Source organism: Pseudoalteromonas sp. 20-92 (assembly GCF_030847595.1).
Lineage (GTDB): Bacteria > Pseudomonadota > Gammaproteobacteria > Enterobacterales > Alteromonadaceae > Pseudoalteromonas > Pseudoalteromonas fuliginea.
Genome location: NZ_JANJGQ010000001.1, coordinates 288,358 through 403,700, shown reverse-complemented (window position 1 = coordinate 403,700; position 115,343 = coordinate 288,358). Strand labels below are relative to the sequence as shown.

At 38.4% G+C, this 115,343-nt stretch carries 93 protein-coding genes, 1 other RNA gene and 1 pseudogene (2 of these 95 only partly in view); 35 read left to right on the top strand and 60 right to left on the bottom strand.

Going from position 1 to position 115,343, the window contains the following annotated elements; all coding sequences use genetic code 11:
• Together NRL14_RS01655 and NRL14_RS01650 are read left to right on the top strand one after the other, a co-directional pair.
• A protein-coding gene (locus tag NRL14_RS01655) for a hypothetical protein (RefSeq protein WP_007378199.1) crosses the window boundary here: on the top strand, positions 1-252 show its 3' portion. 15 nt of this gene lie to the left of the window's left edge; 252 of the gene's 267 nt are visible here — the last part of the coding sequence; its start codon lies beyond the left edge, outside the window; its stop codon occupies positions 250-252.
• Positions 253-265: 13 nt separating this feature from the next.
• Positions 266-1,039, top strand: a complete 774-nt coding sequence (locus NRL14_RS01650) for a Zn-ribbon-containing protein (protein WP_306723831.1) — start codon at positions 266-268, stop codon at positions 1,037-1,039.
• A 65-nt stretch (positions 1,040-1,104) separates the two neighbouring features.
• On the opposite strand, the gene syd is transcribed toward NRL14_RS01650, so the two are convergent.
• On the bottom strand, positions 1,105-1,644 hold the full coding sequence (gene syd, locus NRL14_RS01645; protein WP_306723830.1) for a SecY-interacting protein: 540 nt from the start codon (positions 1,642-1,644) through the stop codon (positions 1,105-1,107).
• 59 nt (positions 1,645-1,703) lie between these two features.
• Here syd and queF point away from each other — a divergent pair, with 59 nt between their 5' ends.
• Positions 1,704-2,549 carry an NADPH-dependent 7-cyano-7-deazaguanine reductase QueF gene (gene queF, locus NRL14_RS01640; protein ID WP_024590784.1) on the top strand — a complete coding sequence of 282 codons (846 nt, stop codon included), beginning with the start codon at positions 1,704-1,706 and terminating at the stop codon, positions 2,547-2,549.
• Positions 2,550-3,020: 471 nt separating this feature from the next.
• On the opposite strand, the gene NRL14_RS01635 is transcribed toward queF, so the two are convergent.
• Genes NRL14_RS01635 through NRL14_RS01625 form a run of 3 tightly spaced genes read right to left on the bottom strand, consistent with a single transcriptional unit; the run spans position 3,021 to position 9,375 of the window.
• Positions 3,021-3,926, bottom strand: coding sequence for a peptidylprolyl isomerase (locus NRL14_RS01635; RefSeq protein WP_306723829.1), 906 nt, complete (start codon positions 3,924-3,926; stop codon positions 3,021-3,023).
• A 32-nt stretch (positions 3,927-3,958) separates the two neighbouring features.
• Complete coding sequence (locus NRL14_RS01630; RefSeq protein ID WP_306723828.1) at positions 3,959-7,648, bottom strand: translocation/assembly module TamB domain-containing protein; 3,690 nt, start codon at positions 7,646-7,648, stop codon at positions 3,959-3,961.
• Positions 7,648-9,375, bottom strand: a complete 1,728-nt coding sequence (locus NRL14_RS01625) for an autotransporter assembly complex family protein (protein ID WP_306723827.1) — start codon at positions 9,373-9,375, stop codon at positions 7,648-7,650. Before NRL14_RS01625 ends, NRL14_RS01630 begins: the two co-directional genes overlap by 1 nt.
• A 214-nt stretch (positions 9,376-9,589) precedes the next feature.
• On the opposite strand from NRL14_RS01625, the gene NRL14_RS01620 reads away from it, so the two are divergent.
• Entirely contained in the window at positions 9,590-9,925 is a 336-nt protein-coding gene (locus NRL14_RS01620; protein WP_306723826.1) for a ribonuclease E inhibitor RraB, read from the top strand.
• 44 nt (positions 9,926-9,969) lie between these two features.
• Here NRL14_RS01620 and NRL14_RS01615 read toward each other — a convergent pair whose 3' ends face one another.
• From NRL14_RS01615 to NRL14_RS01595, 5 genes are all read right to left on the bottom strand, one after another.
• Complete coding sequence (locus tag NRL14_RS01615) at positions 9,970-11,721, bottom strand: DEAD/DEAH box helicase (RefSeq protein ID WP_306723825.1); 1,752 nt, start codon at positions 11,719-11,721, stop codon at positions 9,970-9,972.
• 124 nt (positions 11,722-11,845) lie between these two features.
• Entirely contained in the window at positions 11,846-12,148 is a 303-nt protein-coding gene (locus tag NRL14_RS01610) for an H-NS histone family protein (RefSeq protein ID WP_306723824.1), read from the bottom strand.
• 187 nt (positions 12,149-12,335) lie between these two features.
• Positions 12,336-12,575 (bottom strand): hypothetical protein, encoded by a 240-nt coding sequence (locus tag NRL14_RS01605; protein ID WP_306723823.1) that lies wholly within the window; start codon positions 12,573-12,575, stop codon positions 12,336-12,338.
• A 63-nt stretch (positions 12,576-12,638) separates the two neighbouring features.
• Positions 12,639-15,524: a TonB-dependent siderophore receptor gene (locus NRL14_RS01600; protein WP_306723822.1), complete on the bottom strand. Its 2,886-nt coding sequence runs from the start codon at positions 15,522-15,524 to the stop codon at positions 12,639-12,641.
• 405 nt (positions 15,525-15,929) lie between these two features.
• On the bottom strand, positions 15,930-18,284 hold the full coding sequence (locus NRL14_RS01595) for a DNA polymerase II (protein ID WP_306723821.1): 2,355 nt from the start codon (positions 18,282-18,284) through the stop codon (positions 15,930-15,932).
• 60 nt (positions 18,285-18,344) lie between these two features.
• On the opposite strand from NRL14_RS01595, the gene dinG reads away from it, so the two are divergent.
• From dinG to NRL14_RS01560, 7 genes are all read left to right on the top strand, one after another.
• Positions 18,345-20,420: an ATP-dependent DNA helicase DinG gene (gene dinG, locus NRL14_RS01590; protein WP_149615388.1), complete on the top strand. Its 2,076-nt coding sequence runs from the start codon at positions 18,345-18,347 to the stop codon at positions 20,418-20,420.
• Complete coding sequence (locus NRL14_RS01585) at positions 20,420-21,196, top strand: TSUP family transporter (RefSeq protein WP_007378183.1); 777 nt, start codon at positions 20,420-20,422, stop codon at positions 21,194-21,196. The genes dinG and NRL14_RS01585 overlap by 1 nt, the downstream gene beginning before the upstream one ends.
• A 1-nt stretch (position 21,197) precedes the next feature.
• A complete protein-coding gene (locus NRL14_RS01580) occupies positions 21,198-21,806 on the top strand; it encodes a primosomal replication protein (RefSeq protein ID WP_008138518.1) in 609 nt (202 codons plus the stop codon).
• Positions 21,806-22,699: a histone deacetylase gene (locus NRL14_RS01575; RefSeq protein WP_306723820.1), complete on the top strand. Its 894-nt coding sequence runs from the start codon at positions 21,806-21,808 to the stop codon at positions 22,697-22,699. The genes NRL14_RS01580 and NRL14_RS01575 overlap by 1 nt, the downstream gene beginning before the upstream one ends.
• 51 nt (positions 22,700-22,750) lie before the next feature.
• Positions 22,751-23,032: a late competence development ComFB family protein gene (locus tag NRL14_RS01570; protein WP_008138519.1), complete on the top strand. Its 282-nt coding sequence runs from the start codon at positions 22,751-22,753 to the stop codon at positions 23,030-23,032.
• Positions 23,016-23,168: a DUF2496 domain-containing protein gene (locus tag NRL14_RS01565; protein WP_007378179.1), complete on the top strand. Its 153-nt coding sequence runs from the start codon at positions 23,016-23,018 to the stop codon at positions 23,166-23,168. Before NRL14_RS01570 ends, NRL14_RS01565 begins: the two co-directional genes overlap by 17 nt.
• 174 nt (positions 23,169-23,342) lie before the next feature.
• Positions 23,343-24,218 carry a DMT family transporter gene (locus tag NRL14_RS01560; protein WP_306723819.1) on the top strand — a complete coding sequence of 292 codons (876 nt, stop codon included), beginning with the start codon at positions 23,343-23,345 and terminating at the stop codon, positions 24,216-24,218.
• A 53-nt stretch (positions 24,219-24,271) separates the two neighbouring features.
• Here NRL14_RS01560 and NRL14_RS01555 read toward each other — a convergent pair whose 3' ends face one another.
• On the bottom strand, positions 24,272-26,470 hold the full coding sequence (locus NRL14_RS01555) for an exonuclease domain-containing protein (RefSeq protein ID WP_306723818.1): 2,199 nt from the start codon (positions 26,468-26,470) through the stop codon (positions 24,272-24,274).
• 89 nt (positions 26,471-26,559) lie between these two features.
• Here NRL14_RS01555 and NRL14_RS01550 point away from each other — a divergent pair, with 89 nt between their 5' ends.
• Positions 26,560-27,054, top strand: coding sequence for a dual specificity protein phosphatase family protein (locus NRL14_RS01550; protein WP_182749241.1), 495 nt, complete (start codon positions 26,560-26,562; stop codon positions 27,052-27,054).
• A 102-nt stretch (positions 27,055-27,156) separates the two neighbouring features.
• Here the strand turns inward: NRL14_RS01550 and NRL14_RS01545 are convergent, their stop codons facing one another.
• Positions 27,157-27,900, bottom strand: a complete 744-nt coding sequence (locus tag NRL14_RS01545) for a competence protein CoiA (protein ID WP_306723817.1) — start codon at positions 27,898-27,900, stop codon at positions 27,157-27,159.
• A gap of 62 nt (positions 27,901-27,962) precedes the next feature.
• On the bottom strand, positions 27,963-28,418 hold the full coding sequence (locus tag NRL14_RS01540; RefSeq protein ID WP_182696031.1) for a hypothetical protein: 456 nt from the start codon (positions 28,416-28,418) through the stop codon (positions 27,963-27,965).
• 434 nt (positions 28,419-28,852) lie between these two features.
• On the opposite strand from NRL14_RS01540, the gene NRL14_RS01535 reads away from it, so the two are divergent.
• Positions 28,853-30,277, top strand: a complete 1,425-nt coding sequence (locus NRL14_RS01535; RefSeq protein ID WP_149605926.1) for a sugar porter family MFS transporter — start codon at positions 28,853-28,855, stop codon at positions 30,275-30,277.
• A 54-nt stretch (positions 30,278-30,331) separates the two neighbouring features.
• Here NRL14_RS01535 and NRL14_RS01530 read toward each other — a convergent pair whose 3' ends face one another.
• Positions 30,332-30,892 (bottom strand): outer membrane beta-barrel protein, encoded by a 561-nt coding sequence (locus tag NRL14_RS01530; protein ID WP_306723816.1) that lies wholly within the window; start codon positions 30,890-30,892, stop codon positions 30,332-30,334.
• 199 nt (positions 30,893-31,091) lie between these two features.
• Between NRL14_RS01530 and NRL14_RS01525 the strand changes: the two genes are divergently transcribed.
• On the top strand, positions 31,092-32,327 hold the full coding sequence (locus tag NRL14_RS01525; protein WP_306723815.1) for a helix-turn-helix transcriptional regulator: 1,236 nt from the start codon (positions 31,092-31,094) through the stop codon (positions 32,325-32,327).
• Between the two features lie 101 nt (positions 32,328-32,428).
• On the opposite strand, the gene NRL14_RS01520 is transcribed toward NRL14_RS01525, so the two are convergent.
• Positions 32,429-33,388: a response regulator gene (locus NRL14_RS01520; RefSeq protein WP_306723814.1), complete on the bottom strand. Its 960-nt coding sequence runs from the start codon at positions 33,386-33,388 to the stop codon at positions 32,429-32,431.
• Positions 33,389-33,727: 339 nt separating this feature from the next.
• Here NRL14_RS01520 and NRL14_RS01515 point away from each other — a divergent pair, with 339 nt between their 5' ends.
• Together NRL14_RS01515 and NRL14_RS01510 are read left to right on the top strand one after the other, a co-directional pair.
• Entirely contained in the window at positions 33,728-33,991 is a 264-nt protein-coding gene (locus NRL14_RS01515; protein ID WP_007585470.1) for a GrxA family glutaredoxin, read from the top strand.
• Positions 33,992-34,151: 160 nt separating this feature from the next.
• Positions 34,152-35,984, top strand: coding sequence for a DEAD/DEAH box helicase (locus tag NRL14_RS01510; protein ID WP_306723813.1), 1,833 nt, complete (start codon positions 34,152-34,154; stop codon positions 35,982-35,984).
• A 902-nt stretch (positions 35,985-36,886) separates the two neighbouring features.
• Here NRL14_RS01510 and NRL14_RS01505 read toward each other — a convergent pair.
• From NRL14_RS01505 to NRL14_RS01475, 7 genes and pseudogenes are all read right to left on the bottom strand, one after another.
• The gene (locus NRL14_RS01505; protein ID WP_306723812.1) at positions 36,887-38,440 is read right to left on the bottom strand and encodes an AbgT family transporter; all 1,554 of its coding nucleotides are present in this window, start codon (positions 38,438-38,440) and stop codon (positions 36,887-36,889) included.
• A gap of 143 nt (positions 38,441-38,583) precedes the next feature.
• A complete protein-coding gene (locus NRL14_RS01500; RefSeq protein WP_008138544.1) occupies positions 38,584-38,859 on the bottom strand; it encodes a YfcL family protein in 276 nt (91 codons plus the stop codon).
• Positions 38,856-40,019 (bottom strand): ATP-NAD kinase family protein, encoded by a 1,164-nt coding sequence (locus NRL14_RS01495; RefSeq protein ID WP_306723811.1) that lies wholly within the window; start codon positions 40,017-40,019, stop codon positions 38,856-38,858. Before NRL14_RS01495 ends, NRL14_RS01500 begins: the two co-directional genes overlap by 4 nt.
• Positions 40,009-40,563: an elongation factor P hydroxylase gene (locus tag NRL14_RS01490; protein ID WP_138586258.1), complete on the bottom strand. Its 555-nt coding sequence runs from the start codon at positions 40,561-40,563 to the stop codon at positions 40,009-40,011. The genes NRL14_RS01495 and NRL14_RS01490 overlap by 11 nt, the downstream gene beginning before the upstream one ends.
• Positions 40,564-40,863: 300 nt before the next feature.
• Positions 40,864-40,926, bottom strand: a pseudogene (locus tag NRL14_RS01485) (hypothetical protein); the annotation flags it as partial.
• A 276-nt stretch (positions 40,927-41,202) separates the two neighbouring features.
• Positions 41,203-41,850: a glutathione S-transferase family protein gene (locus NRL14_RS01480; RefSeq protein WP_306723810.1), complete on the bottom strand. Its 648-nt coding sequence runs from the start codon at positions 41,848-41,850 to the stop codon at positions 41,203-41,205.
• Positions 41,851-41,956: 106 nt separating this feature from the next.
• A complete protein-coding gene (locus NRL14_RS01475; protein WP_306723809.1) occupies positions 41,957-42,337 on the bottom strand; it encodes a DUF4112 domain-containing protein in 381 nt (126 codons plus the stop codon).
• Between the two features lie 329 nt (positions 42,338-42,666).
• Between NRL14_RS01475 and NRL14_RS01470 the strand changes: the two genes are divergently transcribed.
• Both NRL14_RS01470 and NRL14_RS01465 read left to right on the top strand, forming a co-directional pair.
• On the top strand, positions 42,667-43,311 hold the full coding sequence (locus NRL14_RS01470; RefSeq protein WP_306723808.1) for a DUF6795 domain-containing protein: 645 nt from the start codon (positions 42,667-42,669) through the stop codon (positions 43,309-43,311).
• Entirely contained in the window at positions 43,308-44,453 is a 1,146-nt protein-coding gene (locus NRL14_RS01465) for a lipase family protein (RefSeq protein ID WP_306723807.1), read from the top strand. Before NRL14_RS01470 ends, NRL14_RS01465 begins: the two co-directional genes overlap by 4 nt.
• Before the next feature lie 53 nt (positions 44,454-44,506).
• On the opposite strand, the gene aroC is transcribed toward NRL14_RS01465, so the two are convergent.
• Complete coding sequence (gene aroC / locus NRL14_RS01460) at positions 44,507-45,604, bottom strand: chorismate synthase (RefSeq protein ID WP_197185467.1); 1,098 nt, start codon at positions 45,602-45,604, stop codon at positions 44,507-44,509.
• A 64-nt stretch (positions 45,605-45,668) separates the two neighbouring features.
• Positions 45,669-46,604 carry a 50S ribosomal protein L3 N(5)-glutamine methyltransferase gene (gene prmB / locus NRL14_RS01455; RefSeq protein WP_002962167.1) on the bottom strand — a complete coding sequence of 312 codons (936 nt, stop codon included), beginning with the start codon at positions 46,602-46,604 and terminating at the stop codon, positions 45,669-45,671.
• A gap of 153 nt (positions 46,605-46,757) precedes the next feature.
• Here prmB and smrB point away from each other — a divergent pair, with 153 nt between their 5' ends.
• Positions 46,758-47,315 (top strand): endonuclease SmrB, encoded by a 558-nt coding sequence (gene smrB / locus NRL14_RS01450; RefSeq protein ID WP_007377742.1) that lies wholly within the window; start codon positions 46,758-46,760, stop codon positions 47,313-47,315.
• Between the two features lie 27 nt (positions 47,316-47,342).
• Complete coding sequence (locus tag NRL14_RS01445) at positions 47,343-48,272, top strand: AEC family transporter (RefSeq protein WP_008138554.1); 930 nt, start codon at positions 47,343-47,345, stop codon at positions 48,270-48,272.
• 1 nt (position 48,273) lies between these two features.
• Here NRL14_RS01445 and NRL14_RS01440 read toward each other — a convergent pair whose 3' ends face one another.
• From NRL14_RS01440 to sixA, 3 genes are read right to left on the bottom strand one after another with little or no spacing between them, the layout of a single operon-like run.
• Positions 48,274-49,011 carry an SDR family oxidoreductase gene (locus NRL14_RS01440; protein ID WP_149605915.1) on the bottom strand — a complete coding sequence of 246 codons (738 nt, stop codon included), beginning with the start codon at positions 49,009-49,011 and terminating at the stop codon, positions 48,274-48,276.
• Between the two features lie 5 nt (positions 49,012-49,016).
• Positions 49,017-49,373, bottom strand: a complete 357-nt coding sequence (locus tag NRL14_RS01435) for a RidA family protein (protein ID WP_033040656.1) — start codon at positions 49,371-49,373, stop codon at positions 49,017-49,019.
• A 26-nt stretch (positions 49,374-49,399) separates the two neighbouring features.
• Positions 49,400-49,870, bottom strand: a complete 471-nt coding sequence (gene sixA, locus NRL14_RS01430; RefSeq protein ID WP_007377738.1) for a phosphohistidine phosphatase SixA — start codon at positions 49,868-49,870, stop codon at positions 49,400-49,402.
• Between the two features lie 192 nt (positions 49,871-50,062).
• On the opposite strand from sixA, the gene NRL14_RS01425 reads away from it, so the two are divergent.
• Positions 50,063-52,786: an insulinase family protein gene (locus NRL14_RS01425; RefSeq protein WP_149605914.1), complete on the top strand. Its 2,724-nt coding sequence runs from the start codon at positions 50,063-50,065 to the stop codon at positions 52,784-52,786.
• A 54-nt stretch (positions 52,787-52,840) separates the two neighbouring features.
• Positions 52,841-55,102, top strand: coding sequence for an EAL domain-containing protein (locus NRL14_RS01420; RefSeq protein WP_007377736.1), 2,262 nt, complete (start codon positions 52,841-52,843; stop codon positions 55,100-55,102).
• Positions 55,103-55,189: 87 nt separating this feature from the next.
• Here the strand turns inward: NRL14_RS01420 and NRL14_RS01415 are convergent, their stop codons facing one another.
• The 12 genes from NRL14_RS01415 to NRL14_RS01360 form a co-directional block, all read right to left on the bottom strand.
• A complete protein-coding gene (locus NRL14_RS01415) occupies positions 55,190-55,384 on the bottom strand; it encodes a hypothetical protein (protein ID WP_033016303.1) in 195 nt (64 codons plus the stop codon).
• Between the two features lie 321 nt (positions 55,385-55,705).
• A complete protein-coding gene (yeiP, locus tag NRL14_RS01410) occupies positions 55,706-56,278 on the bottom strand; it encodes an elongation factor P-like protein YeiP (RefSeq protein WP_007377734.1) in 573 nt (190 codons plus the stop codon).
• A 147-nt stretch (positions 56,279-56,425) separates the two neighbouring features.
• A complete protein-coding gene (locus tag NRL14_RS01405) occupies positions 56,426-67,633 on the bottom strand; it encodes a tandem-95 repeat protein (protein WP_306723806.1) in 11,208 nt (3,735 codons plus the stop codon).
• A 5-nt stretch (positions 67,634-67,638) separates the two neighbouring features.
• Positions 67,639-68,787 carry a TIGR03032 family protein gene (locus tag NRL14_RS01400; RefSeq protein ID WP_306723805.1) on the bottom strand — a complete coding sequence of 383 codons (1,149 nt, stop codon included), beginning with the start codon at positions 68,785-68,787 and terminating at the stop codon, positions 67,639-67,641.
• A gap of 44 nt (positions 68,788-68,831) precedes the next feature.
• Positions 68,832-70,025: a S8/S53 family peptidase gene (locus NRL14_RS01395; protein ID WP_149605912.1), complete on the bottom strand. Its 1,194-nt coding sequence runs from the start codon at positions 70,023-70,025 to the stop codon at positions 68,832-68,834.
• Positions 70,026-70,147: 122 nt separating this feature from the next.
• Entirely contained in the window at positions 70,148-70,684 is a 537-nt protein-coding gene (locus tag NRL14_RS01390; protein WP_149605911.1) for a phage tail protein, read from the bottom strand.
• A gap of 13 nt (positions 70,685-70,697) precedes the next feature.
• A complete protein-coding gene (locus NRL14_RS01385; protein WP_008136337.1) occupies positions 70,698-71,228 on the bottom strand; it encodes a phage tail protein in 531 nt (176 codons plus the stop codon).
• 12 nt (positions 71,229-71,240) lie between these two features.
• Positions 71,241-71,789 carry a phage tail protein gene (locus tag NRL14_RS01380; protein WP_149605910.1) on the bottom strand — a complete coding sequence of 183 codons (549 nt, stop codon included), beginning with the start codon at positions 71,787-71,789 and terminating at the stop codon, positions 71,241-71,243.
• A 64-nt stretch (positions 71,790-71,853) separates the two neighbouring features.
• Positions 71,854-72,135: a hypothetical protein gene (locus NRL14_RS01375; RefSeq protein WP_008136340.1), complete on the bottom strand. Its 282-nt coding sequence runs from the start codon at positions 72,133-72,135 to the stop codon at positions 71,854-71,856.
• Between the two features lie 29 nt (positions 72,136-72,164).
• Complete coding sequence (locus NRL14_RS01370; RefSeq protein ID WP_149605909.1) at positions 72,165-72,677, bottom strand: GNAT family N-acetyltransferase; 513 nt, start codon at positions 72,675-72,677, stop codon at positions 72,165-72,167.
• Positions 72,674-73,354, bottom strand: a complete 681-nt coding sequence (locus tag NRL14_RS01365) for an aspartyl/asparaginyl beta-hydroxylase domain-containing protein (RefSeq protein ID WP_007377725.1) — start codon at positions 73,352-73,354, stop codon at positions 72,674-72,676. The genes NRL14_RS01370 and NRL14_RS01365 overlap by 4 nt, the downstream gene beginning before the upstream one ends.
• A 497-nt stretch (positions 73,355-73,851) precedes the next feature.
• A complete protein-coding gene (locus tag NRL14_RS01360; protein WP_007377724.1) occupies positions 73,852-74,919 on the bottom strand; it encodes a phytanoyl-CoA dioxygenase family protein in 1,068 nt (355 codons plus the stop codon).
• A 137-nt stretch (positions 74,920-75,056) separates the two neighbouring features.
• On the opposite strand from NRL14_RS01360, the gene NRL14_RS01355 reads away from it, so the two are divergent.
• From NRL14_RS01355 to NRL14_RS01340, 4 genes are all read left to right on the top strand, one after another.
• On the top strand, positions 75,057-76,328 hold the full coding sequence (locus NRL14_RS01355) for a class I SAM-dependent methyltransferase (RefSeq protein WP_306723804.1): 1,272 nt from the start codon (positions 75,057-75,059) through the stop codon (positions 76,326-76,328).
• The gene (locus tag NRL14_RS01350) at positions 76,325-76,861 is read left to right on the top strand and encodes a hypothetical protein (RefSeq protein WP_007377722.1); all 537 of its coding nucleotides are present in this window, start codon (positions 76,325-76,327) and stop codon (positions 76,859-76,861) included. Before NRL14_RS01355 ends, NRL14_RS01350 begins: the two co-directional genes overlap by 4 nt.
• Before the next feature lie 27 nt (positions 76,862-76,888).
• On the top strand, positions 76,889-77,686 hold the full coding sequence (locus NRL14_RS01345; protein WP_306723803.1) for a hypothetical protein: 798 nt from the start codon (positions 76,889-76,891) through the stop codon (positions 77,684-77,686).
• A gap of 326 nt (positions 77,687-78,012) precedes the next feature.
• Positions 78,013-78,399 carry an MmcQ/YjbR family DNA-binding protein gene (locus tag NRL14_RS01340; RefSeq protein ID WP_007377720.1) on the top strand — a complete coding sequence of 129 codons (387 nt, stop codon included), beginning with the start codon at positions 78,013-78,015 and terminating at the stop codon, positions 78,397-78,399.
• A gap of 189 nt (positions 78,400-78,588) precedes the next feature.
• Here the strand turns inward: NRL14_RS01340 and NRL14_RS01335 are convergent, their stop codons facing one another.
• On the bottom strand, positions 78,589-79,098 hold the full coding sequence (locus NRL14_RS01335; protein WP_306723802.1) for a GNAT family N-acetyltransferase: 510 nt from the start codon (positions 79,096-79,098) through the stop codon (positions 78,589-78,591).
• 130 nt (positions 79,099-79,228) lie between these two features.
• Positions 79,229-80,440 carry a beta-ketoacyl-ACP synthase I gene (fabB, locus tag NRL14_RS01330; RefSeq protein ID WP_007377718.1) on the bottom strand — a complete coding sequence of 404 codons (1,212 nt, stop codon included), beginning with the start codon at positions 80,438-80,440 and terminating at the stop codon, positions 79,229-79,231.
• Between the two features lie 179 nt (positions 80,441-80,619).
• Between fabB and mnmC the strand changes: the two genes are divergently transcribed.
• Entirely contained in the window at positions 80,620-82,629 is a 2,010-nt protein-coding gene (gene mnmC / locus NRL14_RS01325) for a bifunctional tRNA (5-methylaminomethyl-2-thiouridine)(34)-methyltransferase MnmD/FAD-dependent 5-carboxymethylaminomethyl-2-thiouridine(34) oxidoreductase MnmC (RefSeq protein WP_306723801.1), read from the top strand.
• Positions 82,630-83,163: 534 nt separating this feature from the next.
• Entirely contained in the window at positions 83,164-83,799 is a 636-nt protein-coding gene (locus tag NRL14_RS01320) for an SDR family oxidoreductase (RefSeq protein ID WP_306723800.1), read from the top strand.
• Between the two features lie 205 nt (positions 83,800-84,004).
• On the opposite strand, the gene NRL14_RS01315 is transcribed toward NRL14_RS01320, so the two are convergent.
• Positions 84,005-84,766 carry a sulfite exporter TauE/SafE family protein gene (locus NRL14_RS01315; RefSeq protein WP_306723799.1) on the bottom strand — a complete coding sequence of 254 codons (762 nt, stop codon included), beginning with the start codon at positions 84,764-84,766 and terminating at the stop codon, positions 84,005-84,007.
• Between the two features lie 218 nt (positions 84,767-84,984).
• On the opposite strand from NRL14_RS01315, the gene NRL14_RS01310 reads away from it, so the two are divergent.
• Together NRL14_RS01310 and NRL14_RS01305 are read left to right on the top strand one after the other, a co-directional pair.
• On the top strand, positions 84,985-85,950 hold the full coding sequence (locus NRL14_RS01310; protein WP_306723858.1) for a YHYH protein: 966 nt from the start codon (positions 84,985-84,987) through the stop codon (positions 85,948-85,950).
• A gap of 13 nt (positions 85,951-85,963) precedes the next feature.
• Positions 85,964-86,278: a hypothetical protein gene (locus NRL14_RS01305; RefSeq protein ID WP_306723798.1), complete on the top strand. Its 315-nt coding sequence runs from the start codon at positions 85,964-85,966 to the stop codon at positions 86,276-86,278.
• An 11-nt stretch (positions 86,279-86,289) separates the two neighbouring features.
• Here NRL14_RS01305 and NRL14_RS01300 read toward each other — a convergent pair whose 3' ends face one another.
• The 6 genes from NRL14_RS01300 to ssrA form a co-directional block, all read right to left on the bottom strand.
• Positions 86,290-87,828, bottom strand: coding sequence for a DUF2235 domain-containing protein (locus tag NRL14_RS01300; RefSeq protein ID WP_306723797.1), 1,539 nt, complete (start codon positions 87,826-87,828; stop codon positions 86,290-86,292).
• 573 nt (positions 87,829-88,401) lie between these two features.
• Positions 88,402-89,226, bottom strand: a complete 825-nt coding sequence (locus tag NRL14_RS01295; RefSeq protein ID WP_306723796.1) for a hypothetical protein — start codon at positions 89,224-89,226, stop codon at positions 88,402-88,404.
• A gap of 21 nt (positions 89,227-89,247) precedes the next feature.
• Positions 89,248-91,800, bottom strand: a complete 2,553-nt coding sequence (gene rdrB, locus NRL14_RS01290) for an antiviral RADAR system adenosine deaminase RdrB (RefSeq protein ID WP_306723795.1) — start codon at positions 91,798-91,800, stop codon at positions 89,248-89,250.
• Positions 91,793-94,528: a hypothetical protein gene (locus NRL14_RS01285; protein WP_306723794.1), complete on the bottom strand. Its 2,736-nt coding sequence runs from the start codon at positions 94,526-94,528 to the stop codon at positions 91,793-91,795. Before NRL14_RS01285 ends, rdrB begins: the two co-directional genes overlap by 8 nt.
• Positions 94,529-94,533: 5 nt before the next feature.
• Positions 94,534-95,115, bottom strand: a complete 582-nt coding sequence (locus NRL14_RS01280; RefSeq protein WP_306723793.1) for a hypothetical protein — start codon at positions 95,113-95,115, stop codon at positions 94,534-94,536.
• 510 nt (positions 95,116-95,625) lie between these two features.
• Positions 95,626-95,982: a transfer-messenger RNA gene (gene ssrA / locus NRL14_RS01275) on the bottom strand.
• Positions 95,983-96,537: 555 nt separating this feature from the next.
• Here ssrA and NRL14_RS01270 point away from each other — a divergent pair.
• Positions 96,538-98,163: a DUF342 domain-containing protein gene (locus tag NRL14_RS01270; protein WP_007379024.1), complete on the top strand. Its 1,626-nt coding sequence runs from the start codon at positions 96,538-96,540 to the stop codon at positions 98,161-98,163.
• Here NRL14_RS01270 and rnt read toward each other — a convergent pair.
• A complete protein-coding gene (gene rnt, locus NRL14_RS01265; RefSeq protein WP_008137071.1) occupies positions 98,147-98,839 on the bottom strand; it encodes a ribonuclease T in 693 nt (230 codons plus the stop codon). The two genes, NRL14_RS01270 and rnt, sit on opposite strands and share 17 nt — an antisense overlap.
• Positions 98,840-99,046: 207 nt before the next feature.
• On the opposite strand from rnt, the gene NRL14_RS01260 reads away from it, so the two are divergent.
• The gene (locus NRL14_RS01260) at positions 99,047-99,925 is read left to right on the top strand and encodes an OmpA family protein (protein WP_007379022.1); all 879 of its coding nucleotides are present in this window, start codon (positions 99,047-99,049) and stop codon (positions 99,923-99,925) included.
• 17 nt (positions 99,926-99,942) lie between these two features.
• Here the strand turns inward: NRL14_RS01260 and NRL14_RS01255 are convergent, their stop codons facing one another.
• Positions 99,943-100,839 (bottom strand): DMT family transporter, encoded by an 897-nt coding sequence (locus tag NRL14_RS01255; RefSeq protein ID WP_033031020.1) that lies wholly within the window; start codon positions 100,837-100,839, stop codon positions 99,943-99,945.
• Positions 100,840-101,054: 215 nt separating this feature from the next.
• Here NRL14_RS01255 and NRL14_RS01250 point away from each other — a divergent pair, with 215 nt between their 5' ends.
• A complete protein-coding gene (locus NRL14_RS01250) occupies positions 101,055-102,260 on the top strand; it encodes an aromatic amino acid transport family protein (RefSeq protein ID WP_149605889.1) in 1,206 nt (401 codons plus the stop codon).
• Between the two features lie 80 nt (positions 102,261-102,340).
• Here the strand turns inward: NRL14_RS01250 and NRL14_RS01245 are convergent, their stop codons facing one another.
• The 4 genes from NRL14_RS01245 to NRL14_RS01230 form a co-directional block, all read right to left on the bottom strand.
• Positions 102,341-103,531 carry an amino acid aminotransferase gene (locus tag NRL14_RS01245; protein WP_306723792.1) on the bottom strand — a complete coding sequence of 397 codons (1,191 nt, stop codon included), beginning with the start codon at positions 103,529-103,531 and terminating at the stop codon, positions 102,341-102,343.
• Positions 103,532-103,611: 80 nt separating this feature from the next.
• Positions 103,612-104,271 (bottom strand): GAF domain-containing protein, encoded by a 660-nt coding sequence (locus tag NRL14_RS01240; RefSeq protein ID WP_008135709.1) that lies wholly within the window; start codon positions 104,269-104,271, stop codon positions 103,612-103,614.
• Positions 104,272-104,327: 56 nt separating this feature from the next.
• Entirely contained in the window at positions 104,328-105,977 is a 1,650-nt protein-coding gene (locus NRL14_RS01235; protein WP_306723791.1) for a SpoIIE family protein phosphatase, read from the bottom strand.
• The gene (locus tag NRL14_RS01230; protein WP_007378350.1) at positions 105,977-106,282 is read right to left on the bottom strand and encodes an STAS domain-containing protein; all 306 of its coding nucleotides are present in this window, start codon (positions 106,280-106,282) and stop codon (positions 105,977-105,979) included. The genes NRL14_RS01235 and NRL14_RS01230 overlap by 1 nt, the downstream gene beginning before the upstream one ends.
• Positions 106,283-106,417: 135 nt before the next feature.
• Between NRL14_RS01230 and NRL14_RS01225 the strand changes: the two genes are divergently transcribed.
• Positions 106,418-106,747 carry a translation initiation factor gene (locus NRL14_RS01225; protein ID WP_008135714.1) on the top strand — a complete coding sequence of 110 codons (330 nt, stop codon included), beginning with the start codon at positions 106,418-106,420 and terminating at the stop codon, positions 106,745-106,747.
• 12 nt (positions 106,748-106,759) lie between these two features.
• Here NRL14_RS01225 and NRL14_RS01220 read toward each other — a convergent pair whose 3' ends face one another.
• On the bottom strand, positions 106,760-109,780 hold the full coding sequence (locus tag NRL14_RS01220) for an EAL domain-containing protein (RefSeq protein WP_306723790.1): 3,021 nt from the start codon (positions 109,778-109,780) through the stop codon (positions 106,760-106,762).
• Positions 109,781-110,141: 361 nt separating this feature from the next.
• Here NRL14_RS01220 and NRL14_RS01215 point away from each other — a divergent pair, with 361 nt between their 5' ends.
• On the top strand, positions 110,142-111,302 hold the full coding sequence (locus tag NRL14_RS01215; protein WP_306723789.1) for a chorismate mutase: 1,161 nt from the start codon (positions 110,142-110,144) through the stop codon (positions 111,300-111,302).
• Between the two features lie 138 nt (positions 111,303-111,440).
• Here the strand turns inward: NRL14_RS01215 and tyrA are convergent, their stop codons facing one another.
• From tyrA to ffh, 6 genes are all read right to left on the bottom strand, one after another.
• Positions 111,441-112,574 carry a bifunctional chorismate mutase/prephenate dehydrogenase gene (gene tyrA / locus NRL14_RS01210; protein WP_306723788.1) on the bottom strand — a complete coding sequence of 378 codons (1,134 nt, stop codon included), beginning with the start codon at positions 112,572-112,574 and terminating at the stop codon, positions 111,441-111,443.
• 255 nt (positions 112,575-112,829) lie between these two features.
• Complete coding sequence (gene rplS / locus NRL14_RS01205; protein WP_007581406.1) at positions 112,830-113,189, bottom strand: 50S ribosomal protein L19; 360 nt, start codon at positions 113,187-113,189, stop codon at positions 112,830-112,832.
• 33 nt (positions 113,190-113,222) lie between these two features.
• Complete coding sequence (gene trmD / locus NRL14_RS01200) at positions 113,223-113,990, bottom strand: tRNA (guanosine(37)-N1)-methyltransferase TrmD (RefSeq protein WP_008135721.1); 768 nt, start codon at positions 113,988-113,990, stop codon at positions 113,223-113,225.
• Complete coding sequence (gene rimM / locus NRL14_RS01195; RefSeq protein WP_008135722.1) at positions 113,990-114,526, bottom strand: ribosome maturation factor RimM; 537 nt, start codon at positions 114,524-114,526, stop codon at positions 113,990-113,992. The genes trmD and rimM overlap by 1 nt, the downstream gene beginning before the upstream one ends.
• A gap of 17 nt (positions 114,527-114,543) precedes the next feature.
• Entirely contained in the window at positions 114,544-114,792 is a 249-nt protein-coding gene (gene rpsP, locus NRL14_RS01190; RefSeq protein WP_002962192.1) for a 30S ribosomal protein S16, read from the bottom strand.
• 259 nt (positions 114,793-115,051) lie between these two features.
• Positions 115,052-115,343, bottom strand: the end of a protein-coding gene (gene ffh / locus NRL14_RS01185; protein WP_008135724.1) for a signal recognition particle protein. 1,088 nt of this gene lie beyond the right edge of the window; the window shows 292 of its 1,380 coding nt (coding positions 1,089-1,380); its start codon lies off the right edge, out of view; the stop codon is at positions 115,052-115,054.

Below are 115,343 nucleotides of genomic sequence, written 5' to 3'. Positions count from 1 at the left end.
TTTGATGCAATCAAAGCCCTTCTCGATGAAGGCAAAACCCCTACTGTAGCACTAACTAAAAGCCGTTTGGCGCAACCGGTTCCAATGCCGATGATTATTGCAGCAGTAAGCCAATATAAAAACAATCCTGATTCAATTAATAACTTCATGAGAAACCCACAGCAGTCAGATAATACTGAGCTTAAAACAAGTCAATTAGATAGAATTGAGCAAAAACTCGATAAACTTCTTGCGCTGCTAGAACAAAAATAATTTGAGACTATAAATGTTCGTTGTTGATTTAACTTTTGATTGCTACCAAGACACCACCCTAGAACAAGCCGAACACGCAATAAATCGCTTAGTAAATGCACTGCGTTTTAATGGTCAAATAATGGGGGAAGAATTTCCAACCGTTTTAAAAGATGGATTTTTTATTACCCGCGTAATGTGCCCTACTGAAGATGCAATGCACCCGCTAAATAACAGCCCGTTTGTTAAGCACAGTATCGAAAAGTTACATAGTGCTGGGCTACTTGCGCCAAAAGTAAAAGTAATTGGACAAGATATTCACTCCAACGGCGCTGATTGCTGCAAAGAACCATCAAGTTATATTTTATATACAACCTATGTGCATACGTGCAGCCCGCTTTATTGTGGTGATGACTTTTTGCCTGTGCCGCTATTTCGTATTCCGGCAATTGCTAATGGTGACTATAAAACGCTTATAAAATGGCAAGAAGATTGGCAAGCCTGCGATCAAATTCAAATTAATGGCGCAACCCGTTGTGAGTTTCCGGCACTTGAAGAAATATCGAGTGTCCAAAGCGACCTATATAGACGCGGAAAAGACATAACAAAGCGAATTAGTTTTTTAACTAAAAAGCCAACCTATTATTATTTATACCGTGTAGGCGGCGTAGATAAAGCGTCTGAACTTGAACGAAAATGCCCTAGCTGTCATGGCGACTGGAAATTACCTGAATCGTGGTTTGGGTTATTCGACTTTAGGTGTGAGCCATGTGGCTTAGTGTCTAATATATCGTGGGATTTTCAATAACCACTTCAATGAGTGTTTAATAAATCAGCTTAGTGATGACGCTAAGCTGATTTATTAAACACGTTTTAAACCTCTAATGCCTTTAAAAAAGCATTAATGTTAGGTGCAAGTACATGGTGTGTTTTTTTGCCTACGTGCTCTAAACATACTTCACCAGTGTGCACCAATACACTTACTAGTAAATCATCTTGATCTGTTAAACCAATAAATACTGTTTCTGGCTGCTTGAGCTTGCGTTTCATTAAAACGTGGCCCGTTATATTTTGCTGTAGCAAATTAAAATCGTCTTCGTTCCATGCTTGTAGTAATTCAACCTGATGCCCATCAATACTTGCTAAAATACTTCCACCGTACATATGTCCGTATAGCTCGCTAAGCGCTTTTGGAAACTCAAGTTCTAGTGCACTGGCTAAATCATTAAGCGAACCTGTAGGTTGCTGACGCGCCCCCTGCCATTGAATTTTTCCTTGCTCGTCAACCTCGCCAACTTCACATGGGCTTGGCCATTGTTCGTCGTGCGCAATAAGTGGGTACTTTGTAGTGTTTTTAAGGGTATTTTCGCTAAATGTTTGATGAAGTTGTTCTATAAGCAATGCAACAGACATACTGTGAAACTCATTTAAATTAGATATAATGTCCCTATTGTAACTATTTAAGAGCAAACATGACAGATTACAGCAATTCTCCAGACCTTAAAGGTAGCGTATTAGGCCAATCTACTGAGTATGTAGATGTGTACACGCCAAGCTTGCTTTTCCCTATTGCGCGCAAACTAAATCGTGATGCTTTAAATATTGACGAAGCAGAGCTTCCATTTAAAGGCCAAGATATTTGGACAGGTTACGAGCTTTCATGGCTAAACAATAAAGGTAAACCGCAAGTTGCCGTAGCCTTATTTACCTTTGAATGCCAAAGCAGCCATATTATTGAGTCAAAGTCGTTTAAACTTTATTTAAATAGCTTTAACCAAACCCGATTTGAAAGCATTGATGTAGTTAAACAGCACTTAATTGATGATTTATCAAACGCGGTTAACAGCCCTGTCAAAGTGACTTTATATAATCCTGATGATTACAATTGCTTACCGTGTACGGCGCTGCCAGGTGAATGTATTGATGACTTAGATATTGAAATTAATAATTACGATATTGATGCTAATTCACTTAAAGCAAAAAGTGATAACGTAGTAACAGAAACGCTCTATAGCCATTTACTTAAGTCGAACTGTTTAATTACCTCCCAGCCTGACTGGGCAAGTGTGATTATACGATACACAGGCGAGCAAATATGTCGCGAATCGTTACTGCGTTACTTAATTTCGTTCAGAACACATAACGAATTTCATGAGCAGTGTGTTGAGCGTATTTATAGCGATTTAACAACACAACTTAATATTAAAGAGTTAGAGGTTTACGCGCGTTATACTCGTCGCGGCGGGCTTGATATAAACCCGTATCGCTCTACGCATTATAACGATACGCCATTTGCAGTTAAAATTAATCGTCAGTAGGTTATTTTAAACTGGAACATCAGGGTCTGTTGACCTTTCAAGGTTAAATTTGCAGCAGTCTGTTTGGTATTTAGGCAAGGCAGAGCCTATGCAGTGTGGTTGTTCCCCATAAATAGGCGATAACGTAGCATTAATGCCAAACAGGCGCTGCCCAAAGGGTTCTGCCTAGGGGCTATTCACTCTTTTTTGCTCGGTTTTTACTTAGCCCACTAGGTTACAAACCTCGCGCCGAGATTAAACAGCCCCTAGATTGAACAAATTTTAACCCGCAAAGATCGACAGACCCTCGTATTAAAAAAGGAGCCTAGGCTCCTTTTTTACATTCTTTAATTAATACCAATTCCATTAAGTATGTGATCTAAATTTTACGCCGAAAAAATAATTCAGTTCTAGGCGTAAATTGATGTAAATGGTTGTTCCCTTTGCGAAATTTACAACAAAGAAATGGGTTGTTTTAGCAAGTAAAATAGATCAGCTATTTATTGGAATTGGTATAACTTCACGCTTAGTGGGTATAGGCATACCAAACACATCAACGTAGTTATGTGCTTTAACAAACCATGGTTCAATACGGTTTTTACGAGCACTGATCAAGTTTTTAAACACCGGTGAGTTTGTTTTCATCACTTTAAATATACTTTTATCGCTTTGTATATCGCCAAGCACTTGTATATTTTTAATTGAGTTAAATGCTTTTCCTTCAGTTGGTGTGCGCGCTAAACGGTTAAAATGCTCTATACCTTCGAGCACTCGACCAAACACCGTAATGTTTTTATCGAGGTAGCGCGGGCCTTGCCCTATCGTTACAAAAAACTCCGTGCTCGCACTATTTATGTCGTTATCGCGCGCCATGGCAAACACGCCACTACAATGCACTTGCCATGTTTGCGTATGTGCTGAGTTTTGAGCTACTGCAAAGCCGTTTAAAAAGCCGGTAACTGGTGCATATCCGTCGCCATTTAGCTCAGTAATTAAAAGTGGTTTGTTTGTTGTTAAATAAAACTCAGCTGGGACTGTTTTGTCTGCCGTTTTAATTAACTTTTTACCCGAGCTGTCCCCGCCTTGCGCTACAAAACCCTCAACAAACCGATAAACGCTGGTATTTTTATAAAACCCTTCTCGTACTAACTTTTTAATATTTTGAGCGTGCTTTGGGGCAAGCCGTTCATTAAGCTCAATGTACGCATCACCCGTTGGCAGTGTTATCTTTAAAATATTTTGGGCGTTCACTACTCGCCAGTCATTGTCTGTTGCACTAGCAATTACCTCACTCGCGCTCATTAAAGGTAGCTCTTGATTAGCAACACCATTACCTAGTTGTTGAGCACAACCGCTTAATAAAACACTAAGCAGAGCTGGCAATATAATTTTTTTCATCGCTTATATCCTTATAATTATTATAGCTTTGGTTATTCCCAATCAAACTTATATAGCACATCAACATTTTGATATAGGCCGCTTGTTATCTCTATGTATAACTGTGAAAGTAACTGATAACGCACAGCCACTTCACTGAGCGAATCAAATACACCCACGCTATATTTAACTTGCAAACTGGGTGCTACGTATCCTGATATTTCTACCTTGGTACTATCACCACTACCTGATGAGCTTAAACTTACATCTGACAACCCAAAGGTTTCACCTACCTTAGAAACAACCCCTTCGCTGCGGCTAACCCCTTGAGAGAGTAATAACTGTGTAAGCATAGCATCGCTTGACGAACTTTCTCCATCACCTAAAGGTTGGCCATTAAGTAAATATGCGAGTGCTTGAGCTTGATCCATCGCAGGCTCAGAAAATATTTTGAGCGTTGGTTGTTCAACATTACCCGTGAGCGTAACCCCTGCAATGACACCATTTGCAGTCGTATCGGGGTTACGTATTGCTTTAATATTTAAAAATGGTTGTTCAATTGAACCGCTAAAACCTACTTGCCCGGTGCTGATTATTAAATCTTGCCCAAAAGCTAAGTAAGTACCTTCAATTAAGTTAAGCTCACCTGTGGCTATAATTGGCGCACCTTGACTCATTTTTATCGCTAAATCACCCGCAACTTTTGATTCCAAGCCAAACGACTCTACTTTTACATCGTTTTTAACAATCACTTTTAAATCTATGTCGTAATCAAACGGGACTGTCTCGGTGGCCTCAGTTTTTTGATCAACAATAATTTCATCATCGCTAACTTGCACCGCGCCCTCAGGAAGCTCTTCAATCATTATACGACCGTAAGGCACAACTACCTCACCAGCAAGCTTGAGTGCATTATTAGCCAAGCCTATTTTTAAATCCGGCGATACTTTAAAAGTAACCCCTTGCTGCGCGCGTACATAAAACTGCTCGCCAACTACAGCAACATTTACAGCAGGTTGCGCACCTTGCCAATCAACGTCACCGGTGAAATTTATTTTACCGCCTTGATTGTCGTTTAAGTTGCCTTTTATTGTGGCTGTTGCTTTATCAAACAATACATTTATATTTGATTTTTGCAGCGCTATAGGTAATTGCTCGCCCTCTAAACTAATATCGCTCACATTAAGCTCCCCATTTAATAAAGGATCTTTTAACGTACCTGCTAACGCCACTTTACCGCTAATATCACCTTTTAACTGTTCGAGGGTTTCAAGAAAAGGTTGTAAGTCTGAAAGGAGTATTTTATCAATATTAATGGTGCCATTAAGCGCTTGCGTATTTTGTATATCGTCGATATTAATGTGTGTGTTTATTTTACCAAGCACACTTGATTCTAAATTAGCTTCAAGCTTGCCAATTTGAGAATCCGAAAACGCACTAATAGTTAGAGTTTCGATTGGTAATTTAAAACGATCTTCTTCCGAGGTTAGCACTGCTTCTAAGTCGCTAGAATCGATATTTGCGCGTAATGTTTTAAGCGCGCCGCTTTGCCAATTAAGTGCTACATCGCCAGCTATATTACCGCGAGTACGAATGCTATTAGGTAAAAAGTGCTTAAGCTCCTCAAGTGCTAAATTGCTTAGCTTCGCATTTAATTGACCAAGTTCTTTTGATTGCGCTAGCGTGTCTATACATAATTTACTTTGCTCAGATGCCCAACAATGTGCACTTACATCAAAGTCGCCACTTTGTGTATTAACCATAATGGCAATATTTTTAGTATTACTAAAACTAAGCTTTTTATCGCTAAGCGTTACATTACTAAGCTCGCCATTCCAAGTGGTATTATTAACTTTGCCATTAACTTCAAGCTCTACACTGCCTTGCTCGGCATCTACAGATGCCGTAAGTTGGTGATCTGTTTTGTCGCCGCTAATATCAATTTTAACACTATTGATTTGTTGTTCGGCCACAAGCGCCGAACCAACACTTACCGAAACATCGGTTTGCCAATCGGCTGCGGTATCTAACTGCCCTTTTACTGATAATTTATTAATGTTTATTTCATCAAAAATAAAGCGATCGAGTATTAGTGCTAAATCAACAGAGGGCATTAACCTTTCCCCCCTTACTTTTAAATTTGCGTTGCCGTCGGCAGTAAATGGAATATTAGCTTTTTCATCACTTTTTAGCGTTACTTTGCCATCAACTTGCCAAGTATCATCAACTTGCCCGCTTAGTGCTAATTTATTGGTGCCGCTACTTAAATAAAAGCTATCAATATTAGCTTTTAACGTGTTGTCGAGCTTAAAATTTGAGGCAAATTCTAGTGGCACATCGTTAAGTAACCCGTTTAGCTTTGTATTATTCATTTGTAGCTGCCACTTGTCGTCAGCTGCATTAAACGAGCCTTTAAACTGTCCTGAAATATCACTGGTAGCGGCATCAGTTAAATACTGCGCTTTTAAGTTAGCAAGCGTGCCATTAAAGTTAACCTGTATGCCCTTTTGCCAATCAACATTGGCTTTTATAGTTGCACTGCTTTCGTTCGCTTTAATGCTTAGCGCTTGTAAAGTTGCTTTGGTGAGACTGCCTTTTAATTGGGTATTTAAGTCAACAGCTGGGTACGCACCTAATTGGCTATTCCCCTGTAGGCTAAGCTGATAGTCGTCAGCATTACCTTGTGCGTTAAGGCTTACATTTCGCACTTTAAGCTCATTACTTTGTGCATCAATAAGCCACTGTTTAATTTTGCCATTTAACTCAAACGGATAGTTTTTCTGCTTTAAATTTGCCGTTGCCGTTAAACTAAGCGGATATTGTCCCTGCGTTTCTAAATTTAAGTTTAGATTTGATAAGTCGCCATTCAACTGCAAATTGGCATGGTGCTCGTCACTTTGTAAAACAACATACCCTTTCACGGGCAAATTCCCTGCAAGCTCAGCATTAAGGTGCGTATTAAGCTGCCACTGCTCATACTTTGCTGAGAATGACTCTAAGTTAATAACCGCATCTTCCACACTTAATTGCAGCGAGATGTTTTCAATAACATGTTGGGCTTCGTTTTGCTCAATCGTAATTTTAGCTATTTCAAAGTCTTCAACAACTAAATCAAGTGGCGAAGTAAATTCTATATTAGGCAATGCGGGTAGGTGCGTTAAAGGCGCTTGAGTATTTTGCGCCGTTTGTGTTTTCGCATCTTGTTCTTGCTCTTTTAAGGCAACAAGTATGGTGGGAATATTCAGGCTTTTAACCGTCAGCTTTGAACCCTCTGCTTTTGCTGAGAGTTTAAAGTTATTAACGCTTACGTTTGCACTTGGATGCTCTAGAGTAAATTTATTGATCGCAATGTTTTTTACAGCAATATTAAAAGGTAAGCTGATTTTTTCAAGCGGCTCTGCCGCGGCTTCTTCTTGTGACTCTGCAGTTTTTGGTAATGTTAAATTTATAGATTTAGCACTTAAGTTATCTATACAAATTCCATCGCACTGCCACCAAAACAAATCAATTTTCAATTGTTGTGCATTAAAGTCCAATCCGTTGCTAGCAAAGCGTACATTAAAGGCATCATTATAAATAAAACGGCCATCTTTAATTTCAATATGTAGTCCATCTACCGCTTTGTTTGCACTATAAGCAATAAATTGATTACCGGGTGCAGTAAATAACAAACAAAATAGTGCAACAACTAACGTGACAAAAATAGCACTTACGGCGGCTGTTATCTTTTTTAATACTGACATTAAATTTCTGGCCCTATGGTAATACTTAAACGTGTGCTTTTACTTTCTTTTGTTAATCCCCAAGCGTGGTCTATACGCACTGGGCCAACAGGTGTTAAATAACGAAAACCAAAACCAGCGCCTACTTCAAAATCATCAGAAAAATCATTAGTCGCAGTACCACCATCAACAAATAAAGCTGCTCGCCAATTTTTAGCAAACTGGTAGTTATATTCCATCGTGCCCGATAGTAAATACTTACCACCTATTAGCTCGCCATCATCGTTCTCGGGCGAAATTGATTGGTACGCAAAACCACGAACACTTTGATCGCCACCTGCGTAAAAACGCAGTGAATAAGGTACGTTTTCAATATCATCAACAAGCATTGCTCCCACATTCGCTTTTAAAAACACCAAGTGGCGGTCAAAATAAGTGCGTAGCCATGCATGTTGCATTTGCACCCTAATTAAATTAGTACTCGAAAGCACATCGTCTAAACCAAACTCAGCAGATATAAGCCACTGCTCTCCCCAATAGGGAGTCGTGCCGCCTTTTGATTTTTTGCGGGCGTAGCTAATACCCGGCATTAACATTTCGGTACTTTCTTCTGGCTCGTCACCGATGCGGTAGGTTTCTTGGTCGCGGCGTAAAAATGCAGTACGCACCCATTTATTTTCGGTTAACCATTGGCGCTGAACTTGCCCTGTTAATATTTCACTGTAAGTGTCGTTTGTGAGCTCATCTTCTAATTTATAACCGACAGAGAATCGCCATAAATCATCATTAGGATCATCAACCGGTATTGTATAAGCCATAGAAATATCTTGCTGCTTTTGCGCCACATTTAAATTAGTTTCGAGGTAATGGCCGTCTTCTGTGATCCACGGTTTACTCCATTTAAAACGCACCTTGGGCCCTAGGTCAGTACTAAAACCGCCACCAATTTCATAGCTATTAGCTGGCTTGGGTAATACATCTACCTTAATTGGTACTTGGCTGTTTTTACGCGCTGCAATGTCAGCATAAACACGCACGTTTGCGAAATAAGGGGTGCTTGATAAATCCAAATTATAGTCAGCGATATGTGTTGATTTATAAGGTTGACCTTGAGTAAAAGGAGCAAGTGAGCGTATATATTTTTCAGCAGGCGTATTACTGGCAATTTGTATATCGCCAAACTGATACCTAACTCCGGTATCAATTATGAAAGTAATAACAGCACTATTTTTTTTAAGCGACACTTCTAATTTGCGCGCTGGCCACTTAGCATCAAAATAACCAAGCTCTAGCAACATAGATTCTATTTTTTTATGAGCAGAGTCATATTTACCATGATTTAAAACATCACCTTGCTTTAAGTGATTGCTTTTAATCAATGCCTGTAATTGAGTATCGCTTTGACCATCACCATTTAGCGTAATATTAATTGCTTCTATGCGAGTTGCAGGCCCCCGTTCAACTTTAACAATTAGGTCGCTGTCGTCTTTATCATAAATAACCTCGACGGTCGGGCTATAATAACCAAGTGCTTTAATGCTATTTTGTACTTGTTTTTGAGCATAACGGCGAAGTGTACGGGTTGGCTTCTCGCCAATTAACTGCTTGAGGTAAAGAGCTACGTTATTTTCTAAATCGCCACTTAACCCTTCAATTTCGTAATCTTCTATGACTTTTTCTGCCGCATAGCTATTTGTCGCAATTAAAGCGCTCACAACACACATGCAACGTAAAAACTTAATAAACAAGTAAATATCCTTACTTTTAATATCTTACAAGAAACTGGCTAATTACGCGCATATTAGCATAGCCATAATGAGCAACACATTAACTTAATAACAATCTAACGCGTAAATTTAACTTTGAATAAATATCAGCATAATTAAAATTAGTACGCGTTAAGACAATATTTTAGTTACAATAGTGCCTACGAATAAAAAATTAATTTTAAATGAGTTTTTAATGCAATTCCCTGATGATGATAACGGCCAACTTTTAGCCGAAATAGCCGCTGCTGGCATTGATTTAAATAAAATGCACCAAGTCGATTTTTTTATTTTATTTGAACAAGAAGCCGATGCTGAAAAATTTGCTAAAGAAATAGTCTCTGATGCATTAGTTCAAAATGCTGAACTTGAAAAATGTAAAGACACTGGCGTTTGGGAAGTAATCACTCAAGTACAAATGGTGCCAGAGCACACCCTTTTAGGACAAGCTGAGCAATACATTGAAAACATTGCTAATAGCTTTAATGGATACGGTGATGGCTGGGGATTAATGGACGGTGACGAGGCTTAGTTGCCTTTTAATTGTATTAGTTCAATGTACTCTATCAGTTAAGCTTAGCGGCTTAACTGATTTGCCTTTCTAAAACCCCCTTTATAGTCAAATAGCTTATCAGCTACTTTCCAACCATATTTTTTGCTTTTTCGTGCAATAACAAAATCCGGTGGTACTAATTCAAATTGTGCGCTTACTACTTGCGCTGCAGTTTTAAAATTAATAGGTGTTTGCCCAAGCCCCACACGTTGACCAAATTGCTTATTAAATATAAATTGCCCGCCTTTATTTTCGAGGTTATATACCTCATCGCAACTTGCGCCATCTTCATCAAAATACGTTACTTTAATAAGTTCATCTTTAATTTGAGTTACCGATAACCCACTACATCGGAGCACAAGTGCGTCTTTCAAGTTTAATGCATTACGTAACTTATCATCAGGGTCGGCCATTACCGCGCCGCAATCGTGGCATTGTCGTGCAGCAATATCATTTTGGGCACCGCACTGCTCACACTCTTTAAACCTAAAACGATAATCGCACTGCTCTTTATGTCCATCATCATCTTCTAATAGGCCTTGGCAACGCCTGCCAAAGTGCTCTATTACTTTGCCAGTGGAGTCTGTTTTACCCCAAAATATATTCGCAAACCCACAACCTGGGCAAAGCACTTGTACAGGCTCGTTATCACTATCGCCTTTTTTGTCACCTACTTCAGGGTGAAATAAATTAAAACCATTGCCAGCATAATCTATTACTAAGCAATCTGTTTTTGATTCAGATAACCTGAGACCTCGCCCCACAATTTGTTGATATAAACTAACTGATTCTGTAGGTCTTAAAATAGCTATAAAGTCGATATGTGGCGCATCAAAGCCGGTTGTTAGTACCGATATATTAACTAGATACTTTAATTGCTTAGCTTTAAATTGATTAATGATTTTATCGCGCTCAGTGTTTGGCGTATCACCTGTTATAAGTGCACTTTGATGAGCTGGTAGGTAGCTTAATATTTCCTGGGCATGCATTACCGTGGCGGCAAAAACCATAACACCTTCACGCTCTTCACTGTATTGAATTACTTGCTGTAATATAGCTTTCGTTGCGCGCTCACTGTTTTTTAAAAGCGCATTCATATCATCAGTCGTATATTGCCCAAATGCATTGCTATCTAAGGACGAAAAATCATAATGGCTAATTGCTGCATCAACTTCGTTAGGCGGCGTTAAATAATTATGTTTGATCATATACCTGAGCGGCAATTCAAAAATACAACTTTTAAACGGACTTTCTTTAGTCCCTTTAACAAAACCATGATAATGGTGGTGGTATATCCACCCCATTCCTAACCGATAAGGTGTTGCTGTTAAACCCAATACTTTTAACTGAGGGTTATACTCTTTTAAACTGCTTATTACTTTTCCGTACTGGCTTTTTTTATCCCCATTTACCCTGTGGCATTCATCAATAATAAGTAATGAATAACGCTCATTTAATTTATTTAAATTACGGGAAAGTGATTGCACACTGGCAAAAGTTACTTGATGGTTTAATGATTTTTCTTTTAAGCCTGCTGAAAATATACTCGCCTCTAAACCAAAACTTTTATATTTTTGCGAATTTTGCTCTACAAGCTCTTTTACATGAGCAAGCACTAATATTTTTTGCTTAGCAATACGGGCAAGTTCAGCAATAACAAGGCTTTTACCTGCACCGGTTGGTAGTACAACAACGGCAGGATCATTACTCTTTCTAAAGTGTAAAACGGTGCGTTCTACGGCTTCTTGCTGGTAAGGTCTTAGTTTATAGCTCATGGGAAAACAAATAGGTTTGAGTGGGGAGATTTTAGCAAATAATAGCTAGGAGTTTTAAACTTTAATTATATTTTATTGAGGGGTAAACAAAAAAGAGAAGCTTCGGCTTCTCTTATATTTAGCTTTAGGCTAAATAATTTTCAAGTTCAACACCTTCAAACGCTTTAGGGCGACGGCCACGGCCAGTCCATTCAATAGTCTCACCATTCAGTTCCATGCGGTACTTAGGCTTAACTTTGGTGCGTTTGTCAGATGCTCCATCTTGTAAATCTTCTAGCGTAAGTCCTTTTTCTTTTAAAAGTTCCAAAACTTCCTGTTTTGCTTTTTGTTGCTGGGTATATTTTGAAATTGCATCACCAATCAACTGCTGTGCTTTCTCAAGCTCAGCTAATGATGCAGTTTTAATAAAAGATCGGACTTCTTTCATCTATATCTCGCTAAATTTATTTGGTTATGCTTGCTTATTATATTCTTGCTTATTATATTCTTGTTTATTATATGCTTGTTTACTAAATATAACTAGTAGCACAATGTTAATTATCTAACGAAATAATAAGTTAATATAAGCTGTCGCCACAAAGCATCCACAAATAGATTTAATGTAAGTTATAGTTTTACTTCCTATCTTGGTAGATATTCCCTCTTTTATTTATTTCTCTCATAGCATCTTGGTTTTTCTTACGTTGTTCTTCAGCTAATTCTTTTGACATACAAGTCCGTTTTTTTATATTACTCCCAGTAACAGCTATTTTTTCACATACTAGATTTGAATTAGAGTTATCGTCCTTTGTTAGAGCTGTACAGCCACTTAGTAATAATAAATTGATACTTAATATACCTAACAACTTTTTCATTTCGATTTCCTTAAATTATAACGTCAATACTTATGTATTGACGTTATAAGAAATAACAACTACTTAAAATTTAGCATGAAGTGTTAAATACAAATGACGACCTGTTGTATTGTAAGTACGAGGGTCTGTATTATCATTGAATCCTGTAGCTGCGTACGGAGGATCTTCGTCAAAGATATTATTAATACCAAATGTCGTTGTGTAGTTATCAAAGAAGTAACTAAAACGAGCATTATGAATAACTTGAGAGTCAACAGTCCTAATTACATCGTAAGAATCAAGAACACCTGCAACATTAACAGCTTCAGTTCTAAATGATGAATTAACATCAGCTAAATCTTCTGGATCAACATTTGTGAAGTTCTCTTCAACTTCACCAATATAACGCAGTGCATAAGTAGCAGACCAATTTTCTTGAGTTAACGAAACATTAAGGTTTGTTTTCCACTCAGGGAAGTTACCATCACCACTATTTCGACGGTAGTAGCCAGCATTTTGAAGCGTTGAACCATCAGCTTGAGTAATAGTGTAATCATCATAGTAAGTTGCATCTAAACTTGTTGATAATGAACCAATCGAAGTATCTGTAGTATAAGCAATATTGAAGTCATACCCTGATGATTCAACACCACCTACGTTAATATTTCTGTTATCAATATCGCTTGAATTACCAGCTAAAATACCAGATGTATAACGAGTGATTTGATCACAATAAGTACCGCTTTCGGCACACTTGTTTAAAATTAGCTGCTCACCTACAGAACTGATTGCATTTTCTAGTTCAATATCCCAGTAATCAACTGTGAAAGATAAACCATCAACAAACTCTGGGCTATAAACTACGCCAACTGTAAATATATCAGCTTCTTCTGGTTGTAAATCTGGGTTACCACCTAGAGTAGAAGATAACTGATCACCGATAGGCTCAAAACCAGCTGCTGGAACACCATCAGCTATACAGAACGATGTTGGGTTTGTAGCACATGGATCCGAAACCTCAGGGCTATTATCTGATGCACCTGAGAACAGGTCAGAAGTAGAAGGAGCTCTAAATGCAGTAGATGATGTTCCACGGAACATCAGGCCATCCATAGGAGACCACTTAATGCCTACTTTATGGTTTGTAGTATCACCAAAAGTGTCATAATCAGAATAGCGAATTGCTAAATCTAACTCTAATACCTTAGCAAAAGGTGCGTCATATAATAGTGGTACATTAAACTCAGCATAAGCTTCATCTACTGTGTAGCTACCTGATGTTTCTTGACGACTAGAACCAGATGTAATTCCTAATGCAATTAGAGCATCAGGGAAGTCACCACCTTTTTCTTCACGGTGCTCAAGACCAAATGCCATACCTAAACTACCAGCAGGTAATTCGAATGCACTACCGAATACGCTACCACTAATTATTTGCTGTTCATTTGAACCAAAGTCATGTGCTTCAAACGAAATAAAATCTAACATATCTTGGGTAACTTGAGTATCAGTTCCTGGGATACCAAATACATTTAGTGATGTACAACCTACGATAGGATTATCTACAGTCCCACATACAATACTTCCATCAGTATCTTGGAACGAAGGACCTACAGCTTGTGTAACTTTTTCAAAGTTTACGCCGCCAGCTCGTTTAGTTGTAGAATCACTTGAACCAAAGATGTATGAAACTTCATAGCCCCAATCATCGTTAATATCACCTTCAAAACCAACTACAGCACGAACAGTATCAACGCGGAATTGAGTATCTCGACCACCAGTTTCAACCATACGACGACGCCAATCAGATATTTCTACTGTGTCACCATTACGATCTTTAGGACCAAACTGTTGATTGTAGTAATTATCCGCAGAATAATTTGCATCAGTCACACCAAAGAATGCAAGCGGTGCTAATGGTAATGGAGCAAGCTTAGTATCAGAAATTCGGCGGTTTAAGCTAATTTCAGAAAAGAAACGAGCATGTTCAGAAAATTCATAATTACTTTGTACAAATATACCGTAGCGCTCTGCTGGCGTTAAATGGAAGTTAACAGGGGCAAAGTTATATGCATCTTTGCTTCCGTAACAATCATAGCCTGTTGGGTTAGCAAAGTCACTTGGATCTGATTGACCTGGTCCATTAGCTGCACCGTGAGTAAATGTAGAACAATCTTCACCAGCAATTGAGCCATCAATGCCACCATAACGGCCCCAAGGTCCCGCAGATGAACCACCTTTAGAAATTTCGCCTGTGTGATCCATATCTAATGAAAATTTAGACCAATCACGGTCGCCAGAAGACTGAGAGCCCTGCTGAACATAGTAAGCGCTGGCTACAACGCCACCTTTATCGTTTGTTAAACCAACAGTAAAGTCATAGCTTTTAGTTTCACCATCACCGCCATGCGTTGACGCGTCATAGCTTGCTGTAGCTTCAAAGCCTTCAAAGTCATCACGTGTGATAATGTTAACCACGCCGCCAATTGCATCTGAACCATAGATTGCAGAAGCACCGTCTTTGAGGACTTCAACACGTTTAATAATTGCTGTAGGTATTGTACTTAAATCTACAGAAGAGTTAGCACCGCTTCCTGATGCAACCATACGACGGCCATTTAGGAGTATCAGGGTTCTTGAAGAACCTAACCCACGTAAAGAAACACGAACTGCACCTGAACCACCATTATTAACTGCTGCATTTGTACCAGCGCCAGCTACTGAAGGGATTTCTTGAAGAATATCACCAACGTTACTGATACCTGAAGTAACAAGATCATCACGAGAAATTATTTGTACAGGATTCGCACCTTCCATATCCGTTCTTTTAATTCGTGAGCCAGTAACTTCTATTCGTTCTACTTTTCCTGCACCCTCTGCTGCCATGGTACTTGCTGAAAATGCAGCTGTTGATGCTGCACCAAAAGCAATCGCTAAGCGAACAGCTTTTGTTACTTGATTATTTAACATTTGATTCTCCCAAGAATACATTTTATTAATTATAATTTTCAATCTAACGTGATGGCAAAGTGTTACAAAACGCTACAATTGTGTAATGAATGATAATACCAGTGAAACAACAACGTCAACAATCAATTAACCTTAAACCCTTTTAAATTACAAAAAAAACTTAGATACACAATTAAATATCAATCACTTAGAAAAGCACAAAGACATAACTAATTGTTTTAAAAGCAGAAAAAAATAAGTAAAAAGGTTCAATTTAAATTACATAAAATAGGGGATTATTAACAAAACAACATGAGGGAATCATAAATTTTAACAAAAAAAGAGAAAAACACTTCATCCCATATCAAAGCAGGTTAAATTTCACACAATAAAAATAACGATTTAAATACAAAAACTGTAAAGTAATTATAAAAATGAAAGTTGAGCCCCTTGATATTCAATTTCTTTTAAATTCAAGGCATCAAGTACCATTTGAGCGATAGGTGTTAGCTGTTTTTGTATGTAAACCGAATAATTTAAATTATTTGAACCATTGTATAATTGCGCCCCATCATCAGAATAAACATATTCAATAATTTGACCTCGTTTAATTTCAAAATCAGGATTACTAGCTTTATACTTTTTAATCGCTTGCACTTGGGGAGGAACATTTTTTACGTAATCATTTAGATTTTGTCCTAACTTTTTACGGTATATTAACTTTTCATCGAATTCACCTGCGAACAATCTTTTGGTGTAGTCACTTATAATCTCGTGAAGTTGTTTTATTTCAAATTTTTCATTAAATAAAGTTTTGAATAACTCTTTTTGAAACTCTTGTGCAAATTCGGTCCAATCGCTGCGTACGGTTTCCATTCCTTTAAATATAAGTTCAGGCATCCCATTTTTTATAATTTGTCCTACGTAACGTTTTTTTGAACCCGTTTTTTTACCTCTTATTGTTGGCATAAAAAATGGGCTATAGTGGGTTTCAAACTCTATTTCTAAATAACTAGTAAGCCCAAAACGGTCCTTAATATCGAAGCTCCATTTATTATTAATATAGAGCGTTAAATCCTTGCCTATTTGATTGCAACTCAGCGCACTTAGCTGATCATCAGCTTTTACAAAAATAGAGTCTGTATCGCCATAAATTACTTCATAACCTAACGTTTCAATCCATTTACGGGTTGTTTGCATAATTTCATGCCCACGTAATGTTATTGAACTCGATAATCTTGGATCATAAAATCGACACCCCTTAGAGCCAAGTACGCCGTATAAGCTGTTCATTATTATTTTTATAGCTTGCGATAACATTGGCTGATTTGTGTCTTTTGCCCTTTGCCGTGTATGTGTTAAATGCTTAATTAACGACGGTAAGTGGTGTTCATTTCGTGAAAAAACGGCTTCATTAAACCCTTCAATTGCATTTTCAGGTGAGTCTAACCCTTTAATAAGCCCAAGAGGGTCAATACAAAAAGTTCGCATAATTGAGGGATATAGGCTTTTAAAATCTAAAACAAGTATATTCTTATAAAGCCCAGGCACTGACTCCATTACATAACCACCGGGGCTTTCAAAAGATAAACCGTGATCGCCTAAATTTGGCGCAACATACCCGCTGCGATGTAGTAATGGCAAATATAAGTTAGTAAATGCTGCAACCGAGCCGCCCATTCGCTCAAGCTCAAGACCGGTTAACTGAGTCCTCACTATTGCAAATTCAAAGAGTTGTAACTCTGCAAAAATCCTCTTAACGAGTATACAATCTTGTCGGTTATAAGCTGCTAAGTTGAGCTTATCTTCATTAAATTGACGAACAATTTCACTTAAACGATTATCCGCCTGAATTAGTTTGGATTCACCAAGGACTTTATAAGAAATGTTCGCAAGCGAATAGTTATCAAAGTGATAAGTGGCATTTTTTAAGGTATCAATGCCATCTATAACGCTTCGCCCAGGTAAGGTGAGGCGAGTGTAATGCCCTGTTTTTATATTTAAAGGCTGCTGATCCCGGCCAAAATTAAGCGTTATCCCTAGCGCCTCTGCCCGAGAGTTTAACACTGTAAAATCAAATTCAATGACATTCCAACCCACAATAATGTCAGGATCATTATTATTGATATACTGCCGTAGCTTTTGTAGTAGATTAATCTCGTCAAAGCACCAATCAATATTAAATGGCTGATTATGCTGTTGAGGCTCACCAATCATTAATACAGTATCAAGGCCATTTCCTACCAGCCCAACCGAAAACAATACGCCCTCACCATTACACTCAATATCTAATGAAAGCGATTTCAGCGAGGGTGTATATTCAGGGCTCGCTTTTAATTTAGCATTGCTAATTAAAATAAAGCCATTTTTTTGAGATACTTCACCCGTAACCCATACCCCACCTTTAATGAAACGTTCCATTAAAAAACGATCGCTGTGGCGTATATCCGCTTCGTATATACTTATGTGCTTTTCAAGTAATGTGCGTGCTTTGTAAAGGTTACTTACATCATTAAAATAACAGCCTATGCACACAACACCACTAAAATGGCGCATTTCTACCGTTTTAAAATTAACACTTATATTTTCTTTATTTAATATGCTTTGTGCAAAATTGTGTTCATCTTGTGGGATAAAAAAAACAGCTTGCTGGTTTTCAATTAGTACTTTAATTGGGCCATTGTCAGATACGAGCCAGTAGCAAAGCGTGATCCCACGCTTACTCTTAGGCGAGTATTGTTGCCTTGATAAAATAAAGCCCTGATAGATTGCTTGTGTCAACGTACGATCCCACTTAATATATACACTGTAATTATATACATACTTTAGGTAAATCATCCCATGCTTTCTGACTCACTAAAAAAAACAATTAGGCAAGTACACCAGCATGTGGCTAATAACCTAACTGATTACCGTCCGCGCAGCAGCCAAAACTACCTTGTTGCCGAAATAGCAAAAACACTCGCAGGCGACTATCACAAAAAACAACGCATATGTGTTATTGAAGCAGGCACCGGTACAGGTAAGTCTCTTGCCTATTGTTTAGGTGCATTACCACTGGCCTTGGCACAAAAAAAGAAACTGGTTATTTCGACTGCTACCGTTGCACTGCAAGAACAATTAATAGCAAAAGAGCTCCCGTTTTTTAAAAAGCATTCAGGCCTCGACTTTAAATTTGATTTGGTAAAAGGTCGTCATCGTTATATTTGCGCTCACAAATTGCATAATGCTGTAAACGGCGATAGCCAAACACAAATGGACTTTATGCCAACACTTACTTCACCATTGAGCGCAATGGAAACCAAGTGTTTAAATGAGCTATATAACGCCTATGTGAATAAAAAGTGGCAAGGCGATAGAGACAGCTGGGCCGATACTGTACCCGATAGAGTGTGGAACTTAATAGCGTGCGATAAACATTCGTGTCAGCGCCAAATGAAGGCCCATCAAACGTGTCCGTTTCAGCTTGCTCGTAATCAATTGATGCAAATGGACGTACTGGTAATTAATCACTCATTACTACTTGCCGATTTAGACTTAGGCGGCGGTAAAATTTTACCAGAGCCCGACAACACCATTTACGTTATTGATGAAGCGCACCATTTAGCACATATAACACGCGATTTTTCATCTGCTGCTGCCACAATAAAAGGCACAATAGAATGGCTTGATAAGCTCACTAAGTTTAGCGGAAAAATGGCGAAGGTTTTAGTGGGGCAAAGAGCCATTGGGCAAAACTTTAAACTTTGCGACAGTATTAATGACGCAAATAAAGATTTAAAAGTAGTTCGCGATATTCTTGATAATGCCGACTTTGAATACTCAAAAGACGATACTTATCGCTTTGAACACGGTGAGATCCCAGAATCGCTGCACAGTAAAGCTAAAGACATAAGCGAAGCCACGCAAGATGCACTGCGCTGTTTAAACAAAATGCACGACACCCTTACCCAAGATGTAAGCGACGGCGATATAAAACCGTACGTTGCGGACCCAATACTAGGCGAAAGTGGCCAATACATAAACCGGTTAGAACAACTAAACAAACTTTGGTTTAGTTACGCAAAAAAGGGTGAAGGTACACCTCATGCACGGTGGATAAAACGCCTTGAATATAAAAGCCATCACGACCACTTATTAAGCGACTGCCCTATCGAGGTCGGTTACTACTTAAAAGATAAATTGTGGCGAGAATGCGCGGGCGCTGTTTTGTGCTCAGCTACATTAAGTGCACTGGGCTCGTTTGATCACTTTGCTTACGAAACAGGACTTGCTAAAGAAGAAGGCGTTAAATTTATTAAAGTACCTTCTCCTTTTGATTACCCCAAACAAGCCACTTTACGTATTCCGGTATCAAAAGTAGAACCTACCGATAAAGACTTTAGTGACCACTTAGCTAAAACTTTACCAGAGTACCTAAATGATAAAAAAGCGAACCTTGTATTATTCGCTTCTTACTGGCAAATGGACCACGTAACAAAGTTTCTTAGAACAAAAGGTTTTAACTTATTAGTACAAGGTGAAATGTCGCGAGAAGCGTTACTTAAATTACACACCAAAAATGTAGATGAAGGCAAAGGCAGTATTTTATTTGGAACCCAGAGCCTTTCAGAAGGTCTTGATTTACCTGGTAAATATTTAGAGAACTTAATAATCACTAAAATTCCGTTTGCTGTACCTACTTCGCCGATAGAAGAAGCGCAAGCAGAATTTGTACAAAGCAAAGGTGGTAACCCATTTTTAACGATTACCGTGCCCGACGCCGCAAAGAAATTGGTACAAAGCTGTGGTAGACTGCTGCGAAAAGAGAGTGATGAAGGCTGTATTACTATTCTCGATAGGCGCTTAGTTACTAAGCGATACGGTAAAGCCATGCTCGACACCCTACCACCTTTTAAAAGACAAATAGATTATTAATGTTTGAACTCGCACTCGATCCAACAACCTGGGCTGTTTTATGTGCTGTTGCACTTGCCGCAGGTTTTATAGACGCTATCGCCGGTGGCGGTGGCATGTTAACTGTGCCCGCTTTATTAACTGCTGGCTTACCTCCACATTTAACATTAGGCACCAATAAACTAGCAGCAAGCTTTGGCTCGTTAACGGCAAGCTATACATACTATAAAAAGAACTTATTTAGTCCTAAGTTTTGGGCAGCCTCTATTATTGCTACCGCAATAGGTGCATTGATAGGTACTGTTATTGTTGATCATTTAAGTATCGACTTTTTAAACAAACTACTTCCAATTATTATTATTTTAGTTGCTGGCTATAGTTTATTTGGTAATTTAAGTACCACTGAAGGTAATAAACTTCCTAAACTAAACAAAGCGATGAAAATAAAACAATGGCTACAAGGTTTAGCATTAGGCTTTTTTGATGGTTTAGCAGGCCCAGGTACGGGTACTTTTTGGACTGCTTCTAATGGCATGCTTTACAAAATGAACCTGCTACTCAATTGTGGCTTAGCGCGTTCAATGAACTTTGTGTCTAATTTTATATCGCTCATCACCTTTGTTGCACTCGGCCATGTAAACTTTTTACTTGGCATAACAATGGGCTTTTTTATTATGCTAGGCGCATGGTTTGGGGCGCATTCAGCAATACGTTTTGGTAGCAAATTTATTCGCCCAGTCTTTAATACTATGGTTATACTTTTAGCATTAAAACTAATTTACGAGGCTTACTTTTAATATGCACCCTACAGCTTTAGATAAACTACGCCAACAAGTTGCAACGCTAAAACAACAAGCTGAGCAATTTGATAAAGCTAAACTTTTTTCTAAAAATCGTTACATGCAAGCGCAACCTAGCTTGTTTGACCGCGCAGTTTTTAGCACAAAAAGCATGAACCTAGTTGATTACGTAATAGAAATAGAAGACGAAGTGTCAAGGTTACCGCCAAGCGAACATCGTCATGCATACACCTACGCACTTGAACGTATTGCAGCTCAAGTACAAGCCGTATTCAACGTTATTAAATCAACGCCTATTTGGGTTAAAGAAAATAAAAGCCATTATAAACCTCGCCCTAAGCAAACCGTTTACAAGCAAGCTGTGCAAAAAATAATGCAATCATCCCATGAGCTTTACGACGAATTAAAACAAAACCATGAGTTTGAACGCCGTTTAGTGCTCATGATTGAAGAGCGAAAAATGCAAATGGATAAAGCCTCGCCTGCTAAAGCACAAAAGCTTAACCTTGAAATATTAAGCACACACGCTCGATTAGGCCGCTGCAGAAAAGCAATTTCTGCCACCGAAGATAAAATTCAACAAGTCGAAAAACAACAATTACGCTAATGCAGCTTTTTTACCACCCGCTATATTCTGCTTTAACGCTTCCTGAGCGCCATCGTTTTCCAATACAAAAATACCAAAAGCTTAAAGCAGAAATTGAAGGACTAGGCTTAACTCCCAATAATTTTACTTCACCTATAAAAGCAACGCCTGCTCAGCTTTCGCTTTGCCATAATCAAACTTATATAAATAACTTTTTAAACGGCACGCTTAGCAATAAAGCCATAAAAAAAATGGGCTTTCCTTATTCAAATGAATTGGTAGAGCGCACATTACTATCAGTTGGGGCAAGCATCCAAAGTAGTGAACACGCGCTAAAACATGGTTTTTCGGCTAATTTAAGTGGTGGCTATCATCATGCATACAGTGATTACAGTAGCGGTTTTTGTATTTTTAACGATCTAGCTATTGCAGCAGCACATTTAATAAATACAGAGCAAGCCGACACTGTTTTAATTTTTGATTGCGACGTACACCAAGGCGATGGCACAGCACAAATCACTCAAAATCATGACCAAATTATTACCTGCTCAATTCATTGTGAGCAAAATTTTCCTCGTAATAAACAGCAATCCACTTACGATTTTGCATTACCCGCTAAAACAACCGACGCTGAGTACCTCACTACATTAAAACAAGCACTCGATTTTTGCGTGCGTATTCATAACCCCGATATTATTTTATATAATGCTGGCGCAGATATTTACGAAAAAGATGAGTTAGGGTTATTAAATGTATCGCTCAATGGCGTATATAAACGTGACTTTTTTGTTCTCAATTTTTGTAAACAACAGAAAATACCACTCATGTGCAGCCTTGGCGGTGGTTATCAACGTAATTTAACCTCATTAGTTAATGTACATAAACAACTATTTAAAGCCGCTATCGATTTATAGTAAGCCTTGGTATAAACTCAATTAAATGGATTAACAAAGAGTGATAGGAATATGCGATTACATGACGATATACACAACTTTTACGAAAAAATTGTTCTAGAAGAAATAATTAAAAGAAAACTTGATGGACAATACAACGAAGATGTAATGGCTGACTTTTGCTGTACTGTACTAAACCAACTGCCACCAAGATATATTCGCTATGACGTAGACATGGCATTTTACTTACCACAAGCCGAACGTACACATATGGAAGAACGCGTACAAACTGCGATTGATGTGGCTATTAGTCAAATTTCTAAAAAGAAAAAGCACCATGACCAACCCACTTGATCAAGCTCCAACATATATTAAACTTGCAGTAGATTTAATTATGATATTAGAGCAACATGATGTTGCTCCAGAAGAAGTACTAAAAGCACTTGAAATAGTTAAAAGCGACTTTGAAAAGAAGCGAACCGAAAGTTAACTTTATTTAGCATGCTCAATTGGATAAGTAGTTACAGTCTCTTCGTATTTCTCACAATTAACTTTTCTTTATTAGCCTTGGTTTATTATTTTTATATGCCGGTTCCGAATATGGCTTACACTTTTTATAAACCCTGTTATTCTAAAAACCAATCAGCATAATTAAAATACTATCATGACCTTAGCAAGCTTACTGCGATTATTTTTTCTGGCCGCTATTTGGGGCGCTTCTTTTTTATTTATGCGAATGGCCGCCAATAGTTTAGGGCCTGCGGTATTAATTGAGTTTAGAGTAGGCTTTGCCGCACTTACCCTCTTTATTGTGGCGTTGTACTTAAAGCGCCACTTAGCCTTTACTGAACACAAAAAACACTTTTTTATTATAGGCGCGTTTAATTCAGCTCTGCCGTTTTTATTTTTTGCTTACGCAGCTCAAACTATCAGCGCATCCACACTCTCAATTTTAAATTCTACAACACCAATATGGGGTGTTGTAGTTGGAATTTTATGGACAAAAACAAAGCCGACCAAAAGTATGGTGCTTGGTTTACTGCTGGGTTTGATAGGTGTTGCAATACTTGTTGGGCAAAATCATTTTGTATTAAATAGCCAATCAATTTTGGCCATAGTAGCGGCATTAAGCGCATCACTTTGCTATGCCATTGCATCGCATTATACTAAAAACGCGCCTAAACTGGCCCCATTTGATAACGCCCATGGCTCAATGTGGGCTTCAAGCTTTATGGTATTACCGCTTATCTTATTTATGCCAATACGAGAAATACCAAGCACCAACGTTATGCTAGGTGTACTCGTATTAGGAGTAGTGTGTACCGCACTTGCTTATATTTTATTTTTTAAATTAATCGACGATATAGGCCCTACATCGGCGTTAACAGTCACGTTTTTAATTCCACTATTTGGCATTTTTTGGGGACATTTAATTTTAGATGAGCAAATTGGGCCAAATACGTTACTCGGCGCATTATTTGTAATTATAGGTACGATGCTTGTAACTGGATTTTTACCACGAAAAAAAGCACTTAGCTAAAGTAAGCTAAGTGCTTAAAATTGCATACTACTTCTTGCGTCAAGATTTACTGCTTATTCACTAATTTGGGATTGCTGAATAAGTAACAACAACTCAGCAGTAGCGGTTGCATCGGCCAATGCGCGGTGATGGCTCGTTAAATTTAAATTAAAATGCGATGAGAGATTGCCAAGCGAATACGACTTTAAGCCTTTAAACGCTTTGCGCGATTCAACCACGGTGCACATTTTTGGCATTTTAAAAAAGTGCCCTGCAACCTCGCATTCTTTTTTAATAAAGCCGTAGTCAAAGTTCACGTTATGGGCTACAAAAATACTGCCTGCGAGTTTATCTAATAGCGGCTTGGCTATATCGGCAAATACAGGCGCGTTGTAAACCATACTGTCGCTAATACCGGTTAATGACGTAATAAAGCCAGGTATATGGCGCTCGGGGTTAACTAAGCTCGTCCAATTATCAATTACTTTACCGTATTGCACTTTTACAAGGCCTATTTCGGTAATACGGTTACCGCCTTTTAAGCCGCCGGTGGTTTCTATATCAACGATACTGTAAACACGGTTTGGATCTACAAACCATTTAACCGCAGCAATATGTACTGTAAAGCCGACATTTTTTAAATTATCAATAGTTGTAAGTTGGTTGCGCCTAAGCTTATCGCCAGGGGCTTTTACCTCTTCAAAATGTACTTGGCCATTATTAATGACCATTAAGTCGGGATAGCCGTCTTTTAGCTGTAAATAATGTTTGCTCATAGCCGTTAAATGAGTAATTAATGCCTCAAGTGGGCTGTTTAAAATAAGTGCTTCTAGTGGCTCTAATAAATTGCTGCGCCATCTAAACAAACCGTTAGGTTGCTCAAAATATTGCGCTGCATGTTTGCATACTAAATTAAGTAATGCTTGCGACGTTTGGCACTGCGCTAAGCGCTCATTTATCTGTGTTTGCTGCGCTTCATAAAAATTACCAAGCCTTAATACTTGCGGATAAATATCAAACTCATTACATAGCGGATAAGGCGACTCCACAAATAACTCATGCCAAAATACTAAACCAAACAAACTTTGCCAAAGCGTGTTTTCGGTATTAAATACAGCCATACCTTGGCGAGTATAATAATCGTTTACGCCCTGCTCTACTTCACCTCGGTACAGTTCATCTATTTCTAGCACGCACTGAGTGTCGGCAAGCATGGCGCTTAAGCGCGAACGTGTTTTTTTATTAAACTTACGCATTAAAAAATCGTCAGCAAAATAAAGTAAATCATCAGTAAGTGGGTTTTCGATAATGGCTTCTAATCGTGCTTTTACCCACTCCTTATTGCCAAGCCTGTATTGCTCTCTTATTTGAATTTCTTGTGCTTCGCTATCATCCACGCACCCTTCAAGTAAACTAAAAGCAAGTTCGCTATCAACTATTTTTAGCTGCCTATAAAGCCTAACTAATAGTTTGTTTTTTAATACAATGGCAATTACACCATGTGCAGCTTGCACTAAAACCTGCGACGCTAAAGCAACATAGTCGCTCTCATCTGTTATATTTTTAAATGCTAACCGGTAACGGTTTAATAAATAGTTTGATTGCGCTTCGTCAAGTGTTTCAAAACGTGACAAGCTCTCGCTGTGTCCTTCGCGCGTAGCGGTTAAGCCTAAGTCTCGCATTACAAAACGGTTTTGATGATTCACATCACCACCGCTTAGTTTGCCTGCAAATAAAAACTCAAAATACTCGTAGTAATCACTGCGGTTATTAATTACATACTGGCTATAAAGTGGCGCAAGCTCTTGTGGGCACGCTTTAAAAAACTCACGTGCAATATCCACCAGCTCGCCTTTAGCGGCGCTCTTTTTAAAGCTTATTTGCTCACTGTAATTACTTAGCAACTCAACCAAAGAAGGCTTAGTTAAGTGCGCTAAAAGCTGCGAATAATGCTGCTCGTTTGGCTCAAATAAAATACCCGCTTTTTTTAGCGTATAAATAGCCTGATGCGGCGAGGTTATTTCTTCATAATTAAGCGATTGCGCCTGCACTAAATAAGGCTTTCGCGAGTACACACGCGCCAACATGCATTGGCTTTGCTCATCTAGCTGATTAATTTTACTAATAAATTCGCTGTGTTTGGGCTCAAGTAAATGCATACATTTACTTGTTACAAACTCAATAAGCTCTCTAAAATGCGCTAAATAGTATTTTGCTGGTAATTCTTTTTTCATAATATCGCCACAACTGTATATAAAAACAGTATCCAGCATTTATGCTTATTATTCAATCTTAAACTTGTAACTAAAACACGCTATAGTGAGCTTATTAAAGTAAATTCATTAAAAATAAAGGACTTACCATGAGCGCGCATCCGTACGATGTTTTATCACTCAATAACGGCGCAAATATTATTTTTACGCCTTGCCCAGGCACAAAAACACAAAACCTAGCTGATTCAATCGCTACATTAAAAGCTGCTAAAACTCACATGCTGCTTTCACTTATGCCGCAAAAGGAGCTTGAAAAAAACAACGTAGAAACAATTAATAATGAGTGCAAAAAACACGATATAACCTGGTTTCATTTACCTATAAATGACGACGAAGCACCAAAACAGCCTTTTATTTCAAGATGGAACACCCACAAAATCGACATATTACAGGCCATACAACACAAACAAACCATTGCCATACATTGCAAAGGCGGCACTGGCCGCACAGGGTTGGTCGCTGCGCTTATTTTAAATTCGGCAGGTTACACAAAAGAAGAAGTATACAGCCTAGTACAAGGCATTCGCCCTAAAGCACTCACTATAGAATTGCAAAAAGAGTACTTTGAGAATTTTGAGGTGTAAGACAGAAATTTCGGAGGATTTAGCACTATAAATAGTGCTAATAATTCTATTTATAGCCTGTAATGAATTAGCACTGATAAGATTGATCACTTGTTATGCAACTCATTTAAACTTTGCCAAGAAATCATTTTTAATACATGCCTTAATACAGAAACTACTATAATTGTTAAAACGCATTAATTGCCAGATGACACCTTGTCCAAAGTCCAAATAAACTGGTTTTGTTGCTTTAAACCAAACATATCTAGGCCTTTTCCACTCAAAGAGGAAGTGTCCTACATGCGTGGATTTAATTATTCCATCTATTTTATCTGAGCTATGTATTTCTACTAACTCATTCGGACCTCGATACTCAAAAATAAAAGAATAAACGAAATGAGTTTTATGATTACTTGAATGAATAGATATATCTTCCATTGATTCATGCAGAGGATCAGGAAGCATCGCACTTAATTTTATGTTTTTCGCTAGATTACGACCATTTATTACCCAAATCATATCTCCGTAGAAATCCTCTCTTGATTTCAACTCAGCTTCAGACATTGGGGAGTTTTGAAATTCAATTACAATATTCTGCTCATTAACAACATCTGCAATATGCTTTTCACCACTTTTATCAAAGTATACTATTTCTTGATTATGATCTTCCCAATGATTTTTCCAATCTCGATGCCATTGGGATTCATTATCCCACCAAGGATCACAACTACATTTTACCTTGTGCCCCCAATGCCATCTAATTTTTGAACCACACTTTGCTACGGTTGGGCTACCACAATATATACAAACTCCTTTCATCTTAGGCAGAGGAGCTTGCTTAAATCCGTCAACTAATGAAAATTTCATAAGTACATAACACTCGGTTGTATAATGCCTCAATCAGCCGCTGCTGGATTGGCTTGTTATATTTATTTAACCAATTCAGGAGCGGGTAAAGTTTTTGTAATACTTTTATTTAGCGAATGATTGTCAAATGCTATAGAAACCATTGAAAGTTTCGCCACCAATTTTTCCCCCTTAAATAGAGCTAAATCCGTTCCTAATTCTGCACCATCAAGATCGGAGAGTGGAAAAGTTTTGTCAATTTTTTTCCAGCCAGATAATCCTTTAAGTAGGATTACTTCACTGTCTATTTTGATTTCGTATTGCCGAAAGCTGAGTACCATCCACCAAGCAAAAATAGATGTTGTAACCAAAGCGAGAATTAACGCCAAAAGTTGTTCATTTGGCGATAACGAAGTATTGCTCTCGCTAAGGAATAAAATAGCGCCAGCATATATTGCAAAGAATCCGATACAGTTAAATGATAGTAAAAAAATTGATTTAAAAATGATTTGAAAAACTGAGCTACGAATTACAGACATGGTATCTCTATAAATATGACAATTTAATCTACGACATTTGACGCTTTATAAACCGACAGACGTCCCCATTTTATAATGCATTCACTTTAACCACCAAATAACCACCTGTAAACAATTACCTAACTTACGAACAGGTTACGCAATTGCAAAAAGCACCAAAGTGGTAAAAAACCGTAACATTGATTCAACAGACACTTCCTATACAAAGCATACTATTTATTAAAATTCAGTCTGTGTTATCTAAAAAGGCAGTAACTTAATTTTAAAGTAACGCCGGTAAGCTAATACCTTTAAATTAAAGCCATTAAGTTGAAACCTTTAAAAACAACTTAATTTATACTCGCCAAACCCTTTGTATCTGCACAAATGTATTCAACCATAACGCTTTACGATATTATGCTCCTTTGAATTTAAATTAACTTTCAGGGCATATAATGACAACGCACACACCGCCTTCCCACTCAGCCAACACAGCTGAAAACACCTCTCTTTTTTACGTAATTTTTATCTCTGCCGTGGCTGCTATTGGTGGCTTTTTATTTGGTTTTGACTCAGGCGTTATTAACGGCACGGTGTCGGCGCTAGGTAATGCATTTAATTCAAGCAGTGTGGCTACGGGCTTTAATGTAGCGTCTGTGTTATTAGGGTGCGCCCTAGGTGCGCTTGCTGCGGGGCCGCTGGCTGATAAGTTTGGTCGCCGTGCAATTATGATCATCACTGCGATTATTTTTGCCATTAGTGCATTTGGTTCGGGCATTAGCGAAAGCTCTGCGGAGTTTATTTTTTACCGTTTATTTGGTGGTTTAGGTATTGGTGCGGCATCGGTATTAGCGCCAGCTTACATTGCTGAAGTTGCGCCACCAGCCCTTCGTGGTCGTTTAGCTACACTACAACAACTCGCTATTGTACTGGGTTTATTTGCTGCTTTTTTAAGTAACTACTTAATTGCTGATGCAGCAGGCAGCGCACAAAATATTTTAATGCTTGATATAGCCGCTTGGCGCTGGATGTTTTGGGCTGAGCTTGTGCCTGCTGTGTTATTTTTAGTGGGTGTTTTGTTTATTCCGGAATCGCCTCGTTATTTAGTGGCGCAAGGTAAAGTGGATGATGCAAAAGCGGTATTTAGTAAAATTTCGAACGACAATGTTGATGCGCAAATAAGCGATGTTAAAGGCTCTTTGCATAGCGATAAAAAGCCAAGTATTCGTGATTTATTTATTGATAACAGTAAAAAAGTACACCCAATTGTTTGGGTGGGTGTGGCACTGAGTGTATTTCAGCAATTTGTGGGTATTAACGTGGTATTTTATTACGGCTCTGAGCTTTGGCAAGCCGCTGGGTTTGACGAGTCGCAATCGTTATTTATAAATGTGCTCGCAGGCACTACTAATATTGTATCAACCTTTATTGCCATTGCCCTAGTTGACAAGATTGGCCGTAAACCACTGCTATTAGTAGGCAGTATTGGTATGTTTATGAGCTTAAGCGCGCTTACTTATATATTTGGCAGTGCAGGCCTTGATGAAGCAGGCAAACTTGCACTTAGCGATAACATGGGTACGTTTGCGCTTATTATGGCCAACTTATTTGTGGTATTTTTTGGCTTAAGTTGGGGCCCAATTGTGTGGGTATTATTAGGCGAAATGTTTAATAACCGTATTCGTGGGGCAGCGCTTGCTGTTGCGGCTAGTGCGCAGTGGATTGCTAACTTTGCCATTACCATGACCTTCCCTATTATGCTGGCCAATATTGGCCTTGCTGGCGCTTATGGCTTTTATGCGTTATCGGCATTTATAAGTATATTTTTTGTTGTTAAATACATAAAAGAAACACGCGGTAAAACGCTCGAATCTATGTAATATCAATCTACATAGTCAGTAATGGCGAGGCTACTCGCCATTTAGCTACGAGCTTTAAAACTCAAATAATACACCCAATTGAGTTGTTTCATTGCGGCCGAACTCAACTTCAGTACTCGCATACGAAAGTGAAAGTAAAACCAGATCACCCAGCGGTACTTCAAATCTTACTTTATAAGTAAAATCAGTTCCTGAAAATTCCTCTTTTGCCTCAGGACCTGGGTTTAAAAAAAAACCTTGTTTAGTGTCTAATTCCCAGCGCGATAACCCAACCATTGGCACAACCCTAAAGTGTGTTGCTAAATCAAATGAATACCCTATCATTGCCTTAAATTCATACGTTTCGTAACTATCAAAAGTACCAAATAATACATCACTTGATGTATAGGCTAAATTAGCCTCTGTGACTACATTGTTTTCAAACTTATAACCGAGTATATAACCAAGCGAAAACCCGTCGGTGTCAAAATCTTCTTTTAAAATTGCAAAATCTTTATCTACTTTTATTTTTCCTGTACCAAGCTCAACGCCCATTCTTATTTGAGCCTCATTGGCATGTGTAGTAAAACTACTCATTAACAATGTAAATGCACTGAGTGTGATTATTTTTTTCATTTTATTATCCAATATTGAGTTGACCTTAAAACGACACTTTGTTGCTCCAAGGGTGTGTTCAATATATGATATTAAGCGTACCCAAATTAATCCACGGACATAACCGGACATTTTATGTATTGCGTTAGGAAACCTTTTGTCAAAATTGAAATCCCTCCTAAGCCGTAAAATATTTAATACCGACTTACAAGAGTGACAATTGAACAATTCAAAAACTGCCCTTCTAAATCGAGGGCAATTACAGCAATATATAATAGAGCAATCGATAAAGCATTTATGGCTTGCCAATCAAATAGGTGTAAGCGAAAAAACCCTTACCCGATGGCTTAATGGCTCAGTTACAAGAATACGTTTGAGTAATTTAAATAAGCTTGCGAGTGCTTTAAATTGTGAAAAAGGAAGCTTGATTGCCCGTTCAGAGGTGGATATTTACCCTAGTGAAGAGAACCGAGATATTTTAGTAAATGAATTGCATAACGATGGGCTTTTGTATGAATTAATGATCAGCAGTAAGATTAAGCTCGCTATTTCTTTAATTAAATCAACATTTCACTCCGCATTACCAAGCGCTATTGTGGCCAACTTCTATATTAAACTTGGTTATGCCGCGCTTATTCATCGTCAATATGAAAAAGCACTACAATATTTTTATAAAGGCCTTAATAAAGCAATTAAAGTGAATGATCTTCCGTTAGTGTTTTCTGCTAATTTAGGCACTGCAATTACTTTACTATTCTCTTGTGAGTTTAAAAGATCACACCATTATTTAGTAATATGTAATGCCACATTACAACACGCGAACCAAGAAAAGGCTCACTATTACAGCACAAATGCACTTTTCTATTTATATTCTGGTGATATAAACGCTGCAATCCAATCAGCTAATTTATGCTTAAACGAATGTGATATAACAACCGATTCAATAGAAAAGAATCTATTTAAGAGTACCGCTTTACAGCTGCTCGGCGCGTGTTATTTGTTACAAGGCGATATTGAATTAGCGTATACACTTTGCGCTAAATCACTAAACGTAGCCAATCTATCTGGGTATAATCGCTGTGTTGCGGTATCAAAAGGATACTTAGCCGCTATTCATTGCACAAACGCAAACTATGTACTTGCAAAGCAACTTATAGCCCAGAGTATTGCCTTAGTAAGTGACGAAGATATTGCACTACCGAGCTTGTTGTGTATCTCATTATTTATTTACCGAAAAACTGGGAACAGTTCAAAATTCGCGGTTTCTTTAAACGCACTAAACAAAATTTGTAACACCGCTACAGTCCCTAACACCTTTGCTATATATCAACTTTATTTAATAAATATAGAGCAAGGTGAGATGCACAAGGCATCTGAAAAATTAACTCATATCGAAAACACACTAACTCAGCTCTCACTCCCGCTTTGGCAGCCATGGTTAACTAAGCTAAGCTAAGCTAGTATATTTTCAATATGTTAGTAAATCTCTTAACCAGAGTTCAGGTTATGTAGTTTTATTGCACTCATTTGTAAAAACTCACTTATTAGCCGGCTAATTTAATTAAGCTGCCAAGGCTTAATAAATTTTTCCAGATCCGCTTTTGTGACTGGTTTTTGTAAATAATGCGTAATGCCTTTTTTAAATAATTTTGCTATTTGAACATCATCTGTGAGACCCGACAAGATAGCTTTTGGTGTATCAGTATTTAAAGTACTTTTGCTTACTAACTGCTGCGCTACATCACTGCCAAATATTTCTGGCATACATTCATCTAAAAGCAGTAAATCAAATTGATTATTTAAAGCTAGCGTTAAAGCACTAGCACCGTTATCTGCACATGTTACCGAACAACCGAGCATTTCAAGCATCACTTTAGTCGCTACTTGACTTGGTAAGCTATCGTCAGCAACTAATACAGACAAGCGTTTTTGGGCATACAATGCAGTTCGAATAGCGACCAAATCTGTATCAAAAAAGGGCCATCCAAGCACATTGCCTGATAATTCTATGTCTTTATTTAGTTCATCAACTTTACCAATAGCATAAAGTTTTATACTGTTTTTTAAAAAGTTAGTATCCAGCTTTCGCATTAGAGAATGACTATTTAAGTGTCGTAAGTCCTCGAGTTGTAGAAATTCATTACAAGTATCTTCGTATAATCTAAAATTAAAAGCATACAGCTCATGAGTGTGCGCTGACATTATTGAACAGCTTTTAAATAATGTTTCGCAATCAGTTAAAACACCAACATTTTGATTAAGCTTAAGTGCTAAATCAATAGGTTGTTTGGTAACTAACAGACCATGCACATCAAATGTATTTTCTTGGTTAGCATCATCTATCCAATAGCAAACATTAACTCCTAAAGTATTCGCTCTAACTTTTAGCACAAAATTATCATTTACTGACTTCAAAGCAGGAATAATAAATTTTTCGCATTGCGCTAAAACGTGTTCATAAGGCGCATGTAAACATACGTAACTGCATTGCAACTCATTGATTAAAGTAATTGACATATACCGCTCTTGTGTTTCGCAGTATTTACCTATTACCCCTTGGATAATCTTTAAAATATGGCTTTGAGTATTCATATATACCTTATGTAACTTTGTATACTTAGCTTAAGTCAAGTTACATGCCACATTTATAAACATTCTTTATTGACTATATTCAATAACTTAAAAATTAATATTAAAAACACTTTAGCCGTATTCGCATTTTAAAAATCATAATGCGAAGCATATTGGGGTGACTTCCTGTATTTATGCTTTATTAGAACAGTCCAATCGATTTTTTGCGCTTTAAAATACTTTTTAATCATTTAAACTGATATCAATCAAATAAAGGAGAGCATTATGCTAACAGTAATTTTTGGCCGTGAAGGCTGCCCATTTTGTGTACGTGCAAAAGATGTTGCGGAGCAACTATCAAATGAACGTGATGACTTTAAATTTCGTTACATCGATATAATTAAAGAAGGCATTAGTAAGGCCGATCTTGAAAAGTCAGCAGGCAAACCTTGCCCAACAGTGCCGCAAATTTTTGTAGACCAAAATCACATTGGTGGATTTACCGAATTTGAAGCCTACGCAAAAGAAAACCTAGGCTTGTATAAATAAGCTTTGTATTAAATATGTTAACCAGATCAATAAACCCAATATTGGGCTGGTTAAATTTCGACCAACATCAAACACATAGAAATTAGTTTCAATTTATACAAGCATTTGCCTCGCGAATCCTATATAATGCGCGCCTCTTTAAATTCGTTGAGGCGTATTAATGTCAGAACCAGTCACGTTTGAATCTCTAAATCTTTCTCCTGCAATTTTGAAGGCAGTTGAAGAGTTGGGTTACAAGACACCATCTGAAATCCAAGCTCAATGTATACCGTTATTGCTAGAAAGAAAGGACGTACTGGGACTAGCTCAAACGGGTACAGGTAAAACCGCAGCATTTGCACTGCCATTACTAAATAATATTGACCCGTCTGTGAAACAGCCACAGATCCTTGTACTCACACCAACACGTGAGCTTGCGATCCAAGTTGCTGAGGCATTCGAACAATATGCTAAACATGTTCGTGGTATTGAAGTATTGGCACTCTATGGTGGCCAAAGCTACAGTATCCAATTAAGCGCACTTCGTCGTGGCGCTCAGGTTATTGTTGCAACTCCAGGTCGTTTAATCGATCACATTAACCGTGGCACTATCAAGTTTGATGCTCTACAAGCACTTGTACTTGATGAAGCCGATGAAATGTTACGTATGGGCTTTATCGATGATGTAGAAAACATCATGGAAAAAACTCCGCGCGAAAAGCAAACATGTCTTTTCTCTGCGACTATGCCTAAGCAAATTCAAAACATCAGCAGCAAATATATGAACAATCCTGAACAGGTTCATATTTCTGCGCGTAACTCGACAGTATCATCTGTTGAGCAAGTGTTTTGGAATGCAAGCGTACATAAAAATAAAGCAATTGTTCGCTTCTTAGAAGCTGAGCAATATGAAGGTGCTATTGTTTTCGTTCGTACACGTAACGATACAGTACAACTTGCTGAGTTATTAGAGCGCGAAGGTTTCTCTGCTGCTCCACTTAACGGTGACATGAACCAGCAAGCACGTGAACGCACTGTAGACCGCTTAAAAAGTGGCATGCTAAACATTGTTATTGCAACTGATGTAGCAGCACGTGGTCTAGATGTTGACCGTTTAAGCTTGGTTATCAACTACGATATCCCACAAGATTCTGAAGCCTACGTTCACCGTATCGGCCGTACAGGTCGTGCTGGTCGTACTGGTAAAGCAATCTTATTCGTAAAACATAACGAACGTTATTTACTTAAAAATATCATTCGTCATACAAAGTCTGAAATTGCTCAAGTTGAATTACCTACAGCAAAAATTGTTGAAGAAAAACGTATCGAAGCGTTACAAGCAAAATTAACTATTGCGCTTGAAAACAAAGACATCACGTTCTTCAATGAAGTAGCTACTAACATGGCTGAAAAACTTGACCTTCCTCTTGAAAGCTTAGCGGGTGCGTTACTGTGTTTAGCACAGCAACAGTCGCCAATTAAAGTTGAAGAAGTTAAGATTCAACCTCGTGAACGTAACGAGCGTAACGACCGTAATTCACGCAACGATCGTGGTGACCGTGGACGTCGTAACGAACGTGGTGGAGAGCGCGCTGAGCGTAAACCTCGCGAACGTAACAGTCGTGATGCAGGTCCTATGGATACTTACCGTATCGAAGTAGGTCGTGAACATGGTGTTCAGGTTAAAAACATTGTTGGCGCTATCGCTAACGAAGCTGACATCTCAAGCAAGTTTATTGGTGATATTCGTCTACACGACAATCACAGCACGGTTCAATTACCGCAAAACATGCCTAAAGATGTACTTGATCATTTCCAAAAAGTGTTTATTTGTAAACGCCCTATGGGCTTAACAATTACCACTGATCAAGGCCCTGCTGAACCACGTGGCGAACGCTCTGAGCGTCCAGCTGGTGATAAGAAACGCAGCTTTAATAAAGATGACGGCGCACGCGGTGATAAGCGCAGCGGTCCTCGTAAAGAACGTCGCCCTGTAAGCTTCACAGCTAAATAAGCAACGACTCTTTAATAAAAAAACCTTGCCACGAAAGTGACAAGGTTTTTTGTTTTTAAGCTGCTGCTACAGTGAAAACAAAGTAAACTTTCGCGTCAATTCAATAGCGGCTTGAAATAGTTTTTTTAGCCTGAGTTCGGGTTGCTTAATGCCTATAAATACATTTCTCTGATTTTTAAAATAACAAAAATTCTATAAACTAGACAAAGGCTATAGTTCACGGACGAATTAAAAATTGAAAAAGATTTACGACAACTTGCTCTTTGTAGCAATAGTACTCCTCATTTTATTATGCATCACTATACCTATTTTAATGGACTTTACAGATCCACCATTCATCTCAAATGAACTATACGACGTTGTTTTCTTTATAACCCTCCCTATTATCTGTTGTGCACTATTTATCTATTTAAATATACTTATATTCAATAAATATAAACGCTGCAGTAAATATAGAGAATCACTTAAATACAATTTCTCAGATACTAAAATAAAATTAGCATTCATTTTCATGTACCCATTATCCCCTTTATTAATCTTTGGAGTACTCTATGTTTTTATCTCTGATCCTATTAAATGATGGGCTTACTACACGCAAGGCGACTATTGGTATAAAGAATACATCCTGACCGATGTACAGGAGTGTGGCACTGAGTATGAAGATAGCTGTACTCGTTTATACTTCAAAGACCCTAAAACGAATAAGATTCATGATTTTAGGTGGTATGACGATAAGTCTACAATAATGAACAACAAAAATGATTATGTGTATATTGTTGGAGAGGCCAGCTTATTTGGCTATATAGTGAGAGATTTAGAAAGGTAACTTAGACTCATTTTTACATTACAGGACTTTTATTTAAAAACCTCACTCAAGTGAGTGAGGTTTTTAAAGGTTTAGGTTAAGGCAATGCTGGATAAATGTAGCTTGCATCTAAACCTAATGGAATACCAAGTGCCCAATAACCTAATAAAAAGATACTCCAGCCAATCATAAAGGCGATTGAGTACGGCAGCATAATAGCAATTAAAGTGCCTATACCGGTGCCTTTGACATACTTTTGACAGTACACAACCACCAATGGGAAGTATGGCATTAACGGTGTAATAATATTAGAGCTTGAGTCACCTACACGATAAGCGGCTTGAGTTAAGTCTGGCGAAATGCCAAGTTGCATTAACATTGGTACAAAAATGGGGCCAAGTAACGCCCATTTTGCTGAACTTGAACCAACAAACAAATTAACAAAGCCAGTTAAAAAGATAATGCCTACAACCGTTACTGCACTTGGCAATTCCATCGCCTTCAATAACTGCGCACCTTCGATTGCGAGTAATGCACCTAAATTTGATTTACTAAATGCAGCAATAAATAGCGAACAGAAAAATGCCATGACGATATAATATGCCATGCCGCTCATCGCTTTACTCATAGCATCAATCATATCTTTTGAAGTTTTAAAGGTACCTACCGTAAAACCATATACAGTGCCTGGAATCCAAAAAAGTAAAAATATTAGTGGGACAATTGATTGCATTAAAGGAGAGCTAAAATTAGTAAGGGATCCGTCACTACTGCGCATTGCAGAATCGTCTGGAGCAGAAACAAATGCTAATAACGCAAGTCCTGCTATCATTACTGTACTGGCTATATAAAAGGCCCGTTTTTCATCACTACGTGCATCTTCAAATACAGGTAAATCCTCTTTAGCACCATCAACCGCTGTTTTTTGTAAACGTGGTTCAATAATTTTATCGGTAATGTACCAGCCTAATGCCACAATAAATAAGCTAGATGCTGAAGCAAATGCCCAGTTATTTAACGGGTTAATTGCTATTGCAGGATTAATTATTTGCGCCGCACTTTGGGTAAAGCTTTGTAGTAATGGGTCGATACCCGATGGAATAAAGTTAGCCCCAAAACCACCACTGACTCCTGCAAATGCAGCTGCAATACCCGCAAGCGGATGACGTCCTGCAGCATAAAATATAACACCTGCAAGTGGAATAACTAATACATAACCTGCGTCAGTAGCGGTATGGCTCACAATGGCCACTAAAATGATTGAAGGCGTTAATAGCTTTTTAGGAGTAACTTTAAGCATTAACTTAAGACTAGTATTAATAAAGCCCGAATGCTCTGCAACACCGACACCTAACATAGCTACTAAAACGACACCTAAGGGAGCGAAGCCAGTAAAGGTTTTTACCATAGAGGATAAAAAGGTAGCAAGCGAATCACTTGCCAGCATATTATTAATAATAATCGCTTCACCGGTACGTGGGTCTATTGCATCAAAACTTACGCCTGAAAACCACCACGACAAAAACCAAATTAATAACATTGCAAATAGAAATATTACGGCTGGATCTGGAAGCTTATTCCCAACCCGCTCAACAAAATTTAAAAAACGCGCAACGACCCCTGAAGGTAAAGCGTCTTGATTATTATTCATTTTTACCGCTCCTAAAGTTTATTTCAGTAACAATACCGCACAAAAACGAAACAGTAAATTAACATGAAAATTTGCTTTAAAAATTTTTGGCACAAAAAAACACGATAGTGATAAACAAATCGTGTTTTTTTTGCCACTTAGGGTTAAGCGAGGGCTTTAACTTCTTCCCACAAGCGTGCAACTAATGTTTTGTCTTCTTCGTTAAGCTCGCCGTTGCGATATGCTTTTACTAAGCTTTGCTCTACAGTTTCGTTTAGCTCATCTATACTGATTGTCAGCTTTTCTACTTCGGCATAACCAACTGCAAGATCATAGTGGCCTCGTAAATAGCCGCCAGCAAATAACTCATCGTCAGTTGCTTTTATTACTAAATCATCGAAGTACTGCTGGGCTGCATCGATATAGTTCACTAAACTCATTTATTAATCTCCTGGTTTTGCAAAGCACCTTTATTTTCAATGTTGTGGTGCCCTACTGCATACATAATATGGTCGTTAAATCCGGTGGTTACTTTAATATAACCCATTAATTCATCATCTAATTCGCCATCGCCTGTATCACAAATAAGGGGGCGGCCATTAAGCGCTAGTAGTTTTGTTTTTGTTGCTACTACAATAATATTTTCTTTGCCAATTGCGCGTATAAGCACGGGACTCAATTGCTGGTTACCACGGCCAAATATATGCCCTTGCCCGCCAATGAGCGTAATGACTAACTTAGTACTTTGATCATGTGTAAGCTCAAGCAATTGCTTAGCCGTTAAATCTTGGGCAACTAAGGTTTGATCTTTTATTAAATCAACGCCAAGTAACGTATTTTCAAGACCCATTTCTTCCATTATAGCTTCAACCGTTGAGCCGCTACCCATAATATAAAATGTGTCTTCATCCATTTGTGATACAACATGCGCAGCAATGTCGGCAAGCACGAGCTCGTCGGTTTCTTTACCGCCATTTTTAACCGCTTGCATATAACGTACTTCACTTGGGGTTTGCATTTCGCCGTAGCGCTTTGCTTTTACTGTGCCTTGTCTAAAGGCATCTTCATCTATATCCATTACATCTGCATCGGCTAAGGTAACTAACTCACCTTTAACCAGCATTTCGACTACGCGCCCTGCAGCTTTTGGTGTAATAGCGTACACACCAGAGTGGATTTTGCAGCCTGCGGGAATGCCAAGTACAGGCACAGTGTCTTCTATTGCATGGCAAATATTACGTGCTGTACCGTCACCTCCGGCAAATAAAACTAAATCAACACCACAGTCTTTAAGTACTTTTGCTGCTTGTTCTGTGTCATCTGGGGTTGTTATTGCAGAAGTGTTGTACACAACCTCTGCATTAAAGCCTAAGGCTTTGGCTGCTTTCTCACCCATGTCACCGTTAACAGTGTAAATAGTCAGGCGCTCTTTATAAGGTAATAGCACTTCAAGCGCTGCTTTTGTGCGGCTATTGGCTTTTGGCTCTGCGCCTAGCTCAATAGCTCTGGCAGCAGTTTGTGCGCCATCACTCCCTTTTAAAGCAACCGTGCCACCTAAACCCGCGACTGGATTTACAATTAAGCCTAATTTAAACGCCATTACAAAGCTCCTTTGGGTGTTGCCAATTAAATTGCTGTGCAGTTAATGGCCACGGTGTGTTGTAAAAATGAGAGAGCGCTTTTAAAAGTGACTCCGTACGAGAGTTAAAACCGTTTTTAATCAAGGTAAGCACTCGTTGATGCACGCGCTGCTGAAAATCAAACCGACACGTTTGTTCGCCGTTTAAGTTATCTACCGACACATTAAAATTAAACCCTGCTGCGGTACTTAATAACCACTCGATGGCTTGGGGCTTTACTTCAACGTTTTCAAAATCAGCTTGTTGTTGTTTATCACGCCCATCGGGGCAATACCAATAGCCGTAATCCTCTGATAAACGCCGTTCATTACCCGCCACCAGCCAGTGTGCAATTTCATGCAATGCACTGGCGTAAAAACCATGGGCAAATACGACTTGGTGATAGAGCACATAATCTGTTGCCGGTAAATACACAGGCTCGCTGTCGCCTTTTATCAACCGAGTATTATAAGTTTGATAAAAAGTGCGTTCAAAAATTGAAATTAGATCAGCTATTTGATGCATAAAATTAGGCTAACTCGTCTCGGTTACAGCGCTACATAGCGCACTAAAAACGAGACGAATTGTACGGGCTTTTACAACTAAAGTAAAAATAAGGCGTGATAGTAAAATATAAGCGGATTAATCTTTCACTTTATTGATATTTTTAATAATACCTAAACAGTAAAGCGTATTGGCAAGTTCTTTACGCTGTGCTTTTTCGCTTGAGGTTTTATTGGCTAAGCTAGTTAACATATCGTACCGTTTACGTAAAGTTAGTATATATCTGGCATGCTTACGGCATTCAAAACAACGTGTACAGTGTGAATCGACCCAAAAATCAAGTACCTCAAACCAATATTGCTGCTCTTGAGCAAAAAAATAAATGCCTTAGAGCAACTTTCGCACTTCTCTTCAATATCAACATAAAGTGCCCGAGGGTCAATGGCATAGTTTTGCTTTTTTATATCAGCCAATATTACCGTATTAGGGAAGTATTTAAGCCTCGAGTAACGCCAGTGCGCATTCTCTATCGCCTCTATTGTCACTGAGGTATTGGTAGTTATCGGTTTATTGCCATACCTTGGGTGATTAAGATACATGAGCTGCCTAGTTTAAACTTATGATTTTAAGGCACAGAACATGCCATATGAAAAATAATAATTATACAGGCGTTCCTGCTTCATCACACTCTACAATATCGGTTTCGGTTAATGCCTGAGTGATCCATACTTGTAATACTGGGCAGCGCATAACAAAGTCACAATATTGTTGCGCCTCTGGCGATAACGTAATTTGATACGTTTTTAAACGCAATACAATAGGGACGTACATGGCATCAGCAATACTAAAGTCACCAAAAAACCACTCATTTGGAAACACATCTTGTTGCTGTACAAATATCTCGTCTATACGGGCTATATCTTTTAATGCTTCGCTCGATAGGTCTACTTTACGGGTAGCTCTTATATTCATTGGCATTTCGCTGCGCAGCGCCATAAAGCCTGAATGCATTTCAGCGCTTAGCGCACGCGCTTTAGCTCTTTGGGTAATATATTTTGGCCATGCAGCGCCCGATAAGTAAGCATCGTTAATATATTCACAAATTGCTAGTGAATTCCATACTTGTAAATCGCCATCGATTAACGCTGGAACTTTTTGCACAGCAAAGGTCTTTTTTAGCTCATTGTAAAAACCAGGAGTGTCGAGTACCAGCTGAGTTTCACTAAACTCAACATCAAATTTACTCATTAAATACCATGCGCGTAATGACCAGCTGGAGTAGTTTTTATTACCGATGAATAATTGCATATTGTAAATACCAAAGTGAATAGACGCTCCTACCTTACTAGGTGATTAAACAACCAACAACATTTTGTTTAAAGTCTCTTTGCTAACAGTTAATTAAAGCTATTAATTACTCACTTAACTGCTTGTTTAAATGTTTTTTTAATAGTTGTGTATTACGCGTGTTAGCTTTAAAAAACGCATCAAATATATCGCCAAAAAATGGCACTAAACCGCCCACAAAGTCAATGAGCATATTAATGAACATCTTAGTCTTTATACGTTTACTCACACCTAAACGCTGCGCTTCTATAAGCACATAGCTTGATAAAATTAGCCCTGCGGCATCACCTATAACAGGAATTAAACCAATCACAGCCTCCAAACCTATATTAAATTTAGTAAAAGGAATACCAATGCTGCTATCTGTAAAATGACTAAACCTTTCCAAACGTTTCAGTGTTGATTCATATTCAGCGGATGTGAGCGGAGGTTGAATATTTTTACTCATAATAGCTACTTTTTATTTAATGTTGTTATATATAAACACTAGGGAGTATTAATACTTAATGAATTACAAAACTAATAAATTGGTACTTGAAGTTGGCTTTAAGATCAAAATCGTTAGCAAGCCCGCATGATAAGTACATGAAAATCGATCCAACAAATAAAACAACCTCGGGATCAATAATCAATACAAACTATGTATATAAATGGAAACTTTGAGAGAGATTACTTATTTGCAATAGCTATCAAAGCACTTTATAAAAACAAGTCCCCTCTCGCTTTACATACATTTTTTTCTTAGTTAAAATCTAGGAAATTATGCAAGGATTGCCTATGAATAAATCTATTTATTTACCTCGATTCGCCATCTTTTTAATTCTTATTTGTGCTATTGTTTTTCCAGCCCTTGGTCAAGGAGAAGATATGTTTAGCTGGTTCAGAAAAAAGAAAGAAGTATTTTTAAGTCCTGATGTCAACGGCATCGTTACAGAAAACGGCATGCCAATTGCTGACTTAGAAATAATACGCTCATTAACATATATTGATGGCGTTGAACGACTTGATTCCGTAATAACAAGTGATGACGGACGCTTTCATTTACCACGAAAAACTATACTTTCTTCAATCCCTAATAAATTAATTTCCGAAGATCGCGTCCACCAGAAGATTTTTATTAGGAAAGGTAACAACTTAATTATTGGTTTGTGGGGGGCTACACAACCAGGCATTTCAGAGCTACCTGAATTCACCGAAAAGCTTAAGTTTTTAAAGTGTGAAATAACTAATCAATTAGTCAGATTTGAATTTAAAAATAATACCAACAAATATCTCAATAGAACCGCGACAAGTATTTGCAGATGGGATGTAGATTACAACCCAACGTGGGTTATGGAAAACGGTGAAGAGAAGTACGAAGTCCATAATGGCAACTTGAATGATTTAACAGAACGTTTCACAGGGAAGAAGGTTGAGCTATGAATAAAACAATATCACCAAGTACGGCAGCTTCTGTCGCAAATAGAGTTTATGACATAAGAAAAAGCTATGACTTCAGCGGGGAGTTTCATAATGACTTTGTCAGAAACTTTAAAGTGACTAACAATCAAATTCAGGGCGTTAGTGGTGGGTTAATAAACCAACTTCTAAACCGTACGACAGGCTTCGCTCTGACTGCTGAAGGTGCTTCACCACAATTCAAAAATCACCATATTATTGCTATTCGTGGTACTGTTTTCTCATCTTGTGCAGATTGGCTAACCAACTTAAATGTTGCAACAACCCTTGGCCCTAAAAACTTGGAGGTACATTCAGGTTTTGAGAAAGCCTTCACTAGTATGGAGCCTATGTTTAATTCTTATATAAAAAAACATAAACCAGAATTTTTGCATATTGTGGGGCACAGTTTAGGTGGTGCTATTGCTCAGCTTACGGCTATTTGGGCTAGTAAAAAAGGTATACCTACGAATTTGTATACTTTTGGTGCGCCTAGAGTAGTATTAAATAATTCAATACACTCAGCAGCAACTAATATCGGCCAATATCGAGTTACTCATGGCGCCGATCCTGTACCTTGTGTACCAGCCTGGCCATTCAGCCATACCTCTAATGAATATCAAACAGCTATGAATGAAGGATCCTTTTTCAGTCTTGCCGCACACTCTATGGAAAAAAGTCAACCTGGTTACGTTAATACAGTTGCTGCATACAGTGATTATGCAAGTATGGAAAATTCTTTGAAGACCCTACATCATAATCATACTGTTTTAAAGTATTCATCTCGTTACAACGTAACCTTTTCACTCAAATGGCAACGAATAATTACAGACGGCCTAATAACTTTTTTAAAGAAAACAGGACAGTACGCTTTTATTTCAGTCCAAGCAGGATTAGGTCTCGGACTAACTTTCTATGACACCCTTGCCCGATGTTTATTTGATTCTGTAGTCAAATTTGTAGAATTAACTGAAGAATTAAAAGGCTTAATTGGTCATATGCTTGCATTTGTGGGGAAAAAAACTCACGAAGTTAAGGAGCTAAGTAAGCAATTCATCAGATGGGTGCTCGGTTTGATGATCAAAAAGCTTTACATGGTTGCAAAACAAGCTATTGATCTTATTTAAATTAAAAGGAGCGCGGCCGCCTCATAAGGTTTAACCGCGCTCACAATAAACACTTAAACAGAGCCGTTAATTGGCCCGTGTTCGTGGTTTACATATGGATTTTGCCCGCGTTGACGCAGTAAGTGGTCCATTAAGGTAATAGCCATCATTGCCTCAGCAATTGGGATTGCACGAATGCCAACACACGGATCGTGACGACCTTTAGTGATCATCTCAACCGCTTCATTGCTTGTATTAATGCTGTTACCTGGGATGGTAATGCTCGACGTTGGTTTTAGCGCAATAGAAGCAATAATATCTTGCCCTGTCGAAATACCCGCAAGTACGCCACCTGCATGATTTGATGTAAAACCTTCAGGGGTTAGCTCGTCGCGATGCTCAGAGCCTTTTTGCTCAACCACATCAAAGCCATCACCAATTTCAACGCCTTTAACTGCGTTAATACTCATTAATGAGTGCGCAAGTTCGGCGTCAAGACGGTCAAATACTGGCTCACCAAGACCAACAGGTACATTGCTTGCCACTACTTTTACTTTAGCGCCAACTGAGTCACCTTGCTTTTTAAGGTCACGCATGTATTCGTCAAGCGCTTCAAGCTTACTTGCATCAGGGAAGAAGAATAAGTTATTTTCAACTTCATCCCAATCAAACGTTTCCGCCTTGATAGGACCAAGCTGACTTAAACATGCTTTAACTTCAATACCATGAAATTGCTTTAAGTATTTTTTAGCAATAGCACCTGCCGCTACGCGTATTGCGGTTTCGCGTGCAGATGAGCGACCACCACCACGATAATCGCGCAGGCCGTACTTATGCCAATACGTGTAATCGCCGTGACCTGGGCGAAATACATCTTTAATTTTGCCGTAATCTTGCGAGCGTTGATCGGTGTTTTCAATTAATAAACCAATGCTAGTACCTGTGGTTTTACCCTCAAAAACGCCTGCTAATATTTTTATTTGATCGCTTTCGCGGCGCTGCGTTGTGTAACGGCTTTGACCTGGTTTTCGGCGATCTAAATCAATTTGTAAGTCGGCCTCTGTGATTTCGAGACCTGCGGGAGTACCATCAACAACGCCGCCTAATGCAACGCCGTGGCTCTCACCAAAGGTAGACACTTTAAATAACTGCCCAATGCTATTACCTGCCATTAACTTTCCTCATTCCTAATGACTACCAATAGCCAAGCACAGGGCTTGGCTATTCATTTTTTACTTATTTTGCAAAATACTCATCTAGCTGCTTTTTGCTAATTACAAATACACCTAAGCCGCCTTGTTCAAATTCAATCCATTCAAACGGCGCGCCCGGATACAGTGCATCCATATGTACCATAGAGTTACCAACTTCTACAAATAACAAACCGTTATCTGTTAGATGTTCACTCGCTTCGCTTAATATAGTACGGGTTACATCTAAACCATCGTGGCCTGATGCAAGCCCAAGCTCTGGTTCATGATGAAACTCACGTGGCAGGTCAGCCATATCTTCCGCATCAACATACGGTGGGTTTGCTACTATTAGGTCGTATTTTTGACCTGGTACACCACTAAATACATCAGATTGAATAGGTAACACGCGCTCAGTTAACATGTAATCGTTAATGTTTATGTCTGTCACTTCAAGTGCTTCATACGATATATCTACCGCATCAACTTGTGCCTGCTCAAAAGCTTGCGCAAGTGCGATTGCGATACAACCCGAACCCGTACATAAATCTAATATACGGTTAACCGATTGTGGCTCTTCAAGCCAGGGTGTAAAGCGGTTACTGATAAGCTCAGCAAATGGTGAGCGAGGTATAAGTACACGTTCATCCACATAAAATGGCATACCCGCAAACCATGCAATGTTTGTTAAGTAAGGTACTGGCGTGCAGTCGTTAATACGTTCTGCAATAAGACCCGCAAGTCGGTTTTTTTCTGTGCTTGTTAAACGCGCATGCATTAATTCTTTTGGCGCATCAACAGGCAAGCTAAGCGCAGGCAGTAATAAGCTTACAGCTTCATCCCATGCGTTATCTGTACCGTGTCCAAAAAATATACTACTACTTGCAAATTGGCTTGTAGTCCAACGTAACCAGTCATGTAAAGTTGACAGTTCTGCAACGGCTTCTTCGAGTGTTGCTTCTTCTATTTGTAAATCGCTCATATATTTTTACCTGTATTAGCTTACTGACTGTTTTGAGTCTTTAAGACGATTGCATTGCCTATCTGCGCTGGGCAAATTACAATTGCCCCCTCATTTAAGTATTGTACCGCCTTTTGCGCTGCGTTTTTACGTTTTTTTGTTTAGGTAATAGTTATGAAAAAAGACACTCCATCACATTCGTCCCTAAGCAATGACGACATAAGCTTATTTCGTCAAACGATCACAGGCGCCAAAGTATTTAAACAAGATACTCATCGTTTTGATACAAAGCCTAAGGTGTCACAAGCTAAGCAATTTGCCCAGCAAAAAAAGCAGGCTCAATCTGAATTTTTCTTCTCAGACGTTTATATTCCTGATATAGACACCCACGGCACGGTTAAATATGTAAAACCTGGCCAAGATACCTTCCTAGCTAAACAGCTTCGCCGTGGTGACTTTGCACCCGATTTGACGCTAGATTTACATGGCTTAAATAAAGAACTCGCTAAAGATGAACTCGCTGGACTCATTCACGAATGTAAAAAGCAGCATTATTATTGCGCATGTGTAGTGCATGGTATTGGTGGCGGTGTACTAAAGCACAAAGTACCGCAGTACTTAGTACAGCACCCTGACGTAATAGCGATGCATCAAGCCCCTCTCGAATATGGTGGTAGAGGCGCTGTACTTATTTTAATCAATTTACCGCAAAGTGATGAATTTAGACGCTAACTTTAGCTATTACCAGGATGTAACTACGTGCATATTTTTTCAATTATTTTTCCGCTCATTTTTATTGTTGCGTTTGGTTATAGCTGTTGCCGATTAAAATTTTTCGACAAGCAGCATATCGCAGGCCTGAGTAAGTTTACCTTTTATATTAGTTTGCCTGCTTTTTTATTATTAAATATGTCGCAAATTAACTTACAACAAAGCATTAGCCTTTTTGCATTTTTGAGCTTTTACGTACCTGTTCTGAGTGTATTTGGGGTGGGTATATTAATTGATCGCTTTTATTTAAGTAAAAAACATTTAAAAAACTACCAACAACACGGCGTCTTTGGACTTGCTTCTAGCTATTCAAATATGGTGTTAGTGGGTATTCCTATTGTTATTGCCTCGCTTGGCAAAGAGATGATAGCCATTGCGTTTATGATCATTACTTTTCATAGCACATTGTTATTTGCACTTACTTTTTTAATAGGGGCTAAAGGCAGTAGCGATAAATTTTCGTGGTCGCACTTTGGAAAAAGTATGGTGTTAAACCCAATAGTACTGAGTATTGGGTGCGGGCTTATATTAAACATATTAGGAGTAACACTGTTCACCGACTTAGCAAATAGTTTAGAGCTATTAGCTAAACCAGCAATTGCCTGTGCGCTATTTGTACTTGGTGCAAATTTAGCTTTTTATAAAATAGCTGCAAATTGGCAACCGGCGTTAATAGCATCAATTTTAAAAATATTTTTATTGCCTGCGCTAGTTTTATTGGTAGGCACCTATGTATTTAAGCTAGACACTCAAATACTTAATGTATTGGTACTTTTAAGTGCGTCCCCTGTTGGCGTAAATGCTTATCTTATTGCAAGTCAAATAAAGCAGCATGAAGCCACGCTTGCTGGGGCTGTCGTACTTTCTACTATCTTAAGTGTTATTAGCTTTACGTTTTGGCTAGCTTTATTACTTTAGCTTACAAACCGCCGGCTACATCAACAAAGCTACCCGTTGTAAAAGAAGCGTGCTCCGAAGCTAAAAAGTAAATTGCTGCAGCAACCTCTTCGGGTGTACCGCCTCTGCCAAGGGGTAATTTACTTTTAAGACGATCGACTCGGTTTTTTTCACCACCATCGCTATGCATATCAGTGTAAATAAGCCCTGGTCTAACCGAGTTAACACGAATACCTTTACTTGCCACCTCTTTTGCCAAGCCAATAGTAAATGTGTCCATTGCACCTTTGGATGCTGCATAATCAATGTACTCATTAGGAGAGCCCGTTTTAGCAGCCCTCGATGAAACATTAATAATACTGCCGCCATTTCCCATTCGCTTTATAGCCTCACGACTACATAAAAAAGCACTGTTAATATTTGTAGTCAAAACTTCGTTTATGCGCTCAGCACTCATTTCTAACAAAGGCATTTGTGGTTTTAAAATACCAGCGTTATTTATTAGTACATCAAGCCGACCAAAGACTTTATCTATATGCATAAATAAAGCTAAAACGTCAGCCTCTAGTGATACGTCACCTTGAATTACTTCAGCCTCAACGCCTAATCGCTTTACTTTTTCTGCCACCAACATTGCACTAGCTAAATCAGCTTTATAGTTAATGCAAACATTATAACCTTGCTTTGCAAAATATAGTGCAGTAGCTGCGCCAATACCTCGGCTAGAGCCTGTGATAAGTACAACGGGGGAGCGATTCATTAAAGCTAGTATTCTTTTAAAGCTGCAACTACTGAAATTTCAACAAGCAGTGCATCACGTGCCATTTTAGCTTCAACGCAGGCACGTGCTGGTGCATAACCCTCGGTTACCCATGCATCCCATACTGCATTCATATCAGCAAAGTATTCCATGCTCTTTACATAAATAGTCGCGCTAAGCATATGTTCTTTTGAACTTCCCGCTTCATCAAGCAGCGCCTCTACTTTATCAAGCATAGTTTGAGTTTGTTCTTTGATATCTTTTTGCGCGTCGGCGCATACCTGCCCACATAAATACACAGTGCCGTTATGTTTTACAATGCGGCTCATGCGCGCACCGGTTTGAAGGCGTTCAATAGTCATTTCTTCACTCATATTATTAATTAAATTTATACATTATCGGGAGCATTGATACTCATATACTGGCTGCGTTGAGTTCTTTCATCGTAACTAATTACAGCAATGGCACCCGTATTAAAAATAGGCATGTTACCAGGGCATAATTGATCAACTAAATAACTCACAATTGGCATATGTGCTACCACAAGCCAAGTGTTGCATTGGGGGTGTGCTGCTATAAGCGTTTCGAGATAATCCGCTGCTATTTGCGGTTTTCCTTCAGGTACAATATCACTGCATGTTTCGCTAAATTTAAACTCTGCATTTTTAGCAACGTTTTCTGCAGTTTGCTGAGCACGAATGTAAGGGCTAACTAACAAGGCATCAGGTGGGTAGTGTTTAGCAAGCCATAGGCCCATTTTCTCGGCTTCAGTATGACCCGTTTGAGTCAAATTTCTAGCCGCATCATCAGCCTGCATCGGTGTTGCTTCGCCGTGGCGCATTATTAGGATTGTTTTCATAAAAAATCAACCGATTAAAGAATATAAAACAGTAGCCAATTTGCCCATTTGTCCGCTATATTAAAAACATAAACCTATTTTTTTCTAAAATAGTTCTTTCGTGATATTCAGGTAAACCTTTTAGTCGTATTCCACTTTCCTGAAGTTATCATCTGTTGTTAACAAGTAAACGTTTAATTTCAGGAGCATCATTTGAATATCAGTCGTAATGATAACAGAGCATATAAAGCTCTTACACTGGACAATGGTCTAAAAGTACTACTTGTGCAAGATAAAGATTCAACAAAAGCGGCTGCATCTATGGCAGTAAATGCTGGTCATTTTGACGATCCTCTTGATAGACAAGGCCTCGCACACTTTTTAGAACATATGCTTTTTTTAGGTACTGACCAATTTCCAGACTCTGGTAGTTTTAATAATTATGTATCTCAAGCCGGTGGAAACACTAATGCGTGGACTGGCACAGAGCATACCTGCTATTTTTTTGATATTAATAATCAAGAATTTAAAAATGCATTAGAGCAATTTAGCCGCTTTTTTATTGCGCCACTTTTAAATTCAGCCGAAACCGAAAAAGAACGTAACGCAATTGAAGCCGAATTTAAACTAAAAATTAAAGACGATGGCCGCCGTATTTATCAAGCACATAAAGAAACGGTAAATCCAGCCCACCCTTTTGCTAAGTTTTCAGTTGGTAATCTACAAACGTTGGCAGACAGGGAGCGCTGTATAAGTGACGAACTTCGGGATTTTTTTAATGCTTTTTATCAAGCCCAGTGGATGACGTTAGTTATTTGCGCCAATGAAGAGCTCGACACCTTACAAAGTTGGACTAATACATATTTTAACGAAATTAACGGTAATAAAAACCTTAAAAAACCAGAGATCAGTGAGCCACTTTACCGTAAACAAGATATAGGGAAAGTGCTGCATATTGAGCCGCACAAACATATGCAAAAACTGATTGTCAGTTTTGCGATGCCAAATATTGATGATTTTTATCGCCATAAAACGGTGAGTTTTATTGCTCATTTATTAGGTTATGAAGGTGCAGGTTCTCTTTACTCTATTTTAAAAGAACAAGGTTGGATAAATGCGCTCTCAGCTGGCGGCGGTATTAACGGCAGTAACTTTAAAGATTTTAATATAAGCATGGCGCTCACTGACGAAGGTATTGAATATTTTGAAGACATTATTGAAATGGTGTTTGAATATATTTGCTTAATTAATGCCAATACAGAGAAGTTACCTCGTCTTTATCAAGATAAAAAAAACCTATTACAAATTGCTTTCGATAATCAAGAAAAGTCACGCCTAATCGATTGGGTCAGTAATTTAAGTATAAATATGCAACATTACGATGAAGTCAATTATGTGCAAGGCGACTACTTGATGGAGGGCTTTAAAAAAGCCACCCACGAAATCGCAATGCAATGGTTAACGCCGCATAATATGCGTATTGTTCTTATCCACCCTGATGTAGAACCAGAACACAAAACTGCATGGTATAACACCCCGTATAAAGTTGAAAAAATATCACCCAGCTGGCTCGATGCTTTAAGTGATATAAATAAACCACTGAAAGATATGCTACTGCCAACGGCAAACCCTTACTTAACAAAAAATGTGGTGCTATATGATGTAGAAAAACCACAAATAAAACCTGAACTTTTAGTAAGAGAGCCCGGTTTTGACTTTTGGTTTAAGCAAGACAATACTTTTAGAGTAGCAAAAGGCCATTTTTATTTAGCCTTGGACTCTGACTTTGCAGTAAAAGACGTAAAACACATGGCACTGACTCGCTTATTTACTGATTTATTTATGGATAGCGTAGGTGAACAATTTTACCCAGCGGAGCTGGCAGGGCTAAGTTACCATTTAACATCTCACCAAGGCGGTTTAACACTGCATACAGCCGGATTATCGTCTAGCCAATTAGAATTAGTTGATGAGCTTCTTGACGCCCTATTTAATGTCGACATTTGTGCAAAACGTTTTGCTGAATACAAAAAACAACTTGTCAGGCACTGGCGAAATAGCAACCAAAACAAACCAGTTAGTGAACTGTTTAGTATTTTAGGTGCTAAAGTAATGCCTTGGAATCCACAACCAGACCAACTTGCATCAGCATTAAAAAACACAAGTTTTCAGCAATTTAATGAATTCAGACAAGACTTTTTTAAAGCACTACATGTTGAATCATTTTTACATGGTAACTGGCAGCAAAGTGATGCAATAGCCTTTCAAAAAAAGGTCGCCGAACACTTAAAAAACGCAGCCATAATTGATGATTTAAGACGTCCGCTATTTGAAATTGAAAAAGTAACACGCTACGAACTAGAGCTGCCTTGCAGTGACCATGCAATGGTTGTGTATTATCAAGCAAAAACTGATTGTGTAATCGAAAAAGTTAAATTAATGGCACTTAATCACTTAATGAACCAAGACTACTTTAACGAGTTACGAACCACACAACAGCTAGGTTATTTAGTTGGGGCTGGTTATGCTCCTTTTAACACTCGTGCGGGTATTGCTTTTTATATACAATCGCCAAAGTTTATCGCAAAAACATTAATGCATAGACATAACAGCTTTGTTAATAAATATTTAACCAACATCGATGAGCTTAATGAAGAAAATTGGCAGCAACAGAAACATGGCTTAACGACCCATATTGCTGAAAAAGATAAAAACCTACGATTACGCTCGCAACGTTTTTGGCTTGCAATAGGCAACAGAGATCATGAATTTAATATGCAGCAAAAGTTACTTAATGCATTAAACGCATTAACACTCAAAGATATAAAAGAGTATGCCGTCATCCTATTTGATGAAAATCGACCAAGATATGAGCTTTTAAGCTCAGCTAAAGACAATAAACCTCAAAATATGCCTGTTTATTCGCATTCTCTTTGACTCTTGGTTTAGCTTGTTTTAGATTATCATTTGTAAATTTGAAGTAATAAAAAAATGATAATCAAAATAATAACAAAATTAAGCTTGTCAGTTGTATTACTTGCTTACTCATTTAAGCTTTATGCTTTTGAGTCATCATTTAATTACAATTCAGATACCATCCTTATTTTAGCAAGCGCCATTATAGCGCTTGCTTTGCCTTATCTGTTGTTTGTCATCCACAAACTTAAGCGCTCACGTCGACAACTTCGTTTATCCGAAAGGCGCCTTAAAAGTACTGTTGAAGGCAGTGGTGATACTTTATGGGATTGGAACATAAAAACGGGGGAAGTTATTCGAATAAACGACAAATATATGATGAACTCAACTACGTTAATAGGTTTCCCTCCAAATAAAAGTCTCATTCACCCACTCGATATTACAAATGTTGAACACTTACTTAAAAAACACTTTGCAGAAAAAACCGTTTTTTTCGAAGCGACTTATCGTATTAAAGATACCTTTGGCCGTTGGCATTGGGTACTTGATCGCGGCAAAATTATAGAAAAAGATACCAACCTATCACCACTAAGAATGACGGGTACTGTACGAGATATATCACAGTTAAAATCAACCGAAGAGCGTTTGAATCTCTTTGCAAAATGTGTTGAGTCGCTAACTGATGCGCTGGCTATTTACGACAAAAACTTTAAGTTAGTTGATATAAATCCTAGTTTTTTAACCCTCTTTGGCGGTGTGCGAGAACAATACCTTAAAAAAGACTTTACCTTACCTGGTTATGAACAAGGCTTCATTGATACAATTATCGAAATTGTACGTGAGAATGAACATATTCAACGAGAGGTAAAGCTACGTAATAGCGAACGCGTTTTACTACCATTTGAAATTTCAATTGATGAAATTAAAAATGATCAAAACCAAATTACAAATTACGTGATTGTTTACTCTGACTTAACTGAACGTAAAAAAGCAGAATCACAACTGCATAATTTATCAAATCGCGACCGTACAACAAGCCTGCCTAACCGAAATTTATTTTTTACCGATTTACATAAGTTAGTTAAACAAAATTCACACCATGCGCTGCTTGTATTCGATTTAGATAACTTTAAAAAGATAAACGACTCATTAGGACACCAGTTAGGCGATAGCCTGCTTGCAAAGCTCGCTATGCGCTTAAATAAACTAACCCGAGAGAACGATGTATTTTACCGTTTAGGGGGCGATGAGTTTGCTCTAGTAATGTCTGATACCAATGATATTCATGTGATCACCCGCACGGCTAAACAGTTTTTAGCCGCTATTGCTACACCTTTTAAAATGGCTGGTCATGAGCTCGCGATTACTTCAAGCGTTGGCATTGTACTCTTTCCTGAAGATGGTAATACACCAGAACTACTTTTGAAAAATGCAGATACGGCCATGTATCACGCTAAAAAGAAAGGTAATAGTTATCTGTTTTTTAACGACACGATGAACCGCCAAGCAGTTAAACGCCTGCAAATAGAAAACCTTATGCGTTTTGGCCTAAAAGAAGATCATTTTGAGGTTTACTATCAACCAAAAATGAATATTCGCACCGGAAAGTTAACAGGGATGGAGGCGTTGGTTCGCTTTATAACCCCTAAAAAAGGCATTATTAGCCCTGGTGTATTTATACCTATAGCTGAAGAAACAGGTCAAATAATTGAAATTGGTGAAGTGGTATTAAATAAAGCTTGCAGAGATGTTAAACAATGGCTTGATAGCGGTCTATTTAGTGGTCGAGTCGCCGTTAATCTATCCGCTAAACAATTCAGCCTACCCGATTTAACATCTCGCATTGACGTTATTTTACAAAAAAATGAACTGCCTTCGTATTTCTTAGAGCTTGAAATTACCGAAGGTACTGTAATGGATGATCCCAAAGAAGCCATTGCGATTATGCGCTCATTAAGTGCCCGAGGGATTCACTTAGCAATGGATGACTTTGGCACCGGTTACTCTTCCTTGGCGTACTTAAAACAATTTCCGCTTAACACGTTAAAAGTAGACAAGGCATTTATAGATGATATGAAAAATGAACGTGGTCGTAACATGGTCGACTCAATTGTAACGATTGCACATAACCTTGATTTACATGTCGTTGCCGAAGGGGTTGAACAGGCTGAACAAATTGAAATACTAAAAAAATTGAATTGTGAAACAGTACAAGGTTACTTTTATTCTAAGCCACTCTCTAAAGACGAGTTTACTGATTTTTTGAAACAACAACAAACTAAAGCTGCGCCTAGTCTAATTAGAACGGATACTGAAAATATGGCATCAATAAGCTAACCAGACTTCCAGTTAATACCAATCTGCTTAGGTATGGGGTGATTTAATTCATTAAATTGTCCCAACACTTATTCAGAACGGTATAAATTAAGGGCGCCATATACATGCTTTAATCCCTACATTTCGTACCAATGCGCGGCGATAATGTAAGTTAAACAAGCACCATGCTACCGGCCCAAGTAAACCAGCCAAAATAAGCCATCGCTTAATTGGCATGCCTTTTTTAATCGTTTCCAAATACATCACGGCTATAAACACACAACTTAGTAAAACAATAAACAAATCTACACCCTATACCAATTCGCTTAATTAAGTGATCTATTTTGAAGTAAGAAAATCGTGTCGATAACAAGGCAAAAATTTCGTTATTTAACTCCTGCATTACCCCGCATCCATGCAGTCATGTATCAGAATTTTTAACGCTGTTAACGTCAGATTTAATCACTCAAATTGATTAAGTATTATTACGGATTGGTATTAAATAGCCTAAAAATAAGGCGTGTATTCTAGCGTTATTTTGGTTGAATTTACAGCAATAAACCTCTTACATACAAAAAAGCCGAGCCATCTAAATTAAGGCTCGGCTTTTTTAAAGTTTATAACTTACTTTTCAGCACGGCCCATGAATTTATGTTCAACAGTATTTATACGAATACGGTCACCTGTTGAAATATGCTCAGGCACAGAAATATTTAAGCCTGTAGACATACGTGCAGGTTTTGAACGAGCGCTTGCAGAAGCCCCTTTAATTGAAGGATCGGTTTCTTCAACAACAAGCTCAACACTTGATGGTAAATCAAGGCCTACTGGTGCACCGTCAATGACAATAACATGCACACCTTGGGTTTCTTCATTTACAAATTGAATCTCTTCGCTAATAGCATCTTTATTTAAGTTATATGGCGTGTAATCTTCGTTATCCATGAAAACATACTCGTCGCCATCAATATACGACAACATTGCTTCGCGACGTGTTAAATCAGCAAGCGTTAGCATATCGCTGTCTTTAAATGTTTCATCCACTTTGCTGCCAGTTACTACATCGTATAAACGCATTCGATATAAACTGCCACCAGCACGGCCTTGCGGCACAGAGCGCACAATATCTTTTACAACTAGCACTCGGCCATTAAAATCAATAGCAGTACCTTTTTTAACATCACTCGCCTTTGGCATGTGTGAATTCCTATTATTTTTTTGATTGCGAGAAACATACCACGAACTCAGGATTCTTCAATAGAAACAAAACAACTTAGTGATACTTTTTGAATAATACTTAAAATCAGCGCCCCTTAATGGCGCGCTGATTTATTAAGAGTGACTTTAAAAGCGGACTTTAACGCCAGCAGATAGCTCACTTACATCGTTTTTTGACACTTTATAGTAGCTATACTTGAGTAGTAACTCGGTATTTTTATAAATCGAATACCCAACTGAACCACCCGCATAAAGCTTGGTCGTATGCTTTTTAGACTCTAGCGTTGCACCATTGGTTATATCACTTTGTATTTTATATTGATGGCGATAAGCCCCCAAAAACAACTTAGTACTAAATGATTCAGCAGGCATAAATAAATAACCGACTTCCGTGGCAACACCTTTTGGTAAGATTGGAGCATAACGCGCGTAGTCATTATGAAGGTCATTTGGTGTTGTTGTATCCGCTGTTAATTCAACACGTCCTTGCCCTAAATCAATATACCGTATTGCAACTTCCCAATTAGGAGCTAGCTCATAGTAAGCGCCCACAGACCAACTAGTATCTTTATCATCAACTGAAATGGTCTTAACATCACTGCCCGTTATTGCCAAAGAATGCTTAGCTTTAGCTTGACCTACAGTTCCCTCAAAAGACCATGCTTCAGCGAGTGCACTGCCACTTATTAAGCAACTTGTAGTAATTATCGCAAAACTTGGAAACAATGACTTTCGACGGCTAAATACCAACATTGAAATCAGCAACAACCCAACGCCTCCCATACTTCCTCCCGATGACTTATTACTAATAGAAACTGATTTTACTGCACTAACGGTAATTTCAACTTGTGCCGAAGATTTAGCTCCTTTACTGTCTTTAATAGTATAGTCGACAGTATCAACACCTTCAAAACCTACCTTTGGCATGTATTGTAAAGTGCCATTAATATTAATTGATACAGTGCCATAAGTTGCCGCTGCACTAATAATAAATAATTCATCCATATCAATATCAGTATCATTACCAAGTACATCAATTTCTATTGATACGCGATCGGTGGTGCTAGCTGTATCAAATATTGCTGTTGGTGCATTATTTGCCACCAAGTTAACCTTAGCATTATTGTTAGATGTTCCTCCTTGTCCATCAGTAATGCTGTATTCAATGGTCGCAATACCGATAAATGATGTAGGCGGAGTATAAAGTATCTGATTATCAATAATACTCACTTGCCCAAAATCAACCGTCGCACCCGTCAGTGTTAATGCATCTCCATCTATGTCTGTGTCATTTTCTAGCACATCAATAGTAATAGATTCACCTGCACCTATCGTTACTTCATCTTGATTTGCTTGTGGTAACTGATTCGTTGTACGCACAACAGCAACACCGCCAGGATCTACAATAGAGCCATTTGCTTTTCCATCATCATCATTTGGACCACCGTCAACAATTTGTAGTTGCACACACCATGCGCCCTCCGCTAGCCCTTGCGTCCATTCACTACTTCTTGGTGGTGGGCAATAACCTGGTTCACCCGCAGCAGATAATATTTGGTCCTGTGCTGTAGATACAAAATCAACCCATTGGCCTTCTTTAAACTTCCTATAAGTGGAATTTTGTGAGATTGGCTTTCTTTGTGGAAATACAATACTGTAGGTATCTCCAGGGTTTGGAAGCCCTGTCGCAATAAAGTCAAATACTCCACCAATATTTAATGCGTTAGCGTCGGCTGGTAATTCACTCTCTAATAATTGAACCCCTCCTGTCACATTTTGTACAACAGTCACGCCCTTTCTAACACAGACACCTGGCTCGCCTTCAACTAAAAACTTGTCACTGTCTTTGACTTGACCTTGTACCACATTACATTGACTAATAGCATCTAGGTAATCTGGTATGCCGTCATTATCAGTATCAGTAAAGCCTTCTTGATCATCCGGTATTAGATCGCCATCAGAATCACCCGAATCGAGGGTAGCAAGAGACTGCACTACTTCAACATAGATTTCTTTTGTTGTTGATAGGTTTGGTTCACCGTCATCTTCAGCCGTCACTGACACTTTATAAATACCCGGAGCAAGTGATTGTGTTGAAAAAACAAATTCCCCCTCATTTGTACTGGTATTAGTTAACTGATCATCTTGTGATAACCAATTTAGTGTTACGTTATCACTTGGGTTTATATCCTCTGCGACCCCAGTAATAGTGACTAACTCCTCGCCTATCGCGACAAGCGATCTAGCTTCCTCATTTTGCTTAATCGATGTAGAGATTGTAGGTGCTACATTATCTTCAACAATCGTAATATTAACCGTTGATCTCGCACCCAGATTTAACGTATTCGCTAATGAAACAATAATTGTTTCGTTGCCTTCGATTTCTGAGTCAGCAAAAACAGTAAAGCTTACTTGCCCCTGGACGCCACTTTCAATAACTAATTCACTTGATGTTAAATCGTGGTCAGCACTGTTGGCCGTACCTGAAACAGTATAAGGAATTGTTACTGGATAGGTCGGTGACTCGCCATTTAAAAATACATTAAAGCGATATGTTTGATCCTCTGCTACTTGGCTATCTTTACTTAAAGAAATAAGCGGATTAACATTAATGCTCTGTGTAGCAATTGCTTCAAGCCCATTACTGTCAAAAGCCTGCCAATAGACCAAATGACTTCCAGGAGTAAACAGTGACGTTGAATCAACGAGTGATACTGCCAATCGGTTACCTTGATTGTCAGTAGCAAGCGGTACACCTAAATCCACCTTAGTGAACAATCCTTTAGCATTAATATCCAAATCAACCGGTGTTTCAATCGTTGGCACATCATCTGTTTGTTTATTCAACGTTAATTTAGCAGTCGTTCTACTTCTTGCTTTATCTGGATCTTCAATCAGGTAACTAATCTGAATAATCCCTTGTGTACTCGCTTGCGATTTATATGCAATCACACCATTTTCAATTGTTACACTACCCACGCTCGCGCTTGCACCGATAATACTCAATGGTTGTTCATCAGCATCAGTATCATTGGCTAATACATCCAATAAATACGTGTTTTCCTCATTTATATCTAATGAGAATACATCAGGATTTGCAACCGGTCTGTCATTCACTGAAATAACATTCAAGCTTACAGTAGCGATTGCAGATTGTTCTGTACCATCGCTTACAATGTACGTAAAACTGTCAATACCAAAGTAATTCGCATTTGGTGAGTACGTAAACACATTGCCTTGCTTACTTAAAGTACCAAATTGAGGCTGCGATATGGCTGTTAGCGTAAGTATATCGTCATCAAGATCTGAGACATCTGGAGCAAAAGTAATGGAAGCGTCTTCAAGAACATCTAACATCATACTTTGCGACACTGGGGCTTTATTTGTGTTATTTACTGTTACTGTAAATGCAGGTAAGCGTGCTTCAAGTTGTCCGTCAGTTACTGCAATAACAATATTAGTAAATTGACCTGCATTTTCTCTTACTGGTGTGCCACTAAGTTGCCCTGTTGCGCTATTAAAGCTAGCCCAACTTGGCTTATTACTGATACTGAAGGTTAATGCATCCCCATCCATATCTTGTGCACTTGGTGTAAAGCTGTACGACTCTTCTTCATTAACCTGTGCTGTCGGCGTACCCGTGATTGTTGGTGCGTCATTAGTATTAATAACCGTAATATTAAATGGCGCTAAACTTTGAGTCACTGTTGCATCATTAACACTTATAACGATGTTACTGTAGCTACCTACCTGCGCATTGAGTGGCGTACCACTTAATTTTCCGGTTTCGCTATTAAAGCTCGCCCAACTAGGTTTATTATTAATACTAAATGTCAGCGTATCATTATCCGTATCGCTTGCTATCGGGATAAATAAATACTCACTGTCTTCGTTCACTGATGCCGCAGGTATCCCACTTATCAACGGTGCATCATTAACACTGTCGACCGAAATCGAAATACGTGCAAACTCTGAATCAAGCTCACCATCATTAGCCACAATGCTCACAGAGTCACTGCCATTAAAGTTACTGTTTGGTGTATAAATAAGTATGTTACCGGTTAAGGTCGTACTGCCATTCGCAGGCTCAGTTACCACTCGATAGCTTAGAGACTGCTCTTCAATATCATTACCCGATAGAGTAACCGTTAGCGCTGTATCTTCATTTGTTGAAAGTACTTGCCCAGCGACCGTAGGTGCATCATTAATTGCATTGATAATTAACGATACAGTGACTTCATCAGAATCAATTTCACCATCGTTGGCCACAAACGTAAAGCTGTCTGTACCATTAATGTTTTCATTCGTCGTATAAAGCCAACTATCGTTACTTTGCTGTACCAAAGTTCCTTTGCTTGGCGTATTGACTATCCGGTAACTTAACGTGTCTTGATCTATATCTGTTGCAACTAACGTCAGTAGTATTGAGCCATCTTCATCCAGTGATTGCGATTGCGCAACGGCAATCGGTTTATCATTCACGGGAGCGACACTCATAGTCACTGTCGCTATATTTGATACAGCTGCGTTGCTATCTTCAACCGTATAGGTAAAGCTATCATCGCCAAAAAAGTTCGCTTGAGGCGTGTAAACAATTGCACCAGTTGCTAATACGCTCACCGATCCATTTGCAGGGTTAGTAACAATCGTTACAGAGCTCGCGTTAAGGCTATCACCAATATCAACATCACTATCATTACCCAGAACATTGACCTCAAACTGCCCTTCTTCTTGTAACTGTGCAGTGTTATCAACGGCAACTGGGGCATCATTTATCGCCGTAATACTCAGTGTAACTGTAGCTGGCAGCGAAGTAAGTCCTTCACTGTCAGTAACGGTGTAAGTAAAACTGTGAACCCCATTTATATTTGCTTTAGGGGTAATTGCTAAACTACCATCAAGGTTCACGCTTACGCTGGCAAAATCATATTCACCTGCACCATCGCCTTTATTTTCTAACAGCACATTTGCGCCATTAAAACCTTGGTCTTCTACATCTGAATCATTCGCTAAAATAGCCACACTGGTTGCAGTATCTTCATCGGTCGTCACTGCATCATTAACGACAACCGGACGGTCATTCACCGCACCTATATTTACCGTCACAGAGGCTGTATTTGATGCCAAACCATTGCTGTCGGCTATCGTATAAGTAAATGTATCGCTTCCGTTTTCATTGCCTGTAGGTGTATAAATTAAAGTACCGTCATTTTGATCAACACTCACTGACCCTTTGGATGGTTGTGCTACAACACTAATATCACCCGTTGGAATAGTATCTTCTATATCGGTAGCGTTGCTTCTAATTGAAAGTGCAGAAGTTGGTGTATCTTCATCGACCATCTCATTAAAGTTAATAGCAATCGGCGCATCATTCACTGGGGTTATAGTAATCGATACAGTCGCTTTTTCAGATATTAAACCCGTGCTGTCTTTTACTGTATATGTAAATGAATCTGTACCAGATACATTACTCAATGGTGTATAAGTTACGATTCCATTTGCAATACTAGCTTGCCCTTTAGTCGGTGCGTCCACTATCGCAGCAGAAGATACAACCATATTATCTTCAGCGTCACTGTCATTACTAACAACACTAAAAGTAACAGGAGTATCTTCATCAGTTGTTATAGAGTCGGCAACCACAATAGGCGCATCTTCTACTGGCGTAACGGTAAAGCTTACCGTCTGAACTGCTGACTTGTCTCCTGCGGCATCTTCTATCTGGTAGGTGAAACTATCAGACGTGCTTTCACTGCCATCATGTTGATAACTAAAGCTACCGTCGCTATTAAGCGTAACCGTACCTGATGACGGGTTTGTCACTTTCACTGCAGTGAAAGTATCACCGCTATCAAGGTCATCATCAGTGGCATTGCTTAATACACCATTAACAGGGATGGCTGCAAATAATGCCCCTTCATCTAAACTAAATGCAAAGTTTTGACCTACAGGCGCATCATTGGTATTTTTTACTTCAATATCAAATATTATCGCTGCGCTATCTTCAGTACCATCGGATACCTTTATATTGACATTCGCTGAGGTACCTACATCTTGATCGGTGGGTGTTCCTGACAGTAAACCTGTGGCCGTATCAAATGTTGCCCAACTTGGCTTATTAGTAATACTAAACGTATGTATGTCGCTTGTATCCGGATCCGTGAGCGTTGCGGTAAAGCTGTATTGAGAATCTTCATCTATTGTCGCCAATGGCGTACCTGATAGTACAGGTTTAATGTTGTAGCTTTTAACAATTGTTGCCGTTACATCGCTGGCTTCATTCCCTGCGGTATCTGATACTGTCACCGAAAGTGTAAGTGTACCTTCATTTAAAGTGGTTACATTAACACCCGTAACCTGAGCTGAAGCTCCCGTTATTGCTCTAGAATTACCTATAATTTCATTAGAGCCATCAGTCACTTTGTAAGTAAATGAACCGCTGCTTTCAAGCCCATTTAGAGTAAAACCTAACGCGGCTTCATTATCTCGAGTAATCGTATCTTGAGTTATTAAAACGCTGTGCCCTGTCGGTGCAATATTATCAGTCACCGTTACTGTGAATGATTTTTTAAACGATGACGAAGCATCATCCGCTTGCACACATACTATGTAGGTGCCTGCTGAAATGGCGGCTTGAGTTTCTAGCACGCTCCCATTAATTTGAAAGCTACTGTTACCACTATTTGATGAACACGAACCACTGGCTGATGAACTAGGAGCTACCAATGTATAAGTATGCGTACTATCATCAAGATCCGTTGTACTTAAAGTCCCAACATCAGCGCCCAAAGACACTAAAGATTGATTGATGTTTGTTGCCGATAAAGTAATGTCTGTTGGATCATCATTTACACCCACTACTTTAACCGTAGAAGAACCAAAACTACCTGTAGACCTATCAACACCACCATTAGATGTACCACCGCTATCTTTTATAGACGTTAGCGTTACAACTCTATCTCCTTCTGTCGGTGATTCACTCGTATTTTTATAAGCTAAGAAAGGAACATAGTTCTGCCATACGGCCGCAGTGTCTGAGGCGACAATCGTTACCGTTGCCTTTGAACCGCTAAGAGTGACAACATAACTAAAATTAACTGACCCCGAATATGTACCGGATGCATTATTTTCTAGCCTAATAACATCAGTGCCAAATTGAAGGAACTCATTGCCAATATCTTTTACATTACTTACCGTCAGTAATATTTGCTCAATATTTTGTCCGCTTTCAATAGCATTAATAGAGGCTGAAGAGAAAATACCAACTTGTGAGCCATTTTCTGTAAATGTTGGATTAGCCCCGACTGCTGATACAGTAGGCGCATCGTTAACCGAGGTAATTGTAACTGATGCCTGATTAGTACCTGTACTATCTACGACACCATCATTAAAGGTATAGTCAAGCACAGTTGCATTTAGAGGAATATCTGAGTTATTGGCGTAGGTAATTGCTTGCGCAACAGAGTCTACAATTACAGAAGTAGCATTGCTATTAAATGTTAGCGTTAAAGTACCTGCCGAGTTTGTGGTAACAGTCCCTACATTATTACCGTTATAACTAAATGTATTACCTTCAATTAACGTCCCTAATAGCCCCGAATGACCAAATCGATCTTCGGCACTCGCACCGCCACGTCGGCGAATAGTTAAGCTAGCATTGTTGTAATCCCCTGCGTTGCTGTTAAGTGCATCAAGTTCAGCATCTGCAATTGTCATATCGCTATCAATGCTCACTGCACTTAAACCTTCGATAAACGTAGCACCGCCATTAAGCGAGCTAAATGTAGGCGTAGAATTTGCTGAAACAAATGTAATAACGGAATCTGATCCGCTATCAGCAACCGTAAAGGCCAAATCATTACCAGGCGCATTAGTAAGTGAAAGAGTAAGTTCAGAAATATTAAAATCGGTGGCGTTGGTATCTACTTCTAATGTACTCGTGCCATTAAAACGAACGTTACTGGCCGAAAGCCCTGTGATACCGGTAATAGTAATACGATCGCCTGCGGCTAAATCGGTAATTGTATCTCCTGATAATTGTGATGAGCTACCTACAAAATTATCATTACCTGCATTGCCTGTTAGCGTATCTGTACCAGCGCCTGGGCGTAAAGTATCGGCGCCAGAGCCACCTTTAAATACATCATCACCATTAAAATCTGATGAGGTCATGGTTAAAATGTCGGCGCTAAATGCACTTGCATCCAGGGTCACTGCAGCTGTAATAGCACTGCCACTAGCATTAGAAAAAGATACAACGCCAGCATCAGTATTAAAATTATCGGTTAAGGTGATAGTCGTGTTGTTATTAGTGCCGATTGCCAGATTCTCAATACCCGATACCGTGGTGCTGGAAAAATTAAAAATACCACCATCCATCAGTTTTAGCGTATCAGCGCCAGCAGAGCCTGTAATTGCAGTATTAAAATCATTAATATTATTAACATCAATTGCTACTGTTGCTGCAGAGGCTAAGCTTAATGTACCAATATTAAAGAATGAGCCAGAAGTCACGTCAGCACCGTCAGTAACACTCACCTTATCTGCAGCATTTAGCTCTGAGGTTAATGAACCACTAAAGCCAGCGCCACCAAGTGCAAAGGTCATTGCTGTGTTACTAGATCTATCTATTATACTTTGGGTCGCTGAGACTATCGTAATTGTTCTACTGTTTGAAGAATCATCAAATACGTTGTAAGTTTCAACATCACTGAAAGTAGAAAAATCACCATCGCCATAAACATCAATTGTTTCAGAACCTATTGCAGATATAGTGCCTGTAAAACCGGCGTGTTGCGAACGCGTCATTGAAACCCGTGCACCACTGCTAAGTGTTAGGTTTTCAATATTGGAAACTGTTGCTCCAGTAATATCCCCCGTATTACTGATAGATAGCGTATCATTAACGCTTGCTTCACCTGTTATTGTTCCAGTAAACGTTAATCCACTGACATCAAACGTATTTGCATCAGTTGTTGATGCGCTTGTCACATTGACAGACGAAGAACCTAACGTAATTGTTCGTGTATTTGTTGAATCATCACCAACGTTAAACGTTTCAATATTGCTAAGTGTTGTAAAGTTACCATCACCCGAAACCGTAATCGTTTCAGCGCCAGACGCTGTAATAGTGCCTGTAAATGTACTCACTTGCGCTGCAGATAAAGCCACCGATGAGTTTGTTGCAAGGGTTAAGTTTTCAAAACTAGACACTGTAGCACTTGTGGTGTCGGCACCTGTTGCCATGCTTAATGTATCGGTACCACCATTTGCATTGAGTGTACCTGTAACCGTTAAACCTGCAATATTTACCGTATCATTGCCCGTGCTGCCTGTTATATTTTGTGAGCCATTTGATAAGGTAATTGTGTTTGCACTACCGAGCACATACGTTTCAATATCATTCGCAGCAATTAAACCATTAGTTGCGTCTGAAATGGTAATTTGATCTGTACCTGCGCCTGAAATTGTAGAAAACGCATCATGCTGCGCTTCTTTCATCGTGACAGATACGCCGCCGCTCAAATTAAGTGTTTCAAAGTTCGAAATCGTTGCCGCCGCTAAACTCGCGCCATTAGCTAGCGTAAGTGTATCTGTGCCATCCCCACCATCGAGAGTTCCTCGGTACGAAAAGTTGGAAATATCGACTGAATCAGCTAAATTACTGCCTGTAACAGACTGGTCTCTGTCTACAAGCGTTAATGAAACTGGTGTATTTAAAACGTATGTTGCGATGGTGCTATTTGCCGTTAAATTTGCATCGCCCCCACTGCCTGCTGTAATCGTAAAGACAGGAGCCCCGCTCCCCGAAATCGTTGTAAATTGCTCATGCTGCGCTTCACTTAACGTTAAAGTGACGCTGCTAGGCACTGATAATGTTTCAAAGCCTGTTAATGTAGTAAAAGCCGTTAAATCGGATCCAGTCGGAACGTGAATGGTATCTGTACCAGTACCACCGTCAGCCACTGAACCTGTAATATGTGATGGATTACTTATCGTTAATGTTTCGTTATCACTACTAAACGTAATTGCCGGATTTAAATTTGTACCATCTAAGGTACTAAAACCCGCCGCTGTAGAACTAGCCGCTGTAAGGTTAGCCACTGAAGTTGTCGCTGTACGGCTAATACTGTTTTCAGTGCCATCATTGATAACAACTGACACTGTACGCGAAGTTGTGTTGGGTGTTGCACTGGTATTATTATACGTTATTGCTTGTAAAAAGGTCGTCACTTCAGCAACGGTTGCAGATGCACCCGTTATCGAAATTGTATCTTGCAGAGTAATGTCTGAGGCACCTGATATACCACCAAGTGCATTTTGCGCAGCCGCTGAAGCATTAAGCCCTTCTGAGGTGCCATCTTGATCGTTTGTTAATGCAACGGTTATTGTTGTTATTGTATCGCCATCACTATCAGCGGCACTAGCATCGGGCGCAATATTTACAGCACCACTGCCTTCAGAAAACGCCGAAAAACTCCCTGTACCTGGAGTCATTGTGCCATTTAAATCAACAACAGGCGCTGAGTTTGTAGAAGTACCTGTGGCACTCAAAGACACATTATACATACTCTCATTTGCATCAGTGTTGCTAATTCTTAAATTACCTGATATCCCACCAACCGTTGTCGTTTGTACAGTAACAAGTATCGTACATTGCATACCTGAGCTTAATGTTTGACCATTCGTAGCACATGTACCGCCTGTAATTGAAAAGTCGCTACTACCACTTGTTATAGAAACAGCCGTAGTCGTTAAATTACCAGTGCCTTCATTTTTTACCGTAAAGGTTTTTGTTGTAGTTGCTACTCCATCTGCTGCTACACTGCCAAAATCTTCACTTACAGTTGTCGCTCCACTTTCTTCAACATCTATTTCTGGAGATGACCCACAAGCACCAACACTGCCACCTCTCAAGGTACAGCTAGAAGAACTTATAGTGGTACATGCTCCGCCAGGTAGTGTACAGTTTGCACTTGCAAACACCTTTCTTATTAGTAAGTCACTTTTTACCTGTGTATTATCGCCCGTAACAATACTTACTTTTTGTTCATTAGTTTCGAGTAACCCCTGCTCTTTTAAAAAGTTTAATGTATTATTTATATCTGAGTTTACTAAGTGTGATTGTGCTTTTTCCCCTCGACTAAATGCCGAAAAGGGATTTTTTGACTCTACATCAACAACTATTTCACCCTCTGTTTCTAATGCTGATTTTTTTGAAAGTTGTTTTAAATCTACACCTTCAGTTACTGTTTCTGCATAAGCTCCGCTAGCAATTACGGCAGAAATTGCAACGCCTAAAAAGGTTTTATTTAAGCTCAAATGTTTCATAATACTTACCCTCGACAAAATTCAAAAATATGGCTAGACAACGCGTCTGAGCTTTGAAATAGCTCTGGCTTTATGCTATTCGGTACAACCGCAATATCGTAAATTTGCTTTACTTCACCTGAAAAAGTTAAATTACCAATTACCTCACCTGTACTTACATTCACTAACCATACTGCGCATTCACTTTGCCCATCCAATAATCTGGGGTTTGCTTTGAAACGAATATGCTCTTCTGACTTACGTAATGTACTCGTACCGACAAGCATCAAGTCACCAAAAAACGTCATCCCTCTTGTAAAGCCTTGCAACTCACATAAAACTCGACTAGTACCTAATTTTGGATCGTAGACATGAATATCGCCATTTCCAGATGCACAATAATACACTTTACCTGCGTGGCACCTTGGCGAATGCGGCATTGAGATACCTGATTTGATGACCTTATTTTCAACGACATCAATAAGTACCCCTTTCTCTCCTAGTTCTTCACGCCAGCCCTCCGCTGTATCGGATTCACTAAAGGCAGTAGCATAACGAGGCACACCATCTAACAACGCCATACCATTTAAATGGCATCTATTTTCTGGTTTCAGATCTGAAATAAACGACGGCACCCAAGCAGCGATAAAACTATGGTCAGGGCTTAACTTACTTAAACAAGAGAACATCGAGTTAACTACCCACAAGCCATCATTACCCCAACAAATATCATGGATGTTAATCATACCGGTTGATAACGTCGCTCTTTCAATAAACAAACTGTCGGCTGCCTTTACACTTTGGACTTGTTCATCCCACTCTTCACGGAACTTGGCTATATCCCGCAGTTCATTATCTTGTAATTTTTTTGGTAACTCTTCATAACTATCAAGGTCGCCATTAATGACATCTGCATAACCATTTGGTGTTCTTTGAAAGTCGATTACTTGATTTAGTGTTCCAAGCGTGATCCTATTTTCGTCAGCATAAAGCCCCATAGGTCTTGGAAATGCTTTTAATTTTGTTTCTAGATTGCCATTATTAGAGCGCACTAAAATGACACGTTGTGATTGATAACTTGTCACAATCAACGATATCCCCAACTGAGCCAATATTTTTGGGAAATTGTCACTATGCGTGCTGCTAAAATCTAACTGTTCCGTTTCAGAACTCATTAATCTCACTACCTTCTAATCTAGCCAAAATTACACTCTTTATATTATTTTTTCTTGATTTTATGAGCTGCATAAATATTTTCAACCATTGTTAATTTTGTTAACGGGTGTTCAACTCCGCATGCTTTTAGCTGTGCCACGATACCTGAAACAATAGCGGCAGATGACGAGGTCCCGCCGAAATTTGCATACCCGTTCCGTGACGTTGATGCAATTGAAGAAGGAGCATAATAATCAACACATTGTCCATAATTAGAAAACGGTGCAATCCCTCCATTTTTATTTATTGACCCTACCACAACCACTGAACCTAATGCAGACAACTGATTAATTTCACAGGCTTCTTTACCAGAATTCCCCGCAGAAACAACAATAATAGGTGCATTTGATGCTGAAGCTACATCCTCAATAACCAGTGACGTAATACTAGATAAAAACGGTAAAACCCAACTACAATTGATAACATCCGCTTTCATCAACTTAGCGACCTGAAATGCCAATATTAAAGAAGATGACCATGTCGAAACCTGCCTTATAGCAATTATTTCACTGGTCGGTGCAATGCCGTCAACCCCTACATTATCTTGCTTTGCCGCGATAACTCCAACAACGCGTGTACCATGGTAATCAATTGGATTTTTAGCACTGGCTGCTAATGTTTGTTTATCAGGGTCATATTCGAACAATACTGTTAAATCATCAAACTCTGGGTGAGTAAAGTCAAAGCCATCATCAATAATTGCAACCCGAACGGTATTCTTTGGTTTATCGCACAAAGGGGCATTTTGTGGTGTAAGTGTATTGCTAGTCGGTACTCTTGTACCTGAAGTGATTAACTTTGTAACAGGTGCGATATCAGGTTCGATTTCTAACACATCTTGATGTTTGCTTAACGCTAAATAAACATCAAAAAAATATTCGGTTCTAGGTGTTACCCAATAAACCAATCTATTTCCTATATTAGCGATTACTTGAACTTGTTTTATTTCATCATGTAGCTGTGAAATTTCATCTACTGATAGCAAAGAGAGTATTATTATTTTTTTGTTAAATGCGTACTTTATACCTCTATCATCAATCAAAAAATCACTGTCATACTTGGCAAATACAACACTACCTTTAGAGCTTTTAAATTGCAGCTTGTCTAAATTCGCCTGAGCAGATACATCTTTTGCAAATAAGCACACAGCTATAATTAAACAACTGAAAACAATATGCCAATTAAGGTATTTCAACATAAGTAAATTACAACCAACAGAGCTCTTTCAAACAACATATAACTTATTCCCTGCACAAACATAATCGTTTTTTCATCATATGTAGAATACAGATTGCAAACTAAAACCTGTATTCTCACACATCAATTTCTTGGTGGATAAATCCCGTCCAGCGCAATACAAAAGTTTAGCGCTAAGCTAGGTTGCATATTCTCATGTGGCTGCCCAGCACCAGCGGTAGCAAAACTTGAGTCATCCATTAAGCCTATATCACTATCAAGGGGTGCGGTATATCTCAGTGTGCCGCCTGTTGCCCCAGTGTCAATTGACAGCTTATTGTTAGTTGGCTCTGCGGTGTCACCTGACTGACGTACTCCTGAAATACTGTGTGTGTGCTCAGGTAGCTGAGATGCGACCAATGCCTCTTGAGTTGACCCGCCAAAATAAGAGAATGGACGCAAAGATAGGCCAGGGGCTTGCCCTGCATGCATAGGTGCACGGCCTGCTAAATCGGGAAGGCCAAATGTTGTTCTACCATCACCTCCAAAATTAGTCCCTAATAAACTAAAGACTGCTGACATCTGTCCAATGCTTACAATTTGGCCATTACAAATTGACCAATATCGAGGACTGAACGTTGTGCCAAAAATACGAATTTCTCCAATAAATGAGTCTGCCATCTCTTATTCTCCTCTAGTTTCTTGATGGAAAAATGCCTTGGAGGCAAATAACAAAGTGAATGGCCAGATAAGGCATCATATTATTATGCGACGCATTACCTCCGGCAGTTCTAACAGCTGACTCGCTCATTTTTTGTACTTCACCTGTTACTGCTCCATTTAAATACGCCAATTCACCTTGAGGGCTTTTTGCAAGCACATTACTAATCGCAGTAGATGCGTTTGCACTGTTCTTGCTTGCCTGTAAGCTATGAGTATGCGAAGGGATTTGACTCGTTTGTAAGGTAACGTCCTCTACACCCACTTTAGCTGTGAGTGGATAGTTTTGTAAGCCCGGCCCTTGACCAAAATGAACGGGGATACGCCCTCTCATATCAGGTAGCGCAAACGATGAGCGTCCATCTCCCCCGTATTGCGCACCTATAAGCGCAAACAAAGGCTGGTTTTGATTTACCGCCATAATGGTGCCATTACACATTGCCCATTTCCGCGGTGCAAAGGTCGTGGCCATCATTTTTATTTCACCAATAAATGATTCAGACATGCTTTCTCCTTATTAATTTCTTGCTGGGAAAATACCGTCAAGCGCAATACAAAAATTCAGTGCTAACAAAGGCTGAATATTAGTGTGCGACTGACCACCACCCGCGCTAGAAACAACGTCTTGCGCCAGCCCAGTCAGATTTGCCGCTGAGTTATACGTAAATGGTTCAGTAGCAGTACCTTTGAGATCTTTAGAACTTGCAAACACTCTATCTGTAAAAGCTGGGATACTTACTGCCTCGGTACTGGTCGCTTGCACACTGTGAGAATGGCCAGCCATTTCAGCAACACTGATCGTGACATTTTCCACACCATACTGATCACCTGCCGTGAATAGTCTACTTGGCTCACTTTTCATAATTCCTTGCCCAATTGGCGTTCGCCCTCGTAGGTCCGGTAATTTAAAATTACTCACCCCATTGCCACCAAACTGGGTGCCTAGTAATGCAAATAAAGCGGCATTTTGGGTAGCCTGTATCTCTTGCCCATTGCAAAATGCCCAATTTTCAGGCGCAAAATTAAACGCAAAAGGCCGTATTTCTGACGTAAACGGATCAGCCATATAAATCTCCTTACTCACTTTTTTAAACGGATAATTTACTTAATTAATTGACTTAACACGCCAACTATCTCTTTTGAGCAATGTGTATCTCATACTCAGTTTCACTATTTGGCGATAAAAACAATTCAGCTTCACCAAAGGCCTCATTCTCGAGCTTATAGGTACCTTGGCTTAGAGGCTCATTGGTCTTGCCGTTTAACAACACACTAAATGCATTCCATTCGTCACCATCAAGTTTTGATTTTGTAACCGATGAAACTTCTAACTCTACTTCGCCATTTTGGCCTACAACTTTGACAACTGACCCTTGTGCACTTTCAACATTTTCAAACGTAAATTTTTCCATATTAAACCCCTATGCTTACTTTTACTTAGTTACACACCGCTCATTAATTTCACTGGGTGCGGGTACCACGCCATAAACTCATATGGCGGGCTAATTGATTCAACTTGAAACCCTAAACGCGCATACAACTGCTTAGCAGCAAAATTACGCTGCTCAACGGTCAATGTTAAAGGTGCACCAGATTGTAGTGCAGCACTTTGAAACGATTGGATTATCGCTGAGCCAAAACCATGCCCTCTCGCACTTGGTAAAAAGCCAATATCGACGATTCGAATTTCATTTGGGCCAAAATCAATTGTTGCTTTACCTATCGCCTCATGATGCTTTTCAATAACGAAGTACATTGCATTGGGGAACTTATCTCCATACCCTTGGGTTTGTGCTTTAAACTGCATTTCTACAATTGACTCTACAAAATCTTTCTCACCGTCAATTAACTGTAAATCTTGTCGCATTGAACTATGCAGTTTTTCTAAAAATGGTTTATCTGCTGCATTTGACGGTCTTATGTTTAGGCCTTTTGGGATATTAAGCTTCATCATCTATTTATCTCCTTAGCTTGATTTGTACAGCAATATTCTTTGTTTTTAGATTCTATGATTAAACTCAATAGCCACTCATTGACATTGCAATCTATTACAAGGTTGATTCTTGGTGTATCGCCGTTATTTACTACAGAATGTTCTGCATCGGCATTTATATACCAACAGCTGTTCTGACTCATTGGAACTTCTAAACAATCTACTAAAAACTCAACATGTTCGGATGCCTCTAGAGAAATGTGAATACGTGCTTGAGCAGATAGGTCAATACTCAATCCAAGGTCTCGATGGGGTTTAATCAAAGAGTTAGGGGAAAGACGCATAAGCCGTGCAGATAAAATATCACATTTAAATTGTGACAATAATTCACGAACATAAGGTAAATATTGAAGGTGGTCGCCATCGATAAAATCTGAGCTAGGTTCAATTGCGAAAGATTGCAGAATCACATGTTTATCAGCGTGCTCTACAGGGACTCTTAAAGGCAATACATCCCAACTGCCCTGATAACATTGAGTGTTAACATGTTCAACCCATTCCAATTTTTTTGCTACAACTAAATCGTCTGCCATATTTTTTATATTATAAAATATATCAAGCTGGGCAAACAAAATGACTGGAGAGGTTATATTTTCATCGGCATTAACAACTTCAGAAATAAATATGTCATCATTCATTATTTATTTCTTCCCAAACAAAGAGAATGAACAAGTATTTAATCTTAAAAAAAGTGTGTACAGGGTGGGTATGAAATCGATTTCTGTATTTATATTGTTGCCGTATGTTGATCTATTTTCACTTGCTATAACGGCTCTAGCACATGACTCTAATTGCATTTTAAATAAAGGCTTTAAATGATTGATTTTTGGTTTTGTACGCCGTGAGCACGGCGTAAGCTGTAGACTATGTTTTTTCATACTTAAACATTCCTTTGAGCTTTTATTACAATATAAAATTATGTCATTAATTAACACTAGATTCAGACAACATAATAGTCCATAAGGTATAGAACGCAACTTTTATGGCTATATTTCTTAAAAAATCAATGCCTTGTGTTAAAATCCTAAAGCCAATCAATTTATTTTTAACAAACTACCTATAAGTTTGGCACAAGTTAAAGATAAAAAATATTACACTCTATTACACTGCATTATTTATTACTCATAGCGAGTCTTTAGCTACTTATTTTTAATGGCGTCATGTTTATATATTGTACAATACGAGGCCTACTTCCCTTATTTGGACAGCTACCGTGAGGTAATGTATTTCGCCAAACAATTAAGCTACCTGCTTTTGCCGCTAATGGAGTGCTGTTGCATTTATCGAAATTAAAAGAGTGTGGATTAGTATTTTTAGGTAGGTTAGCTAGCCAGTCATCTATTTTTTTATGAAAGCCAGGTACACAACTAAACGCACCTTGCTCAGCGGCAACGTCAGTAAGGTACAGTAACCCTTGCGTTGCAAAGGTGAGTGGTTTATTAAAGTCTATATCCCAGTGAAGATTTGGCCCAGGAAACTGCCAACTTTCTGTCTGCGGTGGATTAAAACTAACCCTATCAGTGCTTACTATTAAGTTTTTTCTCCCCCAAAGTTGCTCAAAAACATCTCGAACTTGAGGAAGAGAACGTATAACTTGCATGGTTATATCATTAAATATTTGTACCATAACCCCCTGTTTAAGCGCATGACAGCTATACCATGAAGCGGGGTTGTTTTTATCCATTTTCAAACGTTCATAAAGCATATTACAAACGTCTTCACATAATTTTTTTGACACCAACTCTGGAATAATAACATAACCATTATCATCCCAGCTTTGCCAATGCACTGGCGTTAAAATATAGTGACGAGGCGTCTCTACTAATACTGTTTCATTTTTTATGTCTGTTTTCTCAAAAAATGAAACAATGTTTTTATTAAGCTGATTTATTTTTGCGTTTGAAATAGCTCTACCATGCGTTTTTTTTACCCAACTTTCAAATTCGAAAAAACTATCACTCGCAAAAATAGACTCTATAGTCGGTGTGAGCCCTAAGCCTAAAGTGTCCATAATCATGACATCAAGCGACCATTCATCTTCTATTATTTTTTTATCCGCACAGCCTTTTTTTTGTAACTGTACTTTGTGCCACATTCGCTTTAATTGAAATAGACCTAAGCGCCCAGTTTCTTTATAACAAGGAAGTGTACTCTGCGTTATTGTGTGCGGAGGTGGCACTTTTACTATCAACTCATTTTGCATAATAACTCCTTTTCCTTACCTGATTTTAGGCAAGTAAAACTCCTTAAATTGATTTATTAACACAATCTAAACTTTATTAGAATAGAGTGCTATATTATTGCGAGCAACGATTTTTTTAGCTAAATACAGGGAGCGATATGGATACTGAGTTACTGAACAGATACCGTAATGCGGTTACACATTTGCTAAATGAGCCAGCCGATGCGGGGTTGATGAAGCCTTTTATCAACGATTTAAAAAATTACTTAGGGAATATTACGTCTATTTCAACTGATTTTGATATGAATGACTGGAATGATGAAAATACCTCCCAAGGCGTTGCAATTTCTCCTGTACAAGCAGCTAAATGCATTGAAGAGACTCTGCGTACACAAATATTTATGCAGGGTATTAAGCTCGCCATTGAAGAACGTTTAAAGGCAACGACTGATGATATTCATATTCTTTACGCTGGCACTGGGCCTTATGGCACGTTACTTATTCCTTACTTAAGTCTTGCCACAAACTCACGTATAAAAGTCACACTCATTGACATTCATCCAGAAAACATCAGTGCAATTAAAAAGCTAGTAAAGCACTTTTCAATCACCCAAAACATTGTTGCAATTACGTGTGATGATGCAACGCGTTGGCAAGCACCAGACTCCCAACAATTTGACATTATTATTTCTGAAACCATGACAGCTCTTTTAAAACGAGAACCCCAAGTTTTTATTTTTGCTCATTTATGTCAATTCCTGCATAATTCTGGCACTTTGATCCCACAAAATATTTCTTTAAAGGCATGGCTAACACCTTTTAAATCTTTAATGTCTATAGAAAGGAGTACTACCGATGACATACTCCTAAAAGAGTTTTATTGCTTAAACATCGACGAAGCAAGGCGTTTAAATGCAGGAGACGCATCTTCTTTCAAAGGTAATATGCTGATCCCAAATGGCGTTGATACTAATTACAGACTCAAACTAACAACCGACATTCAAGTATACAAACACCATAGACTCACTGAAAACCAATGTAGTTTGAATATACCGCTGACTTTTTTACCTCATGATGCGCAGCTTCGTGGCGGTGAAGCTATACATTATGAATATATAACGCCCAAAAGCGCAGACTTTATATTTACATTTCCAATAAAAAATACTGTGAAAACAGAAGCCGATTTAGCCTTATTTAGCGACCTGACGCGTTTAGGATTGCCTGGTGTAAAGCGTATGTTTGAGCGTGCACAAGCAGCTAAATCCGATCACCCTTTTAGTATTGCCGATGATGAATGGGCATTATGGACAGAGCTATTAGATACATTAACGCTGCCGTACCATGAAACAACGGTAGCACTTTATCAAAGCCAAAGTATTGAAGAATTTGAACATTGGCTAGTCACTAACAGTAATCTCAAATCATTATGACTATTAGCACTGAACACAATACAGATAAGCAGTTAACTGAGGTTGAAAATATTTTAGCCTTTCTTACTGATATAGGTATAAACCACCGGTATGAAACGTTACACGAAAAGACTTTTTTACCCGGCCTTAAAATAGAACAAGGCACTTTATTACTTGATTTAGAAAAACTGTTATACCCAGGTGATATTCTTCATGAAGCAGGTCATATTGCAGTTACTTCAGAAGCGACAAGAACTTGTTTAACAGGGGATATGAAAAACCATGATCATCAAGCGGCCGAAGAAATGACTGCAATAGCTTGGTCGTGGGCAGCAGCTTGCTATTTAAATATCGCCCCGGATATTTTATTTCATGAACAGGGTTATAAAGGGGCATCTGATAACTTAATCGAGGCCTTTACCAACAGCACTGGTTTTGGTTACCCTCTTTTATATTCATGGTTTATGTGTGAACAGCCCAATCACCCAAACGGTTATCCAAACATGTTAAGGTGGCTAAGAAATGACGCTTATACACAAGCTCAGCTAAAATAGTCGCAGTAGATTTTATAAGGAATATGAGTGCTTAATAACAGCCTTACGCCAAAGCAGCTAACTATATTGTGCAACGATTTAGCACAACTTAGATTAATTGCCGATTTAACACTTGCGCCTAAAATGCCTTATTTTGCCAATAAACCCTACCCAATAGGGCGTTGTAGAGAAATTCGCGATGAAGTGTTTTCATTATTGCAAATACAACTACCACAAACAGATAAACCTGGTCTGTGCTTATTAAAAAAGCGTATTAACCAAGGTACCGATTTAAAAAAAGCATGGGGGTCATTACGAGATGAATACTTTCAAAACGCGCTCATATTCGGGCCATGGTATATCGATGTTGCCAATGACACCGTTAATGCAAATAAGCCAAGAGTCGAAATTTTACCTTTGGCAACATCCAAATTTACAACAATTGAAAGTTTTACTCAGTTTATAAAAATAGCCCGTCCATACTGGCAAGTCGAAATATACAAAAATGATGTGTGCCCAGCTCTAGCACCTTATATGCCATTGCTTTGCGTAGGTAATAATGGATCTAGTTGGTTGGCGGCTGCTAACGATGACATGCTGAATGTTGCAATTAATAGTAATTTTGAAGAATCGAAACTCATTTTAAATTCTTTACCAAGCGCCCCCGATTCAATTACAAAGCGTTGGAAAGAAGTTCTATTACAATTCACTCATGAATATTACTTAACAGCCAAAGGGGATCCCACAGAGTTTTGCCTTCTTTATAGTAAAAATACAACTAAACCAGATCTCGCTCAACGTGATGCCGCTGTCATTGCCTATTCGTCTTTACCAAAGTCAGTTTAGTCTATTAAGTGGTTTACTTTAGGTAAGCAAGCCTTGTTGGTAACAAGGTAAAAATTCATTATTTAGTTGCTCTTTGTCAGAAGTTTTTAACGCCGTTAACGCCAGATTTAATACCACACATTGATTAAGTATTATTGCGGGTTGGTATAATATCTCATAGGCTGATTTTTGTATTTAGAAGGTTTATCTCTGTATCAATATAAATAACTTCCAATACTTCAGTGTATTAATGCTAAAAAAAATGAAGACAATCGATATTTCGTATCACAAAACTAATAAAATAATGCTATGGTATGTGTACCGAGTATGACTTCAAGGAATGGATCATGGACCAAATAAGAGTGCATGAGTATTTAATTAAAAAGCCACTTGTTCAAGTTACAAAACCGTTTGCTCAAGAGGTTGATGTTTATAAAGTGAATCATAAAATGTTTGCTACTCTTGCCGTTGGCAATGATGGTGAAACAAATGACGATGGAGAAATTATTTGGTGGCTTAATTTAAAGTGCGATCCCGATGAAGCACTTTCGTTACGCGACATTTTCCCTGCAGTGATCCCAGGCTATCATATGAATAAACGGTTATGGAATACTGTTATTTTAGATGGTTCGATTCCACAAGGCGAAATAGAACGAATGATCGATAATTCATTTAATTTAGTCGTGGAAAACATGCCAGAAAAAGATCGCAAAACAATAGAGCAGCATTTGTAAACGTCTACTTCTATTAGGGGCTAGCTTTCTAGCCCAATAAACCCACCTAACGTTGTTAACCTTTAAAGATTAGAATCTTCCAGTCTTGGGCTGTCTAATAGCCTTGATAAATTTATAACTTAGAATGTTTAACGCTGTTAGCGCCAGATTTGATCCCTCAAATTGATTATGTATTATTGCGCATTGGTATTAGACTTTGAGTGTGTAAATTAAATCATCATAACGCGTACCAGCAATAATATGTGATTGAGGTATAGCATCTGTCTGTGTTAATCCGCATTTGCTCAATACATTTTCTGAGCTTGTATTACCCCGTGTCACCACAGCTTTAAACTGTTTGATACCACATTCTTGCCACGCCCATTCGATTACGGTTCTTAACGACTCAGTTGCGTACCCTTTAGAGAAGTGTTTTGGTAAAAATAAATACCCTAGTTCGGCAGTTATTCCATCATAAGTAAAACCAGTAACACCTATAACCTCCTGTGTTTCATTGTTTATAACAGCAAAGCATAATGGATGGGGAGAGTCCGGATCCCAAATAGGTAAGCGCTGCTCAAACCGCTGTCTCACAAATACTTCTTTTGGCATGTCAAAGCAATATTCAAGCACGTCGGGTTCACGATGGAGCTGCAAAAAAACAGACCAATCAGCATCACTCAATTGCCGCATTTTTAATCGTTCTGTAAATAACTGCATAGGCCCTCTACAAATGATTATTAATAAAAAGCACAAAAAACAATCGCAATAACTTATAAATTCTTAAGTAAAAAGCCGCTCACTTATAAAGTGAGCGGCTATAAATTATATAAAAACTAAGCAGAACCAATTAGCCTTTATATTTACTCATTACTAAAGTCGCGTTTGTGCCACCAAAGCCAAAGCTATTTGACATAACCGTATTGAGTTCAACATCACGACGTTCAGTAATAATATCTAAACCAGCCGCTTGCTCATCTAGGTCATCAATATTAATTGAAGGCGCTACAAAGCTGTGCTCTAGCATTAATAATGAAAAGATTGCTTCGTGAACACCCGCAGCACCTAGAGCATGGCCTGTCATAGCTTTAGTTGCACTGATCATTGGTGACTTACCGCCAAACACTTCTTGAATTGCACCAAGCTCTTTAACGTCGCCTACAGGTGTAGATGTACCGTGAGTATTTAAGTAATCAATACTGTCTACATCTTGCATAGCTTGGCGCATACAACGTGCCGCACCTTCGCCAGATGGCGCAACCATGTCGTAGCCATCTGATGTTGCACCGTAGCCAACAATTTCAGCGTAAATGTGTGCGCCACGCGCAAGGGCATGTTCAAGTTCTTCAACTACAACAATACCGCCACCGCCAGAAATAACAAAACCATCACGGTTTGCATCATATGTACGAGATGCTTTTTCAGGTGTTTCGTTGTATTTAGTAGAAAGTGCGCCCATAGCGTCAAATTCCATTGCTAATGTCCAGTGTAATTCTTCACCGCCACCAGCAAATACAACGTCTTGTTTACCAAGTTGAATTTGTTCTACCGCGTTACCAATACAATGCGCCGACGTAGCACATGCTGAGCTAATTGAATAGTTAACACCTTTAATTTTAAAAGGGGTTGCTAAACAAGCAGAAGTTGTACTTGCCATAGTACGTGGCACCATATAAGGCCCCACACGTTTTACGCCTTTTTCACGTAAAATATCAGCTGCTTCTACTTGCCATTTAGACGAACCGCCACCAGAGCCAACAATAATACCCGTGCGCTCATTAGATACTTGTTCGTCAGACAAACCCGAGTCTTCGATTGCTTGTGTCATCGAAATATAAGAATAAGCAGCAGCATCACCCATAAAGCGCATTGCTTTGCGATCAACATGGGCTTTAACATCAATATCAATTTTACCCGATACGTTACTACGTAACTTATAATCAGCAAATTCTTGGTTAAAAGCGATACCGCTCTTACCTGTTTTTAGCGATTCTAATACTTCTTCTTTGTTGTTACCGATACTTGATACAACACCGATACCTGTAATTACAGCTCTTCTCATGGGTAATTCCCTTAGCTTAATACTCAATTGTGTTCTATTTTACGCGAATTTAATCACCTAAGTGGTCAGCTTTCTAGCGTACACTTGTACTCTGAACCGCTAGCTTATAAATAACGCCAGACTATTACAAAGAAAACACGTAAAATAATTAAAAAATATATCTATAAAATTAAAAAATCATGATCAAAAATGCACATATACACTTTAATAATTTAGGTACACCTTTCGCTAATGACTTCGGTGATATTTATTTTTCTAATGACGATGGCTTAGCTGAATCGCATTATGTGTATTATGATCAAAATAATATAGATGCACGATTACAAAATCATGACCAACCACATTTTGTTATTGCCGAAACTGGCTTTGGTACAGGTTTAAACTTTTTAAATACATGGCAACGCTTTACTGACCACCTTGCACGTCAACAAGTTCAAAATCAATTAGATAATGGTGTTAAACGCTTACACTTTATTTCATTTGAAAAATATCCACTGCACATAGACGATTTAAACAAAGCACTACAGGCATGGCCATCATTAAGCGCCTTTAGTAACAAATTATCTAAACAATACCCAATTAATTTAGAAGGATGCCACAGACTCGAATTTGACAATGGACTGGTTGTTCTCGATTTATACTTTGGTGATGCACTTGAATCAATACAAGCTATGAGCTATCCGCAAACAGGAATTGTTGACGCTTGGTATTTAGATGGTTTTGCGCCAAGTAAAAACCCCGAAATGTGGCAGCAAAGTTTATTTAATTCTATGGTCAATATATCAAGGGCAAGTGCAACCTTATCAACATTTACTTCAGCAGGTTTTGTTCGCCGTGGATTAATTGATGCAGGCTTTAATACTAAAAAAGCCAAAGGCTTTGGCCAAAAAAGAGATATGCTTGTTGGCCAACTAGAGTGCGTAAATGATGCTCAATCAGCTCCAGCTTATTTTAACCAAGATAAAAGCACACTTAAAAATGTGGCTGTAATTGGCGGTGGTATTGCCAGTAGTTGTATTTTATACAGCTTAGCTAAGCGTGGTATTGCAAGCCAATTATTCTGCCAAGATGAAAAGCCCGCAATGGGCGCTTCGCATAATGTACAAGGCGCTATTTACCCTCACCTACAAGCTAAAAATTCACCGCACAGTGAATTATTCGCACATAGCTTTTTATACGCTAAACGCCTATATAACAATTTACTTATCAGTGGTTTTAATTTTGATTACGATTGGTGCGGCGTATTACAGCACGCAGTAAAAAAACCTATCGCCGATAAACATGAAAACTTAGCACAAAAACAACTGTGGCCAACCCAGCTAATGCACAACGTAACCGCAGAGCAAGGCGACGAAATAGCCGGCGTAGAAACAGGTTATTCGGGCGTGTTTTTTGAACAAGGCGGCTGGGTTAACCCTCCGCAATTAGTAAACGCCATGTTAAGCGCTGCAAATAGTATAAACCCATTTAAAAACCTATTTAACTGTAATATTGAACAGCTTAAAAAAACCGAAGACGGCTGGTTTTTATTAACTAATAGCGAGCAACTAGGTCCTTTTAGTGACGTAATTATATGTGCGGGTGAACACAGTGATTCATTTGAGCAAACAAAAGCGTTGCCTATTGTAGGCGTAAGAGGTCAAGTTTCGCATGTTCAGGCAAGTGAGCAATCACGCAAACTTAAAACAGTGCTATGCCATAAAGGGTATTTTACCCCTGCTTATTTAGATCATCACTGTATGGGTGCCACATTTGAAAAAAACACCAAAAGCCGTCAAGTTACCGCGCTCGACAATCAGTTAAACCAAGAGCAACTACTTAGCTTTTATCAGCAAAGTGAATTTGCAACAACGCTTGGCAATATTACCTCGGCAAAAGCAGCTGTGCGCTGCACATTTATCGACCACCTGCCAATGGCAGGGCAATGGTGTGAACAAAGTGATTACACTATGGCTTTTGCTAACCTACGTTTAGGTAAACGCTATCAGTACGAGCAACTTAATAAGCTACAGCAAGGCCTACATATTTTTACCGGTTTTGGCGCACGTGCTTTGTGTAGTGCCCCACTCAGTGCAGAGCACCTTATTAGCTGTTTAAACAATGAGCCTCGCCCGTTAAGCGAGCGTGTTAGCCAAGCTATTCATCCTGCCCGCTTTATAGTTCGTGATTTAATACGTAATAAAATATAAAGGCATTTATGAAAGTATTATCACTGAGTATATTATTTTTAATTTTTGCAATATTTAGCAGCCCTAGCCAAAGCGCCATTACATAATAAAGGAAACAATACCCATCGAACCCTTTTCTATAACTACCAAAAACACAGTGTAAGAATAAGTTTGTACCAACGTGATTATGTGACCAGAAATCAGTATTATTATTGAAAAATAAACGTAAAATAGTCATTTTTATCATGCTCTGTTAAGTATCCAATTTAAACCACGTTATTTTATTTAATATTACTAATTAAACTCAAATTTACCCTTTAAAAATAAACGCCTACCCCAAGGTCTGTTTACACAGCACATTACTTTTCAATTTATTTATACCAATAGCATTAAATTAGTGATTTATTATAACGATGAAAAATAGCTTAATAACAAAGTAAAAATTATGACACAGAGTGATCTGTATAAATAATTTTAACAACGTTAGTAAGTTACTATCTTCGCCAGAATATTCACTTTTTAATAAAATTGGTACTAGTTAAGAAGGAATTAATTATGAGCAAGACCTTAATTATTGGCGCAAGCGGTAAAATTGGTAAAATGACCACTGAGTTATTATTAAAAAATGAACAAAATGTGGTTGCCCTAGTGCGTGATAAAAACAAGCTAAGTGATTTAAAAAGCCCTTTTTTAAGTATTGTAGAGCAAGATCTCGAAGGCGACTTTAGCAACGCGCTAAAAGGCTGCGATCAAGTTATATTTGCTGCAGGTTCGGGCGGTAGTACTGGCGACGACAAAACCGTTTTAATTGATTTATGGGCAGCAACTAAAGCTGCAACCTACGCCCGTGAACATTCAACAAAACACTTCATCATGGTTAGCTCTATTGGTGCAGACGATCCCGACTCAATAGATGGCGACTTGAAACCATACCTTGTAGCTAAGCATATGGCTGATGAGCATTTAATTAACAGTGGCTTAAATTACACAATTATTCGCCCTGCTACATTAACCGACGAAAAAGCATCGTTAGCAGTAACAACCGAACGCCCTAAAGATAGTGACAAAGCTAAAATCAGCCGAGAAAATGTTGCTAATGCATTACTTCATATTGCAACTAACAGCCCAAATAGCAACCGTATTTTTGAACTGTTCGATGGTGACAAACCTATCAAATCCGCTGTTAAATAAACGCCAACAAAACCACAAAATTAGTACAATGTAATACCAATCCCTTAACCAGTACTCTGGTTAAGGGATTTACTAACATATTGAACCATAATAATATTTAAATTTATTTATCTCTAACCAGAGCTTTCAGTGAGAACAAAGTAAATTTAACGCAGTTAGCGCTTAAAATAACTACTTGAGATAGATTTATTGCCCAGAGTTCAAGTTAATTAAATATTACCTCAAGGCCCTGCCAAGCTAGCTGTAATGCCAGTAATGTTAATATGCATTTAAAAATACACTTAAATTTTTCTGTTGGTATACGATGCAGTAATCGAACACCCAACCATGTACCTAATGCACCACTTAAAATCATTGCTCCAACCAAAGGCAGCCATTGCCAAAAGCTAAAACCAACCGCTGCATATACACCCGCTTTAAATAAATGTTGAACCGACATAATGCCAGAAAACGTCGCCGTAAATCGCAGCTTGCTGTAATTGCTCATGTGCAAGCAACTTCCAACGAGTGGCCCACTTGCCCCAACAAACATAGAAATAAACGTGGTAACAAAGCCGGAAAAAAAACGCCACACGACCGAACTGCTTTGTAACGCAGTGGGGATTTTTCCCCACAATAAATAAATTACAAAAAGCCCCGCTATTAATTTCATAGCATCAAGTTGAATATCGACAATAACAAAACTCGATAATATAGCCCCTGCACTCCCTCCAAGCGTAAAATAAATAAACATTCTTTTGTCTATATGCTTAAAAGTGAGTAATAACCGATTTGTGTTCGAACCTAATTGCACAAGCCCATGTACAGGCACAACCAACGTCATTGGCATAAATGATGCCATTACAACAAGCAACATCAACCCGCCGCCGGCACCGAATGCAGCTGAAAAAAATGAAGTGAAGCCCGCTAACACAATAAAAACGCTCGCCAACAGAGGCGAAATAAGATCGGTGGTAAATAAATCCATCTGTAAACCATGCTTTTAATAGAGCCATAATAATGGCGATTAAATATACCAAGGTCTACTGCTATTTTTCATCAGCCTGAACAGCCATTTTACCTGCGTGTAATGTTACTTAATTTTTGCGCTTTATTTGCACATTTAACAAATACTCTATACCCCACTTCATTATTTGGATTAATCACGTGATAAAACTAAAATCAGAGTTTTTAAAGCTTGTTTTCATGAGTGTAACAGCCATTGGGTTATCAGCATGTGGTAGCAATAACGACAAAGATACAACTGAAACAGAAGCGATTATTATTGATAATACTTCACCCAATACAACAACGACTACAGTAATAGAAGTAGACCCTTTTAATTTCGAAGGTGGTGCATTGGTATCAGCTATAACAACTCAATTGTGTACATTAAGTAATGGCGATGAAACGTCATGCTATAAAATTGAGATTGCAGGTGCATCTGCAAATCATGAAATAGGTATTTTTTGCCCAAACACGATTACCTCAAATGCTGATGAAGCGGGTATTTGGTTTGATGGCAATGGCGAGGTATATGACATTACCGGTGATTTTATTTTAAATTTACCCGCATTATATAATGATAGCCACTGGCAACTTTATGACGAAAGCACAGGACAAGTAAATATCACAAATACGTATGCATCATGCGATGGTGCAGCAAGGCCCAATGTAGAAGAACAATACCAAAACCACTGCGTAGAATGTTCAATAGAGTATGTAAATGGTGGTATCTCGCAATCATTTTTAATACCTATAACCCCCGTAACCGCAAACCAAGCAAATAGTGTTGGTAGATCAAATATAGGCATCGCGCTTAATGGAGTTGTGTTAGCTGCTCCAGCCCCTGAAGATGCCATTTTAAGTGCCTATACCATAGCCGCATTTGATGATTGTGCAGGCCACATAAACCTTAATGAAGGCTACCACTATCATGGCGAAGCAGGTTGTAGCCAAACGCAAGCTCAATCAGACGGACATGCTGCAATGGTAGGTTATGCATTTGATGGTTTTGGGATCTTTGCCATGCTAGGGAGCAATAATACAGAACCAACTGATTTAGATGAATGCAGAGGACATTACGACGACACACGCGGCTATCATTACCATGCAGCAAGCGTCTCAGAAAATATGTTTATTGGTTGTTACAAAGGCGAAACCGCACAATAAAAAGGACAACAAAATGAAAATGTTAACTATATCAAAAATGGTTATTGTGACTTTTACATTAGGCAACTCATTTTATGCGTTTAGCCACGCAGGCCATGGTAATACCGCACCTTGGCATGCATGTGAAAACAAAAACCTTAACCAAACGTGCACCTATACAACACATAATCAAAAAGCAACCGGTACTTGCCAAGCAATGAATAATGTACTTATGTGTGTACGTACTCAACCTCTCGAAAACATAATAGAAAAAGCCACTAAAAGGACGAAAAATGAAGTGACTCCTCAAAGCTCTGCTTATAAGTTAAGTAAACAGGCTACACATTAATATTTTAGCCACTATGACTTTCGAGTTACCCTGAGTTGAATGCAGCCTTGATTATTATGGTACAAAGACCACACATCATTTGGGAAAGCATAAAAATAGCCCGAGGAGCTAATCTGTAACGTCTTCGAGTTTTTTTGATAATGTGAGAGAGCTTCATATTGATGAGGGTGCGGACTACCATCGTTTGTAACCGCCTGCGCTTTACCAGAATCGTTTGCGATACACCCAACAGCAATGAACCATCGCATATGCTCTACCCGTTTAGTTCCCCAAAAATCGGTAGAGCGATTCTGCGTTGCTTTTTTAAATTTACGTTCAGTCATTCCCAAAATAGATGATGCAAATCGAATAATGTCGCCCGCCGTTAATTTTCCATCCTCTGTACCAAGCCAATCACATTCATCTTTACTATCTTGCCACTCGCCTTCAGAGTCAAAAATATACCGTTCACCCTTATTCATGTAAATATACGTTGGAGTCCAATGTTGCTTAGCAAATACATTAACAACCGTCGATTCCCCAACCTCTAATTTTATTGTTGGCCAATATTCAGGATGTTCAATAGGCGATATTTCTTGACGCTTAAATACACTCTCGTGGAAATTTTCATTATTTGCTGTAATCACACAATCCACATTGCGCGGACGAGATCTAAACTTAGCAAATATTCCTTTAAATGAATTATGAAGTACGCCACAAGGATTTGGATTAAGCTGATTTAAAATGTTATCCCGAAAAAATAAACCGCTCTCCTGCGCTTCCTTTATCATCCACTCAAGTGCAATATCTGATAAATCTGTATCATAATACCCGCCACCTACATCGGAATGTACGCCCGGAAACCACATTTCTTTAACGTCTCGATCAACTAAATTCTCACTCCAGCGAGTAACACAAAAACTACTTCGCTTCTCATCCATTGCCATTGCGTGCCTAGCAATACTTATATGTTTTCCCAAACTAGTATCGTGAAAACGCCATGACGCAGGGTTATCCAACAAGTTAAATAGCTCCATGTCATTTGGTATACCCAATGCCCCCACCGTTTCCCATACGCCTATAAAATGAATAGGTAAGCTTTTTTTATTGTTAATATATAAACTCTTAGGGATCCTCTCTAGTTTTGACTTATAGTTTTCAAAATGTCCGTGGGTCTTTTCCCACCGCGCTTTGTTATTTTCAAGCTTATTAAAATCAAGTAGCCCTAGCCCTAACAGCCCACCTAAACTCCTCGCCGTAAATGCTCCTCGGCTAAACCCAAAAATAAATACTTTGTCGCCTTCGTTGTAGTTACTCGCTAACCAATGATAAGCACTACAAATATGCCTTTTTATACTTTTACCTAAAGCTCCATCAATTATAGAATCTTTTAGCCCCGTTTCTTCGCCCCCAAGACCTGGGTGGTAGTACAACTTTTGTATGACCTCTGAATTATCTTTTTTCGCTAGCGCGTGGTAGAGCTTGACGACATTGGTTGGTGCGGGAGCACCATTGTCTTCTTGTTGAGGATTATTCCATGTGCCGTCACAGCAAATTACTAAGTTAGCCATAATTAACTTCCTTGCATCAATTAATGTTTATTATACCAATTCGCTTAATTAAGAGATTATTTTGAGCTAAGAAAATCGTATCGATAATAAGGCAAAAATTTCGTTATTTAGTTGTTATCACTCATTGCTCTGCATTCAGCATTCAGATGTAGTCGTATATCAGAAATTTTTACGCAGTTAACGCCAGATTTAATCCCTCAAATTGATTAAGTATTATTGCGGATTGGATTACTTATTGTTACTTGAATTCAAGTATTAAGTGACAAACGTTAATTAGTCAAAAATAAAATCCTAAAAACGAAGATCTGTAGTTCAAAAACACATTGTTAATGATGCTCTAAAATTGGCAGATATTTTGAAATATTACAGACAATAAAAAGCAGCTAATTTTTATAATTTGCGGGCTTCTTATGGTTTTCGAAGAACGGTTCAAAAACCTTTATTAATGGAATTTTAACCCACCACCTAATTCACTGTTTTTAAATTATTTTAAAAACAACAAAAAACCAAACTAGTGCTACCCGTCGTACTAGAAAGAAACGCGATAATAATTTTTTAAAATTTCTAAATAAATTATGATTGCATTTGATCATAAACACGCTTCTTAACTGGGATTTTATGGTATTTAATTAAATCGCTAATCAGGTAAATAGCAAAATAGCTTTCTTTTTCATTGTATTTGTTTGCCACGTATCGTGACCTAAGAAATATAAAAATCAACACTTCAGTTACTAACCTTATCGCAATCCATATTTCAGCAAAAAATATAGCTGCTATTAGCAACATAAAAGCGACTTTCAGCCAACCATATTGATCGATGTCGTATACTAATTCAAAGAAATTTGCTGAGGCACTGGGGTGAAGCGATAATATAGTACACAAAGAGCATAATGCGAGTGTAAGCGTCAAAATACGAGGTTTAGCTGTTTCGTTATAAATCATTCCAAAATAGTCGAAGGTTCTGTAAGTCCAAAGCCAATGATGCTCTGACATTCTATTTAAGTAAGGCTTTACATCATTAACATATTTCAGATAATCTTCCCGAACAATAGGAAAATTAGCCTTAAGCCAGATGATTTTTAACCTATTTAAATCTTTAGTGCCTTTCGGACCATACTTATCAATAAAATCTTCGACTACTGCATTCTTAATTTTTATAACAAAAAAACATACTAAAACAACAAAAATAATTATGTATAGCGTAGAAAATAAAATACCACGAACCGGCTTTAACTCTTCAAATATTTCAAGCTCATTACTAAAGTAATAGAGTAAGTACCCCCCGAGTACTGTATGCAATAGAATTAGCAGCGCTATTGGTAAAACTCGCTTCACACGTCCCTTTAAGCTGTAAAACTCTATGTAATATTGATTAGCAAAAGCATAAAACTGATCCATCAAAGTCTCTTTAATAAATAACTACTTGTTCACCCAATCTAAGTGATTAGCCTTAAAAATCTCTACACCTTTTCTGCGGACTCGCTCTATCCAATCTTCCGCTTTATTTACGCCCACATTAAAATGCTCCACTGCTGCTTTTTGCAGTACTCGGTGCTCATTCTGTATTGTGGTTGGCATTAGGGCTGCGTCATCCGTATTGATACATACTGTAATTGACCCTTTTCTCAAGCCAAAGCGATTGTACTTTTCACCCTGCTTAAGCCAATCTTGTTCTGGTGGGTCCCATCTAAAAATCGGATGCTCATGATAGTGTTCAAATCGGCCAATATAAATATTTGAGGTTGGGCAAGCTTCAATAATTATGCCTTTAGCTGCATAATACTCCATAGACCAGTCTTGAATAGCTTCATATAAATCAAGTTCAGGAAGGGAAATAGAATCAAACAAGCGACCGTCGGCATAGCCAAATGTGTCTACCTTTGCATCACAAAAACAATCTATGCTGACAATTTTTTCGCGTTTTAAAAAGTAATCCCTATCTAAATTACCCTGTAAATATTTTTCCCATAGCTTAACTTTCTTACTGGTAATATTATTTTTACTAAAGTCATTACTATCAATCACCCATCCGCTATAAATAGCGTCATCTTCTACAATATCAGTCAAATTAAACTTTGTACGTTCATAAACTTTTAAATGAAGCGGGCAATTGCGTCTTAATAACCATGCGTCATACAAGCGCTTGGGAGTTTGGGACTCTCCAAATAAAAATTCACTCCAATATTGAATTTTCTCTTGTAGAAGTGGTAAAACACCAATTAAACTTGGAACTGATTGAATCACAGTTAACGCTTTATGGTAGCACCACACCAAATTATCTAAATGATCTCCAACTGTTAAATAAGCCGTCTGCTGACGTTTTGCCCACTGCTTAGGCTCTATACCTAACGCTAAACCATGGCCTACCCTGTCACTCTCTTGAAAATCGCAAAATACGACAGCCTCATCTACGGCTCTCATACCCGATAATAAATGGCTAAAATCTTCACCTGCATGCACAGTTATATGCGGCTTAATTTGTCTATTGAAAACAATACCTCGCACAGGATACTTACTATCTCTTAACTTTCTTAATGCTGGTGCAAAAACTTCTATAGGTAAATCATTTTCATTACCAGCCACATCATAGCCTCTTATAGCCTTACGCAGATCAACCATCACATCTGATTTATTGAATAAAGCACTAAATGTTGTGATTTCTTGCTGAGAAAAGGTAATTGAATGCGTGAAATCTTGTAATAAGTTAACTTGATTCTTTATTTTAATACGCAGAACTTCTTGCAGTTTGTCTTCGCGTTTGCCACTTCGAGTGAAGTGAACTACAAAGTGAACATTATCTGATAGCGAACTCAGATATAGTTGCTTTAATTTTTTCGCAAAATGCGCCGGAGTTAAACTTGTCTCATTTTTATTAAACAAAAGCGCGGGCCCAAAGCGAAACTCTCTGAATGTTGCTTTATCAATATCACTAATGAGTCGTTGATCATCACCTTGAAACGAGATTGAATTTATTTCTCGACCCTTAAACCTAAAATACTCAACAAACTGAGTGAGTCCAACACCTGCAACAACCATATAGTTGCGCAAAATATTACAGTATCTAATAAGCGGCAGGAGCTCACCTACTACAATTCTTTTATCTACAAGCAACCCTGTTAAATACAATAACCATGCTTTAGGCAAAGGCATACCCTCGCATGTAACTTTACTTATCAGCTGTTGCGATGAAAGTTCATTTGCAGAAAACTCTATCCCTGTAATGGCCTTGTATTCAAACTCTTTTAATGTGGAATTAAAGTTACATTCAAAAGTGATTGGTTTTTCCGAGCTTTCAAAAATTTGGCCCACAAGTTCATCGGCAATGAGAGCACTCTGAATTGCTAAATCATTTTTTTCCAATAATCCACTTTCACAAACGGTATATTCAGGGCGTGTAGGCCAACTAAAATTTTTTCTTGTTTTAGCTCCATATAAACAAAAGCTCAATAAGCTTGGGCTTAAAGAGCCATGCCCTCCGAGATGTACATGGTTATCAGCAACTTGCTTAGCATTTTTAGGTAATGCAAATGGGCATTGATACAATTCAATACAATGTGCGGCCTCGAGTGCGTCAAAATCGTCATCATTTATTAAATCAGCATAAGCTTGGGTAATTACCCAACTACCATCACATAATGACTGTAACTCAAGCCACTGACTTAACTTTTCAGGTTTAACAACAAAACAATTGCCATGCCAACGTAAAAACTCTTTTGCTAGTTCAGTGAGTAGTTTTTTTTCGTTAAAACTTTCTTCCAATAAGCCGTAGCTATTCAACATAGCAGTAACATCATCAGTGCGAAGCTTACGCTGAATATAAGGCTGATAATCTATAACAGCTTTGATAAATTTACTTTGATGCGCTTCTTTAACCCCTAATTTATGTTGCTTACCTTGAATGCTAGAAAATAACAGTCTATCCGACGATAAATAAGCAGTAACTAAAGCTATGTTGTCACCTACTTTAAGCATTTTTAGAATTACCCAGTTTATGCACAGCCTTTAGGAAGTTTCTATCATTTTCTGGTTTGATAAGATTTATCTCTTCACCATTGAAAAAACTATCATCTAACTTTCTTTGAGCTTTAATAACGACATCCCAATGCTCTCTCACTTCGGATGTAATATTACTTCCAGATAGTAGCTTCACTAGCTCTGACTCGATCTTGTTTTGAGAACGATGATTCTTGCCTATTTTCTCTCTTAAAATAGCTACACTTGAAGCTGCATCACCAATATGAAATGCTAATTTACTTTTATCTCCTTTCGCTTCGACTTCAGAAGTGGTTACCTTCTTTTTCTGCGTGTTATTATTACTGAACCTAAGTTGTTTTCCGATAGGTAGCATTGTTAAAACGTTACTTTCAGAATCCATAAATATTGAAAAAACTGGGTGTTCTGAAATCGCGTCGTGTAGATTTAAAGTCTCTAATAACTTTTCTTTTTTTACTATCTCATCTTCATTACAACTTTCAATTTGCTCAGTTAGCTTTTTGAGATTTCGCGTATACGTTCTCTCCGAGTTATTGATTTTTGATGTAGATCTTATGGTCGTTGGTTTAGCCCAAACTAAGACATTTGCTTGTATAGCCTCTCCATAAATTCCAGCTCTTACAATTGAGTTTAGTAAATTGTATTTAAACCTCAGAATCATGTCTGTTAAATTCTCACCGCCTAATCCATTCGATAAATTTCCTTTTATTACATTTAATGCAGTAAATACGCTATTAAATGTATACGATAAAATGGCTATGTAGCGGGCCTTAGAACCACTTAAGCAAATTTGAGAATGCTTTTCTTGCCAGTCAGCGATTAAACTAAACAATATTGCAGCTGATTTACTCGTCGTATCTTCAAGCAGATCATAAAGGTCAAGCTCTGATTCGCCCATAATAGCAATTTTTGTTTCTGCTAATTTAATTAAGCTATAAAAAGGTTTGCGAGAGAGAATTTGATATATACTTTCAACTTGAGACATATCATCTTTTGTTTTTAAAAATGACAAAACTATTAACTCAAAAGCTCTACTAAAGAACACAAATTCCTGCTCATTATTTAGCTTCGAGTATACTTGTGACTCGGTATATATATCTTTTAAAACATTATGAATCGAACAATCAACAGCTTTATAGTCTTCATTTAGCAAAATATCATGTCTCGAACCTTTTATCTTTTTAAGATTTTTTAAGGGCTTTTGTATAGCAACCTTTTCTTCATACCTAAATGTATCTTTTGTTATAAAAAGCTGTGAATAAATAAGCTCAAGCGGAGGCATCGACTGTAAAGACCTATGATTTTGCTTAAACACACTATTAAGTGCTATCAAGTTTTCTTCACTATCAAGCCCTCTACTATTAAGCGATACCTTTTGGCTTTCAAAAGGTTTGAATTCAGCCCAATGATACAAATTACTATCTATTTGTCTCTTAATATTGAATGCTAATAGGTTTGAAATATCAAAATGTGTGTAATTATTATGAAGCACTGTAATTGCAGTTTCTGAAAGCGCCATTACTTCACCGCTTTTCTTTTGCACAGCCCAGTTTTTTAGACGATTATAAAGCGCAATTTCTTCTGCTGTTGTTAAGTCTTCTATATCTAGGTCATTAGGTGTTAGAGTTCTAACCAGCTGGGTAAACTCTCGGGCTGATGAAAGTTCAGGCCAATTTTTACATGCTTCAATGTTATGCCTTAAATAATAAAATTGATTTAATAAACTATCTAAGTAATTAGAATAAGATATTTCTTTGTTACTTGGATACTTTATCATCATTTTAGACAACAACCGTTCTACAGAAAAAAGTGAAATTCTCATAGAAGCTGGGAATACCTTTGTTAAATATGCATCTTTTAACTCTTTACTAAATTGCTTCCCTTGTGCTCTTAAATTGATATCTCTACAGCGATTATCATATGCTTTTTCATCAAAGTGGTTTTGTGTCATATGCTCATAGAGTTTTAATTCGCCACTTACTACTGGAATAATATAGGGACAACCTAAAAAGCGCCGAACATCGTCTACTACTTCAAAGGCTTTATCTAAAGCCATGTCAACATCATCAATTAACACTGCAATTGCTTTACACCCTAAGAGCTCAATTGCCGACTCAACAAAATTATGAAAGTTAGCCTCTAGGTGAATACCAGAGCTGTATTTCAGAATTTTATCTATCCCGATTGAGCCATTAAACTCAGATGTTTTACCCATTGAATCAGCGAGCTTTTTTAAATAACGATGAAATGTATCCCGATCTCTTTTGCTTTTATCATCGCAGCAAGTTAATTTATTAAGCTTTTGGCTTACAGCATCATATATCTGAGCAACAATAACATTAGCAAAGGAGTCATTAGCCATCAGCATAGTGGGATCAATGACTTTTAAAAAGAACAACTCGCTTGTATCTTTCTTACTTTCAGCCCACATAGCTTTACTATTTCGTAGAAATACAGTTTTGCCCGATCCACGTTGGCTTGTTACTAAAATAGCATTATGAGATAGCCAAGTTTCATTTCCATTATCTCTACAAAATTTTTTATTATTACGAAAATGTGCATACTCTTTTGCATCACTAAGAATATTATCTAAATTGAGTACTAATTGCTCTTTTGCATAATCCTGCCAAAGTTCTCCCTTCACCCCATCAGAGTAGTCATCTTTAAATTCTGATTTACCAATATCAAATACGTAATTTTTTGTCATTTTTATTATTTCCTTAATCCTTTAACCCAGCTGAACACACCTTCATGTGCTGCTATGTAATCACCAACAATATCTGCGTGAGTTTCGATTCTATTTTTTGATTCAAGTTCGAATAACTTAGATAAGATGTTTTCTTGCTCGGTATTTATGTATTTACGATCTGTGGGGCGTTTTTTTCCTCGAATACTTAAACGATATTCTCGTGCTAAGATTTCAAGTTGCTCTTTCATTAGGCGGTTTCTGCTCCATGCTCTGGTATAGCCTTTAAGTCGATTAACTAAATAGCTAACAAATAAAATCATACCTGCAATACTGAGAAACAAACTGACAATCAACCTTGAGTAGCCATACTCTAAAACATCAACACCAAATAAGAATGGTGAGTTTAAACCAGCTGATAGCAAGACAATTACAAGCGATACAAACGTAAACCTTTCATTAATCTTTTTCTTAGCTGCAAAATTAGTCACCCTTTTAGTGTATTCAGCGATATAAAAGTCAATTTCATCTATAGCAACATCATCAACTACAGGGTCGTTATTATGTCGTTTATCATTTTTGTTAATAACAGCATCTGTTAACGCCATGCATTTCATCCTAAAAGTAAGTGGTTTTAACCTTTGAAGCAGTAATCGCAACTGAATGCTTTTACATCAAATACCTGCTTGATTCTTAAATCTAAATTATGGAGAGATTTTGGTCTATTTGGGAGTGACATATAATTCCATTTTTTGTAAGACTCAGCTAATCCGTTATTTAACAAATGATATTATATAAATTTAGCTGTTAAGGCAAAAAGGCTTTGAGGTGATTGGCACGATTTATATTGAATAATGCACTTTCTTAATATTAAAAAGTTTAATTAACCTGCCAATTGCAACTGTGTGATATAGATATTTTTGGTTACTATCTAATAAATTAACTATCTAAAGCCGTTAATTTTAAGCCGTCATGCAATATCGTATTATTAACTCCTGAGACTAGAAAACAAATCAATTGCTTTAATTAAATTATAAGCATAAAAAAACCCGCAAATTTGGATTAACAAATTTGCGGGTTTTTTATGGTTTTCGAATAACGAGTTCAAAAACCTTTATTGGTGGAGCTGGGGGGATTTGAACCCCCGTCCGAAAAGCCTCAACCGTCGGTACTACATGTTTAGTATCGTCATTTAATTAACCTTTAAATCTCGGACGAACACGATAGATAAAGGCGAGGCCGCTTAGTTTTAACGCTTCAACCCCGGCCAGGGTTTCCGTCGCGATCAGGTGTTAGGGTGACACTCCAAAATCCAGTCCACAAGAATACATGGAAGGAGCGCTAGCTAGCCTAAGCTGCTAGAGAGTAGTTATCGTCGTTTGCGATTACTTTAGGTTGCGGCTGTTTAACGAGGCAAACCGCACCTCGACATGCACCTTGGGCGTCTTGAATTCCGTCGAATCCTAATCAGCCCCTGAATCAGTAAACTCATTCAGAGCGTGCGAGCAGTATAACTGAGTAAGGCGCTGATACTCAAGAACTAACTCGCTTTTATTTTATCTGTTAGGACTCGCTGACCTTTTAGGTTGAAATTTGTTCTATATAGAGGTGATTTAATTGCGGCGCGAAGTTTGTAGCCTAGTAGTAGGTAGTAGGCTAAGTAAAAATCGAGCAACAATGAGTAAATAGCCCTTGGAGCGAGCCCAAAGGGCAGCGTGTGTTTGGCATTTATGCTACGTTATCGCCTATCTATGGGGAACAACCGCACAGCATAGGCTTTGCCTTGCATAAAAACCAAATACACTTCGGCAAATTTAACTTCAAAAAATAAGCAGGCCCTCATACTAACTGCCTATTAAATAATCATATTTTTATAAATAGCTGCATAGTTAAACAACATTTACTTAACACGAGACTCTAGTTGTGCTCCAATAGAGTGCTGGCTTTTTTGATCGGATTAAAAATGCACCTTAAAGCAATAAAAAATATAACAATTATAATAACAGGCACATTAAGTAGGGAATAAATAAATGTCGGTTTTTTCATTTAATGAAGAAACGGGGTACTTATCTTTAATAGCACACCCTGTTGATAGTGGTTTTCCAATAACTGCAACGCAGTTAATTGAACTGCTAGAACAATCTGACTACTGTGATTTTGACGTTATTTCGGCCAACATTGGTAAACTTTTTTCTCAAAGCAAAGATTATAAAGAAGAGTCGTTAATTATTGCTCAGGCTGTAAATGCAACTGTTGTTATTAATATCGATGAAAAAGGCATGGTAGCAGAAGCAACCATTACCACTACAAAAGGTGGTTTATTATTATCGATGGAAGGTGCGCAAAAAGCACTGGCTGATGCCGGTGTTAAAAAAGGAATAAGCCCTCGCGCGCTTGATTCCTTTTTAGGTCAACAGTTTGAACAACCAGCTGGAAGCTCTTACAGTGCAATAATTGCTCACGGACGTAACCCTAAAGATGGCAAAGATGCTAGATTTGTCCGTTTATGCTCAACAGCCCAAGATCGTGTGCTTAGCCCTCAAGCAACTCAAGGCGGTAAGGTTGATATGAAAAACCTTGGCGCAATCATCACGGTAAAACCAGGTACACCTCTTATGCAGCGCATACCCGCCACTCGCGGTGAAGACGGCTACACTATATTTGGTGAAATTATTCCTGCAACACCAGGAAAAGAACATCAATTACAACCTTTTGAAGGGACTAAAATAGACCCCAACAACCCAGATATACTTATTGCAGATTGTAAAGGTGTACCCGTTGCTTTGCCTCGCGGTATGCGTGTAGATGATGTTTTATGCTTTGATAACATTGATGTAAGTACTGGCCATGTCGATTTTGATGGTAGCGTAATAATCAGCGGTGATATAAAAGACGGTATGCATGTTAAAGCAAACGGCGATATTACCGTTATAGGGTTTGTAGAATCAGGTATTGTTGAGAGCAAAAGTGCTGTAACAATTATGCAGGGGGCTATTGGTCGAAAACGCGAAAACAATGAAGCATTTACATGCCATATTACAGCTTTGCGTACTATTTCAATTGGCTACGCTCAATATTGTAATATAAAAACAGAACAAGATTTATTTATTGAACGCCAAGCACTGCATTGTGATATGAGTGCAAGGCGGTTAATACGCGTTGGTAAAGCAGATAAACCTCGCGGTAAAATTATTGGTGGCAATATTTTAGACGCTATGCGTATTGAAACCGGCGAACTCGGTGCACCAGCGGGAACAAAAACTCGTGTGCTTTTAGCACAAAACTGGTTTGAACTTCGTGACAAGCAGATCCAAATTGCTGATTTTGAAAAAGTGCTTGCAACTAAAGTAACTGCTTTAAAACAAGCTCGTAAAAAAGCGGGACAAGTTGCAGAGCCCACTCAGCGTCAGCAGTTATTGAATAAAATAACCGAAAATGAACAACATATAAAAGCACGTACAGAGCATGTTAATCGTCAAAAATTGTTGATTAAGCGAAAAATCACGCAATTGCTTTCAAGTTGCCGCCTAAAAGTGAATGAGTTAATGCACCCAGGGGTAGAACTTAAAATAGCAAAAGATTCAAAACAGTTTTCGCGTATTTATCCACCCCATTTATTAAAACTAAATGAAGGAAAAATTACTCAGTCATTTTAGTTTCGGTGCCATCTTGTGTATCCACTTCGGCGTCACTATCATCTAGTGGCGCTAACGGCCAACCACCTAGTTGCTGCCAACGATTTACAATTAAACAATACAGCTCAGCGGTACGCTCGGTATCATAAAGTGCTGAATGTGCTTGGCTGTTATCAAATTCAATACCGGCAGCGCGGCATGCTTTAGCCAATACAGTTTGCCCTAACGCAAGTCCTGCAAGAGTGGTTGTATCAAAACTTACAAAGGGATGAAATGGTGTTCGTTTTATATTATTACGCTCTATAGCTGCATTTAAAAAGCCATGATCAAACGCTGCGTTGTGCGCCACAATAACAGAGCGTTGACACCCTGCTGCTTTTTGAGCTTTGCGTACCACTTTGCAAACTTCTTTAATAACGTCTTCTTCTGGCACTGCGCCGCGTAATGGCGAAAAGGGATCGATACCATTAAACTCAATTGCAGCTTGCTCTATGTTTGCGCCTTCAAATGGCTCTACATGAAAGTGCACGGTATGATCTATGCTGAGCAACCCTTCGTCATCCATTTTTAAAACTGAAACGGCAATTTCTAGTAAAGCGTCTGTATTTTTATTGAAGCCCGCTGTTTCAACATCAATTACAACCGGAAAAAAGCCACGAAAGCGTTTTGCGAAAAGTGTTTGCTCAGTATTTGCCATAGTATTCTTGGTTTATAGGTATAAGCCCACTATTATGTCAAAAGTGAGTACCTTTCGGCTAGTGCATTGCTAGATTAATTGCGCCTTAAATTGTAGGCATGTAATTTGCTTTAAAGTTTAAGCTAGCTAGGTGTTATTGACCTTGAAATATAATTACTCTGTATTTTGCCAAATTATTGGCATGAAAGATGTGTTGGAGCATGCCCCATGAAGTTTAAGTTGCTATTAATTAGCCTGAGTATCACCAGCGCACTATGCCATAGTAGTGCCTATGCTGCTATGCGCCAATATACAGCTAATCAAGATAACTCTAACTGGGAAGTGGTTAAAACAACAAGGCTACAATGCCAATTAAATCATGAAGTTCCTTACTATGGAGAGGCTATTTTTAAAGCTTCAGCAAGTAAAAACAAAAATCTCAGCTTTCATTTAGATATGGTTGTCAGGCCTGAAAATTATGACATTGCGGGTTTAAAAGCAGTCCCCCCTACTTGGCGTGCGGGCTTACCTACACGCGATATTGCCAATATGAAGCTACTCAAAAAGTTTGACGGTGAGCTAGACAATAAAACATCATGGGAAATGCTAACCGAACTTGAAAAGGGCTTTTACCCTACCTTTTACTATCAAGACTGGCAAAACAGTGCCGATAAAATTGCCGTTGGTATTTCAAGTGTTAATTTTAAACAGGCGTATTGGGCATTTTTACAGTGTCGAGATGAATTACTCCCTTATAGCTTTGAAGATATTTCATTTACCATTATGAATTATCAATCAAATAGCAGTAAGTTAACTAAATCTTCGCAGCAGCGTTTAGATAAGATTGCCGAGTATTTAAAAAACGACCCGAGTATTGAATCCATTAGCATTGATTCGTATACCGATAGTTATGGTGGACGTTGGAATAACCTTGACCTTTCACGCAAACGTGCAAAATCAATTAAAGATTACATGGTTAGTTTAGGTGTTGATGAAGCAAAAGTGCAAACAACTGGTTTAGGTGAAAAACGCTTTGTGGATACAAACGAAAATATTTTAGGGCGTAATAAAAACCGTCGTTTAGTTATCCAAATAGCTAAAATGTGATCACACTGAGGGCGCTTTTAGTCTTGGGTTTTTAATTTGGTCGATTTCAAAAATTTGTCTCCAAATTGAAAAAAACCTAAACTAATCAAAATAATAACAGCACCTATCAGCAACTCTCGACTAAGCATTTCATTATTTAGCCATGCACCTAACCCTAAAGCAAAACTAGGGGTAATTAAGGTAGTAAGTGCTACTGTACTTGCATTTAAGTTTTGTAAAACATGAAAGTAGGCAAGCGCACCGATCAGTGATCCAAACACGCCTAAATACCCAATAGCCCAAAGTGATTTTGCGCTCCAATTTGCAGTATTCAACTCTCCATCGAGTAACCACCACGCTATAAAAAATAGTGGCGTTACAAACACTAAAGCACCAAAGGTGGTCGCCATTGGGTGAATTGCTATTTGTACTCGTTTTATCATTACCCCACTTAAGCTAAAAAAACACACAGCCATAAACACATAAAGTAAGCCTATACCTTGGGTTTGTGAGTGCTGCACTTGATTGTAACTAACAAAATATAAACCGATTAATGCACATGCCAGTGCCATTAACTTAATTGGGCTAAATTTGGGTTCGTTTAGTAGTTGCTGAGCGAGTAATCCCGACAAAATCGGCGCTAGACCAAACATGAGTGAGATAATTCCTGAGGGAACCGTTTTGGCAGCCATATAGCTAAGTAACATGCCACCAAAAATACCAATGCTCGAATAAAAATAAAGTAAGCACGCATTTTTACTCCAAGGCACTCTAATATTCGTAATAGCAACTATTAAGCCGCCTATAAACAATCCCACAAGCATACGCATGAGGACTGCAAGTGTTGGCGATACGCTTTCGCTGCTCCACACTATCCCTAGCGGCGTTGTCGACCATATGAGAACCATTAAAAAATACGAGGCTTTAACAGGCACGTGCCATCCCTATGCTTTTTATAAATGAATACATTAAAGAATAAATTATACGCTCACTACTGTGTTTTAGTACTTTTTAAACACTAAACGCCTTAATAAATACAGCTGTAAATTGTAAGTTACATTTTAATTGCAGCGTTTTATTATAAAACTATTTGAGTTTTAGATAACTAGTTATATCGTGCATGTATATTAATAATAATTAAGGTAATTAAGTGCTTAAAAATAAAACAATAGGGAGCATGTTAATTGTTGCAGGAACCACTATTGGTGCCGGAATGCTAGCATTACCGATTGCTTCTGCCGGTCTTGGTTTTAATACCGCATTAGTGCTAATAGTCGCGAGCTGGATGTTAATGACTTACACAGCGTTGCTTATGTTAGAGCTTCATCAGTACGCACCACGTGATGCTACCTTAAATACTTTAGCTAAACTTTGGCTTGGAAAACGCGGGCAGTATGTGGCTAATTTTTCAATGGTTTTCTTATTTTATGCACTTTGTGCCGCTTATATTGCAGGTGGCGGAGCACAGCTCCAAGAGCGTATAAATATAGGTTTAAGTGTGAATATAGCACCACAACTTGGTTCAATTGTATTGGCGGTCATAATTGCGAGCGTTGTAACACTAGGCACCAGTAAAGTAGATAAATTAAACAGGGTGTTATTTACAATAAAAATTATTGTACTTGCTAGCTTGTTCTATATGTTAACGCCCTACGTTCAAGGTAAGCACTTATTAGAGATGCCAGTAGAACAAGGCTTAATATTGTCAGCGATCCCCGTTATATTTACCTCATTTGGCTTTCATGGCTCTATTCCTTCTATTGTTAAATACGTAGGCCTTGAAATAAAAGTACTGCGCAAAGTAATGATCGCGGGTGCTGCTCTGCCCTTAGTGATTTATATTTTTTGGCAATTACTGAGCCAAGGTATTATGAGCCAAACTGATTTACTCAACAGCCAAGGCCTTAATGGGTTTGTATCTAGCGTGGCAGGTATTGCGCATAATCCAAGCGTAGCGACCGCCGTTAAGTTATTTGCTGATTTAGCCCTTGCAACATCATTTTTAGGGGTGAGTTTAGGTTTATTCGACTTTTTTGCCGATGCATTTAAAAAAGGTGACAATAAAACAGACCGAATTAAAACAGCCTTAATTACGTTTATGCCGCCACTTGGCTTTGCATTATTCTATCCTCAAGGCTTTATTATGGCTTTAGGTTATGCGGCAATTGCACTTGTTGTTCTTGCTGTATTTTTACCCGTGGCAATGGTTTATAAACAACGCCGCTCTTCTTCAGTCAAAGCGGGTTATAAAGTCCGTAGCGGAAATGTAGGACTTGGAATTGCAGCAGTATGCGGAGTTACTATTATTACTGCGCAGTTTATGCAAATGGCGGGGCTTATTCCTGCTATCGGTTAAAGGTTACTGCTTTTTGTTTAAATTTAGATAATAAAAAACCGCACATCATTATGATGTGCGGTTTTTTATACTAACTGCGTTTATTTACAAACGTCAGCTACAGCATTTGAAAAGTATTCAATATTTGAATGACTAATACCTGCAACATTTACGCGGCTTGAGCCAACAATGTAAATACCGTATTCTTTTTGTAGGCGAGCAATTTGCTCTTTATTAATACCTAAGAAAGAAAACATACCGTTTTGACGTTCAATAAATGAGAAGTCTTGCGCAATATCTTTAGTTGCTAAGCTTTGTTTAATTAAGCTACGTAAACCGTTTATGCGGCTACGCATTTCATCAAGCTCAGAGTGCCATAATTGTGTAAGCTCTGTACTGCTTAAAATAGTATTAACAATATCGGCACCATGCGCTGGCGGCATTGAGTAAATACTACGCACAACGCTTAGCATTACAGAGTTTGAAATATCTGCTGTTGCACTGTCTTTTGCAATTAGTGAACATGCACCAATACGCTCGCGGTATAAGCCAAAGTTTTTAGAACATGAAGAACAAATAATTAGCTCTTCTACTGCATCAGCTAAAATACGTAAACCACGTGCATCTTCTTCAAGTGAAGCACCAAAGCCTTGGTATGCAATATCAACAAGTGGTGTAAAGCCAACTTCTTTTGCAAGTTCAGCAACTGTGTTCCACTGTGTTTCGTTTAAGTCCATACCGCTTGGGTTATGACAACATGCATGCACTAAAACCACATCCCCTTTAGGCACTTGTTTAAGTGTGTTGATCATCTCATCAAACAGTAAGTCTTTGTTTTCGTAATCGTAATACGGGTATTCTTTTACTGTTAAGCCTGCCGCTTCAAACAAGCTAATATGGTTAGCCCATGTTGGATTAGTTACCCAAACAGTCGCGTTAGTATTACAACGCTTAATAAATTCAGCTGCAACGCGAAGTGCACCTGTACCACCAGGAGCTTGCGCGGTACGCACGCGATTTGCTAGTAATACTTGATGCTCACCTAATAGTAACTGCTCCATCTTTTGGCAGTAATCTAAGTTACCCGCTAAACCAATGTAAGATTTGCTCATTTCGTTTTCAAGACGAAACGCTTCAGCTTTTTTAACCGCTTTGAGTACCGGTGTATTGCCTTGCTCATCTTTGTAGACACCTACCCCTAAATCAATTTTATTAGGGTTTGTATCTTGTTTATAGGCCGCCATAAGGCCAAGAATAGGATCTGTTGGTAATGGTTTTAATACTGAGAACATTGGCTATCTCTTATCGTTATTTAGGGGTTAGCTGTTAGCCTAAGCTTAACATAAAAGCACGTCACATTGACTAGTGTTATTTATACTAGAAAGTGAGGAATTTTAATACAACACGCAATTAAAACGGCAAGTGTCTTGTCATCAAAAAAGTCATTTTTAAAGGCTTCTGCATCTATAATACCAACGCATTCATTTTGCGCGTTAAATAGAGGTAAGCAGGTTTCTGATTTAACTTTAGGATCGCATGTGTAGTATTCACCACCTTGTGATAAATACGCCTCGACGTTATTGATAATACGACCATGATGAGATAACGCTACCTGTACATTGTTGCTACCAGCAGCAAAAGCTTCTGTTAATGGAAACAACGGACGACTTGGCACCCCATGATAAGCCAATTTGAGTAATTGCTTACCTTCACTGGTATTGGTTGATTGATAAATACCATACCAGTCGACACCTGTTTGCTGCTCAATATAGCTTACAATACTTTGTAGACTAGCTAGCTTAAACTGTGTTTGCTCATCACTTTTAAGGTAGTCAGTTAATTTGAATGGCTCATCTTGTAGGTAACCAAATAAACTACACGCACCGCCCTCGCCAAGCTCAGGTATTTGATACTCCCAACGCACATCAGGCAAAATTGTGTTTGTAAGATGCAACTCAAGCTTTTCAAGCTCTGTTGAAATCAAAGTAGGATTTGCACTTAGTTGTGCTTGTTTTAGGTAAGAAGAAATCATTTAGCCATCCATACATCTAAAGTTTTCAGAATAATAGCATGGATATTTTTACAGAGCTAGCTCAACTTGTAACACATTTCTACCTGATTCCCACTGGCATTGTAAGTTACTTTCTCGGCTATCTCTTTAAGTAATGACAAACCTCGACCAAATTCACTATTCGTAGCAGAAAGTTCACTTTCACCACGATTAAAACCTCGACCCGAGTCGCAAATAATAAAATATAAACTTAATGTATCTGGGCAATAACGCATATCTATAATAATCATCGCATCTGACAACGCTGCGAGGGCTTTTTCTCTCATCTCATAGTATTTAAAAAAACCATCTTCTTGTAGTTTAATGTTTGAGTCTAAACCCAATACGCCATGGTCAAGCGAATTATTATAAGCTTCAGAAAGTAATAAAAATATATTTGAACGATGATCTTTTAATCCGCCTACCCCGCTTAAAATATTAACTAAATCGTATACGGGATCGGTTTGCTTTATTTGCTTAGCATTTAAACTTAGCGACAAATTAAATGCTAACGTTGAAAACGTCTCTCTAACCTGCTCTTGCGAAGCAAGAGGCAAACAATTAAGTAAAACAATACTGACATCATCTTGTTGCTCGCTCCCATCCGCAAACTCACTCACATATCCAACTATGTTTTCACAGCTAACCATGGGTTTACTTTTTAACGTTTCTAAAAAGCGTTCTTCACCAAAAAAAACATCATTTTTATTAGTTGTTTCTATAATCCCATCTGTTGCAAATGCTAAACGAGTTTCATGATCTGTTTCAAAATGAATAACTTCGTGCTCAAACTCATCTTCATCTAAAATACCTAATGCCATATGTTGAGATTCAAGGACTTGCTTAACATCACCATTTTGATCAATTAAATACGCATCTGGTAATCCGCCTAACCATGCCGATATGCTTTTCCCAGAAGAACTAAGCTCTATAATTGTTGCCGCACAAAACATATGACCAGGTAGTAAGTTATAAAGTAACGTATTAATTTCAGAGGCGACGTCGTTCACAGCCATACCTTTACTTACCATTCTATAAAAGGCACGCGAGGCAGGTAATGCACCAATAGCAGCAGCTAAACCATGCCCCGTAAAATCGCCAAGCATACAGTAAAGGTTACCAATGGGACTTTGTGCAACTAAAAACATGTCTCCATTAAACATAGATGCAGGTGATAGGTTGAAATCGAGGTGGTCTTTAAATTTATCTTGATTTTCGAGTGAGTTATTAAAAATATGTTCAATAATCTCATGCTCTCTTTCGTTTTGGTTGTGATGATATTGAAGAAGTTCTTTTTGTTGATTGGCTTTTTTACTCAGTTGGCGAGTGCGGCTGTGCGCTTTAATTTTTGCATGCAAAATAACTTTTTCAAAAGGCTTTTGAATAAAGTCATCTCCGCCAACTTCTAAACAGCGCTCAAAACTACCTTGATCATCCAAAGAAGTAATAAAAATAATCGGTAGGTAAACTTCATCAAAGCGTTGTTTTATTTTTTGAGCTGCTTCAAAGCCATCCATTACAGGCATTATTACATCAAGTAAAATAATATCTATATCTTGAGTTTCAAGCACTTTTAATGCTTCAAGACCGTTATACGCCATCGATATTTTGTAGCCGTCCTCCTCAAGCATCTTACTTAATAAGATTCGGTTAAGCGCCTGATCATCAACAATAAGCACATGGATCATCAGCAAATATCAAACTTTTTATCAAAGCGTGAAATTTGTAATATTTTTCGTAACTGTGGCTGACAATTACTTATCTCAATTGTACCTACTTGGCTTTCTATTGTTTTTTTCATATTAAGTAACATGCCTAATGCCGAGCTATCCATGTACTCTGTTTCTCTTAAATCAACAATTACTTTTACTATATTTGCATTTATTTGAGCGTAAGCTTGTCGAAAAGATTGCACTAAATTAAAGTCAAACTTACCCTTAATTTGTATTGTTAAGGTCGTTCCATCCGCTGATGTGCTCTTAGTTAAGTTCATATATGGGTTCCAATAATATTTCCTTTAAACTAAATATAACCTGTTAAAACTAATTAGCAAAAAGAAAAACACACTAGCGCAAATTTGTTATCATTTGAGCCATTGTTTAATTCATTTTATCTATGTAGGTTAGGTATGAGTGATAATCACTTAGTATATTCGACGGATTCTGGGCGCATTAGTCAGCCTAAACCAGAAAAAGAAAGTACCGGAAAAATTTTTAAAGATGGTTTTTTGCGTATTGAACGTCAAACAAAAGGACGTAAAGGCAAAGGAGTTATGCTGGTTGTTGGAATAAATGCAAAAGATCATGATTTAAAAAAGCTGGCCAAAACAATTAAAAGCAAAATGGGCCAAGGTGGGGCAGTTAAAGATGGCACTATTGAAGTTCAAGGTGATGATCGAGACAAGCTAAAAGCGATTCTCGAAGGCTTAAAATTTAAAGTGAAAATTGCGGGTGGCTAAACCCGCATTTTACTACTCACTTTGTAACGCTTCAAAGTCAGGTATATCCTTTAGCCTATCAAACAATTTTGGTAACTCAGCCTCAGTAATTGGTGGGCTAAAATAATACCCTTGCACTATAAAACAATTATTATTTTGCAAAAATTGTATTTGTTCTATCGTCTCAACACCTTCAGCAACCACATTAAGTTTTAACTTCTGCGCCATTGCAATAATTGCAGCCGTGATTTCCATATCATTGCTATCCTCTGGAATGTCTTTTACGAATGAACGGTCAATTTTTAATATGTCGACCGGGAATCGTTTTAAATAACTTAAAGACGAGTAACCTGTACCAAAATCATCTATAGAAATCGAAACACCTAATGCCTTAAGCTCATGCAACTGCGTTATTGCTGCTTCGACATTTCCCATTAGCATACTTTCGGTTAATTCTAAATGCAGATGCTTAGCAGACACCCCTGATTTAATAATCATTTTACTAAGCATTGGTACTAAGCTAGCATCTTTAAATTGACGAGCAGATAAGTTAATCGAAATATTATTACTTCGGCCTTTCTCTTGTAATCTAACTGCAAAATCGCATGCTTCTTGAAGTACCCAAGCACCCAACTCAACAATTAAACCTGTTGCCTCGGCAATTGGTATAAACTTGGTAGGAGGAATAAGCCCCTCTGTTGGGTGAAACCACCTAAGCAAAGCTTCATAGCCAACAACATGCTGAGTTCGGCTATCGACTTGTGGTTGATAGTAAACAGCGAATTGTTTTTCTTTCAAGGCTTGTCGTAGTTCGTTTTCTATAAATAATCGCTCATTTGCCGCAGAGTCCAATTCTTGGCTATAAAAGTGAAATGTATTACGCCCTTTTGCTTTGGCTTCATACATGGCCAAGTCAGCATGTTTTAACAACTGATCTTCTTCAAGGCTGTCGTAAGGGGCCATTGTAATACCTATACTGGCACTAATAATGACTTCATTACTGCCAAGTTTTATAGGCACATTTAACGTTTTTTGAATCGTATTAGCAACATCGGTAGCATGCTCTTGATGCTCAATACCACTGAGTAAAACCGCAAACTCATCTCCGCCTAATCGAGCAATGGTATCTTCTGCTCTTAAACGTTTTTTTAGCCTATTTGCCACCTCTATTAACAACTGATCCCCAGCATCGTGCCCTAGTGTGTCGTTAATACGTTTAAACTCATCTAAATCGAAGTAAAATAGTGCAAAGGCATAATGCCCTCTTTCTGCAAGTGCCATCGATTTGCGTAACTGCATTCTAAAAAACGTTCTATTTGCTAAGCCAGTCAATGTGTCAAAATAAGCTAACTGCTCCATTTTACGCTGACTTTCTTTTACAAATGAAATATCTTGCGCAGACGCAACATAACTTGTTATTTTTCCGCCGTCCTCGCGAATTGGAGAAACACTCAGCGAAACCCAAATGGGTTGTTTATCTAAAGCTTGAATAAGTGTATCACCACGCCAATAGTTACGACTTCTCAGATCAATGTCTATGTCTTCAACCAAAATGGCCATTTCGGTGGCAATAATACTTAACAACGGCGCTCTACTAAAGTGGCTTTCTTGATACCCTGTCATCTCAAGCATTTTAGGGTTTACATATTCTATAAAGAAGTTTTCATCGGTGATCACAACACCAGTCCCAGAAAATGCAACCGCTTTGGATAAACGATTAGCTGCTTTTTCTGCTATTTCTTTTTCTGTAATACGCATATTGAGGCCATCAATGAGTTTGCGTATTTCTACTGCCATATCTCTAAATGAGCCGTTCAATGTGCCAATTTCATCTTTATTTTCTTCAGGGAATTCAGTTGTTAACTTCCCTTGGCCAAAGTTTGTCACTGCATAAACTAAAGTATGAAGGCGACGAAGAACAAGCTGATAAAGTGCTTGATGTAGCAATAAAGCAACTAAAATCGCATATAGAATGAATAACCCAAAAAACTTAAGCTTCAGTTCTTGAAGAGCTGAGAGCGTCGATGAACGTTTTTTATAGACACCAATATACCAATCTAAACCTTCTACTTTACGGATATTAATAATATGCGCTTCACCATTTTGCTTAAATGAATTCGCGTATTCAGGTAACTTCCTTTTAGTTGCATCACTAATAATCGATTGTAGTTCTTGGTTAACAAAGTCGTAGGTTTTAAGTACTTTACCTTTACTCCCGTAACTGGCTAATAAGCTCGAACTTACTTCTGGGTGCGCTAACAGCTGCCCTTTGCTATCAAATACTAATAAATGTTTTTCTTTGTCGCCCACAGGCAACTGAAATATAAGCGTATCAAGCGCAATATCATTGCCTGTCACACCTAAAAACTCATTATCGACATAAATCGGAACTAATAAACTAATAACCCATTTACGCCAAACTTTATCGTAGTAAACATTTGACCACGTTGGTTCACGGCTTGGGTTAGTTTTTCCTTGAACATAATTAAATGTAGGCCCTTTAGTGAACTTAAATCCGGCGGGTGCATTTAGTGCCCAATTAGGCGGAGATATCCGTATAAAGTTATCTTTAGTAATTAAGTAAAAATTAAAAAAATCATTAATAATTGTTGGGGAGATAATTCGCCATAATGATTCTGAGTCGTTAATTAATTGCTTATAAAAAGGTGAGTAACTCTCTTGCGGTAAATAAGCTGCTGATAAACCATCTGCAGACGCACTTCGGATTGTACCATCACTGTTAAACTGTAACTGAGACCTGTTTTTAAGATCAATTGAAACTTGTGTAGAAAACAGCTGCTCTGCAACAACTTTATTGGCCTGCTCTGCGGTATTAACTTTGCTTTTAATCAATCCATCAAATTGCTTAACAAGTAACTCTGTTGAACCTTTAAGTACTTCGTGCTCTTCAAAAACAAGTTGCTTTTCTTCTGACTTGAGCATTAAGGCAGCCGCACACACGCCCGCAATTAAACAAATTGCAGATATTAGCAATGATAATTTTACACTTAGTGAGTTAACACCAAAACGCGATGGAGGGCGTCGATACACCACAGGTCAACCTTATTAGTAATTGTTATTATTTTTAACCAGTAGCCGAAATATACCAGATCCGCTTCGTAATTATAAATTTTTTATAGTTTATCTCTAAAAAAATAGAATGATAAATATTAAATTTATAGTTAAGTCATTATTTCGCATAACTGTCTGTTGACATTAATGGTAACTCTCCATACATTGTAATTATGAATATTATTTGTTCTCACACTACCTTTTCGTTTTTTAGCTTCTTTATATAAAAGAGGCTGACCTGTTTGTGAGATAAAATCAATCGAATAGTAAAGCCTCCCAATCGGGAGGCTTTTTTATTTCTGCTGCATAATAACAGCTTGTTTTTTGGAATGAGGAAACCAAAATGACCAATGATGTATTAAATACATTAAGACACGACATAAATGAAATAGATTCAGATTTACTTGTGTTGCTCGCCAAGCGCCGCCGCATTAGCCATGGTGTGGTTGAATACAAAATTGCTAACAATAAACCAATTCGCGATGAAGCACGTGAACTCGCACTTTTAGAGAAACTGATTGGTTATGGTAAATCACTAGGTTTAGATGCTTACTACGTAAATAATGTTTTTCAAACTATTTTGGAAGATTCTGTTTTACACCAACAAGCTATGCTACAAAAAAACCTTAATCCAGATGCCCTTAGTGAAACACATCGTGTAACTTACTTAGGTGGTCAGGGTTCTTATAGCCAGCTAGCATGTCATAAATACTTTAGCCGCCGCCCTGGTAAATTAGTTGAAATTGGTTGTACATCGTTTGACGAAATAACAGGTAAAGTAGAAAACGGCCAAGCTGATTTTGGTTTATTACCTATTGAAAATACCAGTTCGGGTAGTATAAATGAGGTGTTTGATTTACTCCAACACGCACAAGTATCTATTGTTGGTGAAGTAACACACAGCGTTGAACATTGTTTATTAGCGACACCTAATACAGAACTAAGCCAATTAACAAAAATATTCGCCCACCCTCAACCATTTGCGCAGTGCAGTCGTTTTTTACAGGGCTTAGGTGAGTTACAACACGAAACCTGTGACTCAACGTCAAGCGCGCTGCAGTCGGCACTAAATACGCCAATGAGTGCTGCAATTGGTTCAGCGCAAGCAGGGAAAAACGTAGGGTTAGAAGTTATTAAAACTAATCTTGCTAATCAAAGTGAAAACCATAGCCGCTTTATTGTCGTTGCTCGCAAACCACTGCAAGTTTCGAATCAAATTCCAACTAAGACCAGTTTGATCATGTCTACAAAACAACAAGCGGGGTCGCTTGCTGACGCGTTAATGATTTTTAAACAGCATAAGATTAATTTAGTTAAACTGGAGTCTCGCCCAATGCCTGGTAACCCATGGGAAGAGGTGTTTTATGTCGATTTAGAAGCAAATTTAGCGGATAGCCAAGTAAAAGAAGCGCTAGAAAAACTTAAAGAGCACACCCAATATGTACGTATTTTAGGATGCTACCAAAGCGAGTCATTACAGGCAGTAAGCGTGAATACTCAATAAGCAATTTTATAAATCAAAAAGGGCCGATATAGGCCCTTTTAGTTAACCAGTGCTAATCTGTATAATACCAACCCGCAATAATACTTAATCAATTTGAGGGATTCCCCCCCCATATCTAAGCAAACGGTATAACAAATATTAATCTAGCACTTTTGAATCATTCGCTTTATTTAATAAGCTTCTGCTTTGCGTTAAAAAGTGTTCTGTCGAGTCAGAAAAGTAAACTTTAGCCTGCGCAAAAGAATCAATAAGTGCTGCTTTATCTCCCGCCTTTAATTTTTCTAATGTGTTAGCAAAGGTATCTTGATACTGCGCGAGTAAAGTCTCTACATCATCAAACTGCGCTAACATAATATCAGAGTAAAGCTCAGGTGATTGAGCAAATAAACGCCCTACCATCATTAATTCAAGTTGATAAATAGGTGATGAACAACTACGTAGTTCCTCAAGTGTATGGCTTTGTTTTGCTAAAAACTGTCCGTAGACAAAGGTTGTTAAATGACGCATTACTTGAATAATTTGCATTGCTTCATCGTGTTTTTTTGCGTCAAGCTCAACAAGCTGACAACCCCAAACCTGTAATTGCTCTAATAATCCTTTTGCGGCTTGGTGATCTCGCCCTTCACATACAACGACTGTTTGTTTTACCCAGTGTGATATGTCGGGGCCAAACATAGGATGCAAGCCAACTACAGGGCCACTGTGCGCGGCTTTTAGTGCTTTAATAGGCGATTGCTTTACCGATGTAATATCAACAAGTAAGCAATCATCATCTAGTTTAGGTAACTTAGCTACTACAGCGCCCAATGCGTTAATTGGCACACTGATCATTACTAGCTTGGCACCCTTTAAAATATCTTGCGCTTCGTTTTGCTGATCTTTATCTAAAATTTTAACGTTGTAACCTGAGCGAATAAACTGCTGAGCAAATAACTGACCCATGGCACCTTGGCCGCCCACAATAACAATAGGTGAAAGCTCTGGCGCAGCACATGCAAGTTTTGCTTGTTGGTTTTGATAGGCTTCTCGCATCATGCGTCTTAGTATATCTTCAACAAGATCTGGGCTTACACTTTGATTGATCGCTTCTTGTCGTCTTGCTGCTAATAGCTCTGCTTCACGTTCAGGTGCATGTAAAGGCGCGCCTGTTTGTTGTTTTATCTCACCAATCTTTTGCGTAATACCGTTACGTTTAGCAAGTAAGGCAACAAGTTGTGCGTCGCATTCATCTATACCCTCTCTTAGCTGTGCTAAATCACTTATGTCAGCCACGTTCATCCCACCTTAAAAAACAAATAACGTAAATATAAATTTACATAAAAGTAAACTAATCAATACGATAAATACTAACAGGATCAGGTAACTGAGAAAAGGCTAAAGCGGAAATTTTACTAATGAAGAATTGAGAATTGAGAATTGAGAATTGAGAATTGAGAATTGAGAATTGAGAAAATAATATTCTAAAACCAAAACGGGTTGCAACCCGAAGGATGCAACCCGTTTTTTTGCGTTGATAAACAGCGCGTATTAGTTAAGTTTTTCTCTAATACGTGCAGATTTACCAGAACGCTCACGTAGATAGTAAAGCTTAGCACGGCGAACTGCACCGCGACGCTTAACTGTTACGCTATCAATAAGAGGGCTGTGCGTTTGGAATACACGCTCAACGCCTTCACCGTTCGAGATTTTACGAACTGTGAATGCTGAGTGAAGACCACGATTACGCTTAGCGATTACAACACCTTCAAAGGCCTGTAGACGCTCTTTAGCACCTTCTTTTACTTTTACCTGTACAACCACTGTATCACCAGGGCCAAATGCAGGTACGTCTGTTTTAAGCTGCTCATCTTCAAGCGCTTTAATAATATTTTGGTTTACTTTTGCCATTATGTTTCTCACTTTCCTAGGTGTAACTGTCTTCTAGCCACAAGCTTTTTGGTACTCTTGCTGAAATTTCGCGAGTAATACCGCTTGCTCCTCAGTCAGAGCTAGGTTATGCAACAAGTCAGGACGTCGTAACCAAGTTCTGCCTAATGACTGCATAAGCCGCCATTTTGCTATCTCTTGGTGGTTACCACTGAGTAATACAGCAGGAACCTGTTTGTCGTCCAATGTTTCTGGTCGTGTATAGTGTGGACAATCTAACAAGCCATCCGAAAATGAATCTTGTTCCGCTGACTGGTTATGACCTAACACACCCGGCACTAATCGCGCTACTGCGTCAATTAATGTCATGGCAGGTAGTTCACCTCCACTCAAAATAAAATCACCAATCGACCATTCTTCGTCAACATATGATTCTATTATTCTCTCATCTATACCTTCATAGCGACCGGCAATCAAAATCAGTTTTTTAGCGTTAGCGAGTTCGCTAGCGCCTTGCTGATCAAGTTTGCGCCCTTGCGGGGACATATAAATTACTTTAGCACCATCACCAGCAGCTTTTTTAGCTTCGGCAATCGCTTTTTTTAATGGTTCAACCATCATTAACATACCCGGTCCGCCCCCGTAAGGACGGTCATCTACGGTTCTATGCTTATCTAAAGCGTAGTCTCGCGGATTCCAGCAGTTAAAATCAATTAAGCCATTTTTTACTGCGCGACCGGTAACACCTTGGTCTGTAATAGCGTCAAACATGTCTGGAAAAAGGCTTATCACCCCTACCCATAATGAACTAGTTTGCGTCATTAAAACCCAGGATCCCAGTCTACGGTAATTTCTCTTGCGTCGTATTTAACTTCTTTAATAACTGAATCAGTTAAAAAAGGAATCAAACGCTCAGCTTGACCAAATGCATCTTTACTATTTGCTTTAACAACTAGTACGTCATTTGATCCTGTCTCCATCAGGTCATCAACAATGCCTAAGCTATAACCTTTATCAGTTACAACCGACATGCCAATGAGATCTCGCCAATAGAACTCACCTTGCGGGAGTTCAGGTAATTGCGCTGAATCCATCGAAATTTCTGCATGGGTATAAGCCATTGCTTCGTCTCGATCGTTTATTTGCGCAAATTTAGCGATAAAGCCTTTGTTGTGGCGACGCCAGTCGACCACTTCTAAGGACTGCCATTTACCTTGCTGCCCTATCAACCACGGGCTGAAATCGAAGATCCCTATGGGATCATCAGTAAATGAATGTACCTTAAGCCAGCCCTTTATACCATATGGGGCACCGAGCTTTCCTACGACAATTATTGATGAGGTGTTCTCTTGACTCATGGTTACACTTACGCCTATTAAGCCGCTTTACGAGCGTCTTTTACTAACTTAGCTACGCGATCTGAAAGAGATGCGCCCTGACCTACCCAGTGTTCAACACGTGGTAAATCTAAACGAATTTTTTCTTCTTGACCTGAAGCAATTGGGTTAAAAAAGCCTACTTTCTCGATGAAGCGACCGTCACGCGAGAAACGGCTATCCGCAACCACAATTTGATAGAAAGGGCGTTTTTTAGCGCCACCACGTTGCAAACGAATAGTTACCATACCGTCCTCTATAAAGATTGACTGTTTTCATTAATAAGATTTACTCCCCAGAATGGGGAGCTGGGGAATTGTACGAGTTTTTGGCAATAACGCAAGTAAGAAGTGCAGCAAAAAGGCAGTTTAGTAGGTTAAACCGTGATCTCAACTGAAAATTAGAGCTTATGAGGTATTACGCGCATAATTTATTCAATAAAAAAGGAGCTATTTGCTCCTTTTTTGTCGTTTATTTATTCTTTCAAAAATAGCTAAAGGCTAATATTTAAAATTTAGGGCCGCCGCCGCCCATCATTCCAGGAGGTAACATGCCTTTCATACCGCGCATCATTTTGGTCATGCCGCCTTTGCCTTTCATTTTTTTCATCATTTTTTGCATTTGCGTAAATTGCTTAAGCAACTTATTAATTTCTTGTACCTGTGTACCTGAGCCAGCTGCAATACGTTTTTTACGCGAACCTTTAATAATTTCTGGGCGTGCACGCTCTTTTTTAGTCATCGAGCTAATAATAGCTTCCATTTGGATAAATGTTTTATCACCCATTTGACCTTTAACT

Excerpts from the sequence above, each read along its gene's own strand:
- NRL14_RS01650 (WP_306723831.1), top strand. The coding sequence starts at position 266 with ATGTTCGTTGTTGATTTAACTTTTGATTGCTACCAAGACACCACCCTA.
- syd (WP_306723830.1), bottom strand. The coding sequence starts at position 1,644 with ATGTCTGTTGCATTGCTTATAGAACAACTTCATCAAACATTTAGCGAA.
- queF (WP_024590784.1), top strand. The coding sequence starts at position 1,704 with ATGACAGATTACAGCAATTCTCCAGACCTTAAAGGTAGCGTATTAGGC.
- NRL14_RS01635 (WP_306723829.1), bottom strand. The coding sequence starts at position 3,926 with ATGAAAAAAATTATATTGCCAGCTCTGCTTAGTGTTTTATTAAGCGGT.
- NRL14_RS01630 (WP_306723828.1), bottom strand. The coding sequence starts at position 7,648 with ATGTCAGTATTAAAAAAGATAACAGCCGCCGTAAGTGCTATTTTTGTC.
- NRL14_RS01620 (WP_306723826.1), top strand. The coding sequence starts at position 9,590 with ATGCAATTCCCTGATGATGATAACGGCCAACTTTTAGCCGAAATAGCC.
- NRL14_RS01615 (WP_306723825.1), bottom strand. The coding sequence starts at position 11,721 with ATGAGCTATAAACTAAGACCTTACCAGCAAGAAGCCGTAGAACGCACC.
- NRL14_RS01610 (WP_306723824.1), bottom strand. The coding sequence starts at position 12,148 with ATGAAAGAAGTCCGATCTTTTATTAAAACTGCATCATTAGCTGAGCTT.
- NRL14_RS01605 (WP_306723823.1), bottom strand. The coding sequence starts at position 12,575 with ATGAAAAAGTTGTTAGGTATATTAAGTATCAATTTATTATTACTAAGT.
- NRL14_RS01600 (WP_306723822.1), bottom strand. The coding sequence starts at position 15,524 with ATGTTAAATAATCAAGTAACAAAAGCTGTTCGCTTAGCGATTGCTTTT.
- dinG (WP_149615388.1), top strand. The coding sequence starts at position 18,345 with ATGCTTTCTGACTCACTAAAAAAAACAATTAGGCAAGTACACCAGCAT.
- NRL14_RS01585 (WP_007378183.1), top strand. The coding sequence starts at position 20,420 with ATGTTTGAACTCGCACTCGATCCAACAACCTGGGCTGTTTTATGTGCT.
- NRL14_RS01580 (WP_008138518.1), top strand. The coding sequence starts at position 21,198 with ATGCACCCTACAGCTTTAGATAAACTACGCCAACAAGTTGCAACGCTA.
- NRL14_RS01575 (WP_306723820.1), top strand. The coding sequence starts at position 21,806 with ATGCAGCTTTTTTACCACCCGCTATATTCTGCTTTAACGCTTCCTGAG.
- NRL14_RS01570 (WP_008138519.1), top strand. The coding sequence starts at position 22,751 with ATGCGATTACATGACGATATACACAACTTTTACGAAAAAATTGTTCTA.
- NRL14_RS01565 (WP_007378179.1), top strand. The coding sequence starts at position 23,016 with ATGACCAACCCACTTGATCAAGCTCCAACATATATTAAACTTGCAGTA.
- NRL14_RS01560 (WP_306723819.1), top strand. The coding sequence starts at position 23,343 with ATGACCTTAGCAAGCTTACTGCGATTATTTTTTCTGGCCGCTATTTGG.
- NRL14_RS01555 (WP_306723818.1), bottom strand. The coding sequence starts at position 26,470 with ATGCTGGATACTGTTTTTATATACAGTTGTGGCGATATTATGAAAAAA.
- NRL14_RS01550 (WP_182749241.1), top strand. The coding sequence starts at position 26,560 with ATGAGCGCGCATCCGTACGATGTTTTATCACTCAATAACGGCGCAAAT.
- NRL14_RS01545 (WP_306723817.1), bottom strand. The coding sequence starts at position 27,900 with ATGAAATTTTCATTAGTTGACGGATTTAAGCAAGCTCCTCTGCCTAAG.
- NRL14_RS01540 (WP_182696031.1), bottom strand. The coding sequence starts at position 28,418 with ATGTCTGTAATTCGTAGCTCAGTTTTTCAAATCATTTTTAAATCAATT.
- NRL14_RS01535 (WP_149605926.1), top strand. The coding sequence starts at position 28,853 with ATGACAACGCACACACCGCCTTCCCACTCAGCCAACACAGCTGAAAAC.
- NRL14_RS01530 (WP_306723816.1), bottom strand. The coding sequence starts at position 30,892 with ATGAAAAAAATAATCACACTCAGTGCATTTACATTGTTAATGAGTAGT.
- NRL14_RS01520 (WP_306723814.1), bottom strand. The coding sequence starts at position 33,388 with ATGTCAATTACTTTAATCAATGAGTTGCAATGCAGTTACGTATGTTTA.
- NRL14_RS01515 (WP_007585470.1), top strand. The coding sequence starts at position 33,728 with ATGCTAACAGTAATTTTTGGCCGTGAAGGCTGCCCATTTTGTGTACGT.
- NRL14_RS01510 (WP_306723813.1), top strand. The coding sequence starts at position 34,152 with ATGTCAGAACCAGTCACGTTTGAATCTCTAAATCTTTCTCCTGCAATT.
- NRL14_RS01505 (WP_306723812.1), bottom strand. The coding sequence starts at position 38,440 with ATGAATAATAATCAAGACGCTTTACCTTCAGGGGTCGTTGCGCGTTTT.
- NRL14_RS01500 (WP_008138544.1), bottom strand. The coding sequence starts at position 38,859 with ATGAGTTTAGTGAACTATATCGATGCAGCCCAGCAGTACTTCGATGAT.
- NRL14_RS01495 (WP_306723811.1), bottom strand. The coding sequence starts at position 40,019 with ATGGCGTTTAAATTAGGCTTAATTGTAAATCCAGTCGCGGGTTTAGGT.
- NRL14_RS01490 (WP_138586258.1), bottom strand. The coding sequence starts at position 40,563 with ATGCATCAAATAGCTGATCTAATTTCAATTTTTGAACGCACTTTTTAT.
- NRL14_RS01480 (WP_306723810.1), bottom strand. The coding sequence starts at position 41,850 with ATGCAATTATTCATCGGTAATAAAAACTACTCCAGCTGGTCATTACGC.
- NRL14_RS01475 (WP_306723809.1), bottom strand. The coding sequence starts at position 42,337 with ATGAGTAAAAATATTCAACCTCCGCTCACATCCGCTGAATATGAATCA.
- NRL14_RS01470 (WP_306723808.1), top strand. The coding sequence starts at position 42,667 with ATGAATAAATCTATTTATTTACCTCGATTCGCCATCTTTTTAATTCTT.
- NRL14_RS01465 (WP_306723807.1), top strand. The coding sequence starts at position 43,308 with ATGAATAAAACAATATCACCAAGTACGGCAGCTTCTGTCGCAAATAGA.
- aroC (WP_197185467.1), bottom strand. The coding sequence starts at position 45,604 with ATGGCAGGTAATAGCATTGGGCAGTTATTTAAAGTGTCTACCTTTGGT.
- prmB (WP_002962167.1), bottom strand. The coding sequence starts at position 46,604 with ATGAGCGATTTACAAATAGAAGAAGCAACACTCGAAGAAGCCGTTGCA.
- smrB (WP_007377742.1), top strand. The coding sequence starts at position 46,758 with ATGAAAAAAGACACTCCATCACATTCGTCCCTAAGCAATGACGACATA.
- NRL14_RS01440 (WP_149605915.1), bottom strand. The coding sequence starts at position 49,011 with ATGAATCGCTCCCCCGTTGTACTTATCACAGGCTCTAGCCGAGGTATT.
- NRL14_RS01435 (WP_033040656.1), bottom strand. The coding sequence starts at position 49,373 with ATGACTATTGAACGCCTTCAAACCGGTGCGCGCATGAGCCGCATTGTA.
- sixA (WP_007377738.1), bottom strand. The coding sequence starts at position 49,870 with ATGAAAACAATCCTAATAATGCGCCACGGCGAAGCAACACCGATGCAG.
- NRL14_RS01420 (WP_007377736.1), top strand. The coding sequence starts at position 52,841 with ATGATAATCAAAATAATAACAAAATTAAGCTTGTCAGTTGTATTACTT.
- yeiP (WP_007377734.1), bottom strand. The coding sequence starts at position 56,278 with ATGCCAAAGGCGAGTGATGTTAAAAAAGGTACTGCTATTGATTTTAAT.
- NRL14_RS01405 (WP_306723806.1), bottom strand. The coding sequence starts at position 67,633 with ATGAAACATTTGAGCTTAAATAAAACCTTTTTAGGCGTTGCAATTTCT.
- NRL14_RS01400 (WP_306723805.1), bottom strand. The coding sequence starts at position 68,787 with ATGAGTTCTGAAACGGAACAGTTAGATTTTAGCAGCACGCATAGTGAC.
- NRL14_RS01395 (WP_149605912.1), bottom strand. The coding sequence starts at position 70,025 with ATGTTGAAATACCTTAATTGGCATATTGTTTTCAGTTGTTTAATTATA.
- NRL14_RS01390 (WP_149605911.1), bottom strand. The coding sequence starts at position 70,684 with ATGGCAGACTCATTTATTGGAGAAATTCGTATTTTTGGCACAACGTTC.
- NRL14_RS01385 (WP_008136337.1), bottom strand. The coding sequence starts at position 71,228 with ATGTCTGAATCATTTATTGGTGAAATAAAAATGATGGCCACGACCTTT.
- NRL14_RS01380 (WP_149605910.1), bottom strand. The coding sequence starts at position 71,789 with ATGGCTGATCCGTTTACGTCAGAAATACGGCCTTTTGCGTTTAATTTT.
- NRL14_RS01375 (WP_008136340.1), bottom strand. The coding sequence starts at position 72,135 with ATGGAAAAATTTACGTTTGAAAATGTTGAAAGTGCACAAGGGTCAGTT.
- NRL14_RS01370 (WP_149605909.1), bottom strand. The coding sequence starts at position 72,677 with ATGATGAAGCTTAATATCCCAAAAGGCCTAAACATAAGACCGTCAAAT.
- NRL14_RS01365 (WP_007377725.1), bottom strand. The coding sequence starts at position 73,354 with ATGAATGATGACATATTTATTTCTGAAGTTGTTAATGCCGATGAAAAT.
- NRL14_RS01360 (WP_007377724.1), bottom strand. The coding sequence starts at position 74,919 with ATGCAAAATGAGTTGATAGTAAAAGTGCCACCTCCGCACACAATAACG.
- NRL14_RS01355 (WP_306723804.1), top strand. The coding sequence starts at position 75,057 with ATGGATACTGAGTTACTGAACAGATACCGTAATGCGGTTACACATTTG.
- NRL14_RS01350 (WP_007377722.1), top strand. The coding sequence starts at position 76,325 with ATGACTATTAGCACTGAACACAATACAGATAAGCAGTTAACTGAGGTT.
- NRL14_RS01340 (WP_007377720.1), top strand. The coding sequence starts at position 78,013 with ATGGACCAAATAAGAGTGCATGAGTATTTAATTAAAAAGCCACTTGTT.
- NRL14_RS01335 (WP_306723802.1), bottom strand. The coding sequence starts at position 79,098 with ATGCAGTTATTTACAGAACGATTAAAAATGCGGCAATTGAGTGATGCT.
- fabB (WP_007377718.1), bottom strand. The coding sequence starts at position 80,440 with ATGAGAAGAGCTGTAATTACAGGTATCGGTGTTGTATCAAGTATCGGT.
- mnmC (WP_306723801.1), top strand. The coding sequence starts at position 80,620 with ATGATCAAAAATGCACATATACACTTTAATAATTTAGGTACACCTTTC.
- NRL14_RS01320 (WP_306723800.1), top strand. The coding sequence starts at position 83,164 with ATGAGCAAGACCTTAATTATTGGCGCAAGCGGTAAAATTGGTAAAATG.
- NRL14_RS01315 (WP_306723799.1), bottom strand. The coding sequence starts at position 84,766 with ATGGATTTATTTACCACCGATCTTATTTCGCCTCTGTTGGCGAGCGTT.
- NRL14_RS01310 (WP_306723858.1), top strand. The coding sequence starts at position 84,985 with ATGAGTGTAACAGCCATTGGGTTATCAGCATGTGGTAGCAATAACGAC.
- NRL14_RS01305 (WP_306723798.1), top strand. The coding sequence starts at position 85,964 with ATGAAAATGTTAACTATATCAAAAATGGTTATTGTGACTTTTACATTA.
- NRL14_RS01300 (WP_306723797.1), bottom strand. The coding sequence starts at position 87,828 with ATGGCTAACTTAGTAATTTGCTGTGACGGCACATGGAATAATCCTCAA.
- NRL14_RS01295 (WP_306723796.1), bottom strand. The coding sequence starts at position 89,226 with ATGGATCAGTTTTATGCTTTTGCTAATCAATATTACATAGAGTTTTAC.
- rdrB (WP_306723795.1), bottom strand. The coding sequence starts at position 91,800 with ATGCTTAAAGTAGGTGACAACATAGCTTTAGTTACTGCTTATTTATCG.
- NRL14_RS01285 (WP_306723794.1), bottom strand. The coding sequence starts at position 94,528 with ATGACAAAAAATTACGTATTTGATATTGGTAAATCAGAATTTAAAGAT.
- NRL14_RS01280 (WP_306723793.1), bottom strand. The coding sequence starts at position 95,115 with ATGGCGTTAACAGATGCTGTTATTAACAAAAATGATAAACGACATAAT.
- NRL14_RS01270 (WP_007379024.1), top strand. The coding sequence starts at position 96,538 with ATGTCGGTTTTTTCATTTAATGAAGAAACGGGGTACTTATCTTTAATA.
- rnt (WP_008137071.1), bottom strand. The coding sequence starts at position 98,839 with ATGGCAAATACTGAGCAAACACTTTTCGCAAAACGCTTTCGTGGCTTT.
- NRL14_RS01260 (WP_007379022.1), top strand. The coding sequence starts at position 99,047 with ATGAAGTTTAAGTTGCTATTAATTAGCCTGAGTATCACCAGCGCACTA.
- NRL14_RS01245 (WP_306723792.1), bottom strand. The coding sequence starts at position 103,531 with ATGTTCTCAGTATTAAAACCATTACCAACAGATCCTATTCTTGGCCTT.
- NRL14_RS01240 (WP_008135709.1), bottom strand. The coding sequence starts at position 104,271 with ATGATTTCTTCTTACCTAAAACAAGCACAACTAAGTGCAAATCCTACT.
- NRL14_RS01235 (WP_306723791.1), bottom strand. The coding sequence starts at position 105,977 with ATGATCCATGTGCTTATTGTTGATGATCAGGCGCTTAACCGAATCTTA.
- NRL14_RS01230 (WP_007378350.1), bottom strand. The coding sequence starts at position 106,282 with ATGAACTTAACTAAGAGCACATCAGCGGATGGAACGACCTTAACAATA.
- NRL14_RS01225 (WP_008135714.1), top strand. The coding sequence starts at position 106,418 with ATGAGTGATAATCACTTAGTATATTCGACGGATTCTGGGCGCATTAGT.
- NRL14_RS01215 (WP_306723789.1), top strand. The coding sequence starts at position 110,142 with ATGACCAATGATGTATTAAATACATTAAGACACGACATAAATGAAATA.
- rplS (WP_007581406.1), bottom strand. The coding sequence starts at position 113,189 with ATGGCAAAAGTAAACCAAAATATTATTAAAGCGCTTGAAGATGAGCAG.
- trmD (WP_008135721.1), bottom strand. The coding sequence starts at position 113,990 with ATGACGCAAACTAGTTCATTATGGGTAGGGGTGATAAGCCTTTTTCCA.
- rimM (WP_008135722.1), bottom strand. The coding sequence starts at position 114,526 with ATGAGTCAAGAGAACACCTCATCAATAATTGTCGTAGGAAAGCTCGGT.
- rpsP (WP_002962192.1), bottom strand. The coding sequence starts at position 114,792 with ATGGTAACTATTCGTTTGCAACGTGGTGGCGCTAAAAAACGCCCTTTC.